The organism is Flavobacterium magnum (assembly GCF_003055625.1).
In the GTDB taxonomy this organism is placed as follows: domain Bacteria; phylum Bacteroidota; class Bacteroidia; order Flavobacteriales; family Flavobacteriaceae; genus Flavobacterium; species Flavobacterium magnum.
The window spans coordinates 3,171,932-3,285,079 of sequence record NZ_CP028811.1 but is presented as its reverse complement, the minus strand read 5'-3'; the positions used below and the strand labels follow the sequence as shown (position 1 = coordinate 3,285,079).

The 113,148-nt window shown below is 38.4% G+C and carries 137 protein-coding genes (2 of these 137 only partly in view); 24 read left to right on the top strand and 113 right to left on the bottom strand.

The window, feature by feature from the left end; translation table 11 throughout:
- A protein-coding gene (locus HYN48_RS14415; protein WP_219909593.1) for a YdeI/OmpD-associated family protein crosses the window boundary here: on the bottom strand, nt 1-503 show its 5' portion. 112 nt of this gene lie to the left of the window's left edge; only the first 503 of its 615 coding nucleotides appear in the window; it begins with the start codon at nt 501-503; the stop codon falls past the left edge of the window.
- A 138-nt stretch (nt 504-641) separates the two neighbouring features.
- Here HYN48_RS14415 and nadC point away from each other — a divergent pair, with 138 nt between their 5' ends.
- From nadC to priA, 4 genes are all read left to right on the top strand, one after another.
- A complete protein-coding gene (gene nadC / locus HYN48_RS14410) occupies nt 642-1,499 on the top strand; it encodes a carboxylating nicotinate-nucleotide diphosphorylase (protein ID WP_108372948.1) in 858 nt (285 codons plus the stop codon).
- A gap of 80 nt (nt 1,500-1,579) precedes the next feature.
- A complete protein-coding gene (locus HYN48_RS14405) occupies nt 1,580-2,452 on the top strand; it encodes a YihY/virulence factor BrkB family protein (protein ID WP_108372946.1) in 873 nt (290 codons plus the stop codon).
- Between the two features lie 88 nt (nt 2,453-2,540).
- Complete coding sequence (locus HYN48_RS14400; protein WP_108372944.1) at nt 2,541-2,969, top strand: DUF2147 domain-containing protein; 429 nt, start codon at nt 2,541-2,543, stop codon at nt 2,967-2,969.
- A gap of 39 nt (nt 2,970-3,008) precedes the next feature.
- Nucleotides 3,009-5,453: a replication restart helicase PriA gene (gene priA, locus HYN48_RS14395; RefSeq protein ID WP_108372942.1), complete on the top strand. Its 2,445-nt coding sequence runs from the start codon at nt 3,009-3,011 to the stop codon at nt 5,451-5,453.
- Here the strand turns inward: priA and HYN48_RS14390 are convergent.
- Nucleotides 5,450-6,148, bottom strand: a complete 699-nt coding sequence (locus tag HYN48_RS14390; RefSeq protein WP_108372940.1) for a LytR/AlgR family response regulator transcription factor — start codon at nt 6,146-6,148, stop codon at nt 5,450-5,452. The two genes, priA and HYN48_RS14390, sit on opposite strands and share 4 nt — an antisense overlap.
- A gap of 161 nt (nt 6,149-6,309) precedes the next feature.
- On the opposite strand from HYN48_RS14390, the gene rpsF reads away from it, so the two are divergent.
- The 4 genes from rpsF (at nt 6,310) to HYN48_RS14370 (ending at nt 8,202) form a co-directional block, all read left to right on the top strand.
- Nucleotides 6,310-6,648 (top strand): 30S ribosomal protein S6, encoded by a 339-nt coding sequence (rpsF, locus tag HYN48_RS14385; protein WP_108372937.1) that lies wholly within the window; start codon nt 6,310-6,312, stop codon nt 6,646-6,648.
- Between the two features lie 2 nt (nt 6,649-6,650).
- Complete coding sequence (gene rpsR, locus HYN48_RS14380; RefSeq protein ID WP_020211613.1) at nt 6,651-6,947, top strand: 30S ribosomal protein S18; 297 nt, start codon at nt 6,651-6,653, stop codon at nt 6,945-6,947.
- A 61-nt stretch (nt 6,948-7,008) separates the two neighbouring features.
- Entirely contained in the window at nt 7,009-7,449 is a 441-nt protein-coding gene (rplI, locus tag HYN48_RS14375) for a 50S ribosomal protein L9 (RefSeq protein WP_108372934.1), read from the top strand.
- Between the two features lie 279 nt (nt 7,450-7,728).
- Nucleotides 7,729-8,202: a DUF6495 family protein gene (locus HYN48_RS14370; protein ID WP_108373671.1), complete on the top strand. Its 474-nt coding sequence runs from the start codon at nt 7,729-7,731 to the stop codon at nt 8,200-8,202.
- Here HYN48_RS14370 and HYN48_RS14365 read toward each other — a convergent pair.
- On the bottom strand, nt 8,189-8,908 hold the full coding sequence (locus tag HYN48_RS14365) for a LexA family transcriptional regulator (RefSeq protein ID WP_108372932.1): 720 nt from the start codon (nt 8,906-8,908) through the stop codon (nt 8,189-8,191). The genes HYN48_RS14370 and HYN48_RS14365 overlap by 14 nt on opposite strands.
- Nucleotides 8,909-9,325: 417 nt before the next feature.
- On the opposite strand from HYN48_RS14365, the gene ligA reads away from it, so the two are divergent.
- Complete coding sequence (gene ligA / locus HYN48_RS14360) at nt 9,326-11,323, top strand: NAD-dependent DNA ligase LigA (protein WP_108372930.1); 1,998 nt, start codon at nt 9,326-9,328, stop codon at nt 11,321-11,323.
- Nucleotides 11,320-12,000 (top strand): hypothetical protein, encoded by a 681-nt coding sequence (locus tag HYN48_RS14355; protein ID WP_108372928.1) that lies wholly within the window; start codon nt 11,320-11,322, stop codon nt 11,998-12,000. The genes ligA and HYN48_RS14355 overlap by 4 nt, the downstream gene beginning before the upstream one ends.
- Here HYN48_RS14355 and HYN48_RS14350 read toward each other — a convergent pair whose 3' ends face one another.
- The gene (locus HYN48_RS14350; RefSeq protein WP_108372926.1) at nt 12,001-12,909 is read right to left on the bottom strand and encodes a bifunctional metallophosphatase/5'-nucleotidase; all 909 of its coding nucleotides are present in this window, start codon (nt 12,907-12,909) and stop codon (nt 12,001-12,003) included. It abuts the gene before it with no gap.
- A 125-nt stretch (nt 12,910-13,034) separates the two neighbouring features.
- Nucleotides 13,035-13,748 carry a 5'-nucleotidase C-terminal domain-containing protein gene (locus HYN48_RS14345; RefSeq protein ID WP_342747852.1) on the bottom strand — a complete coding sequence of 238 codons (714 nt, stop codon included), beginning with the start codon at nt 13,746-13,748 and terminating at the stop codon, nt 13,035-13,037.
- A 116-nt stretch (nt 13,749-13,864) separates the two neighbouring features.
- Between HYN48_RS14345 and HYN48_RS14340 the strand changes: the two genes are divergently transcribed.
- The 10 genes from HYN48_RS14340 (at nt 13,865) to HYN48_RS14295 (ending at nt 27,530) form a co-directional block, all read left to right on the top strand.
- The gene (locus HYN48_RS14340; protein ID WP_108372921.1) at nt 13,865-14,383 is read left to right on the top strand and encodes a DUF6913 domain-containing protein; all 519 of its coding nucleotides are present in this window, start codon (nt 13,865-13,867) and stop codon (nt 14,381-14,383) included.
- A gap of 2 nt (nt 14,384-14,385) precedes the next feature.
- Complete coding sequence (dapA, locus tag HYN48_RS14335) at nt 14,386-15,267, top strand: 4-hydroxy-tetrahydrodipicolinate synthase (RefSeq protein ID WP_108372919.1); 882 nt, start codon at nt 14,386-14,388, stop codon at nt 15,265-15,267.
- Nucleotides 15,268-15,404: 137 nt separating this feature from the next.
- A complete protein-coding gene (locus tag HYN48_RS14330) occupies nt 15,405-16,199 on the top strand; it encodes an outer membrane protein assembly factor BamD (RefSeq protein WP_108372916.1) in 795 nt (264 codons plus the stop codon).
- Between the two features lie 7 nt (nt 16,200-16,206).
- Nucleotides 16,207-16,524, top strand: coding sequence for a DNA-directed RNA polymerase subunit omega (locus tag HYN48_RS14325; protein ID WP_108372913.1), 318 nt, complete (start codon nt 16,207-16,209; stop codon nt 16,522-16,524).
- Between the two features lie 7 nt (nt 16,525-16,531).
- A complete protein-coding gene (gene coaBC / locus HYN48_RS14320) occupies nt 16,532-17,743 on the top strand; it encodes a bifunctional phosphopantothenoylcysteine decarboxylase/phosphopantothenate--cysteine ligase CoaBC (RefSeq protein WP_108372911.1) in 1,212 nt (403 codons plus the stop codon).
- Nucleotides 17,736-18,620, top strand: a complete 885-nt coding sequence (porD, locus tag HYN48_RS14315; protein WP_108372909.1) for a type IX secretion system protein PorD — start codon at nt 17,736-17,738, stop codon at nt 18,618-18,620. The genes coaBC and porD overlap by 8 nt, the downstream gene beginning before the upstream one ends.
- A gap of 66 nt (nt 18,621-18,686) precedes the next feature.
- Nucleotides 18,687-20,339, top strand: a complete 1,653-nt coding sequence (gene recN, locus HYN48_RS14310) for a DNA repair protein RecN (protein WP_108372906.1) — start codon at nt 18,687-18,689, stop codon at nt 20,337-20,339.
- Between the two features lie 192 nt (nt 20,340-20,531).
- Complete coding sequence (fabV, locus tag HYN48_RS14305) at nt 20,532-21,725, top strand: enoyl-ACP reductase FabV (RefSeq protein ID WP_108372904.1); 1,194 nt, start codon at nt 20,532-20,534, stop codon at nt 21,723-21,725.
- 154 nt (nt 21,726-21,879) lie between these two features.
- Nucleotides 21,880-24,576: a T9SS type A sorting domain-containing protein gene (locus HYN48_RS14300; RefSeq protein WP_108372902.1), complete on the top strand. Its 2,697-nt coding sequence runs from the start codon at nt 21,880-21,882 to the stop codon at nt 24,574-24,576.
- Nucleotides 24,577-24,797: 221 nt separating this feature from the next.
- Nucleotides 24,798-27,530, top strand: coding sequence for a T9SS type A sorting domain-containing protein (locus tag HYN48_RS14295; RefSeq protein WP_108372899.1), 2,733 nt, complete (start codon nt 24,798-24,800; stop codon nt 27,528-27,530).
- Between the two features lie 215 nt (nt 27,531-27,745).
- Here the strand turns inward: HYN48_RS14295 and HYN48_RS14290 are convergent, their stop codons facing one another.
- The gene (locus HYN48_RS14290) at nt 27,746-28,198 is read right to left on the bottom strand and encodes a response regulator (RefSeq protein ID WP_108372897.1); all 453 of its coding nucleotides are present in this window, start codon (nt 28,196-28,198) and stop codon (nt 27,746-27,748) included.
- 389 nt (nt 28,199-28,587) lie between these two features.
- On the opposite strand from HYN48_RS14290, the gene HYN48_RS14285 reads away from it, so the two are divergent.
- Nucleotides 28,588-29,049, top strand: a complete 462-nt coding sequence (locus HYN48_RS14285; protein WP_108372895.1) for a hypothetical protein — start codon at nt 28,588-28,590, stop codon at nt 29,047-29,049.
- Nucleotides 29,050-29,628: 579 nt separating this feature from the next.
- Here the strand turns inward: HYN48_RS14285 and HYN48_RS14280 are convergent.
- The 11 genes from HYN48_RS14280 to HYN48_RS14225 all read right to left on the bottom strand — a co-directional run bounded on the left by HYN48_RS14280 (nt 29,629) and on the right by HYN48_RS14225 (nt 37,674).
- The gene (locus HYN48_RS14280; RefSeq protein WP_146171829.1) at nt 29,629-30,567 is read right to left on the bottom strand and encodes a hypothetical protein; all 939 of its coding nucleotides are present in this window, start codon (nt 30,565-30,567) and stop codon (nt 29,629-29,631) included.
- A gap of 330 nt (nt 30,568-30,897) precedes the next feature.
- Nucleotides 30,898-31,851, bottom strand: a complete 954-nt coding sequence (locus tag HYN48_RS14275) for an SRPBCC family protein (RefSeq protein ID WP_108372890.1) — start codon at nt 31,849-31,851, stop codon at nt 30,898-30,900.
- Between the two features lie 180 nt (nt 31,852-32,031).
- A complete protein-coding gene (locus HYN48_RS14270; RefSeq protein ID WP_146171828.1) occupies nt 32,032-32,448 on the bottom strand; it encodes a hypothetical protein in 417 nt (138 codons plus the stop codon).
- A gap of 173 nt (nt 32,449-32,621) precedes the next feature.
- Nucleotides 32,622-33,068 carry a hypothetical protein gene (locus tag HYN48_RS14265; protein ID WP_108372885.1) on the bottom strand — a complete coding sequence of 149 codons (447 nt, stop codon included), beginning with the start codon at nt 33,066-33,068 and terminating at the stop codon, nt 32,622-32,624.
- Between the two features lie 180 nt (nt 33,069-33,248).
- Nucleotides 33,249-33,881 (bottom strand): putative polyvalent protein kinase domain-containing protein, encoded by a 633-nt coding sequence (locus HYN48_RS14260; protein ID WP_245945963.1) that lies wholly within the window; start codon nt 33,879-33,881, stop codon nt 33,249-33,251.
- Between the two features lie 217 nt (nt 33,882-34,098).
- Nucleotides 34,099-34,521, bottom strand: coding sequence for a hypothetical protein (locus tag HYN48_RS14250; RefSeq protein ID WP_108372881.1), 423 nt, complete (start codon nt 34,519-34,521; stop codon nt 34,099-34,101).
- A gap of 62 nt (nt 34,522-34,583) precedes the next feature.
- Nucleotides 34,584-34,790, bottom strand: coding sequence for an integrase core domain-containing protein (locus HYN48_RS15410; RefSeq protein ID WP_108372879.1), 207 nt, complete (start codon nt 34,788-34,790; stop codon nt 34,584-34,586).
- Nucleotides 34,787-35,431: an IS3 family transposase gene (locus tag HYN48_RS14240; RefSeq protein WP_245946012.1), complete on the bottom strand. Its 645-nt coding sequence runs from the start codon at nt 35,429-35,431 to the stop codon at nt 34,787-34,789. The genes HYN48_RS15410 and HYN48_RS14240 overlap by 4 nt, the downstream gene beginning before the upstream one ends.
- Nucleotides 35,401-35,826 (bottom strand): IS630 transposase-related protein, encoded by a 426-nt coding sequence (locus tag HYN48_RS14235; protein WP_108372874.1) that lies wholly within the window; start codon nt 35,824-35,826, stop codon nt 35,401-35,403. Before HYN48_RS14235 ends, HYN48_RS14240 begins: the two co-directional genes overlap by 31 nt.
- Nucleotides 35,827-36,031: 205 nt before the next feature.
- Nucleotides 36,032-36,484 carry a hypothetical protein gene (locus HYN48_RS14230; protein WP_108372872.1) on the bottom strand — a complete coding sequence of 151 codons (453 nt, stop codon included), beginning with the start codon at nt 36,482-36,484 and terminating at the stop codon, nt 36,032-36,034.
- Between the two features lie 713 nt (nt 36,485-37,197).
- Nucleotides 37,198-37,674 (bottom strand): hypothetical protein, encoded by a 477-nt coding sequence (locus HYN48_RS14225; protein WP_108372870.1) that lies wholly within the window; start codon nt 37,672-37,674, stop codon nt 37,198-37,200.
- Between the two features lie 389 nt (nt 37,675-38,063).
- Between HYN48_RS14225 and HYN48_RS14220 the strand changes: the two genes are divergently transcribed.
- Entirely contained in the window at nt 38,064-38,516 is a 453-nt protein-coding gene (locus tag HYN48_RS14220) for a hypothetical protein (protein WP_108372868.1), read from the top strand.
- A gap of 429 nt (nt 38,517-38,945) precedes the next feature.
- Here HYN48_RS14220 and HYN48_RS14215 read toward each other — a convergent pair whose 3' ends face one another.
- The 39 genes from HYN48_RS14215 to HYN48_RS14030 form a co-directional block, all read right to left on the bottom strand.
- Nucleotides 38,946-39,368 carry a hypothetical protein gene (locus HYN48_RS14215; protein WP_108372866.1) on the bottom strand — a complete coding sequence of 141 codons (423 nt, stop codon included), beginning with the start codon at nt 39,366-39,368 and terminating at the stop codon, nt 38,946-38,948.
- A 180-nt stretch (nt 39,369-39,548) separates the two neighbouring features.
- The gene (locus HYN48_RS14210; protein ID WP_108372864.1) at nt 39,549-40,121 is read right to left on the bottom strand and encodes a hypothetical protein; all 573 of its coding nucleotides are present in this window, start codon (nt 40,119-40,121) and stop codon (nt 39,549-39,551) included.
- A 182-nt stretch (nt 40,122-40,303) separates the two neighbouring features.
- Nucleotides 40,304-40,828, bottom strand: a complete 525-nt coding sequence (locus HYN48_RS14205; protein ID WP_146171806.1) for a hypothetical protein — start codon at nt 40,826-40,828, stop codon at nt 40,304-40,306.
- 200 nt (nt 40,829-41,028) lie between these two features.
- Nucleotides 41,029-41,508 carry a hypothetical protein gene (locus HYN48_RS14200; protein ID WP_146171827.1) on the bottom strand — a complete coding sequence of 160 codons (480 nt, stop codon included), beginning with the start codon at nt 41,506-41,508 and terminating at the stop codon, nt 41,029-41,031.
- Between the two features lie 173 nt (nt 41,509-41,681).
- Nucleotides 41,682-42,158: a DinB family protein gene (locus HYN48_RS14195; protein ID WP_108373667.1), complete on the bottom strand. Its 477-nt coding sequence runs from the start codon at nt 42,156-42,158 to the stop codon at nt 41,682-41,684.
- A 175-nt stretch (nt 42,159-42,333) separates the two neighbouring features.
- Nucleotides 42,334-42,903, bottom strand: coding sequence for a hypothetical protein (locus HYN48_RS14190; protein ID WP_108372860.1), 570 nt, complete (start codon nt 42,901-42,903; stop codon nt 42,334-42,336).
- Between the two features lie 400 nt (nt 42,904-43,303).
- A complete protein-coding gene (locus tag HYN48_RS14185) occupies nt 43,304-43,729 on the bottom strand; it encodes a hypothetical protein (RefSeq protein WP_108372858.1) in 426 nt (141 codons plus the stop codon).
- A 166-nt stretch (nt 43,730-43,895) separates the two neighbouring features.
- On the bottom strand, nt 43,896-44,291 hold the full coding sequence (locus tag HYN48_RS14180; RefSeq protein WP_146171826.1) for a hypothetical protein: 396 nt from the start codon (nt 44,289-44,291) through the stop codon (nt 43,896-43,898).
- A 195-nt stretch (nt 44,292-44,486) separates the two neighbouring features.
- Complete coding sequence (locus HYN48_RS14175) at nt 44,487-45,086, bottom strand: hypothetical protein (RefSeq protein ID WP_108372854.1); 600 nt, start codon at nt 45,084-45,086, stop codon at nt 44,487-44,489.
- A 60-nt stretch (nt 45,087-45,146) separates the two neighbouring features.
- On the bottom strand, nt 45,147-46,148 hold the full coding sequence (locus HYN48_RS14170; protein WP_108372852.1) for an IS30 family transposase: 1,002 nt from the start codon (nt 46,146-46,148) through the stop codon (nt 45,147-45,149).
- Between the two features lie 187 nt (nt 46,149-46,335).
- Complete coding sequence (locus HYN48_RS14165; protein WP_108372850.1) at nt 46,336-46,872, bottom strand: hypothetical protein; 537 nt, start codon at nt 46,870-46,872, stop codon at nt 46,336-46,338.
- A 171-nt stretch (nt 46,873-47,043) separates the two neighbouring features.
- Nucleotides 47,044-47,469 carry a hypothetical protein gene (locus HYN48_RS14160; protein WP_108372848.1) on the bottom strand — a complete coding sequence of 142 codons (426 nt, stop codon included), beginning with the start codon at nt 47,467-47,469 and terminating at the stop codon, nt 47,044-47,046.
- Between the two features lie 162 nt (nt 47,470-47,631).
- Entirely contained in the window at nt 47,632-48,336 is a 705-nt protein-coding gene (locus tag HYN48_RS14155) for an HMG-box domain-containing protein (RefSeq protein WP_108372846.1), read from the bottom strand.
- Nucleotides 48,337-48,497: 161 nt separating this feature from the next.
- Nucleotides 48,498-49,109 carry a hypothetical protein gene (locus HYN48_RS14150; protein WP_108372844.1) on the bottom strand — a complete coding sequence of 204 codons (612 nt, stop codon included), beginning with the start codon at nt 49,107-49,109 and terminating at the stop codon, nt 48,498-48,500.
- Between the two features lie 58 nt (nt 49,110-49,167).
- Entirely contained in the window at nt 49,168-50,169 is a 1,002-nt protein-coding gene (locus tag HYN48_RS14145; protein ID WP_108372774.1) for an IS30 family transposase, read from the bottom strand.
- A gap of 776 nt (nt 50,170-50,945) precedes the next feature.
- Nucleotides 50,946-51,440 carry a hypothetical protein gene (locus HYN48_RS14140; protein ID WP_108372841.1) on the bottom strand — a complete coding sequence of 165 codons (495 nt, stop codon included), beginning with the start codon at nt 51,438-51,440 and terminating at the stop codon, nt 50,946-50,948.
- Between the two features lie 277 nt (nt 51,441-51,717).
- Complete coding sequence (locus HYN48_RS14135) at nt 51,718-52,716, bottom strand: IS30 family transposase (RefSeq protein ID WP_108372839.1); 999 nt, start codon at nt 52,714-52,716, stop codon at nt 51,718-51,720.
- Nucleotides 52,717-52,924: 208 nt separating this feature from the next.
- Complete coding sequence (locus HYN48_RS14130; RefSeq protein WP_108372836.1) at nt 52,925-53,368, bottom strand: hypothetical protein; 444 nt, start codon at nt 53,366-53,368, stop codon at nt 52,925-52,927.
- A gap of 194 nt (nt 53,369-53,562) precedes the next feature.
- Nucleotides 53,563-53,850 carry a hypothetical protein gene (locus tag HYN48_RS15230; RefSeq protein WP_146171825.1) on the bottom strand — a complete coding sequence of 96 codons (288 nt, stop codon included), beginning with the start codon at nt 53,848-53,850 and terminating at the stop codon, nt 53,563-53,565.
- 158 nt (nt 53,851-54,008) lie between these two features.
- A complete protein-coding gene (locus HYN48_RS14125) occupies nt 54,009-54,551 on the bottom strand; it encodes a hypothetical protein (RefSeq protein ID WP_108372834.1) in 543 nt (180 codons plus the stop codon).
- A gap of 161 nt (nt 54,552-54,712) precedes the next feature.
- Nucleotides 54,713-55,330, bottom strand: coding sequence for a hypothetical protein (locus HYN48_RS14120; RefSeq protein ID WP_108372710.1), 618 nt, complete (start codon nt 55,328-55,330; stop codon nt 54,713-54,715).
- 173 nt (nt 55,331-55,503) lie between these two features.
- Nucleotides 55,504-55,863, bottom strand: coding sequence for a hypothetical protein (locus tag HYN48_RS14115; protein WP_108372832.1), 360 nt, complete (start codon nt 55,861-55,863; stop codon nt 55,504-55,506).
- Nucleotides 55,864-56,030: 167 nt separating this feature from the next.
- Complete coding sequence (locus tag HYN48_RS14110; protein WP_108372830.1) at nt 56,031-57,083, bottom strand: ligand-binding sensor domain-containing protein; 1,053 nt, start codon at nt 57,081-57,083, stop codon at nt 56,031-56,033.
- A 180-nt stretch (nt 57,084-57,263) separates the two neighbouring features.
- The gene (locus HYN48_RS14105; protein ID WP_108372828.1) at nt 57,264-57,731 is read right to left on the bottom strand and encodes a hypothetical protein; all 468 of its coding nucleotides are present in this window, start codon (nt 57,729-57,731) and stop codon (nt 57,264-57,266) included.
- Between the two features lie 159 nt (nt 57,732-57,890).
- On the bottom strand, nt 57,891-58,265 hold the full coding sequence (locus HYN48_RS14100) for a hypothetical protein (protein WP_108372826.1): 375 nt from the start codon (nt 58,263-58,265) through the stop codon (nt 57,891-57,893).
- A 167-nt stretch (nt 58,266-58,432) separates the two neighbouring features.
- A complete protein-coding gene (locus HYN48_RS14095) occupies nt 58,433-59,020 on the bottom strand; it encodes a hypothetical protein (RefSeq protein WP_146171823.1) in 588 nt (195 codons plus the stop codon).
- Nucleotides 59,021-59,180: 160 nt separating this feature from the next.
- Nucleotides 59,181-59,651, bottom strand: a complete 471-nt coding sequence (locus HYN48_RS14090; protein WP_146171809.1) for a hypothetical protein — start codon at nt 59,649-59,651, stop codon at nt 59,181-59,183.
- A 180-nt stretch (nt 59,652-59,831) separates the two neighbouring features.
- A complete protein-coding gene (locus tag HYN48_RS14085; protein ID WP_108372822.1) occupies nt 59,832-60,677 on the bottom strand; it encodes a tetratricopeptide repeat protein in 846 nt (281 codons plus the stop codon).
- Between the two features lie 422 nt (nt 60,678-61,099).
- Nucleotides 61,100-61,543 (bottom strand): hypothetical protein, encoded by a 444-nt coding sequence (locus HYN48_RS14080; RefSeq protein ID WP_146171822.1) that lies wholly within the window; start codon nt 61,541-61,543, stop codon nt 61,100-61,102.
- A 174-nt stretch (nt 61,544-61,717) separates the two neighbouring features.
- Nucleotides 61,718-62,224, bottom strand: a complete 507-nt coding sequence (locus HYN48_RS14075; protein WP_108372818.1) for a DUF6933 domain-containing protein — start codon at nt 62,222-62,224, stop codon at nt 61,718-61,720.
- 200 nt (nt 62,225-62,424) lie between these two features.
- Nucleotides 62,425-63,357 carry a hypothetical protein gene (locus tag HYN48_RS14070; RefSeq protein WP_108372816.1) on the bottom strand — a complete coding sequence of 311 codons (933 nt, stop codon included), beginning with the start codon at nt 63,355-63,357 and terminating at the stop codon, nt 62,425-62,427.
- A gap of 48 nt (nt 63,358-63,405) precedes the next feature.
- Nucleotides 63,406-64,032 (bottom strand): hypothetical protein, encoded by a 627-nt coding sequence (locus tag HYN48_RS14065; protein ID WP_146171821.1) that lies wholly within the window; start codon nt 64,030-64,032, stop codon nt 63,406-63,408.
- Between the two features lie 935 nt (nt 64,033-64,967).
- Nucleotides 64,968-65,309, bottom strand: a complete 342-nt coding sequence (locus HYN48_RS14060) for a hypothetical protein (protein WP_146171820.1) — start codon at nt 65,307-65,309, stop codon at nt 64,968-64,970.
- Between the two features lie 280 nt (nt 65,310-65,589).
- The gene (locus HYN48_RS14055) at nt 65,590-66,087 is read right to left on the bottom strand and encodes a hypothetical protein (protein ID WP_146171819.1); all 498 of its coding nucleotides are present in this window, start codon (nt 66,085-66,087) and stop codon (nt 65,590-65,592) included.
- Between the two features lie 168 nt (nt 66,088-66,255).
- Nucleotides 66,256-66,579 carry a hypothetical protein gene (locus tag HYN48_RS14050; protein WP_146171818.1) on the bottom strand — a complete coding sequence of 108 codons (324 nt, stop codon included), beginning with the start codon at nt 66,577-66,579 and terminating at the stop codon, nt 66,256-66,258.
- Nucleotides 66,580-66,770: 191 nt separating this feature from the next.
- Complete coding sequence (locus HYN48_RS14045) at nt 66,771-67,271, bottom strand: hypothetical protein (protein WP_108372805.1); 501 nt, start codon at nt 67,269-67,271, stop codon at nt 66,771-66,773.
- A gap of 166 nt (nt 67,272-67,437) precedes the next feature.
- The gene (locus HYN48_RS14040; RefSeq protein WP_108372803.1) at nt 67,438-67,896 is read right to left on the bottom strand and encodes a PIN domain-containing protein; all 459 of its coding nucleotides are present in this window, start codon (nt 67,894-67,896) and stop codon (nt 67,438-67,440) included.
- On the bottom strand, nt 67,889-68,116 hold the full coding sequence (locus HYN48_RS14035) for a UPF0175 family protein (RefSeq protein WP_108372801.1): 228 nt from the start codon (nt 68,114-68,116) through the stop codon (nt 67,889-67,891). The genes HYN48_RS14040 and HYN48_RS14035 overlap by 8 nt, the downstream gene beginning before the upstream one ends.
- Before the next feature lie 205 nt (nt 68,117-68,321).
- Nucleotides 68,322-68,795, bottom strand: coding sequence for a hypothetical protein (locus HYN48_RS14030; RefSeq protein WP_108372799.1), 474 nt, complete (start codon nt 68,793-68,795; stop codon nt 68,322-68,324).
- A gap of 879 nt (nt 68,796-69,674) precedes the next feature.
- Between HYN48_RS14030 and HYN48_RS14020 the strand changes: the two genes are divergently transcribed.
- Nucleotides 69,675-70,055, top strand: coding sequence for a hypothetical protein (locus tag HYN48_RS14020; RefSeq protein WP_108372795.1), 381 nt, complete (start codon nt 69,675-69,677; stop codon nt 70,053-70,055).
- Between the two features lie 5 nt (nt 70,056-70,060).
- Nucleotides 70,061-70,555 (top strand): transcriptional regulator, encoded by a 495-nt coding sequence (locus HYN48_RS14015; RefSeq protein ID WP_108372793.1) that lies wholly within the window; start codon nt 70,061-70,063, stop codon nt 70,553-70,555.
- 200 nt (nt 70,556-70,755) lie between these two features.
- Here HYN48_RS14015 and HYN48_RS14010 read toward each other — a convergent pair whose 3' ends face one another.
- The 57 genes from HYN48_RS14010 to HYN48_RS13725 all read right to left on the bottom strand — a co-directional run.
- Nucleotides 70,756-71,343 (bottom strand): tetratricopeptide repeat protein, encoded by a 588-nt coding sequence (locus tag HYN48_RS14010; RefSeq protein ID WP_108372791.1) that lies wholly within the window; start codon nt 71,341-71,343, stop codon nt 70,756-70,758.
- A gap of 164 nt (nt 71,344-71,507) precedes the next feature.
- Nucleotides 71,508-71,729 carry a hypothetical protein gene (locus HYN48_RS15225; RefSeq protein ID WP_146171817.1) on the bottom strand — a complete coding sequence of 74 codons (222 nt, stop codon included), beginning with the start codon at nt 71,727-71,729 and terminating at the stop codon, nt 71,508-71,510.
- A 323-nt stretch (nt 71,730-72,052) separates the two neighbouring features.
- Nucleotides 72,053-72,544 (bottom strand): hypothetical protein, encoded by a 492-nt coding sequence (locus tag HYN48_RS14000; RefSeq protein WP_146171816.1) that lies wholly within the window; start codon nt 72,542-72,544, stop codon nt 72,053-72,055.
- Between the two features lie 241 nt (nt 72,545-72,785).
- Complete coding sequence (locus HYN48_RS13995) at nt 72,786-73,163, bottom strand: hypothetical protein (protein WP_108372788.1); 378 nt, start codon at nt 73,161-73,163, stop codon at nt 72,786-72,788.
- A gap of 242 nt (nt 73,164-73,405) precedes the next feature.
- A complete protein-coding gene (locus tag HYN48_RS15220; RefSeq protein ID WP_146171815.1) occupies nt 73,406-73,687 on the bottom strand; it encodes a hypothetical protein in 282 nt (93 codons plus the stop codon).
- Between the two features lie 190 nt (nt 73,688-73,877).
- A complete protein-coding gene (locus HYN48_RS13985) occupies nt 73,878-74,252 on the bottom strand; it encodes a hypothetical protein (protein ID WP_108372783.1) in 375 nt (124 codons plus the stop codon).
- Between the two features lie 165 nt (nt 74,253-74,417).
- Nucleotides 74,418-74,747 (bottom strand): hypothetical protein, encoded by a 330-nt coding sequence (locus HYN48_RS13980; protein WP_146171800.1) that lies wholly within the window; start codon nt 74,745-74,747, stop codon nt 74,418-74,420.
- A 208-nt stretch (nt 74,748-74,955) separates the two neighbouring features.
- Nucleotides 74,956-75,327: a hypothetical protein gene (locus HYN48_RS13975; RefSeq protein WP_108372779.1), complete on the bottom strand. Its 372-nt coding sequence runs from the start codon at nt 75,325-75,327 to the stop codon at nt 74,956-74,958.
- A gap of 179 nt (nt 75,328-75,506) precedes the next feature.
- Entirely contained in the window at nt 75,507-76,049 is a 543-nt protein-coding gene (locus tag HYN48_RS13970; protein WP_108372777.1) for a hypothetical protein, read from the bottom strand.
- A 57-nt stretch (nt 76,050-76,106) separates the two neighbouring features.
- Nucleotides 76,107-77,108: an IS30 family transposase gene (locus HYN48_RS13965; protein ID WP_108372774.1), complete on the bottom strand. Its 1,002-nt coding sequence runs from the start codon at nt 77,106-77,108 to the stop codon at nt 76,107-76,109.
- 199 nt (nt 77,109-77,307) lie between these two features.
- Nucleotides 77,308-77,676 (bottom strand): hypothetical protein, encoded by a 369-nt coding sequence (locus tag HYN48_RS13960; RefSeq protein WP_108372772.1) that lies wholly within the window; start codon nt 77,674-77,676, stop codon nt 77,308-77,310.
- A gap of 197 nt (nt 77,677-77,873) precedes the next feature.
- Entirely contained in the window at nt 77,874-78,452 is a 579-nt protein-coding gene (locus HYN48_RS13955) for an XAC2610-related protein (RefSeq protein ID WP_108372770.1), read from the bottom strand.
- Between the two features lie 169 nt (nt 78,453-78,621).
- A complete protein-coding gene (locus HYN48_RS13950) occupies nt 78,622-79,071 on the bottom strand; it encodes a hypothetical protein (protein ID WP_108372768.1) in 450 nt (149 codons plus the stop codon).
- A 171-nt stretch (nt 79,072-79,242) separates the two neighbouring features.
- Entirely contained in the window at nt 79,243-79,764 is a 522-nt protein-coding gene (locus tag HYN48_RS13945) for a hypothetical protein (protein ID WP_108372766.1), read from the bottom strand.
- Between the two features lie 410 nt (nt 79,765-80,174).
- Nucleotides 80,175-80,612, bottom strand: coding sequence for a hypothetical protein (locus HYN48_RS13940; RefSeq protein WP_108372764.1), 438 nt, complete (start codon nt 80,610-80,612; stop codon nt 80,175-80,177).
- Between the two features lie 65 nt (nt 80,613-80,677).
- Nucleotides 80,678-80,800 carry a hypothetical protein gene (locus tag HYN48_RS15425; protein WP_483866652.1) on the bottom strand — a complete coding sequence of 41 codons (123 nt, stop codon included), beginning with the start codon at nt 80,798-80,800 and terminating at the stop codon, nt 80,678-80,680.
- Nucleotides 80,772-81,122 (bottom strand): hypothetical protein, encoded by a 351-nt coding sequence (locus HYN48_RS15215; protein ID WP_146171814.1) that lies wholly within the window; start codon nt 81,120-81,122, stop codon nt 80,772-80,774. Before HYN48_RS15215 ends, HYN48_RS15425 begins: the two co-directional genes overlap by 29 nt.
- Nucleotides 81,123-81,298: 176 nt before the next feature.
- Complete coding sequence (locus HYN48_RS13935; RefSeq protein WP_108372762.1) at nt 81,299-81,808, bottom strand: hypothetical protein; 510 nt, start codon at nt 81,806-81,808, stop codon at nt 81,299-81,301.
- 158 nt (nt 81,809-81,966) lie between these two features.
- Nucleotides 81,967-82,509: a hypothetical protein gene (locus HYN48_RS13930; protein ID WP_108372760.1), complete on the bottom strand. Its 543-nt coding sequence runs from the start codon at nt 82,507-82,509 to the stop codon at nt 81,967-81,969.
- Between the two features lie 1,149 nt (nt 82,510-83,658).
- Nucleotides 83,659-84,261, bottom strand: coding sequence for a hypothetical protein (locus HYN48_RS13925; protein WP_146171813.1), 603 nt, complete (start codon nt 84,259-84,261; stop codon nt 83,659-83,661).
- A 168-nt stretch (nt 84,262-84,429) separates the two neighbouring features.
- The gene (locus HYN48_RS13920) at nt 84,430-84,966 is read right to left on the bottom strand and encodes a hypothetical protein (protein ID WP_146171812.1); all 537 of its coding nucleotides are present in this window, start codon (nt 84,964-84,966) and stop codon (nt 84,430-84,432) included.
- A 638-nt stretch (nt 84,967-85,604) separates the two neighbouring features.
- On the bottom strand, nt 85,605-86,489 hold the full coding sequence (locus tag HYN48_RS13910; RefSeq protein ID WP_146171811.1) for an XAC2610-related protein: 885 nt from the start codon (nt 86,487-86,489) through the stop codon (nt 85,605-85,607).
- A gap of 147 nt (nt 86,490-86,636) precedes the next feature.
- Nucleotides 86,637-87,671 carry a RelA/SpoT domain-containing protein gene (locus HYN48_RS13905; RefSeq protein ID WP_108372749.1) on the bottom strand — a complete coding sequence of 345 codons (1,035 nt, stop codon included), beginning with the start codon at nt 87,669-87,671 and terminating at the stop codon, nt 86,637-86,639.
- 158 nt (nt 87,672-87,829) lie between these two features.
- The gene (locus HYN48_RS13900; protein WP_108372747.1) at nt 87,830-88,474 is read right to left on the bottom strand and encodes an acyl carrier protein; all 645 of its coding nucleotides are present in this window, start codon (nt 88,472-88,474) and stop codon (nt 87,830-87,832) included.
- 135 nt (nt 88,475-88,609) lie between these two features.
- Nucleotides 88,610-89,041 (bottom strand): DUF5412 family protein, encoded by a 432-nt coding sequence (locus tag HYN48_RS13895; RefSeq protein ID WP_108372524.1) that lies wholly within the window; start codon nt 89,039-89,041, stop codon nt 88,610-88,612.
- Nucleotides 89,042-89,248: 207 nt separating this feature from the next.
- Nucleotides 89,249-89,659, bottom strand: coding sequence for a hypothetical protein (locus HYN48_RS13890; RefSeq protein ID WP_108372745.1), 411 nt, complete (start codon nt 89,657-89,659; stop codon nt 89,249-89,251).
- A gap of 220 nt (nt 89,660-89,879) precedes the next feature.
- Nucleotides 89,880-90,374, bottom strand: a complete 495-nt coding sequence (locus tag HYN48_RS13885) for a hypothetical protein (protein WP_108372743.1) — start codon at nt 90,372-90,374, stop codon at nt 89,880-89,882.
- Nucleotides 90,375-90,548: 174 nt separating this feature from the next.
- Nucleotides 90,549-90,974 (bottom strand): DUF4304 domain-containing protein, encoded by a 426-nt coding sequence (locus HYN48_RS13880; RefSeq protein WP_146171810.1) that lies wholly within the window; start codon nt 90,972-90,974, stop codon nt 90,549-90,551.
- An 864-nt stretch (nt 90,975-91,838) separates the two neighbouring features.
- Complete coding sequence (locus HYN48_RS13875; RefSeq protein ID WP_108372739.1) at nt 91,839-92,114, bottom strand: biotin/lipoyl attachment domain-containing protein; 276 nt, start codon at nt 92,112-92,114, stop codon at nt 91,839-91,841.
- A 198-nt stretch (nt 92,115-92,312) separates the two neighbouring features.
- A complete protein-coding gene (locus HYN48_RS13870) occupies nt 92,313-92,855 on the bottom strand; it encodes a hypothetical protein (protein ID WP_108372737.1) in 543 nt (180 codons plus the stop codon).
- 166 nt (nt 92,856-93,021) lie between these two features.
- The gene (locus HYN48_RS13865) at nt 93,022-93,363 is read right to left on the bottom strand and encodes a hypothetical protein (protein ID WP_108372735.1); all 342 of its coding nucleotides are present in this window, start codon (nt 93,361-93,363) and stop codon (nt 93,022-93,024) included.
- Nucleotides 93,351-93,662, bottom strand: a complete 312-nt coding sequence (locus HYN48_RS13860) for a hypothetical protein (RefSeq protein ID WP_108372733.1) — start codon at nt 93,660-93,662, stop codon at nt 93,351-93,353. Before HYN48_RS13860 ends, HYN48_RS13865 begins: the two co-directional genes overlap by 13 nt.
- Nucleotides 93,663-93,832: 170 nt before the next feature.
- A complete protein-coding gene (locus HYN48_RS13850) occupies nt 93,833-94,828 on the bottom strand; it encodes a DNA-processing protein DprA (protein WP_108372728.1) in 996 nt (331 codons plus the stop codon).
- Between the two features lie 2 nt (nt 94,829-94,830).
- A complete protein-coding gene (locus HYN48_RS13845; RefSeq protein WP_108372725.1) occupies nt 94,831-96,096 on the bottom strand; it encodes a hypothetical protein in 1,266 nt (421 codons plus the stop codon).
- 151 nt (nt 96,097-96,247) lie between these two features.
- On the bottom strand, nt 96,248-96,805 hold the full coding sequence (locus tag HYN48_RS13840; RefSeq protein WP_108372723.1) for a hypothetical protein: 558 nt from the start codon (nt 96,803-96,805) through the stop codon (nt 96,248-96,250).
- A 190-nt stretch (nt 96,806-96,995) separates the two neighbouring features.
- Entirely contained in the window at nt 96,996-97,436 is a 441-nt protein-coding gene (locus tag HYN48_RS13835) for a hypothetical protein (RefSeq protein WP_108372428.1), read from the bottom strand.
- Nucleotides 97,437-97,606: 170 nt separating this feature from the next.
- The gene (locus HYN48_RS13830; protein ID WP_108372721.1) at nt 97,607-98,002 is read right to left on the bottom strand and encodes a hypothetical protein; all 396 of its coding nucleotides are present in this window, start codon (nt 98,000-98,002) and stop codon (nt 97,607-97,609) included.
- A 925-nt stretch (nt 98,003-98,927) separates the two neighbouring features.
- Complete coding sequence (locus HYN48_RS15340; protein ID WP_219909591.1) at nt 98,928-99,092, bottom strand: hypothetical protein; 165 nt, start codon at nt 99,090-99,092, stop codon at nt 98,928-98,930.
- A gap of 177 nt (nt 99,093-99,269) precedes the next feature.
- On the bottom strand, nt 99,270-99,680 hold the full coding sequence (locus tag HYN48_RS13820) for a hypothetical protein (protein WP_108372718.1): 411 nt from the start codon (nt 99,678-99,680) through the stop codon (nt 99,270-99,272).
- A 190-nt stretch (nt 99,681-99,870) separates the two neighbouring features.
- The gene (locus HYN48_RS13815; RefSeq protein WP_146171809.1) at nt 99,871-100,341 is read right to left on the bottom strand and encodes a hypothetical protein; all 471 of its coding nucleotides are present in this window, start codon (nt 100,339-100,341) and stop codon (nt 99,871-99,873) included.
- 184 nt (nt 100,342-100,525) lie between these two features.
- Nucleotides 100,526-101,116, bottom strand: a complete 591-nt coding sequence (locus HYN48_RS13810) for a hypothetical protein (protein ID WP_108372712.1) — start codon at nt 101,114-101,116, stop codon at nt 100,526-100,528.
- Nucleotides 101,117-101,283: 167 nt separating this feature from the next.
- On the bottom strand, nt 101,284-101,901 hold the full coding sequence (locus HYN48_RS13805; protein WP_108372710.1) for a hypothetical protein: 618 nt from the start codon (nt 101,899-101,901) through the stop codon (nt 101,284-101,286).
- 176 nt (nt 101,902-102,077) lie between these two features.
- Nucleotides 102,078-102,440, bottom strand: coding sequence for a hypothetical protein (locus HYN48_RS13800; RefSeq protein ID WP_108372707.1), 363 nt, complete (start codon nt 102,438-102,440; stop codon nt 102,078-102,080).
- 177 nt (nt 102,441-102,617) lie between these two features.
- Nucleotides 102,618-103,037, bottom strand: coding sequence for a hypothetical protein (locus tag HYN48_RS13795; protein WP_108372705.1), 420 nt, complete (start codon nt 103,035-103,037; stop codon nt 102,618-102,620).
- 193 nt (nt 103,038-103,230) lie between these two features.
- Entirely contained in the window at nt 103,231-104,022 is a 792-nt protein-coding gene (locus HYN48_RS13790; protein WP_108372703.1) for a hypothetical protein, read from the bottom strand.
- Between the two features lie 689 nt (nt 104,023-104,711).
- On the bottom strand, nt 104,712-105,113 hold the full coding sequence (locus HYN48_RS13780) for a hypothetical protein (RefSeq protein ID WP_146171808.1): 402 nt from the start codon (nt 105,111-105,113) through the stop codon (nt 104,712-104,714).
- A gap of 173 nt (nt 105,114-105,286) precedes the next feature.
- Nucleotides 105,287-105,694, bottom strand: a complete 408-nt coding sequence (locus HYN48_RS13775) for a hypothetical protein (protein WP_108372696.1) — start codon at nt 105,692-105,694, stop codon at nt 105,287-105,289.
- 166 nt (nt 105,695-105,860) lie between these two features.
- Complete coding sequence (locus HYN48_RS13770) at nt 105,861-106,187, bottom strand: EF-Tu C-terminal domain-related protein (protein ID WP_108372693.1); 327 nt, start codon at nt 106,185-106,187, stop codon at nt 105,861-105,863.
- Nucleotides 106,188-106,377: 190 nt separating this feature from the next.
- On the bottom strand, nt 106,378-106,680 hold the full coding sequence (locus HYN48_RS13765) for a hypothetical protein (protein WP_108372690.1): 303 nt from the start codon (nt 106,678-106,680) through the stop codon (nt 106,378-106,380).
- Between the two features lie 177 nt (nt 106,681-106,857).
- A complete protein-coding gene (locus HYN48_RS13760; protein WP_108372688.1) occupies nt 106,858-107,499 on the bottom strand; it encodes an alpha/beta hydrolase in 642 nt (213 codons plus the stop codon).
- A gap of 718 nt (nt 107,500-108,217) precedes the next feature.
- The gene (locus HYN48_RS13755; RefSeq protein ID WP_108372685.1) at nt 108,218-108,562 is read right to left on the bottom strand and encodes a hypothetical protein; all 345 of its coding nucleotides are present in this window, start codon (nt 108,560-108,562) and stop codon (nt 108,218-108,220) included.
- A 177-nt stretch (nt 108,563-108,739) separates the two neighbouring features.
- A complete protein-coding gene (locus HYN48_RS13750; protein ID WP_108372682.1) occupies nt 108,740-109,105 on the bottom strand; it encodes a hypothetical protein in 366 nt (121 codons plus the stop codon).
- A gap of 160 nt (nt 109,106-109,265) precedes the next feature.
- Nucleotides 109,266-109,880, bottom strand: a complete 615-nt coding sequence (locus HYN48_RS13745; protein WP_108372680.1) for a hypothetical protein — start codon at nt 109,878-109,880, stop codon at nt 109,266-109,268.
- A gap of 2 nt (nt 109,881-109,882) precedes the next feature.
- Nucleotides 109,883-111,049, bottom strand: coding sequence for an AAA family ATPase (locus HYN48_RS13740; protein WP_108372678.1), 1,167 nt, complete (start codon nt 111,047-111,049; stop codon nt 109,883-109,885).
- A 360-nt stretch (nt 111,050-111,409) separates the two neighbouring features.
- Complete coding sequence (locus HYN48_RS13735) at nt 111,410-111,730, bottom strand: WapI family immunity protein (protein WP_108372675.1); 321 nt, start codon at nt 111,728-111,730, stop codon at nt 111,410-111,412.
- 652 nt (nt 111,731-112,382) lie between these two features.
- A complete protein-coding gene (locus HYN48_RS13730) occupies nt 112,383-112,949 on the bottom strand; it encodes a hypothetical protein (RefSeq protein WP_108372673.1) in 567 nt (188 codons plus the stop codon).
- Between the two features lie 157 nt (nt 112,950-113,106).
- A protein-coding gene (locus HYN48_RS13725; RefSeq protein ID WP_108372671.1) for a hypothetical protein crosses the window boundary here: on the bottom strand, nt 113,107-113,148 show its 3' end. It continues 267 nt past the right edge of the window; the window shows 42 of its 309 coding nt (coding positions 268-309); its start codon lies off the right edge, out of view; the stop codon is at nt 113,107-113,109.

Genomic DNA, 113,148 nt, shown 5'->3' with positions numbered 1-113,148 from the left:
TACTCCTTTCTTTTTCCGGGCGACCAGTTCTCAAATATTTCAAATGCCTTCGGATTCGCTTTCAATACTTCAATGAAATAATCCGGCGCCTCGGCTTGAAGTTGCGGCGTTTTTGGTTTGGCCGGAACCTTAATGCCGTCATCATTGAGTTTCTTTGCCTGTCGGATGAAATCAATAATCACGGCGTCAGGCGGTAGATTATTCAACGAGCATATCCGGCCAAGGTTTCCCATCGCTTCGCCGCCATTATTCGAATTTTCATCCAAATACCCGTGTGGATCCTGCAGCAGTGCCGATTTCCAAAACCCAAGAACCGCGTGTTTCTTAAACGAGGCCATGGTCACGAATGGGCCCTTGTAATCGAATGACGCGAATCCCCACTTGATGGTTTCCTGCACTTCGGGAACGGCTTTATGCACGAGTGCGCGCAGGTGCTCCAAGATGGGTTGGGCAAACGGCTGCGCCTTCTCAATGTATTCGTCGATGCGCGGATCGTATTCCATGAGTGTTTTTTTTACGAATGTATACATAATTCTAAAATCAGAAAATTGGGAATATCATATTTATCGCTTCACAATGTCGTTATCTAATTGACACATTATCCAATTATCTCGTATTTTAGCCCGACAAAATCTAAATCCATGATTCCACCAGCGCAGTTCAACAATGAATTACGATTGATCATCGAAAATGCCATCCGTGAAGACGTGGGGCCGGGCGATTACAGTTCGCTCGCATGCATTCCCGCTGCCGCAGAAGGTAAAGCAAAGCTGCTTGTGAAGCAGGACGGTATTATTGCCGGTGTCGCTTTCGCGGAAATGATTTTCAACTACGTCGATCCGTCGTTGAAGTTGGAAGTATTCATTAAAGACGGGGAGCCTGTAAAATACGGCGATGTGGTTTTCCACGTGTCGGGCAGCTCGCAGTCCATCCTGAAATCAGAGCGCGTCGTGCTCAACTCGATGCAGCGTATGAGTGCCATTGCCACAAAGACCAACCAATACGTCCAACTGCTTTCGGGCACCGGCACCAAAATACTCGATACCCGAAAAACTACGCCGGGATTCAGGGCGGCAGAGAAGTGGGCAGTAACTATCGGCGGCGGCGAAAACCATCGTTTTGCGTTGTACGACATGATCATGCTTAAGGACAACCACAACGATTTTGCGGGCGGAATTACCGCGGCAATTACGAAAACGAAAAATTACCTACAGGAAAACCGACTCGATTTAAAGATTATCGTAGAAGCCCGTACGCTGGACGAAATTCGTGAAATACTCCTGAATGAGGGCGTGCACCGCATACTGATTGACAATTTCAATTTCGAGGACACGAGAACGGCGGTGGCGCTAATCGGATCGAAATGCCAGACCGAATCTTCGGGAAACATCAATGAGAATACCATACGGCAATATGCTGATTGTGGTGTGGATTATATCTCTTCGGGTGCCTTGACGCATTCGGTTTATAATATGGACCTGAGCCTGAAAGCGTTTTAAAAAATAAACCTGGAATTACCCTGAACACCGAACCCCAGATATCGTCCCGTATCGAGAAAATCCCAATCCTCCGGAATCTCATGCATGTCACCCAGCGCATCAAGCTGCCCTGGCTGCACGGATTTACATTGTATGACCTGCTCGAGCTCTACATTACCGGGATAGGGGAAGGGGCGCTGCCTTATCGCTGTAGTGCCATTGCCTTCAGTTTCTTCATGGCGTTGTTTCCGTTTTTGCTGTTCATCCTCAACCTGATCCCGTATATACCCATTTCCGGATTCCAGGAAGACTTCCTTAAATTCGTCGAAGAGGGCGTGCCGCCCAATACCTATGATGCGATTGCGGCCATCATCAACGACATCATGCACAACAGCTACCAGGGGCTGTTATCATCGGGATTCCTGCTGTCGATTTTCCTGCAGGCCAACGGACTCAACGCGGTGCTCGTCGGTTTCCAGAAATCACAGCACGTAGAAGCCAAACGCACCTTCCTGAAGCAGTACCTGGTGGCACTCGCGATGTCGTTGCTGCTGACGTTCGTACTGATCCTTACTGTTGCCATCATCGTGATATTCGAAGTCTTTATCCAAAGCACCAATATTCCGGATGTGATCAGCGACAACATCCCGCTGATCGTTATCAGCCGGTACATTTTTGTAATGCTGATGATCCTGATCGGGGTGTCGATACTGTTTAAATTCGGGACCAAACGCACGGCAAAACGCGCATTCATTTCTGTCGGGTCCGTGTTTACCACCGCGCTGATTATCCTGTCATCTTATTTTTTCGGGATCTGGGTCGTTAAATTTTCAAAATATAACGAATTGTATGGTTCGATTGGGACGCTTCTCATCGTAATGTTTTATATTTGGATCAATTGCCTGATCCTGTTGCTTGGCTTTGAACTGAATGTGACCATCAACCGTATCAAAAAGAAAAATAAGATGCTTTAGGAGCATGATCCTGCTGTCCGCTGTATCTTTTTATTTTTAAAGAAGAAATAAAAAGGATGCCGCTTCCATCAGGGCTAAACACGCGTCAATGAATAAACTATCGTGCATTATTATCACCTTGCTCTTTGCGCCGTTGCTCTTTGCGCAATCGGTGACGGGGAAATGGAAAACCATCGACGATGAAACCGGCAAGGCGCTCGGCGTAGTTGAAATTTACGAGAAAAACGGCAAGGTTTACGGTCGCGTGCTCGAAATCCTGAATCCGAAAGACAGGAATAAGACCTGTGCCAACTGCTCCGGCGATGACCGGGACAAGCCCATTCTCGGGCTGACGATCATAAAAGGGCTCAAAAAGGACGGCGAGGAATACAACGGCGGGAAAATCCTTGATCCCAAAAGCGGCAAGCTTTACAAATGCTACATCAACCTCGAAAACAAGGACAAACTCAAGGTGCGCGGTTACATCGGGATTTCGCTGTTCGGAAGAACACAGTACTGGCATCGCGTGAAGCCATAATTTTTTGTTACCTAATATCAGTAAAAGCCACCCAGAATCATGTTTTTTGCAGAAATCATCCTCCCGTTAAACCTTCCGCGGACCTTCACATACAGCGTCACCGCTGAAGAACGGAACCTCCTGCAAAGAGGCATGCGCGTTGCCGTTCCATTTGGGAAAAACAAGATTTATACGGGCCTTGTGACAGAATTGCATGATCGTGAACCCTCATTGTACGAAGCCAGGCCCATCGGCCAGATCCTCGATGAAAAGCCTATAGTGACGGAAATCCAGCTGGCACATTGGCTTTGGATTGCCTCCTATTATATGTGCAGCCCGGGCGATGTGTTCCGCGGGGCGATGCCATCGGCGCTGCTGCTGGAAAGTGAAACCATGATCTCGTTGAAACCTGACGCAAACTGTGACCCGGAACAGCTCAGCGACCAGGAATTGCTTGTATACAGCGCGTTGCTGCAGCAGTCATCACTGAGGGTCTCCGAAGTCATGCCGTTGCTCAACCGCAAGAATGTATTTCCCATCATCAGGAAAATGATGGAAAACAACATCATTTCGATACGCGAGGAAGTACAGGACATGTACACGCCAAAACTCGTGAAATACATCCGCCTGCATCGGGATTATGATGCGGCTTCCGACTTACAGGCGTTGCTCGAAGTGCTGAAATCCGCCAAAAAACAAAAAGAAGCCTTGCTGGGATATTTCCAGCTTAACGCCGAGAAAAAGCCGATTGCCGTCAAACGCCTCACCGAAACTTCGGGCGTTACGGCTGCCGTAATAAAAGGCTTGGTGGAGAAAGGCATTTTCGAGGAATACCACATCCGAGAAGACAGGGTTGATTTTGGTGACGATAGGGGAGATGATAGGTTACTGCTGAGCAAAGCACAGCAAAGCACGCTGGATAACATAGTGTCTGCGCTGGAGAAAAAAGACGTCTGCCTGCTTCACGGTGTCACGGCATCGGGGAAAACCGAAATGTACTTCCGGCTCATAGAAAAGTACATTAAAGAAGGCCAACAGGTACTGTATTTATTGCCTGAAATTGCGTTGACCACACAGCTTGTCGGCCGGCTCCAGAAGCATTTCGGAAACAGGGTTTCGGTATTTCATTCCAAATACAGCAACAATGAGCGCGTCGAAACGTGGAACCGCGTGCTCGATAATGCGGAAAAAGCCCAGATTGTCATAGGCGCACGGTCGGCGCTGTTCCTGCCATTCCGGCAATTGGGGCTGGTTATTATTGACGAAGAACACGAGCAGACTTTCAAACAGCAGGATCCCGCACCACGCTATCATGCGCGCGATGCGGCCATCGTCCTGGCATCATACCATCAGGCCAAAGTGTTGCTCGGATCGGCCACGCCTTCATTGGAAACTTATTATAACGCCACGTCAGGAAAATATGGCCTGGCAGAAATTACAGAGCGTTTCGGGAATGTGCTGATGCCTGAGATCGAGCTTGTGGATATCAAGGACAAATATTTCCGCAAACGGATGACGGGGCATTTCAGCGATACCCTGATTGGCCACATTGAAGCCGCATTGTCGGTGAATGAGCAGGTGATCTTATTTCAGAACCGACGCGGTTATTCGCCTGTAGTGGAATGCCTGACCTGCGGGCACGTGCCGCAATGCCCCCAATGTGATGTTAGCCTCACCTACCATAAGTTCAAGGGACAACTTCGGTGCCATTATTGCGGCCACCATATTGCCATGCCGGTCAACTGCCATCAGTGCGGCAGTCCCGATCTGACCACCAAGGGGTTCGGCACGGAGCAAATCGAGCAGGAACTGGCGCTGTTGTTCCCGAATGCCAAAACGGCGCGCATGGATCAGGACACCACGCGTGGCAAATACAGTTTTGAGAAACTCATCGACAGTTTCAAGAACCGGGAGATCGATATCCTGGTCGGCACCCAGATGCTGGCCAAAGGCCTCGATTTTGACAACGTTTCTTTAGTCGGGATCATGAACGCCGACAATATGTTGTATTACCCCGATTTCAGGGCGTTTGAACGCAGTTTCCAGATGATGGTGCAGGTGTCGGGAAGGTCCGGCCGTTCGCACAAACAGGGTAAAGTCGTCATCCAGACCTTTAACCCGATGCACAACACCATCCAGCAGGTCACACGCAACGATTATGAAGGCATGTTTAAGGAGCAGCTTTATGAAAGGCATATTTACAAATACCCGCCGTATTTCCGATTGATACGGCTTACGTTGAAGCACCGCGATTTCGAAAAGCTCAGGGAAGGTGCGTCCTGGCTTTATGAGGTGTTGAGGCAAAATCTCGACATTCCTGTTTTAGGTCCTGAAGAGCCGTCGGTGAGCCGCATACGCAATGAGTACATTCGGACAATAATGGTGAAGATGCCACAGGAAAAGGCTTTGGGGCAAACTAAAAAACGTATAAGAAAGGTGCTCAACAGCTTTGAGACCATCGCGCCTTACAGGGCAATCAAGGTAATAGTGAATGTGGATTTTTAGGAAGTCACCTCGAGTGCCTTTTTAAGATCTTCCTTTTTGTTCCGGCTGAGCGGAATTTTCGTCGGACCGATTTCGGCAAACTTGCTGTTGAATTTATCTACCTTATCGATATTGACAATGTAGGATTTGTGTACGCGCACAAAGCGATCCGAGGGCAGGTCGTTCTCAAAAGATTTCATTGTGGAAAGCACGAGGTGGTTTTCGTCTTCGGTCACCACTTTCACATAATCGCCATAGGCTTCGATCCATTTGATCTTGGCGGTAAATATCTTAAGTTTCTTCAGTTTGCTCTTGATGAAAATATGGTCGCCCTCTTCATCATTGGCGTCCTTCTGCATATTGTAGAGGTTCATGGCACGTTTGATTGCAGATTCGAAACGGGCATTCGTGATCGGTTTTTGCAGATAATCGGTTGCGTCGTAGTCGAAGGCCTTAACGGCATATTCGGGTTTGGATGTAATGAAGATCACCTGGGGTTTTACCTTAAGCCCATCAAGCAGGTCAAATCCACTGACAATAGGCATTTCCACGTCCAGGAAAAGCAGGTCAATCGCCGTGTAGGACATAAAGTTCTTCGCTTCAAGTGCGTTTGAAAACTCGCCGACTAAATTCAGGTTGAGATGATTGCTGACCAGTTTTCCGACAATCATTCTTTGTATAGAGCTGTCATCTACAATTACACAATTCAACTTCATAGATCTCTGTTCTTAAATTTTGGGAATTTTAAAAGTATATCAAATTTTTTAAACAAACTAATTTTTAAAGTCAAAAATTGCCTTTCATCGATAATAATGCCGTTGTGCTTGTGCATTTAAATTAAATGATTACTTTTGCACCCAATTTAAAATAATTTTTTATGAATCATTATGAAACTGTTTTCATCTTAAATCCCGTTTTATCTGAAGTTCAGGTAAAGGAAACAGTAAGCAAATTCGAAGATTTTCTTACGAGCAGAGGAGCAGAGATGGTATCAAAAGAGGATTGGGGCCTGAAAAAAATGGCTTACGAAATCCAGAACAAAAAAAGTGGTTTTTACCATTTATTTGAATTCAAGGTAGCAGGCGAGCACCTGATTGCTTTCGAAACCGAATTCAGACGTGACGAAAGAGTAATGCGTTTCCTTACCGTTACACTTGACAAGCACGCCATTTCATGGGCTGAGAGAAGAAGAGCTAAAAACAAAACAAAAGCATAATTATGTCTACGATAGAGCAATCAGCAAAAGGAAAAAAAGACGGGGATATCAGATATCTTACGCCTTTGAACATTGAAACCAACAAGACTAAGAAGTATTGCCGTTTCAAGAAATCCGGAATCAAATATGTAGATTATAAGGATCCTGATTTCTTGTTGAAATTCGTGAACGAGCAAGGGAAAATCCTTCCACGCCGTTTGACAGGGACTTCACTGAAATACCAAAGGAAAGTGTCTGTGGCCGTAAAACGCGCACGTCACCTGGCCTTAATGCCATACGTGGCCGATTTATTGAAATAATTAAAAACACAGTTGTTGGTTTCCGTTTTCGGAACCTAACTTCTCTAACAAGGACAACAACATGGAATTGATCTTAAAACAAGACGTTCAGAATTTAGGTTTTAAAGACGATGTCGTAACGGTGAAAGCAGGTTACGGACGTAATTACCTGATCCCTCAAGGATTTGCGCACATGGCAACGCCTTCAGCTAAAAAAGTTTTGGCTGAAAACCTGAAACAAAGGGCACACAAAGAAGCTAAAATCGTTAACGATGCAAAAGCTTTGGCTGAAACCCTGAAATCATTGGATATCAAGCTTACCGCAAAAGCAGGTGGTGAGAAATTATTCGGTTCGATCACCAACATCGACCTGGCTGAAGCTTTGGCTAAGGCAGGACACGAGATTGACCGTAAATTCATCACAAGCGGTGTCGTTAAGCGTACAGGAAAATACAACGCTACAGTGCGTTTGCACAGAGATGTGGTAGTTGACCTTCCTTACGAAATCGTAGCTGAGAAGTAAAAAGCGACTGGGTGCCAGGTGCCTCAGCGTCTGAGAATAGAAATCCCGATTTATTTCGGGATTTTTTTTTGCTTCGCCGGTTCGCATTTTTTAGGGTGAAGCTGATCCCGCTGTCCGCTATATCTTTTTCCCTCCACTGCGTTCCGGTAAAAAGGATGCCGCTTCCATCGGGGCTAGGCATCCATGTTCGGTATCCAAAATTTTGTCAACCGGACGGCCAATTTTGAATTCCAAAGTTTCAAAATCTGTAACTTTGCAACCCAGCAATTCAGTAACATCATGAAATACGCACGCCTCACCAAAGAACAATTTGAAGAACTCCACCCGGAATTCGTAAACTTTCTCGCCACACAATCTATCGACAAGGCGGAATGGGACAAAATAAAGTCTGAGAATCCACAGGTCGCCGAGCAGGAGCTCGACGTATTTTCAGATTTGATCTGGGAAGGTGTCCTGACGCGGGCAGAATACCTCGAGCATTTTTCCAGAAACCACATTTTCCTGTTTCATTGCGGCGAAGCGCAGATTCATTCGATCGTCCTGAAGTCACTTGACAACACGGTTGATTTTCTCACAAAGGACGGCCTCCAATGGTTGGGTGATCATATGTTCACAGACCACATTGAAATGAAAATCGGCACCAAAAACTTTGATGCCGATCGCAATAATTCACTGTTTGAGCTGATAAAACAAGGCGCATTCCTGAGTGACGGAGCGCTGTACCTGCAGATCAAATCGGTTATGAACTCTTAAAATCGAGCAGCGCACGGTCGATTACCTTGATGCTGTCATTAATGAATTTGAATTTGTTTTCTACGTTCATGTTGTAAGACAGTGCGGCTTTGATGATCCAGATTTCGTTGATGTCCTCTGCCTTCATATTCACCTCATTAAAAAAAGTGTTCTCGCTGGTCAGCAAATACATGTCGCGTTTTTCCGCAATGCGCTGGATCCTGTTGATAAATAACCCTTTTGTCCTGCTGATGATTACCGCCAGGCTATTGTCCGGAATCTCGTGAAGGCTGGTTTCTTCACAGATTACAAACGAATTTTCTTCGATCATCGGGAACATGTTGTTGCTCAATACCTGAAATGCCCTGGTGTTGTCCCCTTTTATGAACGGAAAATTGTACTTCGGGAGTTTGTCCACGAGGTCATCTGCGCCCATACAATACTGGAACTGCATTTCACGGCTTACCAGCTTGGTCTCCCCGGGATTGTCAAGGTCGCTTGACTTACGGACTCTTTTCTCGAGCAAGATGTCGTTGAGGTCGAGATCATACGTTTTGCAAACGGCAATGACCGCAGGGTAGTCGAGCGTATTTCTTTTTTTCCAGGTGGATATCGTATTGGGCCTGATGTCGAGGATTTGTGATAACTGGATGTCGCGCTTGATTTTTAGCGCTTTCTTAAGTTTCTGGATAACCAAACCGGCGTCAATGATGTTTTCTTCTTGCATAGTTTCTTAAATGTTTAAATGAGGAATGCTGTGTTTTGGTGTGTTCATTTAATGGCATTCGAATCTGTTTCATTTACCCGGAAGAAATATTCAAAATAGAAAATACGGTAAAATTCTCTATTTGTGGCATTTATAAGATAGATTTAGGGGGTGTTTCTATTTTAAAATCACAAAATGTAATATTGGCAACTGCTTTAAGCCGTTCAAATATAGCATATTAATTATGCCTATCCATAGCGATTACAAAAAAAGCACTTTTTTTTATAAATCCGATAAGAAACTTTCATTTTTATTAAGAATAAACTTAAAAAAACCGAATGCGTTTTTTCGTGTGCGCTTTCTCTTTTTAATCGCACGCGAATACCAATTATTTACTAAATTGGTCACGATTATAAATCGGCATGACCGCATCGAAATATGGAACTCAGTAACCGGATACAGGCGCTTCGCGATGAGATAAACAGGCATAATTACAATTATTATGTACTGGATCAGTCAGAGATTTCAGATTTTGATTTTGACATGCTGCTCAACGAATTGCAGCAGCTTGAACAGGCGCATCCTGAATTTTTCGATGCGAATTCGCCTACACAGCGCGTTGGGGGTATGGTCACCAGGAACTTCAACACAGTCGTGCACGAGCAACGGATGTACTCGCTTGATAACTCTTACTCAAAAGAAGACCTTATCGACTGGGAAAAACGACTCATAAAGGTCCTTGGTAACGTAAATCCTGAATTTACGTGCGAACTCAAATATGACGGCGCTTCCATAAACCTGACTTACGAGGACGGGAAACTGAGCAAAGCCGTAACCCGCGGCGACGGATTCCAGGGTGACGATGTCACTGTAAACATCAGGACCATCAGATCTATTCCGTTGCAGCTGAAAGGCGACTATCCTTCCAGGTTCGATATCCGTGGCGAGATCATCCTGCCGCTTTCCGGTTTCGAAAAAATGAACCGGGAGTTGGTGGAGATCGGGGAGGCGCCTTACTCAAACCCGAGGAACACCGCATCGGGAAGCCTTAAATTACAGGATAGTGCCGAAGTCGCCAGACGGCCACTTGACTGCCTTCTGTATGCTGTTGTTGGGAATAAACTGCCGTTTAACACCCATTTTGAAGGGCTGCAGCATGCACGCGACTGGGGATTTAAAGTGCCCAAAGAAGCGCAATTGGCAAAGAGCATGCAGGAAGTTTTCGGGTTTATTGATTATTGGGACGTACACCGGCACGAACTTCCTTATGAGACTGATGGTGTGGTGATCAAAGTCAACTCGCTCCATTACCAGGAGGAATTGGGTTACACCGCCAAAGCCCCGCGCTGGGCCATCGCGTATAAGTACAAGTCTGAACAGGTGTCCACGCGCCTTCATACCATTTCGTACCAGGTCGGGCGTACCGGCGCGATTACCCCGGTGGCCAATCTGGAGCCGGTACAGTTGGCGGGAACCATCGTCAAAAGGGCCTCGCTCCACAATGCCGACCAGATTGAAAAGCTCGACATACGCGTAGGCGACGAGGTTTATGTGGAGAAAGGCGGAGAGATTATCCCCAAAATCATTGCCGTCGACTTATCAAAAAGGCCGCCGCATTCAGAAAAAACAGCGTATATCACCCATTGTCCGGAATGCCACACGGAACTGATCCGCAATCCCGGGGAGGCACAACATTACTGTCCTAATTTTTATGGCTGTCCACCGCAGATTATTGGTCGTATCGAGCACTTTATTTCAAGGAAGGCGATGGATATTGAGGGATTGGGCGGAGAGACCGTAGCGTTGCTTTACAAGGCCGGTTTGGTTCACAATTATGCCGACTTGTATGAATTAAGCGTGGAAGATGTGCTGCCACTCGAACGCATGGCGCAGAAATCAGCTGAAAACCTGATCAACGGCATCAACAAATCGAAGGAGATACCGTTTGAACGGGTATTGTTTGCCCTGGGCATCCGTTACGTCGGGGAGACCGTTGCCAAAAAGCTTGCAAAGCATTACAAAAACAGCGACGCGCTGGCCCGGGCTGGTTTGGCCGATTTGATCCTGGTCGACGAAATCGGTGAAAGGATTGCGCGAAGCGTCCTCGAGTTTTTTGGTAACGACGAAAATAAGACCATTGTCCAACGGCTAAAGGACTTTGGCGTGCAACTCGAAACCGTCGAACGTATCAATCCCGATGCCACCGATAAGCTGCAGGGAAAAACTTTCGTCGTTTCAGGGGTTTTTGAAAATTATTCGCGCGACGAACTTAAAAAGGCCATTGAGGACAACGGCGGGAAGGTAGGAAGTTCCATTTCTGCCAAAACTGATTTTGTTGTGGCCGGTGACAATATGGGTCCGGCGAAACTGGAAAAGGCCACTAAACTTAATGTGCCTGTCATCTCGGAAGCAGACTTTACCCAACTGCTGCAATGAAAACCGGTACACCGTCATTGATCTTATATTTTGCTGCGTGTATCCTGTGTGTGCTCTTGTACTCCCTGCATCTCGATGCCTGGGTAATTTACCCTAAGGCCGCAATCCTGCCATCGGTGTTCGTGTATTATTATATCAACAACCACCATAGTGTCAGCCCGGATAAAGCCGCTGTGTTTTTGCTGTCATTCGTTGCCGATGTGTATATATTAATGGGATTCGACAGCTCATTCATTGTTGCCGAATGCTGCCTTATCGCCGTATATCTGATTATGATCCGGTATGTAATCAAAGATTTTGTTACGAGCAAGTTGAGGCGCAAAGATGCCGTGCCCATTGCCGTGGCGTTGATTTTTGTGACCTACCTGCTCGTCACGATGCTGACGCTGGATTTTATGAATGAGCGCAGGTTTTTCTATCTGTTCCTGTGTCATGGGATTGTGCTCGCGCTGATGGGTATGCTTGCGATCGTGAATTATATTGCCAAAGGGAGCCGGCAAACCATCAGCAGTGTTTTGATGTGGACCTGCTTTGCGCTTTCAGATATTTTTTATTTGCTCTACCATTTTTACCTGCCGGTTTACCTGTTTGAGCTTATCAATATTTCGTCGCAGGTATTGTCCTATTTCTTTATGGTACGCTATTTCCTGCGCACCGATCGCGTGGTCAATTCATGATCAGACGGTAATGACCTTTGAACCACCCGCTTTCTGCCTGTCGTGTTCAAAATAAAAATCGATTCTCCCGAGGTTAATGCCATAGCACCCCACCTGATTCACCAAAACCTCCTTGTCATCCAGGTTTTTTACGACGGTTGGTTTGTCGAGGAACGTGTGGGTATGGCCGCCAATAATCAGGTCAATGTCCCTTGTTTGCGCCGCGAGCTTCAGGTCGCTGATTTTTTCCGGATCGTCTTTGTAGGCATATCCCAAATGGGAAAGGCAGATGATCAGCGCACATTTTTCTTTTTCTTTCAGCACTTTCACCACGTCTGTAGCTACCTCCACAGGATTAAGGTAGACAGTTTCTTTGTAGTTCTTTTTGTCGACCAAACCCTGCAATTCGACACCCAAGCCGAAAACGCCAACCTTGATGCCGTCCTTGTCGAATACCTTATATGGTTTTACGATCGTATCAAGGACCGTATTCTTAAAGTTGTAATTCGCCGATACGAAGTCGAATTGGGCATGCGGCAGCTGCTTGTAAAATCCCTCAATGCCGTTATCAAAATCATGATTTCCCATCGTAGCCAGATCGTAGCGCATCATGCTCATCAATTTCAGTTCGAGCTCGCCACCGTAATAGTTGAAGTATGGCGTACCCTGGAACACGTCGCCCGCATCCAGCAGAAGGACGTTCGGATTTTCCTTCCGGACGCTTTCAATCAGTGATGCACGCCGGGACACCCCGCCCATATTGGCATTCCGGGGATCATCGGGTGGAAACGGATCGATATGGCTGTGTACATCATTGGTATGCAACACCACAATATGTTTCACATCGGCCGCAAACGACATCAATGGCGCGGGCAACGCCAGAAACGCGGTGCCTGCAGCTGTTTTTTGTATAAAATCCCTTCTTTTCATTTTTCTAAATTTTTAAGACGCGGTCCGGCTTTTCTTTGTAACTGGGCCAAAACATGCAGTGATCAGCAGTGAGTCCCCTATATCTGACGAGTCATTGTGAAGATATCGCTGCATGGGGCAATAATTTATCGCTCAATCGATATCCGCTCGTCGTGATTCACCACCAGCGTATCGGTTTCCTTAAAATAATCGATCAGTATATTGCGCAACTTGTAGTCCATATCAAACGATGCCGTTGCTTTTTTGAAGAACACCATATTGTCCCCACCGTTAGACAGGTAATCCGAGGTCGCGACGTAATAAGTATCTGCAGGGACGAGCGGTTTTCCGTTCACCGTAATATTCTTGGGATTGCCGTCTTTGCCAATTGTAAAAGACATTCCAGATAATGGATGTGGTTTTTTTTCCTTGATGATATAGGCAGCGATTTCCAATAATTGCTCCCCTTTGAGCGCCAGGACAATGAGGCTGTTTTCAAACGGCATCACTTCATAGGCTGTCCGCGCCGTCACATTGCCTTTGGGAATGATTGCGCGGATGCCGCCATGATTCAGCAGGCAGATATCAACTTGTTTTTGCTCGCGCGGGTCAAACACGGTCCGGGCTTTTGCGAGGGTCACATCGGCCATGAAATTCCCGATGTTCGTTTGCCATTCGCCTTTGGATTTCTCAAGGGTTTCCGGCGAATAGGCGAGCACGGTACTGAGGTCTTCATTGATATGCTCGCGATACGGTTTTATAAAGGTGTCAATCCCGGGCGTTTGCGGTTGCGCTGAAGTAATCCCGACCTGACGGCCTTCGATGCGGGTGACGTACTGTTTCTGCTGGGCACAGCCCAAACAGAGAAATGTTAAGAATAAAACAAAATGCCTTACCGTAACGTGATAGTTTTTTAGATTTACCATCGAATTTTAACCACTATTTTGAGTAAATTTGTAAACCAAGTAAAAGTACTATGTTTTTAAAGTTCGTTAAGCATTTTTTATTAAAAAGAAAGTTAAAAAATAGCCTTTCCAACGTTAAGAATCATTTTGGTACCGAAAAAATAAAAACGGTAGGTTTGCTGATAGACGAAAGCTATTTCACGAACCGAGAAGGCCTTGTCGCCGAATTGTTGCGCAACGGCATTAAGCCTGAAGACATCAGTATCCTCGCGTTTAAAGACAAGATCAGGAAAAACGAACAGTTTGACCACGATGTTTTTACGATAAGGGACATCGATTGGGACGGGGTTTTCCAAAATGACGCTGTAAGCCGCTTTGCTGATGCGCCGTTCGATTTGCTTATAAGTTATTATGATATTGAAAAGGCGCCCCTTTTATTGGTGACACAAAAATCCAAAGCGGCTTTTAAAGCCGGTTTTTCAACTATTGACAAACGTCTCAACCATTTTATGATCAACACGGTAGCGGAAAATTTCGAAATTTTTACCTCCGAACTGTTCCGTTACCTTATAATATTAAACAAAATCTAAGTATGCAACCATTCACTGGTACCGGTGTCGCGCTGGTCACTCCATTCAAAAAAGATTTTTCCGTCGATACGGAAGCCCTCGCAAGGATTGTCAACCACGTGATAGCAGGCGGGGTGGAATACCTCGTTGTACTGGGCACGACAGGCGAGCCGGCCACGCTCACGGATGATGAAAAAGAATTGGTTATTGCTACCGTTAAGAAAGCGAATAACGGCAGGCTGCCGCTGGTCCTGGGCGTTGGCGGCAACAACACTGCCGATGTGGTCGACGAACTGAAAACGCGCGACTTGTCGCCGTTTGCCGCCATCCTTTCGGTTTCACCATATTACAACAAGCCCACGCAGGAAGGCATTTACCGCCATTTCAGTGCTGTGGCCGAAGCTTCCCCGGTCCCGGTGATTCTTTACAATGTGCCGGCAAGGACAGGAAGCAATATGTTGCCGTCGACGATCCAGAGGCTCGCAAATGACCATACGAATATCATAGGCGTGAAAGAGGCGGCAGGGGATATGGTGCAGGCCATGAAGATCATCCAGCACAAACCAAAGGATTTTCTGGTAATTTCAGGGGATGACATGATTGCACTCCCTATGGTACTGGCCGGTGGCGCCGGGGTGATTTCCGTTATTGGCGAAGGCTTTCCGAAAGAATTTTCTGAAATGATCCGCCTGGGATTGCAGCGTAAAACCGATGAGGCTTATGCGCTCCATTACAAAATCGCCGATTCGATCGACCTGATTTTCGAGCAGGGCAATCCGGGAGGGATTAAGCAAATCCATCAGGCGATGGGCCTCTCTGAAAATACGGTCCGTTTGCCGTTGGTTGAGGTCAATGCCGATCTTGCGGGCAGGATAGACCGTTTTGTCCGGGCACTCGGGTATTAACACAACAGGATTGATTACACCTTGCCGACTTCAGAAAAAATGTTTTGTAGTCTGCAATTAATAACTAAATTTGCAGCTTGATTTTCAGCGAATATCGAAACTGATTTCGGGCAGAATATCTTAAAATTAAAAAATTAATGAAGAAATTTATTGCGCTGTTTTTTGTCCTTTTAGTATTGAGTTCGTGCAGCGAATACCAAAAAGCGCTCAAGAATGACGACACTGCCAAGAAATATGAAGTGGGAACCAAAATGTACGAAAAAGGCAAATTCGGTAAGGCACTGCGGCTTTTCGAGCAGATAGCGCCCTCGTATCAGGGAAAGCCTCAGGCAGAAAAGTTGTTTTACATGTATGCCAAATCATATTACGCTGAGGAGCAATATTATCCTGCGGGTTACCAATTCGAAAGATTTGCTTCCACCTACCCCAGAAGTGAAAAAGCCGAAGAAGCGGCCTACCTTGGGGCTTACAGTTTTTCCAAGCTGTCACCGCGTTACAGCCTCGACCAGGTCGATACTTTCAAGGCGATCGATAAACTGCAGACGTTCATCAACAACTATCCCAATTCGCAATTCCTGCCTGAGGCCAACCGCATCGCAAAGGAATTGAGGGAAAAGATCGAAAAGAAGAATTTCGAAATCGCGAAGCAATACAATACGATTGCCGACTATAAATCGGCTCTGATTGCGCTCGATAATTTTATCGCCGATTTTCCCGGCACGCCCTACAAGGAAAAAGCACTGTATTACAAGCTCGATTCGGCTTACAACCTCGCAATTAACAGTGTGCAGGCGAAAATGGAAGAGAGGCTGATCACGGCTAAGAATGCGTATACGAGCCTGATCAAATTCAATGCCTCAACGGAATACAAAAGCAAGGCGGACGACATGCTTGCACGTATTGAAACGGATTTAAAACAATTTTCTAAATAAAAAAGTCATGGATTTAAAAAAGACGAATGCGCCGGTAAACACAATCACTTACAACAAAAGCCAGATTGAGGAACCAACCGGAAATGTGTATGAGGCAATCACAATTATGGCTAAACGGGCAAACCAGATCAATTCCGAAATCAAGAAGGAGCTGACCGAGAAACTGGAAGAATTTGCCACTTACAACGACAGTCTGGAAGAAATCTTCGAAAATAAGGAGCAAATCGAAGTGTCTAAATTTTACGAAAAACTTCCAAAGCCGCATGCACTTGCAGTACAGGAATGGCTTGACAACAAGATCTACCATAAAGATTCCTCTAAATAATTCCTAAATGTCAATTTTAAGCGGTAAGAAAATATTACTGGGTGTTTCTGGTGGCATTGCCGCGTATAAGACTGCAGGTTTAGTAAGGCTTTTTATTAAAGCAGGCGCACAGGTCCAGGTGATCATGACGCCTGCTTCAAAGGATTTTGTCACGCCGCTGACACTGTCCACCCTCTCCAAAAGTCCCGTGCATTCCACATTCTATAATGAAGACAGTGAAGACGCCGTCTGGAATAATCACGTCGATTTAGCGCTTTGGGCTGACCTGATGCTCATTGCGCCCGCAACCGCGAATACCTTGTCCAAAATGGCCTCGGGCGCTTGTGATAACCTGCTAATGGCTGCTTATCTTTCTGCGAAATGCCCGGTCTATTTTGCTCCGGCAATGGATCTCGACATGTACAAACACCAATCCACGCTTCAGAATTTTAATGCATTGAAACAATTCGGGAACATCATGATCCCGGCGGAATCAGGGGAGCTTGCGAGCGGACTCTCCGGCGAAGGGCGCATGGCCGAACCTGAGAACATCGTTGCATTTATAGAAAGCGATATCGAATCCAAATTGCCGTTAAAAGGAAAAAAAATACTGATTACTGCGGGCCCGACATACGAAGCGATAGATCCCGTGCGTTTTATAGGGAACCATTCTTCGGGTAAGATGGGGTTTGACCTTGCGGAATCGGCGGCGCGTTCGGGTGCTTCAGTCATACTGATCACAGGCCCAACGCACCTTTCGGCGAAAAATCCGAATATCGATACCGTGCGTGTCGTCTCGGCACAACAGATGTATAACGCCTGCCACGACGTGTACGCTGATGTGGACGCAGCCATCGCCGCTGCTGCCGTTGCAGATTACAGGCCAAAGGTTATTGCCGGGGAAAAAATAAAGAAAAGTGCTGAGGCATTTACGATTGAGATGGAAAAGACGCAGGACATTCTTGCTTCGATGGGACAGCTGAAGAAAAAGCAATTTCTCGTGGGCTTCGCGCTTGAAACTGAAAATGAACTGGAAAACGCAAAACTGAAGATTACCAAAAAGAACCTCGACCTGATTGTGCTCAACTCACTTCGGGATGAAGGGGCGGGTTTTGGAAAACCGACCAATAAGATTACCTTTATAGACAAACATTTTAATATTGAGCCGATGGATCTTAAATCAAAAGAAGCGGTGGCTGAAGACATCCTCAATAAAGTAATAACACACTTCCATGCGTAGAATCATCTGTCTTTTATTGCTCGTTACCGGTTTCGCGAATGCACAGGAACTCAATTGCGAGGTCAGGGTCAATTCTGACCGTCTTGGAGCCACCAATCAGCAAATCTTCCGGACGCTTGAAAAATCGCTGAATGAATTTGTAAACAAAACCAAATGGTCCGAACGTGAGTACCGATCCAAGGAGCGTATCGATTGTACCATGTTCATCAATGTAGCCTCATACAGCGGCGACCAGTTTTCGGCGACACTCCAGATACAGTCGTCGCGTCCGGTGTATAATTCTACCTATAGTACGCCCGTTTTCAATTTCAATGACAAAGATTTCAATTTTAAATATGTTGAATTTGAGAACCTGTTCTTTAACCCGAACAGTTTCGATTCCAACCTGGTTTCGGTGATGGCGTTTTATGCCAATATCATCATCGGGATGGATGCCGATACGTATTCCCCGCTGGGCGGCACTGATTATTTCACGGCTGCGCAATCCATCGCGAGCACGGCGCAGCAGGGTGGATACAAAGGCTGGAGCCAGCAGGACGGCAACCAGAACCGCTTTTTCCTGATTAACGATTTACTTTCGAATACTTTCACCCCGATCCGCGAGGCGATGTATGATTACCATTTGGGTGCGCTCGACACTTTCGGTGAGAACACCAAGGCCGGTAAGGAGAAAATCAAGACCACATTGCTGTCATTGCAAAAAGTATACGACCTGAGGCCGAACGCTTTTTTGACACGTGTATTTTTTGATGCCAAGGCAGATGAGATCCTTTCGATTTTTTCAGCCGGGCCGTCAATAAATATTTCAGACCTTACCGAAGTACTTAATAAACTGTCGCCGCTCAATTCGAGCAAGTGGTCCTCGATCAAATTTTAGCATCTTAGGATTGTTGGTTTTTGCCGGATGAATGCTTAATATTGTAATTCACTTAAAAGCCATACAATGCTCATTTCCCTTTCCATCCGAAATTTTGCGCTGATTGAAAAATTATCCATCGATTTTTCCGGTGGATTTTCTGTTATTACAGGCGAAACCGGCGCCGGAAAGTCGATATTGCTCGGCGCTTTGGGACTGGTGCTGGGCAAACGGGCCGATTTGTCATCGTTGCGGCGAAAAGATGAGAAATGCGTCGTTGAAGCCCATTTTGACGTCGCTGCGTATGATCTGCAGGATTTTTTTGCAGAAAACGACCTCGACTATGAAGACGTTACGATATTGCGTCGTGAAATCCTTCCCACCGGAAAATCGCGCGCCTTTGTAAACGACAGTCCGGTAAACCTGCCTGAGCTGCAGGAATTGGGTCATTTCCTGATCGACATCCATTCACAGCACCAGACACAGGAGCTTTCAGATGAGCAGATCCAGTTCCGGATCATTGATGCCATCGCAGGAAATCAGGAACAGGTCGCGGCATTCGCGGCGTTGCTGAAAGAACACAAAGAGCTCAGGCAACAGCTTTCAGAGCTTACTGCCAAACTCCATGATGCCAACAAGGAGCAGGATTACAATGCATTTTTACTGGAAGAGTTGTCTGCCATCGTGCTCAGGCCCGGTTTGCAGCAGGAGCTTGAAAGTCAGCAGGAACAGCTTGGCAATGTCGAAAATATCAAGGAATCGTTTGCCAGGGCGGTTTCGCTTGCCGATAACGAGTCGTTTGGGGTAATACAGAACCTGAAGGAAATAAAAACCGCGCTTCAGAAAATTGCTGGAGTGTCAAAAGATTATGAGACCCTTACGGAACGCATCGGGAGCGCACTGATTGATATTGACGATGTGGTGTCAGAGATCAGCCGGCATGCAGAAAAGCTCGTCGATGATCCGGTGCAGCTTAACCTGATAAGCCAGCAATTACAGGCCATTTACAATTTGCAGAAAAAACATCAGGTGGATTCGGTAGAGGCATTGATGGACATCCGGGAACAGCTTGAAACCAAAGTCATCGCTGCCGATCATCTTGAAACGGCGATTTCGGATTTGCAGCAGCAGATAGGGAAGAGCGCGGAAGCGCTGGATGCAAGGGCGGAACTGATCCACAAGCGGCGGAGTGAAGCCATCCCGGGATTGGCAGCGCAGCTTACAGCCATATTGTCACAGCTGGGCATGCCCGACGCCCGTTTCCAAATGCAATTGACCGCTTCGCCAAATTACTACGCGAATGGGAAAGATGTGCTGCAATTCCTGTTTTCAGCGAATAAGGGTTCGGATTTCGGGCTGTTGAAGAAAGTGGCGTCAGGCGGGGAAATGTCGCGCATCATGCTTGCTGTAAAGGCAATATTGGCAAAATATTCCAAACTCCCTGCCATAATCTTCGACGAAATCGATACCGGGGTGTCCGGGGAGATAGCCAACAAGATGGGTGAAATCATGAAAGCCATGAGCCATGACATGCAGGTTTTTGCGATTACGCACCTGCCACAGATTGCAGCCAAAGGCAACGACCATTTCAAGGTATTCAAATCGGTTGCCGATGAGCAGACGCAATCCGACCTGAAGCGGCTTTCCCAGGACGAACGCATCACGGAAATCGCGGAAATGCTTTCGGGGAAAGACATCTCGGAGTCTGCCGTCAACCACGCGAAGGCGCTGCTCGAATGAACCGGCGCCGCGTGAGGGATAGCAGCGGCAGCCTTTGCGGCGCAGCGCAAAGCTAGAGCGGATAGCCCGGCCCGCAGGGACACGCCCTGTAAATCGGCAGCGCGCCCAGTGCATTTTAGGCAGTAATCCGATTTTTTGTTAACTTCGTGCTGTTTTTTAAATAACATCAATAACCTGAAATAATATCATTTTATGATTATAGAGCCTAGAATGCGCGGATTTATCTGCCTTACGGCGCACCCGGACGGCTGTGCGAGAAGCGTAAAGAATCAAATTGACTATGTAAAATCGAAAGGCAGCATTGACGGCGCCAAAAAAGTGCTTGTAATTGGGGCGTCAACCGGATTCGGGCTTGCGTCGCGGATTACCAGTGCGTTCGGGTCAGGTGCGGCGACAATCGGCGTGTTTTTTGAGAAGCCGCCATTGGAAGGAAAAACCGCTTCACCGGGCTGGTACAATTCGGCCGCATTTGAAAAGGAAGCGAAAAGTGCCGGCCTGTATGCCAAAAGCATTAATGGTGACGCCTTTTCGGATGAGATCAAGCAGCAGACTATTGACCTGATCAAAGCGGATTTAGGGCAGGTGGACCTGGTAATTTACAGCCTGGCGTCTCCGGTGCGTACCGATCCGAAAACGGGCATCCTGCATCGTTCGACGCTTAAGCCGATTGGCAATACCTTTACAAATAAGACGGTGGACTTTCATACCGGAAACGTCACGCAGGTGAGTATTGACCCCGCGAATGAAGAGGAAATCGCGAACACCGTGAAGGTGATGGGCGGTGAGGACTGGGTGATGTGGATTGATGCGCTGAAGCGTGAAGGCCTTCTGGCACAGGGGACGATGACGATTGCCTATTCCTATATCGGTCCGGCAGTGACGGAGGCCGTTTACAGGAAAGGTACGATAGGCCGTGCAAAAGACCACCTCGAGGCGACGGCATTTTCGATTACGGACAGCCTTAGCGATATTGATGGAAAAGCCTACGTATCGGTGAACAAGGCACTGGTGACTCAGGCGAGTTCTGCGATTCCGGTTATCCCGCTTTACATTTCGCTGTTGTATAAAATCATGAAGGAGAAAGGAATTCACGAAGGTTGTATAGAGCAGATAGATAGGCTGTTTCGTGACAGGCTGTATGCAGAGGGCGGCATCCCGACCGATGAGCAGGGCCGCATACGGATTGACGATTGGGAAATGCGCGACGATGTGCAGGAAAAAGTGGCGGCGCTGTGGGAGCAGTCCACTACGGAAACCCTGCCGGAAATCGGTGACCTAGCGGGTTATCGTAATGATTTCCTGAACTTATTCGGGTTTGAATTCGCCGGTGTCGATTACAAGGCAGATGCCAATGAAATGGTTCAGATTGACAGCATACATTCTTAAGAAACTTATGATAAGATAAAGCGGCCCGGTGATGGGCCGTTTTTTTTTTGTTAAAAGTATAACTTTAACGTTTATGCCATCACTTTTGCGTGATTGTTAATTGTGTGTTAAGAGGTTATTATATATTTTAGCAACCTTAATCTAAAACTTTTTTATGAGAAAAATTACTTTATTAACTTTAATGGTGTGCTTTTCGTCGTTTGTATCGGCGCAATGCCTTACCGCGACCGGACAGTGGCCAACTGCCACGTACACGCCACTGACGTGTGACGGATTTACCGTAAACACCGCCACCGGTGGTGGATATGCCAACGAATATTCGAAAATCAATGTCGTGGCCGGAGAGACTTATCAATTTTCGAGTTCAAATCCTACCGATGTCATTACCATTTCAGATGAGGCGGGAACCAACGTCCTGGCTTACGGCGAAAATGCTTATGTGCTTTGGGTGTCAGACGTGTCAGGTGTGGTTCGTTTTTACACACACAAAGACAATACCTGCGCCGGTGAGGGCTTTACAACGCGTTTCAGAAACGTGATCTGCGGTACGCCGCCAAGTTGTATGCCTGCAAGTGGTGTGGATGTTGCGGCTGTTGGTTTGGATTCTGCCAGCCTGGGCTGGAATGCTTCAAACACCAATCCGGCGAACGGTTACGACTATATCCTTACCCAGGACAGCACCGCCCCGGACGCGTCTTCAACGCCCGATGCGACACTTCCGGCAGGAACCCTGACAGTTGATTTCACCGCTTTGAGCGAACTGACACAGTATTATTTCTGGGTACGTGCGAATTGTGGCGGCGGCGATGTAAGTACGTGGGTAGGGACAGATTTTACCACCCTTGGGCCACCACCTGTTAATGACGACGCTACGGGTGCCATCACTTTGACACTGGATATCGGAACGGCATGCGGTCCTAACAAGATTACCGGCATTTCCAATGCCAACACCACGCCTTCGGCAGAGGTGGACCCGACCTGTATGGATCAATACGACCCTTCGTTTGGAAACGGAGATATGTGGTATGCCATCCAGGCACCCGCATCAAGTTTTACCATTAACGTATCTGATATTACAGGTCAGATTATTACTGTTTCAAGTGCTTTGTATTCGGGAACGCCGGGTAACCTTACAGAAACCGGAACCTGCGGTAATGCCGGTACCAAGACGTACAGCAATCTGGTTATCGGGGACACTTATTATTTAAGGGTTTGGGATTATGCCAACGACGGAATCGGTACTTTCAGCCTTTGCGGATGGTACATCGACTGCGAAAACCCGACAGCCACCTACACTCCGGTATTTGATTGTGCCAGCGCGCAGTTTAATGTTGAAGTGGAAGTGACCGATATGGGTACCGCTACCTCCCTGACGATTTCAGATGACCAAGGCAATGCCAGCCAAACAGCTAATGGTACTGGGGTGTACAGTTTTGGTCCTTATGCAGAAGGCACATCAGTAGTGATTACTGTTGCCAACGACCAGAGCGATTTCTGTACCATCACGAGTGGCACGCTGCAAAGCGCTTGTCCTCCCGTAAATGACGATCCTGCCGGCGCGATCGAATTGACATTGGATCTTGGTGCTGCCTGTGGGCCAAACAAGATCACTGGCATTTCAAATGCGGCGACAACAGGTTCTGACGCGGAAGTGGATCCGTCATGTATTGACCAGTACAATCCATCAAACGGGAATGGCGATCTTTGGTACTATTTTGTAGCGCCTGCCCCAACGCTCTCATTGAATATTTCTGACATTACAGGCGGCATCTTTACCGTATCCAGCGTGCTTTACTCAGGAACTCCGGGTAACTTCACCGAGGTGGGTGCCTGCGGTAACGCCGCTACAAAGAATTATACCGGACTGACAGTAGGTGATACTTACTATTTCAGGGTTTGGGATTACGCCAATGACGGTATAGGTACGTTCAGCATCTGTGGCTGGTATCTTGATTGCGAGAATCCTACCGCTACTTACACGGTGGTTTCTGATTGTGCCAATGGGGATCAGTTCCTTGTTGATGTCAACGTTACCGGAATGGGATCAGCAACTTCTCTGACCATTTCAGACAATCAGGGAAGTACGTCACAAACTGCCGGTGCGACAGGAACGTACACATTCGGACCTTTTGCGAACGGCACATCGGTAATTTTCACCTTACAGAATGACCAAAGTGCTGCTTGTATGATTACAAGTACAGCGCAGACACAGGGAGCCTGTCCTCAGGATTGTGCTGCTGCAGAAGTGATTGCAAACTGCGGAGACGCGGTCACGGCAAGTTTTTCCGGCGCAGGTGCCTGGAACATCACCACCTGTGGTTTCCAGACCAATGGTGCAGAGAAATTGTATTCGTTTACGCCAACAGTAACAGGATTGCACAAACTAACCATCACCGCTTCGACCGGAGGCTATGTGGATTATTTCTACAAAGAAGCGTCAGGTACCTGCGATGCCACGGGATGGTCCTGTATCGGCGATGCAACATTGCCTGAAACCAATAATATTGGAACGCTTACTGCGGGAACACAATACCTGATCCTGCTGGACAGCGAAAACGTAAACCCAAAAGACGTGACGTTTAGTATCGTATGTCCGACGCTTGGCGTTGAAGACAGCGCCTTCGAATCGCTTTCTGTGTATCCTAACCCGGTGAAAAACATTTTGAACCTTTCAGGAACCAGGAATATCTCAGGCGTTTCGGTTTTCAATATGCTGGGACAACAGATGATGGCAAAAGTTGTTAATTCAAACGAAAGCCAGATTGATATGACGCACCTTGCTTCCGGCACTTACTTTGTAAAAGTTTCTGCTGAAAATCAGGTTAAAACCATTAAGGTGGTTAAGCAATAATCGCCTTTTTTTTACTATAATAAACTCCGGTAGCGATACCGGAGTTTTTTTTTGCTGATACGACTCGCAATGTCTTTCAAATTCTTTGAAGACCAATCAGATCAAGTATTGTCTGATGATTCCGCTGTCTTACAAAGAAATATGTAAATTAATTTTGAAAATTGTTTATTAAAACAAGTATTTTGACTAAATTACGGCCTTATTAACACTAACTACGTTTTATGAAAAAATCTTACTTATTATTAATGGTGCTATTTCTGTGTTTCCAGGCGAAGGCCCAGGAAACGTGCGACACAGCAGTAGATTTAGCCACACTGACATCGCCCTATGATGGAGATACATCCACGAGCGCCGATGATAACCTGATCAGCTGTTTCAACGATGGGACGGCTAATACCAACAACTCTCCTGATCAGTACTTTTACATTTTGGTGCCGGCGGGCTCGACCCTGACCATCGGTCAGAGTGCAAATGAGTACGATTCCACCGTCGTAGTGTTCTACGGTGATTGTACCAACCCTACAGAGATCAGATGTTTTGACGATGACGATTTGCAAACAGTTGTCTGGGCAAATGATACCGGAAGCGATCAAACCGTTTACTGGGTTCAGGACGGTTACAGTTTTAGCAGCGGCGCTTTTACGCTGGAATGGTCCGTGGTGGCCTGTACTAACGCAACGGCAACTTATTCAGTGGTATCGGATTGCGCCAATGGAGAGCAGTTTTTGATTGATGTTGATATTACGAGCCTTGGTTCCGCGACTTCGGTTACGGTGTCCGATGATCAGGGCAATACGCAAAACGTATCGGCTACCGGACTACTGACTTTTGGTCCGTATCCTAATGCCACCCCTGTAATTTTCACTATAGCGAATGATCAGGATGGAGATTGTACCCAAACGTCGAATACGCTTACACAGGCGACTTGTCCTCCTGATTGTGCAGCAGCGACGCCTATCGCCAATTGTGGGGACGAAATCTCTGCGACATTGGTAGAGGGTGAAGGTGCCTGGAATCCGCTAACTTGTGGTTTTAACACTCCGGGTACAGAGCTCGTTTACTCATTTACCCCTGCCGAGACAGGTGAATACAGTCTTGAAGTCACGGCGGCGTCTGGAGGTTACATCGATTATTTCTGGAAGGAAGCCTCAGGAAGCTGTGACCAAACCGGTTGGACTTGTATTGATGACAATAACGGCCCGGGCACTGACCTGATCGGAACCCTTAACGCCGGTGTTCAGTACCTGTTCCTGCTTGATGGTGAAGGTACAAGCGCAAAAACGGCCACATTCAAGATTAAATGTCCGCCGACCTGCTACAATGGTGCAGCTACTTACAATCTTGTTTCTGACTGCCCGAACGGCAATGAGCAGTTTTATGTAGAAGTAAATATTACCGATATGGGAACTGCAACGTCTGTTACAATCTCTGACGACCAGGGAAGTGCTACGCAGCAGACCGGGGCTACCGGAGTGTTCACCTTCGGTCCTTACCCTAACAACACCAATGTAATCTTTACTATTGCAAATGACAACGACGCCACTTGTGTTTTCACAAGCCCGGTTCAGAACCTGATTCAGTGCCCTCCAGCTAACGACGAGGCTGCCGGTGCCGTTGAGTTGACTTTGGATTTAGGTACTTCATGTGGCCCGAACAAGATTACAGACATCTCGAATGCTTCGACATCCGGTTCTGACTCTGAGGTAGATCCTACCTGTATCGATCAATATAACCCGTCAAACGGTAATGGCGATCTTTGGTTCTATTTTGTTGCGCCATCAAGCGATGTTACTTTAAATACATCTGATATTACAGGAAATATATTCTCGGTTTCTACCGCACTGTACTCTGGAACCCCTGGTAACTTAACTGAAATCGGTAACTGCGGTAACACTGCAACCAAGTCATATACCGGATTGAATGTTGGCGAGACCTATTACTACAGGATGTGGGATTACGGTAACGACGGAATCGGTGCCTGGAGCCTTTGCGGATGGTATCTTGACTGTACGAACGCAGCTGTGGAATATGATGTAGTTTCTGACTGTGCCAATGGTGAGCAATTCTATGCCACAGTCATTGTAAACGATTTAGGTTCTGCCGCATCACTCACGATAAGTGACGATCAGGGAAGCGCTTCACAGTCTGTTAGTGCTTCTGGAACATACTCTTTCGGACCGTTTGCAAATAACACTCCGGTAGTATTTACAATCGCTAACGACCAGAATGCAGCCTGTACACTGACCAGCCCGATCCAGAATCAGGTTGCCTGTCCTCCTTCTAACGATGAGTGCGACGCTGCAATCCAGGTTTTTGCGGGGTCAGCTGTAAATGAAATCATCAACGATTTGACAAACGTTGGCGCTACTGCCTCGCCTGAAGCTACACCTACTACATGTTTCGGATATTCAGGAGGTGATGTTTGGTATACCCTGGCAGTTCCTCCTTCAGGAAATGTTGTTATTGAAACAGCGAATTCTTCTTCAGGAGAAACGGGTGTTGATACGGTTGTAACTGTTTATACAGGAACTTGTGGAAATCTTACCCAAATCGCTTGTGATGACGACGGTGCGGATACCGGAAATTACTCTAAAGTGACTGTAACCGGTCAAACACCGGGAGATATGCTGTATCTGAGGATTTACGAGTACAATAATGATAATGCCGGAGGTTTCGGGTTAACAGCTTACGATGAGTCTATGCTGGGCGTTACCGGTGTAGATAAGAGTCAGTTTGCTGCCTATCCAAACCCTGTGAAGAACATCCTGAACTTGTCATACGCACAAAACATTACTGATGTCACTGTGTTCAATCTACTGGGTCAACAGGTAATGTCTAAAAAGGTAAATGCGAATATCGGACAGATCGATATGTCAGGTATTTCAGCAGGTGCTTATTTTGTTATTGTAAATACAGTTGACGGTGCCAAAACCGTGAAGGTAATTAAGCAATAAACAGGTATCGTTTAAGAATAAAAACTCCGGACTCGCTCCGGAGTTTTTTTGTTATAGATGATTCACTTTTGATCGTTGCCAGGGACTGATGTTTATGGCACAAAGTTATCGTTACCGGCAGCAATTGCCATATGTAAAACAGAAGTCGGCCGATTTCAATTGAATAAAAAAACCAGTGAGGCTGTCACTGGTTTTCTTTATTAGAAGATATTTGACTATAGCGTCAGGAAAAAAGTATCCTTATTTAAGTTTGAAGAGTAATACTGCCAATTGATTTCCAAAACATCCTTTAACACTCGTTTCAGCGTTGAAAATTCGTTTGGCTTGCGTATGTAAACATTCGCCCCGGCTATAAAAGTTTCTTCCTGATCTTTTTCTGAAGAAGAGGTCGAATAAATCGCAATAGTGAGGTCGCGGTACTTTTTATTAGACCTGATCTGCTTCAAACTGTCCAGACCGTTTGTAAAAGGCATATTCAAATCCAGGAACAATATGTCCGGTACCTTGGTGTCTTCCTTGTTGAGATAGGCAAGTAAATCTTTACCATCGTGAAATAAATTCAGACTGTGGTTGATCCCCACCTCCGTCAATGCATCTGCAAACATGTTGCAATCGTCCATGTCGTCATCAGTAAATATGATATGAACTTTTTCTCTGTTTAATTTCATGTAAAATTTTCAATTTGGTCAAAAATTGTCTTGGTAAATATAAAAAAGTTTCTTTTATCGCGTGCGTCTTTTAACGATTAATGCGCTTTTTTTGAGATATTTTGATAAATTATTACGGGCCAGTGAGTTAGTTGTGACTGCCATTAGCAAGCTGATTGTAAATTCAGGCTAAGTCGGAAAAATCAACTAAGCCGGTTAGCAGGCCATGCACCTCAAGACGACTAAAGCAAGGAATCTTACATTAAACAATCCTTAAAACTTATGGACTGGCTCAATCTGCCAGTGAAAGACAACGACTACGTTATATTTATAAACATTTGCGAGGATTGTATAAACTAAACGTTATTCAATTGCGTCACTTTGTGATACGATACTTAATATTTAAGTCTATGAAGAAGCCTGATGCCGATTATACGCAAATACCTCTACCACATCCAAATACCCTTACACTCACCTTAAAAATCTGCGGCACCATCGAAACGCCTCCTGAAAGAAGCCGCGAGAGATTCAGGCAGGGTATTATGGACACCGTTCTGGAACTGGTCAGGGCTGGTGAATTTTCGATTGAGTACATCGGCTACCAGGCCGACCGTAAGGGTATGCATTACCTGAACAAAGACATTGCCGAATATCATGATTGTGTGTACGCAAGCGTTAGTGTAAATCATTCTATCTTCAGTCCTGTTGATGTCAGCACACATACGGACGAGATTATTGCGGCATTCATCAGGATATTTGAAGACAAGACGCACCGCCACCTTGACTTAGACTCAGCCACCGAAAAGGACGGAACCCGGCATCGGATTATTGAGATGAGTAGTGATTGGCGTTTTTACAGCAGACACGGCTGAGCGGAAATTGTCTCGTTACGCCTGACACCTGCCGCGGTTTGATATGTCTGGGGAATGTTCGCGTTCGACCGATATTCCTGGTTGAGTTATTGTGAAAACTATTTGTAATTGGTCGGGATTTTTGGAAAAACGAAGATGACTTATAGGAATTTATCCAGCGTTATCCTGTAGCGCCCACCTGAGTTATAATTCATTGAGATGCTATGCGGTGAACCGCTATTGAAAAACATCTTAATTCTTCGACCTCAGTTCCCTATAATTCCTGGTTTTATTTTACTATTCGCCACAATGAGGTTTGCTGTATATTAAATACTCATAGACAAATTGTGCTGCATCATGTTGGAATCCGGGAGGTCATCTAATACGAAACTGTTTTTCGGAGTATAAGTATCTTCAATTCCAGTTTCGGACATTCAATTTTCCAGTTCAGAAATAGTTGAACTTTCCATATTAGGTAATTTTAGTTATTAATTTCCTGTTTATTTTGTATTTGTGCATCTGATTTTCGAATCAGAGTGCTCGTTTGTGCATCGCAGGCTTACCTTTTTTGATTATTTAAATGTTGACTGTCTACGTAAACTATTCTTCAATTTCTGATTCGCAAAGTATTATTGCCGGAGTTGCACGTATACTTTTAGGAGGCTTTTTGTAAAATTGATTTGCGAAATCATAGTTAATCATAAAATTTATATTCAATAATTCTGGTGTTAATTCTTTACTGATGTAATTTATCCCTCTGGAATAAAAGTTTGTCTTGTATGAAATTTGAAATTTGAGTCTGGTTTGTTGATCGATGGAGGGGGCGATTATTTTCATGTCCTGATCATAGTAATCAATAAGTTGACAGGAAAGAAACAGTGAACCTTTAGGAAATTCTAAGCCGTAACTTCTCGTATCTATTTCAATTTTACCTTTTTGATTGGGCATGAGATAAAGTACATCAGTAGAAAACATTTTTTCACCAATATTAGCAATCTGTGTTCCGCGGTTTGGAATCGATTCCTCAATGTAATAGAAATTTAATTTGTATGCTGTTTTTAATTTCACTTCCTCAACATAGAAAATAATTTTTTCGACACTCAGCTTTTTGTCGAAATCATTATTTAAGACCATGCCATATAACAAATCTTTCGCCATTGTCCTGGACTGTTTTTTTATAAAGCGGTTAGATTCCCCCAGTACCAGTTGTTTGTCCTTTTTGTAAGATACCACGACTTCGTCAAGGTATATCGTCTTCTTCGAGAGGAAAACAACTGAATCAAGATGTTGCCTCGAAATGCCCAGTGTATTATAGTCAACCCGTGTGAAGCTGATAGAATCAAAATCAATTCCTGTATTAATCTCAGTTACACCATTTGCCGATGTAATCCCTGAATACATCGTTACACCTTTTTTAAAAAGGGAAAAGTCAACGTCTTCGATAAACTCATTGGTATCTGCATCGACAGGTATAAATGCCTGACAAAAAAGCAAGCCTGAGTTTAAAAATAAGAAAAGATGGTAATAAAATCTTGCCATACTACTTTTACTTGGGTTGTTGAATTAATCCAACAATTCAAATATACTATTTCTTGGGATTGTAATTTTCTCAACATTTCACTATAGAATTTGTATACTCCGGGGCATCCTATCCCTTTGATCGGTTAAATTACCTGCCGAGTTCATTTATTATCCGGCGCAGCCGGATGCGGTTTTTGGACCTGAGTGTTTTTCGGTTGTAGAAACAATTGCGAAGGCCGATCGGAAGCGTAGCTTAAACTAATTTATGGAAGAAAGAAGTTGATTTTACACGGAAATCGGCAATCAGCTTCGCTCCATTCGCTATCGATCGGGTGCGCGAAGCCACTGTTATGTTACCTTTCGTTTTTCGGAACGGGTTTTAATGTGATTCAAAACCCTGTAATGAATTTTGTGAACAATATAATTACTCCAAATCTTCCAATAGAAAGCAGGTTTTATGTCGTGATAGTACCAGGTTGTTCCCTCTAATTTCGTATTGCCATTTGATAGTCGAATAAGTTTGAATTGACCTTGTTTCGAAACGAAATAGTCATGTAAATGCGGAGCATCAATGTCCCAAAAACTAATTTCTTTGAGTGGCGCAGGTTGTTCCGCAACACTAAATTTTAAGAGATTCGGTTCGTCCCATACAGTTACCGGCTCAATAAATTTTCCGGTTGTGAAATTGCAATATCTTATGGCACCAATCCCCCGACCTTTGATTTCGGCGTTTACAGGATAGGCAATACCTGTTCTAAAAATAAATTCTTTAGGCTCTTTCAATTTCGGAAATTCAACAACGTTCTTCCAGACTGTTTCCGGAGAGGCATTAATTTCAATTGACGAGACAACCGAGGTCAAATCAGGGGTGGAGTCTCTTTCGAGAAATGACAATGCTGGCAATGCTGCGACCAAAATTAAGAATGTAGAAGATGCGTTCATGGTACTCCTGTTGGTAAAATTATGAGCAATTACTGCGCCAATTGATGTGAAAATTGCCGCAATTGGGAACGCCATTAGGATACAAATGAGGCCTTCGATTGCGAAACATATAAGGCACAGCGCATACATACTCACACTTACAAGTCCAATTTTACAAGCTTCTTTCAAAGTCACCTGGTTTTTGAAGCCGAACAGTAAAACTGATCCTGCTCCAATGAAAAATGGAATCAGAAAGAACAAAAATACTCCATATTCTTTAATACCGTAAATTCCCCACAAAGTAAATAGCTCAGCTATAACAACTGTAGTTATAACAGCAAACCATTTTTTTTGAACCCTGTTTTTTAGATCGATCTTCATTTGCTCAGTTTTCAATATATGTCCGACGGCTTCCTTCGGTTGTTCGCTTTACCGAGCTCACGTCGGTTGCGGCATTTTGAACTGGACTCTCGGCTGGACAAAACGAAGTTATGGAAAAAATAAGTTCATTTTACACGGAAAGTAGCAATTGCGTGAAGCCGTTGTTATAGGCAGGCTTTTTTAACGCAAACTTCTTTCCGCTTTCCAATATCTTTCCAACCGTTTCTTGCAGATACTGTCAAGCCATTTACTGTTATATTTTTCTAACGCATAATAAAAAACTCTTTTCCCTGCTGCACCTTCTGCTCTTCGCCCAAAACTCTCAAGAGAATCAGTAGCCATGAATTTATTACCAATTGTGGTCAAGCTATCAATATATTTATAATCTTCAGAACTTAAAATTGGTTCGACAAAATGACTATTGTCAATTTTCACGGCATCATTATAACCTTTGCTATTATTAAAGCCTTTTCTTAGTAGACTTTTAAAATACACTGTCTTGAATTCTTGAATATAAATATCTTTCATTTGTCGATTCTCTTTTGTTGTTCCACAACTTGAAAAACCCAATATCAGAAGCAGGATTATTCGTTTCATATAGTTTTTTAAAGCTTGCCTATAACGTCCGGCGGCTTCACGTCAGTTGCGGCTTTTGGAACTGAGTATTCTCGGCTGGACCAAACGAAGTTATGGAAAAAGGTGTTTCATTTTACAATCGAAGAAGCAATTGCGTGAAACCGCTGTTATAGGCAGGCTTGATTACTCATACTTTACTCTAATTTGTACTTGATAAAAAGTTGTTCAAGAGATTCAACAATTTTTTTCACGGATTTAGGATAACAATTTTGTATTCCACTCCATTCTATTTCAGTTTTAACTCCTCTTTCAAATACAAAGATTTTAATTGGTTTGATTGCATCACAATTTTTAGTAGAATCGATTTGCGATTCATAATATTTCAAATCTTCCGTACTCATTTTATAAATCTGCTGAACTACTTTCTCTGATTTTATATCTATGGTTGTGGTAATGTTAAATTCGTTTGTTTCAGAATCATAACAATTATCTATTTGAATTTGTTTTTGATTAACTCTAAACGCTACATTTTTGCATTTTTGATTATAAAAACTAGTGCTGACAAGTAAAATTTCTCGTTGATTTTGTGCAAATCCGTATATTGAGGAAAAGAAAACAAAAAGGTAAATTGTAAATTTCATGAGTTTACTTTTAGTTCGATTGCTGATAAACTTGCCTATAACATCCGGCGGCTTCACGTCAGTTGCGGCTTTCGAAGCTGAGTATTCTCGGCTGGACAGAACGAAGTTATGGAAAAAGCGGTTACATTTTACAAGGTAAGCAGCAATTGCGTGAAACCGCTGTTAGCTGTGGTTTTAATTTTAGCTCAGAAACTCGTCTGTAACGAAAAATACTGTGTCAATAAAATAAAGAATTTCATTTCGCGTCAATACATTTTCATCGTGAAGATCTTCAATAATTATTCCTAATTCAGGATTGTAATAATCATTGTTACGATTATTTTGAAAACCATTTTGCTCCAAGAATTTCCTGACCACATTTAAGTCTGTTGGACCGGTGATTGCAACGTACGATTGCTCAACAACAGCATAAATGACATTTTCAGATTTTGTAAACCCAAGCAAATTGTAAGCTGTGTCGGGAAAGAAATAATTATGGAGTAATAAATTTAGAAAATAATCTTTCCAACAAGCATAATAAATAGCATCATTAAGTTTGATTACATGTTCTGAATCCTTAAGATAAACTTTCTGTTCAGCGCCTTCACTTACGTACTGTGAAAAGTCAATCTCCTTCCAAAGATTATTTTCAGAGATGTAAGAATCTAACTTCTCTGCTTCTTGTTTTTTGAAGTACTTTGAGTCTGCAATTTCTTTGCTTGCTTGCGTGCCATTGTTAAGGTAACCGGCGATTGCTTGGATAGTTGCTCCAAACCTAATTTCGCTCTTTCCTGAAAAGATATTTCGTAAGTCATTTTTAATACTGTTTTGCACAAAGCAAATATACGGATTATTTTTAAAAGGATTCTGCTGCTGATGGAACGTAATAGTTTGGTCGTCACGCCAAAATCACAGCTAACGTCCGGCGGCTTCACGTCATTTGCGGCATTTGGAACTGAGTACTCTCGGCTGGACAGAACGAAGTTATGGAAAAAGGCGGTTCATTTTACAAGGAAAGTAGCAATTGCGTGAAACCGCTGTTGTGCGACGTTTATTTTGGATTTCCCCAAATAATTTTATTTTCGCAACCAATTATCTTTCTGAACTTGACGGAATTCACAATGGTGTCTTTTGTGAAATATATTGGTTTAAGTGACGTGCTTTTTGTTGGATTTTCTTTCGGAACGATTATCATTTTTTCACCTACAGTGTAATGGTTATTATTACACTGGGAAAATACAGAGATTTTTTTAGGCAGTCTTGGATCGTCAGTTTTTCCAATTAATAAAGCATACGGAATGCCTTCAGTCGCACAATACGCGAAATTTTCATGAAATTCAATTAGCTCAAATTTGAATTCAAATTTAGAATCGAGATATTCTAAAGAGCAATCATATTGATTTACGTATCGGATTTCATTAGTTGTTTTACACGACATGAAAATTAAGAGAAAAACAAATATGATTTTTTTCATGTTCGATTACGGTTCTTGAGGTGTAACGTCCTGAAATAGGTTGACAGATTTTTACTCTGTTTTCAATTCAAATTTAGATAAATAATTTCTTTATTCCTACGATATGATTTATAGGGCATATCTGCGTTTAGATGCACGCTAACTGGCGTTTTACCTTTTAAGCTGTCGTGCGGCCTTAAAGTGTTATAAATCCTTACAGCGCGCCTGACCATCTTCAAAGCTATTGTTTTGTTTGGGATAGTCTGATTGAGTCCAAATTCATATTTCATGGTTTGTTCATTCGTTCAGCGATGGCATTTTCATATGGATCATATTGTTCTGTCATACTTATCAGGATGTCGTTTTCCTGCAGGATTTTGACGTATTCCGGCCAACAGTAATGTAATCCTCTATCGGAGTGATGTATTAGTTTTCTATTTGGATACTTTCTGTTTTTTAGGGCCATTTTTAATGCTTCTATCGATAATGAAGCTTTCATATTTGTTGCCAGGTGATAGCCCATTATTTTTTTGGAATAGGCATCGGTTACTAAAGCTAAATAGGCATTTTTCCCATTTAATCTTAGATAAGTAATATCGCTGACCCAAAGTTCCTCGGGTTGATCAGGTACTTTGTTTTGCACCAGGTTTTTAAATTTCCTGAAGAGATGATTGGAGTTAGTGGTTCGCGTAAAGTTTCGTTGTTTGGCCACCAGTAGGGTATGAGCCCTTAGAAATCCAAAGAAATTGTCGCGTCCCATCTTGATATTGTGTCGGTTCATGTCCTGCTTTAAAAGCTGGTATAGCTTACGGCCTAGGGTTGCCTGGTTGATTTCAGCCCTTTTATCGACGACCATTTTTACGAGTTTTTGATTATCGGATTTTTGTTTTTTGCAAAGGTTCATTTTTTTGTAGAAGGCTTGTCTTGATATCCCGAAGCACTGGCAGATCCATTTGATTTTAAAATGGCTTTTTTCTTTAGTTCCACTTCTTTGGCCAATGATTCGGGCAGCGACTTTTTTGCGTAATCGTTCCCGGTATCAATCTCTGCTTCGGCAATTATCATCTGTTGGAAGTCTTTAATGAATTCCAGTTCCTGAATCTTTTCCTTTAGTTTTTTTATTTCGTCCTTATTTGACATTCCTTTTTGTTTTTGCTCTAAAGTAGCAAATTTTTGCAACCAATAATAGATCGCATTGCGCCCGACCTGGTATTTTACCGATGCGTGGTTGACGGAAATCTGTCCGTTGCAAACTTCATCAATGATTTTTAGTTTTAAGTCAAATCCCACGCATTTTTTCTGACAGGGATGTTTCTTTGCTTTCATATTGTCCTGTAAATAGTTGTTGATTTTTTGTCAACCTATTTCAGGATTTTGCATTTGTAGGCTCTCAGCTAACGTCCGGCGGCTTCAAGTCAGTTGCGGCTTTTGGAACTGAGTATTCTCGGCTGGACAAAACGAAGTTATGGAAAAAGCGGTTACATTTTACAAGGGAAGCAGCAATTGCGTGAAACCGCTGTTATATGCCGTTTTAATTCAGGCGCAATTTTTTCAACAGATGACTATAGCTTTTTAAATTCCTTTTGTCAGCATCATAAAGCTCAATGCGAAATGTCGAATCAGCACTCGCAGCGGTAAAATAATTGCCGGAATGACCCGGAAATTTTGACCTGACTTTCGCAATTACTAATTCTTGCAAGTATTTATTTATTGCGTTTTGGATATGGCTATTTAACAAGATTGTTTTATGAACTAAAGTATCGATGTTTGCGTTTTGCACGTTTTCGCAGTCAAAAGACAGTTTGTAATAGTCAAGTTTATATTGTTTTCTTTTTGTATCAGAAAAGATTTTCATTCCTTCTTTATGACCGCCCCATTCACCGCACTCGCTGAATTTTGTAGTAATGTAGAAATTACTGCCGGATAAATAGTACAAGTCAAAGAAAGAATTCTTTTTATTCGTGTCAGCAAGAACTTGCTCCATTGGTGTTTTCGACTTACAACTTGTAAGTAGCACAATAAAGACAACGCATATAATTCGGCTGGTCATTTTACGTTCGATTCGTTAAAAATGGCATATAACGTCCGGCGGCTTCACGTCAGTTGCGGCATTTGGAACTGAGTACTCTCGGCTGGACAAAACGAAGTTATGGAAAAAGGCGGTTCATTTTACAAGGGGAGCAGCAATTGCGTGAAACCGCTGTTATGCGTTGGTTTTAATATTGATCCCATGACAACGTAAACGTATGTAGTCACAAGCCAATCACCCAAAACCAAATAGGAGCGGAGCTCCAACTTTCAACGCAACAAAAATCACGCATAACGTCCGGCGGCTTCACGTCAGTTGCGGCTTTTGGAACTGAGTACTCTCGGCTGGACAAAACGAAGTTATGGAAAAAGGTGGTTCATTTTACAGGAAAGTAGCAATTGCGTGAAACCGCTGTTATGCGTTGGTTTTAATATAGATCCCAAGACAACGTAAACGTATGTAGTCACAAGCCAATCACCCAAAACCAAATAGGAGCGGAGCTCCAACTTTCAACACAACAAAAATCACGCATAACGTCCGGCGGCTTCACGTCAGTTGCGTTATTTGGAACTGAGTACTCTCGGCTGGACAGAACGAAGTTATGGAAAAAGGTCGTTCATTTTACAAAGGAAGCAGCAATTGCGTGAAACCGCTGTTAGCTGACGGTTTTATTCGTAGTAGTTTTTCATTTTAAAGTTGGTATGAAGATTAAATTCCCCATTTTTATAATAGGTAGATTTTTTCGATATGAGTATCGAATCTTTTATATAGAATTTTTCATTTCTAAAATTTACATAACCGCTATTTGGTTCGCAATTCTTTTCGGTCGTTTTAAGTGGTGTAAACTGAGTTGTGTCAGCTGATGGTGGAATTCCAAATTCTTCTTCAAAATAGCATCCATATGGAGAAAAACTATTGAGAAATATAGTGTCATTGACTATATTCCATTTCCCTTTTGAGATTGATTGAGAGACACAAGTATACTTAACATACTCAAAAGCATGCGAAGAATCAATTTTTAAGCGCCCATCTATTGAGTACCATATTCTTTCAAACTTATTAGGAATATATTTTTGCGTTTCGTTTTTACAGCTAACGAAAACTAACAAAAGTATAACCGATAAAATGAAATAGATTTTACTCATTTACGTGATTTTTCTAGGTTCGCCGAAAACTGACAGCTAACGTCCGGCGGCTTCACGTCAGTTGCGGCTTTTGGAACTGAGTACTCTCGGCGTGGACAAAACGAAGTTATGGAAAAAGGCGGTTCATTTTACAAAGTGAGCAGCAATTGCGTGAAACCGCTGTTAGCTGTTGCCCATTCGTATTAAACAAGTGAGGAAATTTAAAATTAGTAAAAGATGTTTAATAAAATTTTTATATTTGCATAAGGTGTTTTGGTATGCCTGCTCGTTCGTGCAAAGATTTTATCAACCAATAACAAGATAATATAACCTTCAGAGCTTATTATCCGACCAAAGTATACGAACGCAAAATCTCCAGGATAATAATCTTTGAAATAAAGGATTATATTATGAACACTATTGACTACTTCAAACTTCAAGCAAAAAATCTACTCAGAGATTTTAAAACGAAAACTACGGTTTTGGACAAAACCACCAATGCTTTTTTATACGAATACAGTCCTAGGTATTTTGACGTTGAAATGATTATTGCGGAATTTGGCATCGACGAAGATAATTTCAGCCTTATGAATGCCCAGCATGTCATCGCAAAAATCGCAAACTTTGATAAATGGGCATCGCTATTAAAAGCTACACCTGCGGAATTGGAACTTGCGCAATTATTGTACGATCATCAAAATAAAATAGACCTCATTGGATGGGAATTTTATATTGCCGATCAGTCTACGAATGAAGATGAACTCGACGCAGAAATTCAAGTGGAAATATTTAAGCAGATGGTATTCGAAGAGAACATTTTTGATTACATGGAAATAGAAAGCTATCTATTGAAGCACAGCTAATAACTATTGATAGCTCGATTTGTCGTCATTTTTGGTTGGGTTACAGCTAACGTCCGGCGGCTTCACGTCAGTTGCGGCTTTTGGAACTGAGTACTCTTGGCTGGACAGAACGAAGTTATGGAAAAAAGAAGTTCATTTTACAAAGGAAGCAGCAATTGCGTGAAACCGCTGTTATGCGTTGGTTTTAATATTGATCCCATGACAACGTAAACGTATGTAGTCACAAGCCAATCACCCAAAACCAAATAGGAGCGGAGCTCCAACTTTCAACACAACAAAAATCACGCATAACGTCCGGCGGCTTCACGTCAGTTGCGGCATTTGGAACTGAGTACTCTCGGCTGGACTGAACGAAGTTATGGAAAAAGGTGTTTCATTTTACAAGGGGAGCAGCAATTGCGTGAAACCGCTGTTGTGCGCTGGCAGAATTTAGATTCCTTTTTTAATTTTGAACTTTTTGTTTTCATTGTTAGCAATTTTAAATACAATTCGATCTGCCATTTGTTCTGTTAACGCATAATCCGCAAAAGGAATTATTTCTAATAAAAGCGAATCACCTTTGATTTTAAAATCACCTCTGTATTCTGGCCCGCTTGTCATAAATGTCAAATAAGATATATATAATTCGTTTTTCTTATACATTATAGTGTCGGTTTTGGGATTGAATTTCTCGGAATTTAAATATTGTAATTGATCATCATTTAATTTATAAACTTCGTCTTCATTCAAACCATGAGTGATTTTAAAATCAATCAGATTTTTATTAGGTTGAAATTCTATAGCATTTTCCTCCGCCGTTTTTCGACAAGATATAAACAGAGCTAGTGTCGATAAAAGAATATACTTTTTCATGGTCGGCTAATTTCAAGTCCGGTGAGTACTGCTTGCGCACAACGTCCGGCGGCTTCACGTCAGTTGCGGCATTTGGAACTGAGTACTCTCGGCGTGGACAAAACGAAGTTATGGAAAAAAGAAGTTCATTTTACAAGGGAAGCAGCAATTGCGTGAAACCGCTGTTATATGCCGTTGAAATTATTCGTCCATATCTTCAAAAACTAATTGATTCTTTAATTTATCAATAGAAATTCTTCGAAAGGTTGGAGCATAACCTTTCCCGTTAGGTTTAAAATATTCCCTCACAAAAGAATCCTTGGTTTCATAATTTTGGATTTTCGTTGGCCCTTTATATCGATTTACATTTTCGTAAAGGTAGTCTGTAATTTTTTCGCCTTGAATTTTAAAGCCACTTGAAGTCTTGATTTTATTTATCGCTCTTTCTTTATCCCCGGTGGAAATTTCCAAAGTGAAAGTATGATAATAATCACCGACTGCTGACATAGACTTGTTTTCAGTTAATTTAAAGTCATCTTTCAAAAAAATATGCTGCTCAGTCACTAAGTTTTCGGCGTCACTTTTAGTAAATAACTCATCTTCAAAAATTAGATTGATTGCAACTAAAATTAAAACTGAAGTGTAAATGATTGCAAAATAATTCGCTGATTTTTGTTTGTTATTTCTTCTCAGTAATTTATAAATTGAAATTCCGAGCCCAATTGGAATAATGACAAAAACTACTAAGAAAAATAATATGAAAAGGATTAACATTTTTGCGTTGTTTTCGTTGACGGTGCGTATCAATGGCATATAACGTCCGGCGGCTTCACGTCAGTTGCGGCTTTTGGAACTGAGTATTCTCGGCTGGACAAGACGAAGTTATGGAAAAAAGAAGTTGATTTTACAAGGAAAGCAGCAATTGCGTGAAACCGCTGTTATGGGCAGTGCTTGTATCATAAATATGTGTTCAAAACTTTCATGTATTCGTCTTTCCACTTTTCAATTGCTTCATGAGTTATAGGTCCACCGGATTTGCATAATTTAATAACTCCATCGACAGTAATTAATGTCAAAGGGTAACCGTTTGCGAATCCTAAATTATTTATTTCTTCCTGCGTTATCATGCAATGTTTGAAATTGAAGGATTTTTTTTCAATCACTTCTAACAGTCTTGTTTTATTTAAATTAGTAACCGATATAAAGTCTACATTCCCGCTATATTTTTTTTGTAATTCATTCAAGGCATCAATTTGACCGAAGCAAGCTTCGCCGCAATCATACCAAAAATAATAAAAGGTGATTCTTGTTGTATCAGCACTATAGAATATCGAGTCGTCCAATTCGCCTGCAACAAATGTAGGCAGCCTTGTTCCAATTTTACTGCTATCCCTCTGCTGAATTCGTTTTGCAATTTCATCTGCGTTTGATCCTACAGGCAACATTTGCTCCTGCGAGTAACCCAAGTTTGCAAATGTCATGCAAAGCCATATAAAGAGATATTTCAAGCTTTTTTTTACGCAATTTTGGTTTAGCATTGCCCATAACGTCCGGCGGCTTCACGTCAGTTGCGGCTTTCGGAACTGAGTACTCTCGGCTGGACAGAACGAAGTTATGGAAAAAAGAAGTTCATTTTACACGGAAAGTAGCAATTGCGTGAAACCGCTGTTGTGCGACGGTTTTATTTTTTTTCAGACTCTGTGATGTCTTTTAATGCATTGTCAATCAATTTCATATAGCCTGTTTTATCTAAGTAGCTTCTATCGCTACCAACTACTTTGACATCAAATGTCTCCCAATTGTTAATGTAAATTTTGTTGTCCTCCGAAACGTGATACTTTTTATCATTTGAATTTGCTGTATAATCACCTTCAACTTTTTCGGCTATGAAAAAAGAAATGTCATTTTCAAAATATATTTGAAATTTGCCTATCACAAAAGGGCGGTGGAACATTACTTCAATATTCATTTTTGTAATTCCGTTTTCATTTTCAAACATTTTAGTTTCTAACTGGTCATCGAAATTGAAGGACATTCTAAAAGGTTTGTTTTTTATTTGTTTGTCAATTGTAGAAATTTTTTTTTCAATTTGTTTTACTGGAGAACAGCTAAAATTCATTAGTGCAAATATTAATAGAATAGCTGTTAATAAATTTTTCATATTTCTCCTTGCGTTCATTTTGGGTAAACTGTCGCACAACGTCCGGCGGCTTCACGTCAGTTGCGGCTTTTGGAACTGAGTATTCTCGGCTGTACAAAACGAAGTTATGGAAAAAGGTCGTTCATTTTACAAGGGAAGCAGCAATTGCGTGAAGCCGCTGTTACCTGCAGGCTCTATCGCATAATATCTGTATCAATTGGAACGTATCCCAAATGTCTGCTTATCGATAAAACTTGTCCCTTGTGATGGAATTCGTGTGTAATGACGTGTGTAAATATCTTAAAGCTGTCACTAACTTTTTTTACCCCGCTAATCTCGTATTGAATCTCGGTGAGCGAATCCATTCTTTCGAAGAAGTCACTCATAAATTCATCAACAACGTTGAACAACATGATTGTGTCAGATATATTTTTTACAGTTTCATATTCATCGTAAGCTATATTTTTTCTCAGAGAAACGTTTGCAATCCAATATTGGTAAGTGTTAGCAATATGGACTAAAAGATTTCTCATACTACCACCGCGACCGAATGAACTATTCTGATTTATGAAGTCTTCAGCAGAAATTGTCTTACAATAGTCAAAAAGTACATTTCTTGAATCTTTCACAAGTTCATACTGTTCTTTCGAATATCTAGTAAGTGATTTCATTCTAGGCTTTTGCGTCATTTTGGTTGAGCTTGCAGGTAACGTCCGGCGGCTTCACGTCAGTTGCGGCTTTTGGAACTGAGTACTCTCGGCTGGACAGAACGAAGTTATGGAAAAAGCGATTACATTTTACAAAGGGAGTAGCAATTGCGTGAAACCGCTGTTAGCCGTAGCCAAATTAGCTCACCCATCCCGATAATGAATGAAAGCGTTTCCATTTATTATTTATTTTCTTGTATATTTCTATAGATCCACCTAACGAGTGCGGACCAGTTGAATAGTTGCTGGAAAAAATCACATAATTTTTGTCCTTTGAGAATATCGGAAGTTTTATGTAAGCTAAACATGTTAACGGACCATATTTCATCCGAATCTTTTCCCAAAAAATTTCGTCAGTTTTACTTTCTAAACGCATTTTGTTTATGTTGTGCTTGGTTATTATTCTGTCGCATTTAGTCTTTCGTATATCTAACTTAAAATCGGTGGCTTTTTTCATTTGTTTTCTGAAAAAGTCCACATCTTCAGTGCTGAATATTGAATCCAGTTTATACGTCTCGATGAAGTTTTTATCATATGGTGTATCATTTTCAGAATAATAAATTGTGCCTTTCAGGGCACAATTTTGTAATGAGTTGATAACACTATACAAATCACTTTCAGAAATTACTCCATTTTCAGATTCCGTATTTTTTACTTCTTTATTGCACGATAAGCTCGATAAAGCTAGAATAAATAAAAATTTTCTCATTTGGTTATACGCGACTTTTGGATTGGTTACGGCTAACGTCCGGCGGCTTCACGTCAGTTGCGGCTTTCGAAGCTGAGTATTCTCGGCTGGACAGAACGAAGTTATGGAAAAAGCGGTTACATTTTACAAGAGGAGGAGCAATTGCGTGAAACCGCTGTTATGCGTTGGTTTTAATATTGATCCCAAGACAACGTAAACGTATGTAGTCACAAGCCAATCACCCAAAACCAAATAGGAGCGGAGCTCCAACTTTCAACACAACAAAATCACGCATAACGTCCGGCGGCTTCACGTCAGTTGCGGCTTTCGAAGCTGAGTACTCTCGGCTGGACAGAACGAAATTATGGAAAAAGGTCGTTCATTTTACACGGAAAGTAGCAATTGCGTGAAACCGCTGTTATCAGCCGTTACTTTGATTTAAATACTCAATTGCGAGTATGTCCTCTGCGACGATATGGTCGGTAATGTGAAATACATCTTTAATCCAATTATGTTTTAGCGCTTCATTTCTGTTCAATATTTCTCCTAATAAAGCATCTTGCCATGGCGATTCAATTTTGTCGATCAAACCAATTTGGTAATTTTTTTCATTTGTCCAAATTTTAAAAGGAAATGATTTTCTGTTTTTCGGAGGACCGTCACTTCCCCAGTCTCCAATACTGATTATGCCAATGATTGATTTATCAGGATGATTATCAGTAAAGCTTAAATAATAAATTGCGAATGCATTTCCGTCTTTGTGAACAAACCGAGTTAGTCGAGTTGTTTTTCCTCCGCAGCATTCGCATACGCTGATGTTCGGGTTTTCAAATTCTATTTCAAGCATAGTTTTGTCGTGTAATGGCTGATAACGTCCGGCGGCTTCACGTCAGTTGCGGCTTTTGGAACTGAGTACTCTCGGCTGGACAGAACGAAGTTATGGAAAAAGCAGTTACATTTTACAAGGAAAGCAGCAATTGCGTGAAACCGCTGTTATAAGCCGTTTTATCTTGTTAAGGACTATTTTTCATTATTTCTAAAAGTTGTTCTGGACTACATTTTTTAAATAGCTCGTAGAACTCCGAGTTGTTCTTAATCACTTTTGAAATAACTTCGTCTCTATATAAGATGTATTTTTCAGCTTGCTCTTTATCATCGAAAAAACTTTTTTCAATGTTGTTAAAAATGTACTTCCTGAACTCTTCCTGAGTTGTGAAGTTTACATCTCTAATTTCAATAGGCAATTTTGATTTAAATTCATCCAGAAAACGCACCATTTCATTATAGTCATAAGTGTGTACCATTTCTATGTATAATTTTTTTGCCTGCTGAAAATCTTGATTGTTCAGTTCGCTTTGACAATAACTTTTTGAAAAGCAAATTATAAAAAGTGCAATTAAATATTTCATTTCTAAATTTAAATTTATTGATTCCAATTTGATACGTGCGACGAAAAATGGCTTATAACGTCCGGCGGCTTCACGTCAGTTGCGGCTTTTGGAACTGAGTACTCTCGGCTGGACAGAACGAAGTTATGGAAAAAAGAAGTTCATTTTACAAGGAAAGCAGCAATTGCGTGAAACCGCTGTTACCTGCAGTAACAATTATTGGGTAAATTTCACTTCATCTATTTTTGGAGCTGGCGGTGGTGGTGGTGGTAACGGAAGTTCCAAAGTATCTTTGTGATATACAAAAGCTTTATATTTTTCAAACTTTGAGTTGAGTTGTTTGAATTCTTGATTATCTAAATCTACTTTTTTTGTTGGTTTGATTATTTGATCATAAAGCGATTTGAATAAAATGTATTTTGAATCATTTTTATAATTCCTGTTTCTAAAAATAAAAGACATTTGCTTTCCATTTTCATATGTAATCCTGAATCGAAAAATTGGTCCAAAATAGCAGCCGCCAGGAGTCCGCTTAAATCTGTAATATGATTCTTTTTCAGCACTGGTTTTATCTATAATTTGTGTTATTAATTGTTTATTAATTTGTGAAGAATAGATTTTGCTTTTTAGCGAATCTATTTCCTCAATATTTTTAGAAAATCCATTTTCATCGATTGAAGTGTAAAGATATGAGTGAACAAACCATTTTGCATTCTGTGTTTCATATTCATAAGACATCATTTCAATAATAGCCACTTCATCTTTTGACTTACAACTTAAAATGCTGAAAAACGATAAGAGGAGTAATTTTTTCACGATTCGCTTGGGGCGGTTTCAAATTGCTAACGCAACTTTTAGTAAAAATAATGAAATTATTCAAAGCGGAATTTTGTCGAGTATTAATTCTTTAAAAACCTCGACTGGGGACCTCACGTCGAGAACCTTCCTTGGTCGTTCATTGAGCTCCTTCTGCACTTTTTTCAGGTGTGCTTTTGAGTGCACCGACAGGTCGGTTCCCTTCGGGAAATAATCGCGGAGCAATCCGTTCGTATTTTCGTTTGTGGGCCTTTCCCACGGGCTGTATGGGTGGGTAAAGTAGACTTTCATTTTTGTTGTTTTGGTGAGTAATTTGTGTTGTGCCATCTCGGTCTCATTATCGTATGTGAGGCTCTTTCGCATGATTTTCGGCAGTTTTGCCAATTCCTGCTCGAATGCCTTTCGGACCGTGGCTGCCTCCTTGTTCTGCAGGTGTACCAGGATGACATAGCGTGATGATCTCTCGACCAGTGTCCCGATGTATGAGCCGTGCTCCTTCCCGACAATGAGGTCGCCCTCCCAATGCCCCGGGATCTGGCGTCCCTTCACTTCTTCAGGCCGCTCATCGATGCTGGTCCTGTCGGGTATCTTTACGTCGCGTACTGCCTTGGTATGCCTTGATCCGCGTGTTTTTCGCTGCTGCCGTAGCTGCTTGATGAGTTCCTCCTTGAGTGATTTCTTGCTGTGGAGGTATACAAAATAGTAGATGGTTTCGTGGCTTGTCTGCATGTGTTTCTGGTTTGGGAATTTCTTTTTTAAAGATAATGAAATCTGCTCCGGTGACCATCTTTTGCGCAGGTGTTTCACCACATAATCATACAATTTCTTGTTGCCTGAGATCTTCGACCTTCCATAGTTTTTGGCGCTGCATATCTTAACGGACCTGATATGTGCATTGATTGCCAGATAGGTTTTGTAATGCGTTTTCTTAAGTTCTCGGGTGATGGTGGACTTGTGCCTTCCAAGTAAAACAGCGATAGCTGAGGCGGATAATCCCTTATCAAAAAGCTTCTCAATCTGTATCCTTTCAGCAAGATTTAAACGGGTAAATTTTGTTTTCATACAACACTAATTTAGGTTAAAAAGTGTTGCGTTAGTTTCCTGAACCGGCGTGGTTATTGCAGGTAACGTCCGGCGGCTTCACGTCAGTTGCGGCTTTTGGAACTGAGTACTCTCGGCTGGACAAAACGAAGTTATGGAAAAAAGAAGTTCATTTTACAAGGAAAGTAGCAATTGCGTGAAACCGCTGTTAGCAGCAGGCTTTAATTTTCCTCTCATTTTCCTGGTTTTCACCACCACCAATTACAATTCCATTATTTTGCTCCATGTCATAAATACTCCTAAATAAAATCTCATTTGATTCTTTAAATATATAAATTTTTTCACCCATACTTTTGGAAAATGTATAGCGACCGCTGGAGAACGGTCGAGAGTTAGTCAATATGAAAGTATTTCTATTCGAAAACTCTATTTTCCAATTGTTGAGTCTGGCAATCTCAGTAATTTTTTCAGATAAATTATCTATGCAATTTTTTGCTGCAATACTTTTTAATTTGAGTTTTGAATTCTGATTGACAAAAACAATTACACTGAAAATGAACAGAGTTAAACCCCATTTCAAAGAACTGTCATTTAAATCTAATTTTGTATTTCTGAAAAAATCAAAAAAGCACAATGCCGTAACAGTCATCAAAAAAAATACAGATCTGTAATAAGTTAGCTTTTCGGAAGTAGATAACTGTATTTTTCTTTTCAGAATTGCTTGTTGAATTAGTTCGTTTTCCATTTCGACCTTTGTTGATTGAACGCGATTTTTTCGAAGCTTGCTGCTAACGTCCGGCGGCTTCACGTCAGTTGCGGCTTTTGGAACTGAGTATTCTCGGCTGGACAGAACGAAGTTATGGAAAAAAGAAGTGCATTTTACAAGGAACGCAGCAATTGCGTGAAACCGCTGTTATCAGCCGTTACTTTGATTTAAATACTCAATTGCGAGTATGTCCTCTGCGACGATATGGTCGGTAATGTGAAATACATCTTTAATCCAATTATGTTTTAGCGCTTCATTTCTGTTCAATATTTCTCCTAATAAAGCATCTTGCCATGGCGATTCAATTTTGTCGATCAAACCAATTTGGTAATTTTTTTCATTTGTCCAAATTTTAAAAGGAAACGATTTTCTGTTTTTCGGAGGACCGTCACTTCCCCAGTCTCCAATACTGATTATGCCAATGATTGATTTATCAGGATGATTATCAGTAAAGGTTAAATAATAAATTGCGAATGCATTTCCGTCTTTGTGAACAAACCGAGTTAGTCGAGTTGTATTTCCTCCGCAGCATTCGCATACGCTGATGTTCGGGTTTTCAAATTCTATTTCAAGCATAGTTTTGTCGTGTAATGGCTGATAACGTCCGGCGGCTTCACGTCAGTTGCGGCTTTTGGAACTGAGTTCTCTCGGCTGGACAGAACGAAGTTAGGGAAAAAGGCGGTTCATTTTACAAGAGAAGCAGCAATTGCGTGAAACCGCTGTTAGCAGTAGTCTTTCTCACCTCATAATGCACCTGAATATATAAATTTGTTGCCAACTTTCATTTTCAAATTTAAAGAGATAGCTACAACCACAGCAACTGGATTTTCTGGAATCCACGTGAATTGACATTAACGCATACTTGTTATCATCTGAGAAGACAGGAGTTGAAAAACTGTAATAAATTTTATCTTCTTCAGCAAAAGTACTTTGATATTCAGCAAAGCGTTTTTCAAAATCATCTACCTTTTCGTCTATTTCCCGTTGTTTTCTTTCTTCACTCCAATTTTTATCTATGATTACTATGATTTTGCCAAACGGCTTATCCTTTTCCAAACGATCCAGTTCTTCTTTGGGAGTATCGGAATACCGTACTACTACAATTCTGCTATTTAAATGATACTTTGGTATCTCTTTCGGAGAGATGACTTTTGCTCTTGGGATATTGTAATCGTTCCAATTTAAAGCGTTGACGGAATCATGTTCAAAAAGTTGGCCAATATGTAAGTCCGGATAATTTTCTGATAATTCCGCTTCCTCAAATCGATCTAAATAAATTTTGTTATTTTCTGCAATGAAACTCGAATCTATTAAATTATAATATCTGAATTCCGGTTTTATTACCGCTTTAGCAGCATCGCTTACAAAGCGGTCAATTTTTGTTTTTTGGCCAAAGCTGTAATTGAATATTAATAGAAGCGAAATTGAAAATTTGTTTATCATGAATGGAATTGAAGATTACTGCTAACGTCCGGCGGCTTCACGTCAGTTGCGGCTTTCGAAGCTGAGTACTCTCGGCTGGACAGAACGAAGTTATGGAAAAAAGAAGTTCATTTTACAAGGGAAGCAGCAATTGCGTGAAACCGCTGTTAGCAGCAGTTTTGCTATTTTCTTTCCAGCAAATTAATTTCTTTGATTACTAACGAATCTATATTGTTTTGACTGAAATCAATATCTCCAAAAGAATAAAACTGAATATTTATATTTTGCATCTTCTCAGGTCGCATTACCAAACTTCCCCAACTTTTATCAATATCTAAATTAATTCTCTGATAGTTTTTTGATATTGAATTTATAACTGCATGCTTTTTTTTTGTATTAAGTATTTTGTCAAATGGGAATTTGTATTTTAAATTTGAATCGACAAAGTTTCCGTTATTCTCAATCAAGACAAAATAACTTGTTTTTGAATCTATTTTTATTTCTATTTTTCTTTCACTATAGAAGTAAAAAAAAGTAATAACTACCAAAATTATAAACTCTGCGATACTTAATTTTTTAGAAGAAATCGTGGATACGAGTAATCGATCAAAGAACAATACTAATGCTGAAATCGCTACAGCACATAATATTAAAACTCCACCCAAACTTGATCCACCAGTTTGTGATAATCCGAATATCCCATATGGAATTCCAATTACGATGATAAATATCGAGATAACAAAAACGGGGGTTAATTTAAAATATTGTTGCATTAAGTTCTTGAATTTACGCATGTTTCGCGAGGCGGTTTCAAATTGCTAACGCAACTTTTAGTAAAAATAATGAAATTATTCAAAGCGGAATTTTGTCGAGTATTAATTCTTTAAAAACCTCGATTGGTGACCTCACGTCGAGGACCTTCCTTGGTCGTTCATTGAGTTCCTTCTGCACTTTTTTCAGATGCGCTTTTGAGTGCACTGACAGGTCGGTTCCCTTCGGGAAATAATCGCGGAGCAATCCGTTCGTATTTTCGTTTGTGGGCCTTTCCCATGGGCTGTATGGGTGTGTAAAATAGACTTTCATTTTGGTTGTTTTGGTGAGTAATTTGTGTTGTGCCATCTCGGTCCCATTATCGTATGTGAGGCTCTTTCGCATGATTTTCGGCAGTTTTGCCAATTCCTGCTCGAATGCCTTTCGGACTGTGGCTGCCTCCTTGTTCTGCAGGTGTACCAGGATGACATAGCGTGATGACCTTTCGACCAGTGTACCGATGTATGAGCCGTGTTCCTTCCCGACAATGAGGTCGCCCTCCCAATGCCCCGGGATCTGGCGTCCCTTCACTTCTTCAGGCCGCTCATCGATGCTTATCCGATCGGTTATCTTTACGTCGCGTACGGCTTTGGTATGCCTTGATCCGCGTGTTTTTCGCTGCTGCCGGAGCTGTTTGATGAGTTCCTCCTTGAGTGATTTCTTGCTGTGGAGGTATACAAAATAATAGATGGTTTCGTGGCTTGTCTGCATGTGTTTCTGGTTTGGGAATTTCTTTTTTAAAGATAATGAAATCTGCTCCGGTGACCATCTTTTGCGCAGGTGTTTCACCACATAATCATACAATTTCTTGTTGCCTGAGATCTTCGACCTTCCATAGTTTTTGGCGCTGCATATCTTAACGGACCTGATATGTGCATTGATTGCCAGATAGGTTTTGTAATGCGTTTTCTTAAGTTCTCGGGTGATGGTGGACTTGTGCCTCCCAAGTAAAACAGCGATAGCTGAGGCGGATAATCCCTTATCAAAAAGCTTCTCAATCTGTATCCTTTCAGCAAGATTTAAACGGGTAAATTTTGTTTTCATACAACACTAATTTAGGTTAAAAAGTGTTGCGTTAGTTTCCTGATTCGGCGATAGCATGTCGCATAACGTCCGGCGGCTTCACGTCAGTTGCGGCATTTGGAACTGAGTATTCTCGGCGTGGACAAAACGAAGTTATGGAAAAAGGTGGTTTATTTTACAAGGAACGCAGCAATTGCGTGAAACCGCTGTTAGCAGTAGTGCATTAATGTCTCTTAAAAATTATTGTTCCCAAATATAACCACAAAAAGGGAGTTGAAAAAAGGAATATTTGAAATATACCATCTAAAAATTTAGATTCATTGCCTTCATCGTCCATAGGATGTTGCCTGGTAAAGTAAATATTGCGCTTATAGACTCTCAATTATTTTGTCAAATAGCTTATAGAAAAGCATAAAAGTTAAGGGACTAAAGACTGTCAACGAAAGAACTTTGTCAGAATTTGAAAGCGGATAATTTATTGTAAGTAAAAATATAAGAGCTATAAATACAGCAAGAATGAAAAATGCATTATATGATTTTGAATGTCTTAAAGTTTGATGAGTCGCTGGTATACCGGAAGTAAAAATTAAAACAAAGCCAAAGCAAATTAAGTAAATTCCCGTCATGTAAATGCTAGTATTATGTTCATTTCTGGCAGCATTACTGCTAACGTCCGGCGGCTTCACGTCAGTTGCGACATTTGGAAATGAGTACTCTCGGCTGAACAGAACGAAGTTATGGAAAAAGGTCTTTCATTTTACACGAAAAGCAGCAATTGCGTGAAACCGCTGTTAGCACTAGTACCTTTTCTTCGCAAAATAACCATTTACTATTGTCCATGCAAAAAGGCTGATACATTTTGCCAAAATGTCCCAGTAGTATAATTGTCCTGGAAGAAATGCAATTAAACTAATAATAGCAACAAATATGATTTCTCTGTATGAAACAGAAAATTTAAAAATTAATTTAGTAAAAATGTTATATGATAAAGATCCAATAAAAGCGCCTAATAAGAGAAGAAAGTTTTGGCTATCACTCATCGTGAAAAAGTAAAACGCTAAACAATTAGTTAGAAAAGCACAAATAAGATGCAATAATATTTGAGGTGTTTTTTTACTTCGATAATTCATTGTCAAAAAAGCAAAGCCTATTCCCATAAAATAAAATGCCCATGCAATCAAAATAAAAGTTTCAACCGGATCATCAATAAATGAAATCCTAATGAAGCAAAGAATACCTAAAATCATTAGATGCACTAATGGCTTATTTTGATGATATAAGGATTCGCTCATGTCGGCGGTGGTATTAGTGCTAACGTCCGGCGGCTTCACGTCAGTTGCGGCATTTGGAACTGAGTATTCTCGGCGTGGACAAAACGAAGTTATGGAAAAAGCGGTTACATTTTACAAGAAAAGTAGCAATTGCGTGAAACCGCTGTTATGCGGCGGCTAAAAAAAAGTTTTTATAGTTTCTGCAGTCACAAGCCGAGCACGCAAAACCCGCGCGGAGCGCAGCCCGCTGGCGGTTTCAAATTGCTAACGCAACTTTTAGTAAAAATAATGAAATTATTCAAAGCGGAATTTTGTCGAGTATTAATTCTTTAAAAACCTCGATTGGTGACCTCACGTCGAGGACCTTCCTTGGTCGTTCATTGAGTTCCTTCTGCACTTTTTTCAGATGCGCTTTTGAGTGCACTGACAGGTCGGTTCCCTTCGGGAAATAATCGCGGAGCAATCCGTTCGTATTTTCGTTTGTGGGCCTTTCCCATGGGCTGTATGGGTGTGTAAAATAGACTTTCATTTTGGTTGTTTTGGTGAGTAATTTGTGTTGTGCCATCTCGGTCCCATTATCGTATGTGAGGCTCTTTCGCATGATTTTCGGCAGTTTTGCCAATTCCTGCTCGAATGCCTTTCGGACTGTGGCTGCCTCCTTGTTCTGCAGGTGTACCAGGATGACATAGCGTGATGACCTTTCGACCAGTGTACCGATGTATGAGCCGTGTTCCTTCCCGACAATGAGGTCGCCCTCCCAATGCCCCGGGATCTGGCGTCCCTTCACTTCTTCAGGCCGCTCATCGCTTATCCGATCGGTTATCTTTACGTCGCGTACGGCTTTGGTATGCCTTGATCCGCGTGTTTTTCGCTGCTGCCGGAGCTGTTTGATGAGTTCCTCCTTGAGTGATTTCTTGCTGTGGAGGTATACAAAATAATAGATGGTTTCGTGGCTTGTCTGCATGTGTTTCTGGTTTGGGAATTTCTTTTTTAAAGATAATGAAATCTGCTCCGGTGACCATCTTTTGCGCAGGTGTTTCACCACATAATCATACAATTTCTTGTTGCCTGAGATCTTCGACCGTCCATAGTTTTTGGCGCTGCATATCTTAACGGACCTGATATGTGCATTGATTGCCAGATAGGTTTTGTAATGCGTTTTCTTAAGTTCTCGGGTGATGGTGGACTTGTGCCTCCCAAGTAAAACAGCGATAGCTGAGGCGGATAATCCCTTATCAAAAAGCTTCTCAATCTGTATCCTTTCAGCAAGATTTAAACGGGTAAATTTTGTTTTCATACAACACTAATTTAGGTTAAAAAGTGTTGCGTTAGTTTCCTGAATCGGCGGCTAGCTGTCGCATAACGTCCGGCGGCTTCACGTCAGTTGCGGCTTTTGGAACTGAGTACTCTCGGCTGGACAAAACGAAGTTATGGAAAAAGCGGTTACATTTTACACGGAAAGTAGCAATTGCGTGAAACCGCTGTTAGCTGCTGGCCTATTGATATTATAAGTTGATCTTGTCTGTCCAGATTATTGTTGGCGTGAAAATCGCGGAATGATCACTTCGCATTTGAATTTTTTCCGGCAATTCCGTTAACTCAAAACCTATTTTAAAACTGTTTTTTTTTAAATTTTTACACTTTAAATTAATTTTCATCTTAACTGAATTCTTTGATGCAATTTTACGAATTACGGCTATATTTTTATCACACTCTTTACCTATAATTTCAACTTCAGGGTTATCTGTAACGTACAATATATCATATGAACAAGACATATTAAAATACTCAATATCTCTTGATGAGTTATTTTTCAGCTTTAGGGTAACCTTTATGTTATCAAATTTACGCGAATCGATCTTTGTGATTTCGAGTTTAAAATCTTGGTTTTGAGGTTTTCCAAAACTTATTGAAATCAGAATGCAAAGGATTATTGAGAGCTTTTTCATAGTTATGTTTTTTTGAGTCTGCGGAAGGCTTGCAGCTAAAGTCCGGCGGCTTCACGTCAGTTGCGGCTTTTGGAACTGAGTATTCTCGGCGTGGACCAAACGAAGTTATGGAAAAAAGAAGTTCGTTTTACAAGGGAAGCAGCAATTGCGTGAAACCGCTGTTATGGGCAGCCAAAAATATTTTCTTTTAACTCTTAATTCTTAGTTTTTTTTCTTGGCTTTATGTCATTTTCATCCAATTCAGGCGTCGCAGATATTCTTGACATAAACCAGACAGTACCTTTTGTCCGCATGATTTTGTTTGCAAATATTATTCCTACAGTCAGTCCTATTAAAACCATGATCGCGGCCAGCAATAATCTTTCAAAACTTGGACTTGAAAAATAAATTACTGCAGCTATAGCACCGCATATCAAAAGGGGAGAAGCTACAATTTGCAGCCAGCCTACAATTTCAGTTATTTTTTCAAATATTTTCGACATAACAGTTGCGTAATTTTGGCGAATTGGTTGCCCATAACGTCCGGCGGCTTCACGTCAGTTGCGGCTTTTGGAACTGAGTACTCTCGGCTGGACAAAACGAAGTTATGGAAAAATGAAGTTCATTTTACAATGGGAGTAGCAATTGCGTGAAACCGCTGTTAGCTGCCGTTGCTGGAAAGCTTAAATATTATTAAAGTTCCAATAATAGCCATAACAATCAATAAGATTGATACACCTTTTAGTAAGTTATGAAACTTTCCAATATTCATTATCGTAGTTTTTTGGGAGATCATTGAACTTATTTGTGAATAATTGCGAAATTCCAACGTGCTAAACATATGAATTTTGTCGTCATTGGTTTTAAAATGAAATGTCATATAATTACCAGTTGAAGAAAAGTTTTCATACTCATTATAACCAGTAATTTCTTCAAAGGAATATTCGAGTTTCTTCCGGAAAAGATATTTTACGGATACTGAATTCTCGTCAATGGTTATGTGTTTTAAAAATAGCATTACTAACAGTGCTGTTGAAATTGCCGCCGAGCAAAACAGACAGATAAAAACCCACGGTCCAATAGGAAGTTGTTTTGCTTTTTCATCAGTGACAGTAAGCATAAATATTATCATTCCAAAGCCAACAACAGTTAGGAGTAATGAAGCGGGAATCAAAAATCTATTTAATTTAGATGTCGTTTTCATGCGCGATTTGAGTTTGCAATGGCAGCTAACGTCCGGCGGCTTCACGTCAGTTGCGGCTTTCGAAGCTGAGTACTCTCGGCTGGACAAGACGAAGTTATGGAAAAAGGCGGTTCATTTTACAAGGGAAGCAGCAATTGCGTGAAACCGCTGTTGTGCGCAGCTTAACTTACCCAATTCCTGATTGTAGCGATGACTTTCCAATTGGAGTCAACTTTTTTTAAAATATAAGTTCCACCGCCACCACATAATCCTCCACAATGATAGCCACTGCTGATAATTACAATTTGATGATTTTTAGAGAATAAAGGTTTGCTGAGTGTACAAAATCCATCACCATATTTTTTATAAAATTCCTCCCAGAAAAGTGTAGATCGACCATCTTTATCTTTACTCTTTTTTATCATTGAACTAATTGTATCAGCAGATACAATGATAGAATTTTTAAAGTATTGCTGTTGCAATCTAAAATCGTCTTTAATTTTATTCTGTTTATGTATATAATCAATGTCTTCTTTAGTGAATATTGAATCCAACCCATCTACTGATAATAACTCTTCTTCACTTAAAGGTGCTTGCGATAAATCATGATCTAAAACAACTTTACAACCTTTCACGATTCCACTATCATTTTTAAAACAATATTCTAAAAAATTATTTATGATTTTATTGTCAATTAAATGAACTTCTTTTTTACGAAATTCAGCTTTCTTTATCTTTTCTTGACATGAAACTAAGCCTAATATTAATACTAAAAAGCTAAGTATATAAAAATTTTTCATATGTATATTTTACGACACGGTTGGTATAAGTTGCGCACAACGTCCGGCGGCTTCACGTCAGTTGCGGCTTTTGGAACTGAGTACTCTCGGCTGGACAAAACGAAGTTATGGAAAAAGGCGGTTCATTTTACAAGACAAGCAGCAATTGCGTGAAACCGCTGTTATCTATAGGCTTAATTTTGGAACTTGATTTTTGGTGTTTCCCACCATTTGTCATCGTCTCCATTTTTAAGAAACTTTTTAAATTGAGAATCCAAAAGTTCAACCTTATCTTTAAATTGTTTTAAAAAAGTATTATTTGAAAGTTCAACATTTGAAACTACTTTTTCAATTTCTATTCGGATGTAAGCATCGTAATCAAATTCATATTGCCATTCAGAATAGTTTTCTACATTTTCATACTCATTTAACCCGGAAATAAATTCTTCATAACTATGAAGCAAATCCGCCGGACTTAAGCCAGTAATGTTTTCAACATTTTTTATAAATGTTGAATAATCTATCGAATATTTATTTTCATGCTTTTCGGTCATAATTGGTTTCATCGTTGGTCAAAGCCTGTAGATAACGTCCGGCGGCTTCACGTCAGTTGCGGCATTTGGAACTGAGTACTCTCGGCTGGACAGAACGAAGTTATGGAAAAAGGTGGTTCATTTTACAAGGGAAGCAGCAATTGCGTGAAACCGCTGTTATCTGATGTTTAATTTATTAGAATTAATTCCTTTCCATTAAAATAACCAACTCCATTGTTTTGTGTTTGTATCACAAATTTATCATTTGCAATAATTGTAATCCTGGAAACATTCATCGGCGAACCAACGGCGTCAGGTTGTCCAACTTTCCATTGCAAATTTGGCTTAATTATATTTTCCCAATCTTTCAATTCAGAAAGATTCTTTTTGACATCACCCTTGAAAATTCCATCTTGAGAATAAAAATAAATCGAATTGTTGTATTTATTAAATGTGGCCGGTCCAATATATTGTGCAGGGATATACTTGGGCTTATTTTCATCACCACTTACTTTTTGCCATTCTGATTCGCTTTTAAAAAAGAATGAAGCATGAAATTTATCAAACTGAACGATGCAACCACTTGTTGACATATGTGCTAAACCTGAAGAAAGATAAACATAATTCTCGTCTTCAAAAAACGATTTCACTGGATACAATTCAATTTCAAATTTGCCAAGTTCAGGAACTATAAATTTTTTACTTTTTGTATTAAATATAAATATATCTCCACCCCATTCGCCATATCCAAAACCAATCCAAATATTATCGTCTTTATCCATAAAAAAAGTTAGCGCACGTCTTGACCAATTGTCATTATAATGGATTTGGTGATTTAGAGATTTATTTGAGAAATATGTCTTGCCGCTTTTTAAATTTATTATTCCTTTTTCTGTAATTGAGTAACAATTATTTTCTTTGTCAAACAAAACTCCCAAAGGCTTTTTAATATAGTTATAAATCTTACTCCAAGATTTAGTTTGATTATCATATTTCTTTATTGCGTTTTTATTATCTATTATTATTGGAATATTATTTTTGTCTTTAGTTATTATATAAATTGTATCTGAATATGAAATTAAGTTTTCAACTTTAGTTTCATTTTTATAATCGAATACGTCAATTTTTCCATCTTTCGTTAAGCTCCATATTTGATCATTGTAAACGACAAAATCGGTGTTAATTTGTGCATCAATATTAAACGATATAACCAAAAATAAAAGTAAATGAATAAATTTCATAATAGTACGATTTTACACGTTCGCAACATAAATATCAGATAACGTCCGGCGGCTTCACGTCAGTTGCGGCTTTTGGAACTGAGTGCTCTCGGCGACACAGAACGAAGTTATGGAAAAAGGTGGTTCATTTTACAACGGAAGTAGCAATTGCGTGAAACCGCTGTTATATGCCGTTTTTGATTACGCTCGACCGTTCACACTTAAATCCGAAAATGAATTGTCGTCTAAATTTACATTCAAATTGAAATAAGATTCTCCACCGTCTGAAACATCTACGCGCTTAGATTTCCAGTTATCGTTGTCAAAGAATTGACAAAAGCAATTTATTTCAACTTGTTTTTCACCTTTTGCATTTATGTACGGAAAGTATTGTCTGTTGTAATTTTTCAGATCAATTTTTTTTGTATGGATTTTATTATAAATCATCACACTTTTATTTAATTTTTCATTCAATATTTTTAATTCAGTTTTCGTTAAACTGATTTTATGAATTGCATTAAAAGGAATGATAGTAATAAACTGTTTGCCGTTTGTTGTATCAGCAGGCACCTTCATTGGAAGCAAGTCAAATTCTACAGTTTTCGGAACTTTTTCTTTGCAACTTGCAATGAAAATTAATAGTAAAATTATAAATGGTAGTTTGTTCATGGTTGTTGGGCAAAATGTCTGCTAACGTCCGGCGGCTTTACGTCAGTTGCGGCTTTTGGAACTGAGTACTCTCGGCTGGACCAAACGAAGTTATGGAAAAAGGTGTTACATTTTACAAGGGAAGCAGCAATTGCGTGAAACCGCTGTTAGCAGCTGCGCTTAATTGCAGTATGAATTTCGAATTGTACCTTTTTTATCATTGAATACTATATTGAATTCACCGAAAATAAAATCAAACTTTCCTTCAGGTTCTTCCTGCTCATACTCTAAATTTTCTTTGTTTTTTATAATCCATTCTCGCCATAATTGTAACTCTTCTTTAGTTGGTCTATAGCATTGACCAACATAATTAAAATCTACATCTTTGGGAAAGATTTGAGTTAAACATGCTAATCGGTTTGGAATTTTTATTTCTGCTTCGAACTTTTCAATTGCGTCAATTGCGGCTAACGCTTTATCACTAGCGCTAATTTTATTTTGGGCTTTCATAGAAGCAACAAAGAGAATAAATAATGCTATTAATATGTTTTTCATCGTCTAGTTTTTTTAGCGTTGCTGCTAACGTCCGGCGGCTTCACGTCAGTTGCGGCTTTCGAAGCTGAGTACTCTCGGCTGGACAAAACGAAGTTATGGAAAAAGCGCGTTCATTTTACAAAGTGAGTAGCGATTGCGTGAAACCGCTGTTGTGTGCAGTCAAAATTTTACCTCGGATCAACTTTTTTAAATGCTTTTTTAAGAACATCATCTCCGTTTTCTAAATTCCCAACTTCACTTAGAACCGAAAGTAAATATTCAGAAGTAAAAGCCTTTTTTCCTCTTTCAAATTCGTGCTTAGCTATCTTTTGAGTTAGGATTTGCAGCAAATCAGAAAATAAGCGATAGAAATAAATTTTGTTTTTCAATCCTTCATCGATCTCCGAATTTTCGAAACCGTAATATTTGATTAGATTTTTTTTGACATCAGCTCCGTTTTTACCGCTATTGAAAAAATCATCAAAAGTTTTAATAGATAATACATGAGCGAATTTATTTCGAATTCCCATGAAGTCACTAAATTTTTGAATGTCGATTTTATCTAAACCTTTTAAATCTTGGATAATTTGAATTTTCTGATTAAAAGACAATGCAGTTGATCCATTGCCAAATGATTTTGAATTTTTCCAATCAATGCCAAGTATATAACCAATAGTTTCAGAAGCTAATTTTTCAATATGTAATGCATGTTCGATTACGTACAAACGTAAATCGTCTGCTTTTGAGATATCATTTATATACGAATAATCTTTCACATCATTTTAGGATTGATTGCACACAACGTCCGGCGGCTTCACGTCAGTTGCGGCTTTTGGAACTGAGTACTCTCGGCTGGACGAAACGAAGTTATGGAAAAAGCGGCTACATTTTACAAAGAAAGTAGCAATTGCGTGAAACCGCTGTTATATGCCGGCTTTATTTTTGGTTTGGTTCGCCATACTTACCAAATTCAGGTTTAGAAATTTTATATTGGATATTCTTAGGATTTCGAATTTTATAGATTACTCTGGCTACTTCAACTTCTGGACACACGACATTATTCAACTGTATTAATTTTAGATTTAACGAATCACCTTTTATATCAAAATCACCAGCATACTCAATACAGCCTGTCATTGTCGATAAATAAGAAATGTAAATCTCATCTCTAGTATATTTTATCGTGTCAATTTCAAGATCGAACTTTCTTGAACTAAGTTTCGTAAAGTTTCTGTTCGTTCTGTCTTCTTTGGATAAATTGTATTTGAGATCGAAAGAAATAAGATTAGGACTTGGTTTATGTGTTTTTCTGATAATTCCTAAATCAACTTTCTTTTCAGTGCATGAAGCAACTATAAAAAGTGAAACTATAAAAAGCGAAACGACGAAAAATACTCTTCGTTTCATTTTTTGGAAGTTGATTTTAGGTACATCGCGCATAAGCTGGCATATAACGTCCGGCGGCTTCACGTCAGTTGCGGCTTATGGAACTGAGTACCCTCGGCTGGACAAAACGAAGTTATGGAAAAAAGCAGTGCATTTTACAAGGGGAGGAGCAATTGCGTGAAACCGCTGTTACCTGCCGTTTTAATTTTTTATCTGCGTTTTCATTTTTTCGACGATTCCATTTATATGACTATTTGAGGAATACAGATCTTTTGTTTCGGCTAGCCAATTTTGAAATTCTATATTGTCTTTTTTTAAAAAATAACCTTGTAAAATATTAAACGCATTTTCAACTTGATAAGTTTTATCGCTACTTGTTTCGAGTGATTTTTTGTAGATTTTTTTTGCTTCATCTAATTGATTGTTTTTTGATAATGCAAAAATGTATTCTTTGTTGGTGTACGAATCTTTTGGATTTGACTTTAAGGCGGTTTTCAAAACTGTAATAGCGTTTTGATATTGTTCGAGACAGTTATATGAATATGCAAGTTCAACAGCTAGACCTTTATAATTGGTATCCAATTTAGCTGCCTTCTCTAAGAATTCCAATGCTTTATTACATTCTCCCCAACCATTATACATATATCCCCACTTATATAGACGTTCGACAGTATTTTCTCCAACTTTATACCCCGCTAGAAAATCTGGAATAAGGGAGACTTTCAGTTGTGATATTTTAGATTCAGGGATATGGGCAACTAAGACATTGTTAGGTTCCAATCGATATTTCATAGCTCCTTGAATTTCTTTTGCTTTTGGGAGAAAAACTCCATTTTTGTCAATAGTAAATGAACCAGCATAGTCAAGAGTCAATCCAGCCTGAGCATCAATGTATATAAATCCAAAGTTATAACTTCCAATGCTATCAGGTTTAAAAGCTACCCATTTGTCTTCGCTCTGGACAAATTTCTTATCAAATTTCAAATCTTGTGCTGAAGTATGAATTATAACTGAGAGAAATTGTAATAATAATAACGTTTTTCGCATACTTTAAATTTTAGTTATTCCGTTCTTCAAAAAATGGCAGGTAACGTCCGGCGGCTTCACGTCAGTTGCGGCTTTTGGAACTGAGTATTCTCGGCTGGACAGAACGAAGTTATGGAAAAAGATGTTTCATTTTACAAGAGAAGCAGCAATTGCGTGAAACCGCTGTTATGCGTTGGTTTTAATATAGATCCCAAGACAACGTAAACGTATGTAGTCACAAGCCAATCACCCAAAACCAAATAGGAGCGGAGCTCCAACTTTCAACACAACAAAAATCACGCATAACGTCCGGCGGCTTCACGTCAGTTGCGGCATTTTCAACTGAGTACTCTCGGCTGGACAGGACGAAGTTATGGAAAAAGATGTTTCATTTTACAAGAAAAGTAGCAATTGCGTGAAGCCGCGGTTAACTGTAGTTTTTATTATCTAAGTGAAATACAATTTCCTAAGTTAGTATCGTCGGCTAGTTTTTTCTTAAATTCTTTCGGCAAGTTAATTTCAAATGTGCAGAAATCAATTGCATTGTATTCTTTTTTTTCAGCGTCAAATAGCAAAGCTTTTTGAGAAGAATAATCAGAATTGTAATAGTAAATATTTTGTTTGTCATCTGCGTAAAGTAGCCAATAATGAAGTTCACTGAAAGTTTCCACTAAACTTTGCTGATACAAAATGTTCCTTTTTCGATCAGTAATTGCAAAAATGAATGATTCGTTTTCAAGCCGTTTTACGATAACCATTTTGCTTTTACTTAAAATATATTCGCCTTGCTCAGTAATAAAACCTTGTTTTAGAAAATGTATTTTTGGAATATCATTTTTACAGGTAAAGAGAATTGATAGTGTTAAGATTACAAGTGTCTTTTTCACAAGTTCGGTTTTAAGCGTTGTTTTGTCTAGGTGCCGTCAAAAATTACAGTTAACGTCCGGCGGCTTCACGTCAGTTGCGGCATTTGGAACTGAGTACTCTCGGCTGGACAGAACGAAGTTATGGAAAAAGGTGGTTCATTTTACAAGGGAAGCAGCAATTGCGTGAAACCGCTGTTAGCCGTAGTTTTTTATATGTTCTTTCATGGCTTCACGCGGGGTTTTAAATTTCAAAACTTTACTTGGCATTTCATTAATATACCGCAAAGCATAATTTCTTGCTTTTTCAACATTTTTGTCATCTTCATAACAAGCTTTTGTGTGGTAAACAAAATCATTTAAAGAACCCATAATTTTTCTATCATTGTCAGTAGTACAAATATTTGCAATTTGATCATATTCCCGCAAATAATTTTCATATTTACTTGTCAATATAAACTCTCGTTCGAGTTGCTTAATTAGCATTTCGGTAAAGAGTATTGACAAATTATTTAGATCCTTTTTTAGGACATCCATAATTATAAAACTGAATAAAGTTTTCTTGTTTACAAAGATTATCCATTTTTTGCCTGCGACTGAAAATAGATGTGCATTCCAGTCAGATTCAAAGTTTACATTAACGTTTACAGTTTTTTGAATATCTAAAAGTTTTGCAAGTTTAAGAGAACAAAAGACATTTATCATAATAGTAAATACGCGATTTTGGTTGAAAATTACGGCTAACGTCCGGGGGCTTCACGTCATTTGCGGCTTTTGGAACTGAGTATTCTCGGCTGGACAGAACGAAGTTATGGAAAAAGCGGTTACATTTTACAAGGGAAGCAGCAATTGCGTGAAACCGCTGTTAGCGGATGCCCTATCTTAACACTTTTATATGTTGCTAACTATTCCTCAAATTTACCGGCATATAATACAATCGCTGGCGTTACAAGAATACTTTTATGTGGTTTTTTATGTAGTGAGTTCGAAAAGTCATATTTAATCATAAAATTGATATTAAATAAATCTTGAGATAGTTCTTTTGTATAAAAATCAATCGTTCTTGCGTAAAAGTCATTTGTCGTGGACATCTGAAATTTTAATTTCGTAAGGTTATTCTTCTTAGGCTTTATTATTTCTCCGTTAGTGTCGAAGTAATTTAGCAGTTGAATTGTGACGAATATCTTTTTGGGTAATTTATATTTTAGTTCAGCAGAATTGATTTCAATTTTATTGTTTTGACCAGTATTAAGGTATAATGTATCGGTAGAAAAAATTAAATCCCCAATATCGGCTACCTGAGTTCCGCCCGACGCAAGTACTTCCTCAATATTAAAAAAATTAATCTTGTAGGCTGTTTTATAGACCACTTTTTCAACGTAGAAAACAATTTTTTTTAGTATTAAATCATAATTTTCAGATGTTCGAAATACAAGGCCGTTATCCAAATCAGGTTGTATAGGATTGGACATGGATCTTATAAAACGATTGTTTTCCCCGAAAACGATGTCTTTCTTCGATTTCGAAGTTACAACGACCTCGTCCAGATTTACAATTTTTTTAGAAAGGTAAATTACCGAATCCAATTTGTTTTTCGCAAGCCCTAAACTTTCATAGTCAACTCTGCTGAAAGCGATGGAATCGTATTTTACTTCGTCAAGTATAATTGTAGGTTGGTTAGGCAACGTCACGCCTTTGCTCACTGTTTTTTTATCTTTAAAAAGCGAGTAGTTCACATTTTCAATGAATTCGTTAGTGTCTTTGTCGATAGTGATAAATGTCTGACCTATCATGAGGTTAGCCAGTAAGACGAAAAATACTGTTAATATCGTTTGCATAATATAAAAGTTGGGCCAATTGAAATTTTCAATGGCCCAAAGTTAAGGTTATTTTTTTGGATGATATGTTTCTCCGCAAAGTACCGTTGCGTGATGCTGTCCCGGACCACTTTCATTGTCCTCCAATGTTGCAGTCACGGCAGAGATTCGAATAAATCCGAATAAATAGTTAGCCTGATAGACCCCTTGATGGCATAGTCCATCGACACCGATGAATTGAGAACCGTAAGTATATTTAATTTTCAAAGCTACAGGCTCACCTTCTGTCGGTGGCACATATTCCGGCGCATCAATTACCTTTATCAAATCAAATTCATCAGTACTTAGGTATTTATCAAGTTCATTGATGTTCTCAAATATTTTTGTTGGATTTGATTTTGGTTCAAACGTTGTTAATTTAAAATCAGTTCTGTCCACATCGGCAAAGAATAGAAAATCATTTGTTTCTTTTTCCGTGATCAGGTATCCTCTTGGTCTTAAATCATCACCTACAAAAACCTCAGTCAAGACAAAATCTTCAGTTTCTGATGACCGATTCAAATAGGATGAAGCTTTTGATTTTCCAACCGATTTTCCGAAATGAGTTGACTGAGGATAAAACGTTTTTAAAAATGCTGCTGCATTTTTATTTTGAGTTTCGTTTGATGAAGATTCATTTTCACTAGAACAACTCAAAATTGTAACATTGATAAATAAAGCAATTAAAGCAACTTAGGAAATTTTTAAATAATTCATTTTAGATAATTTTTGATTTAGGCCTACTCTATACGTTTTTCGGCAATCACACTTTTTCAGTTTTTAAGTCTGAATACTTTTGATAGTGGATTGTCAACCCTAACTGACTTTAATTGTTTTTAGAGATGTTTCTTTTAAAGAATGACTATATCAAAGGTAATGAATCAGTTTAGTACAAAATCAGGTATAAATACCTGGTTTTATATAATTTCTGTTTTAAAATGTGAATTATTTCAGAATCGTCACTCAGGGTTTCCGCTAACGTCCGGCGGCTTCACGTCAGTTGCGGCTTTTGGAACTGAGTATTCTCGGCTGGACAGAACGAAGTTATGGAAAAAGGTGGTTCATTTTACAAGGGAAGCAGCAATTGCGTGAAACCGCTGTTACAGGCTGTTGCGACACAAACGCAAAATCACACAAAGTAACCACAAAGAATTTCTACTGCAATAGTTTTTTTGAGATCCATGTTAAAGTTTAGAATTTTGAAAAGGAAATTTTCAGCATTTTTCAAGACAAAGAAATTGACAAAGACTTAAGCAGCAATACAGCCCGATTGAGCTTCGCAGAGATTTCTCGGCGAGAAGAAAAGTAAATGGAGATCAGAAAATCCCGACTAAGGTTTCAAAGCTGAGCCACAAAGTTCCTCTTTGAAAAATAGGAGAGAAGTTAATTTGAGATTACGCAAGCCGAGCCGTTCAATTACGAAAATCGTCATTTCGGGCACGGAGCAATTGCCTGTAACGTCCGGCGGCTTCACGTCAGTTGCGGCTTTTGGAACTGAGTATTCTCGGCTGGACAAAACGAAGTTATGGAAAAAGCGGTTATATTTTACAAGGGAAGTAGCAATTGCGTGAAACCGCTGTTACCTGCAGGCTTTAATTAAATTCATCTTCTGAAATAATTTCGTCAATTTGAGTTTCATAAAGCAATTTTAGTTTCTTGTAATTTTTTATGCAATCATAAAAATAGCTGCCAATTAAATCTGCATATTCTCTTTGAGCGATATAAGATTCTTTCATCTCTTTCACGCTACTGAAAATTGAGTATCTAGTTTCATTTGAGTATTTTTCCCAGCGTAACCCTTTCCATTCGTTAGAACTTATCCAAAATATAGAGTTAGCTAAATATTTTACCGAGATATCTTTCGATGAACAGTTTGTAGAATAGCCAATAACTAAATCGGGATTATTAGAAATGACATCTCCATCTATAATCATTTTCAAAGAATTCTTGTAAACTTCTTTCCTAATATTTATCGTCAAAATAACTCCCTCGGATTCGAATTGAAATGATTTTATAAGATTACTCATTTTGATATGCATTAATGAAAGTCTTTATTTACGGGCTGCGATAAGCTTGCAGGTAACGTCCGGCGGCTTCACGTCAGTTGCGGCTTTCGAAGCTGAGTATTCTCGGCTGGACAAAACGAAGTTATGGAAAAAAGAAGTTCATTTTACAAGGTAAGCAGCAATTGCGTGAAACCGCTGTTACCGGCAGTCATTGTGTTTTCACCAAAGTAATTATTTCCACTTCGGCCTTGAAATTTGAATCATTTTCTTCAAAGCCACAGCTCCAATTTTCAAAGTTTATTTTTTTATCAAGAACTTTAAATTTGTAAAGTCTGTTGTGATTGATTTCAAAAGAAACTTCTTCATGTTCTTGATTGTAATGAAAATTCCATTCTTCAATATTACCCAAAGGTCCACAAAAATCAAAACTTGGGTATGATATGTAAACATTGCGTTTTGAAAAATGGAGTTTAGTAATGTCCATTTTGTCGCTGTAGCAAATTTCTGCAAACTCTTTATTAAGTTTCGGATTGCTTGATTCAATTTTTGAAAAATGGATCAAACGTAAAGTATCGTTCGATAAAATTTCATAGCTATCAATTTTTAAAAACCACGATGATTTCTGAAAATTGATTTTAGACTTTTGTGCAAACAAACTTGTCGTGAAAAATAGAAAGATAAAAGTGTACTTTAGAGTGTTAGTCATAATTCACGTCATTTTTGGTATGATTGCCGGTAACGTCCGGCGGCTTCACGTCAGTTGCGGCATTTGGAACTGAGTACTCTCGGCTGGACAAAACGAAGTTATGGAAAAAAGAAGTTCATTTTGCAAGGAAAGTAGCAATTGCGTGAAACCGCTGTTAGCGGTAGTGCATCATTCTTCCTTAACTTTAACTTTTTGGTCATTTTCATCCCAATAAAGTTTAGCCTTATTTTTTTCATACCAATTTCTCCAATCAATTAAAGTTTTGTCAGATGGAAATATGGGCATTTCAAACGGTTTCTCCATTTCATAACTAATTCCTGTAACTTCAATTAAAAATTGGCGTGCCTCATAAACTGTATTTAAGTCAATACTTTGGCTTTCATTTTTTAAATTTTCAAATGCTGTTAGATTTTCAAGAAAAATATCTTGAGCATTTTGTGCATTTACAGAAAAAGAAATAATGGCAAACAACAAAGCAAAGTATATTTTCATTTTTAGTTAGATTTGATTTTCACTTTCGCTCGTTCGCGGCTGCATTACCGCTAACGTCCGGCGGCTTCACGTCAGTTGCGGCTTTCGAAGCTGAGTACTCTCGGCTGGACAAAACGAAGTTATGGAAAAAGGTCGTTCATTTTACAGGGAAGTAGCATTTGCGTGAAACCGCTGTTATATGCCGGTTTTACTCAATATTTCAAGTTCGTGTTTTCAACAATAAAGTTGATTGCTAATTTTGTTTTTTCAGGCTTAGTCAACATTAATATCTTTTGTTTTTGATTTTCATTTATCATGCAGATTGTAAAACTAGTCACCGAATGATTTAAATCTGGTTCCCAATTATGAAATTCTTTTATGTCGTAAGAATACGCATAATTTGTTGAGAGTTTTCCTTTCTGTAAATTGATTTCTTGAAATTCTGACGTTTTGAGTAAGGTTTTTTTCAAGATTAACCCAAACAGAAAAACGCAAACAAAAAGGTTACCATTTTCGACACGCAAACCTTTTTTGGTGAATAGAATCCCAAGGAATAAAATGTTTAGAAAAACTAGAATTAATTCTATGAGAATGTAAGAACTAAATTCAACAGAATTAAGCATTCCTAACAATATCATCATCGTTACGAATGTCAAAATAACTAAGTTTTGGAATTGTCTAAAATCTAAACTACGTTCTAATATTAAGTTCATTGTTGTTCGTTACGTGAGGTAAACTGGCATATAACGTCCGGCGGCTTCACGTCAGTTGCGGCTTTTGGAACTGAGTACTCTCGGCTGGACAGAACGAAGTTATGGAAAAGGTGGTTCATTTTACAAGGGGAGGAGCAATTGCGTGAAACCGCTGTTATCTGAAGGCCTACATTTCTTCTGCTTCCCTTAAAGCTTGTAATTGTAATTCTGGAGACAATCTGAAATTAGTTTCGACAATCTTTTCTAAAAGCGGTTTAATCGAAGGAATAAGTCCATTTAATTTAGCCTTGACTATTATTCCAATTGTACCAGTGAAATTTAATCCGAGATTTTCAGCGACTTTTCTCGCTTTGAAATCATCAAGAATCAAAGTGCTATTTTGAATTTCTAAAGCTAGTGCGATTGCACTTGATTCTCCTCTGTCAATTTGTAATTCTAAAATTCTCTGATGATATTTATCTTTTGCATTTTCTATTATAACCCAATTAGGAAGGGATTCTCCAAATTCTTCAGCAATATCTTTTGTAGTAACGATTTGACCGTAAAGTTTTAAAAGAAGGTCTAATTCTCCAATTTTGGATAAAATGATAAAACAACTGGTGTCAGAAATTATAGTTTTATGCATTTGCTACATCGCTTGATAAATCAGATAAAGGAAAGTTGAAGATTGAAACATTATATCGACTCAATAATTCTGCGAAAGTACGTTTTGTTAAACCTGCAAGTTCAGCAGCCTGACCTAAAGAAAGTTTTCCTTGCTCATAAAGTTTAGAGGCCAAAAGCATAACAAGTTCGCGATTGTCGATGTCTAAATTATCCGGGATGTTAAGCGTCAATGTTTTCATAATGTCAAATGTAATGATTTTTTTGAACGGCTACAATTTTCCGCACTGATTGGCGGCTTTCAGATAACGTCCGGCGGCTTCACGTCAGTTGCGGCTTTTGGAACTGAGTACTCTCGGCTGGACTGAACGAAGTTATGGAAAAAAGAAGTTCATTTTACAAGGGAAGTAGCAATTGCGTGAAACCGCTGTTATGGGCAGTTGAAATTTATTCTTTAATGAACTTTGATTTTATAACTTTCCATCTATTGTCTATCCAAGTGAACCGAATGTCAGGTTCCTTTTTACCTAAGTTACATTCAGATATTTCTGCAAGAGGTGAGTGTTTTTGTTTTCTTTTCAAGGCTTTCAATCTGTATTCTCCGAAATTGATATCAACAGTATCTTTATTGACAACATAGTATTCTATTGTATAAACTGTCAGTTCCTTTTTTTCTTTTCGTGAAATTTCAGTTAATTCTTTTTGAGATCGAATTTTAATTGGACTTTCAGGTAATACTTTTTGCGGCGCATCTGTTTGATTTTGCATGTCAAAATATTTATATCCGCTGCTAAGTTGCAAATCAAATCTCTGTTGTAACGCTTTTGTGTACAAAGTGTCGATGATATTTTGAGGCAGAGTTTCCTGGGCCAAAGAATTGACAGCAAAAAGAAAAGCAATAATATTAAGTATGATTTTCATCGTGATTTTCAGTTCGGCGCGGCTCAATTGCCCATAACGTCCGGCGGCTTCACGTCAGTTGTGGCTTTTGGAACTGAGTACTCTCGGCTGGACAGAACGAATTTATGGAAAAAAGAAGTTCATTTTACACGAGAAGTAGCAATTGCGTGAAACCGCTGTTAGCCGTTCGGTTATTAATTAAGTTTTTCACTTGACAACGTTATTAAGTAGAGTGTAGTTGAGTCAAATGTTTTTGTTTGTAATATAACCAAGTGACTATCATAAATGTATTTTAGAGATAATTCATTATTTTCTGTTTCGGTATTGTAAAGTTTTCCATTTGATTGCAGAAATTCTTTGTAAGCCAAATATGTTTGTTTGGAAAAGAAGATGTGCTGCACTATAATATAATCAGTAGGACTTTTCGATCTAATAAGTTGCATATGTGCACCATCCTTAAATGATTCATCGCATAAAAACGCATTTCTGTTCGTATCATAAGAATATCCATTTTTCAATGCAAAAGTGTCGAAATCAGAAAAAGAATAAATCGTTGAATTAAAGAGACTTTCAAACGTGACAGGGCATTGAGAAAATGAGTACTCAATAGTGAAGAATGTGATTACTAAGAATAAGTATTTTTTCATAACGCTATTTTTAGGTGTAGGTTTCCATTAACTGACGGCTAACGTCCGGCGGCTTCACGTCAGTTGCGGCTTTTGGAACTGAGTATTCTCGGCTGGACAGAACGAAGTTATGGAAAAAGCGATTACATTTTACAAGGAAAGCAGCAATTGCGTGAAACCGCTGTTATGAACAGTTGCATCAAATAAAATATTCCCAATCATTGGGAATTTAATTTATTTTTGTATCTTTGTCTATGATTTAAAATAACTCCAAATGACTGTATTACCTTATACCGAATATAATATTTCTCTAATACAAGAATTTTTAGATGAAACTAAGAGAAGATTATCTCAAGGCATCCAAATAACATTTACAGCTAAGGCTAATTTGGAACTTACTGATTTAGCATTGGATTATGATATCGAGGGAGAAGATATAGAACATGCAATTCAAAACCTTACAACTGAGAATTATTATAGAGGAATAGATCCATCAGGAAATGCTGATTTCAATGTTTGTGCTTTCTGTACTTTTGTTGGAAAAGATAAGATAGAAATATATTTAAAGTATGGATTAGAAGCTAATGGATTACAAATACTATTGTTTTCTAATCACGTGCCCGACTACCCAATGACACAGCCTTTTAAAAATTGAATTTTATGGAAAAGACATTATTGACAAGAACAAATGAACCGACTATTGAATTAAATAGCTCGGTTAAAAAAGTTTATAAGGGTATGACTTTATATTATGATGAAGTATTTTATCTTGATTATGAAGTAGATGAAGATACGGGATTCATTAACAAAGAAAACAAAGTTAAACATTATACTAAAAGCCAAGTCGACCGAAATATTAAAGCTCTTAAAAATGCTTATCATGTAGCTAAAGGTGCTGCTTCACCGATTGAAATAATCAATTTTAGAAATAAATATCAAATTTCGGCTTCTACATTTAGTATTATTTTAGGCTTTAGTAAAAACACTATTTCGAATATCGAACATGAAGGTGTTACATCTCTATCAACGGGAAGATTAATTAAATTATGTCTTGAAAATAAAGATATGCTTCAAAGATATCTTCAAATGTGTGACGAAATTGATGATATAAAAAAAAGGGAGTTGTCTAAAAGATTAATGGAAGAATATATATAAAATTTTAAGCGAGTTTTCACTCGCTTTTTTTACACACTCCTACCAGCAATTGTTCATAACGTCCGGCGGCTTCACGTCAGTTGCGGCATTTGGAACTGAGTACTCTCGGCTGGATAGAGCGAAGTTATGGAAAAAGGTGTTTCATTTTACAAGAGACGTAGCAATTGCGTGAAACCGCTGTTACCTGCTGGCTCTCTATTTTATTTTTCATTTTTTAAGGCTATAACTTGTAATTCCGTAAAGTATTTAGAGTCATCATCTGTTGTGAATCTACTAGCTTCAATCATTTCTTTAACTGCATTAGGAATATCTTTTTTCTTGTAAAAAATATATGATTTTACCCAATGACTATGTGAAACACTTGGAGAAAGTTTAATCGATTGGTCAATATTTTTCATTGCTAAATCTAAACTATTGAGTCGAATATAGATTTCTGCGAGTTTATTATAGTTTTTCGGTCTTTCAATATTATTGTTGATACAAAATGCAATAGAGTCTTTTTGTGAAACTAAATCAGGATAACCCGTTTCGAACCTATAGTAAGAAAGTTTATTAAAATCTCTTCGATAAACAGTACAGTTTTCCACAAGCGATTTCATTGTGGATTTTATTTTTAGTCTGGCTTCATCCGCATTCTTACCTTTGGCATTATCACCCAAACAATCGTTCAGTTTCTCGTCTATTGTTCCGTTTGCACGTTTAGAATAACAATCGCAAATTTCGGTGGTATTGTTTGATGCACAGTTGAAAAAAAATGTAAATAATAAATATAAGTATAATGTTTTCATCGTGATGGTTTTTCGAGCTTGCAGGTAACGTCCGGCGGCTTCACGTCAGTTGCGGCTTTTGGAACTGAGTACTCTCGGCTGGACTGAACGGAGTTATGGAAAAAGGTGGTTCATTTTACAAGGGAAGCAGCAATTGCGTGAAACCGCTGTTAGCCGTGGTTTTATTAATTTGACGATTTTCCGTAAGTATAAATATTTACTATACCATTCTTGCCAGCGCTTCCATAAATATTTGAAGCTTTTTCAAAAGAAATTATTTCGATTCGCTTTATTTGATCTTTCTTTAAAGCTATATTTTCAAAATATTCTTTATCTGAACGAATTATTAAATCTCCATCAACTTTATGAATCATTACAGTTGGCACTTCACCAAGTAAGTGTTCCATTTGCTTGAATTTGATATATTCAATCAAGTAATATTTATTTTTTCCATTATCGTTCAAGAGAAATCGCTTTTGAGAGTCCAAGATTTTATAAGGTGAACAATTAATGAAAACAAAAAAAATAAAAAAGTATGATATAACGCGTTTTCGTTTCATAGATATGGAATTTTTTTGCCGACAAAGTCACTCACAAAATCACGGCTAACGTCCGGCGGCTTCACGTCAGTTGCGGCATTTGGAACTGAGTACTCTCGGCTGGACGGAACGAAGTTATGGAAAAAGGTGTTTCATTTTACAAGAGAAGGAGCAATTGCGTGAAACCGCTGTTAGCTGAGGGCCTTGATTTTGGCAAATAATGTCATTGAATATTTTTTTATGAACTCTTCAGTCCATAACAAATTATATCCGAGTAATTTTGAGACATTTGAATCAAAGCTGGTTATACCTTCGGGAAGCGTCGATGTCGACTTGACTTTGGTAATTCGATCGTTTTGAAAATTAAGTGTCCAAGACAGGTATATCGAATTGTCTTTAGGACTTATTTCTTTGGTGGTGACCAAAAGTAATTTTCCATCGTTTTTCAGATAGAAATTAACATCCAGTTTCATGCCATTTTTTGATACGCTCTTTGTTTCGATCACGTCGTTAAATCGTTTTACGATGACAGTTATTACAGTGTCTTTTTCTAATGTTGAAAATCCTGGAAAATTTACTGTTAACGTATCTTTCCTAAACATAACAAATTCACCATTTTCGGTGCTATTCTGAGCTGATAGTTTCAGGCTCAATAGTATCAAAATCAACAGCATTTTTCTCATAGCAGTCAATTTGGCGGCGGTTTTTTATAGGCTCTCAGCTAACGTCCGGCGGCTTCACGTCAGTTGCGGCATTTGGAACTGAGTACTCTCGGCTGGACAGAACGAAGTTATGGAAAAAAGAAGTTCATTTTACAAGAGAAGTAGCAATTGCGTGAAGCCGCTGTTAGCTGCTGGCGCACCAACCTAAAAAGACCTCAAACATTAAGTCTGAAGTCTATAAGTATTTTAAGTTTAGTAAGTTTTAATTAAAGTGCTTTCCAATATATTCTATGAGATTCTCATCGCTCATTTTATTAGAAGTGCTTTCACTTGAAACTGCATTCTCATATTGCGGAGTTTCAGCCAGAAATCGAATAAATTGTTCCTGACTTTGCCCAGTTCCGGTTATGTGTATTTCATCTATGTTCTGCATTTTGCCTGCAATTTCTTTGAAGAATTTTTGCATCAAGGCAATTTCCTGATTGTTTGACGTTTTCTCACTCGAGTTATTATCCGGACCAGCATTTGTTACGTGTCCAAGAACTTTAAATTCCGAGTTATTGATCTCTGATTTGCCAACAATTGTTGCGTTGCGTGAATCCATCCAAACTCCAAAAACCTTTTTGTTTTTATCTGACATTTTTTTAATTTTTTTAAAGATAAGCCTTCGAGAAAGTAATTGACAGTTTTTGGGTTAAGATTGTGATTAGAGTTCATTTTGGTGGCGCTTGCAGCTAACGTCCGGCGGCTTCACGTCAGTTGCGGCTTTTGGAACTGAGTACTCTCGGCTGGACAGAACGAAGTTATGGAAAAAGGAGTTTCATTTTACAATGGAAGCAGCAATTGCGTGAAACCGCTGTTAGCAGTAGTGCGAATGTACTTTCAAATGGATTTTTTATTCAGATCGGAAATTATTTTTTGTAGTTCTCCAGGATTATTGACATCAGTTTCTTCTCCATTTGGATTCGTCTCAAAATAGTCTTGATTTGTTGTTTCCGGAGAACTTCTTTCAACTAATATGTTTAATAACCGGTTTGTTTCGTTTTGCAACTCAATGCGTTTCTCTATTTTAAAATACCAAGTTGTTACTTCTCGCAAGAAAACAAAGGCAGCGATTGCTATAATTACAATTATTACGATTTCTGCTAAGCTAAAGTTGTCCATATTAGAGTTTTGTTTAGGTTTTATAACGTTTCGTGCGGCTCGCGCATTACTGCTAACGTCCGGCGGCTTCACGTCAGTTGCGGCTTTCGAAGCTGAGTACGCTCGGCTGGACAGAACGAAGTTATGGAAAAAGCGGTTATATTTTACAAGGGAAGCAGCAATTGCGTGAAACCGCTGTTAGCAGCTGCGCTTAATTGCAGTATGAATTTCGAATTGTACCTTTTTTATCATTGAATACTATATTGAATTCACCGAAAATAAAATCAAACTTTCCTTCAGGTTCTTCCTGCTCATACTCTAAATTTTCTTTGTTTTTTATAATCCATTCTCGCCATAATTGTAACTCTTCTTTAGTTGGTCTATAGCATTGACCAACATAATTAAAATCTACATCTTTGGGAAAGATTTGAGTTAAACATGCTAATCGGTTTGGAATTTTTATTTCTGCTTCGAACTTTTCAATTGCGTCAATTGCGGCTAACGCTTTATCACTAGCACTAATTTTATTTTGGGCTTTCATAGAAGCAACAAAGAGAATAAATAATGCTATAAATATGTTTTTCATCGTCTAGTTTTTTTAGCGTTGCTGCTAACGTCCGGCGGCTTCACGTCAGTTGCGGCTTTCGGAACTGAGTATTCTCGGCTGGACAGAACGAAGTTATGGAAAAAGGTGGTTCATTTTACAAGGAAAGTAGCAATTGCGTGAAACCGCTGTTATGGGCAGTTTCTCTTATTTTATTTGAAGCGATTTAGTTATTGATTTCAATTCTTCAACAGATTTATAACCTCCGTTTATTTCTGGATCTGCAATTTCGAAAACTACTTCTTTTACTTTGTTATTTTCAAATTCTAAGTTTTCTACCAATGTTAAGCAATCGCATATATAAGCAAGTTCTATATTATTTAAAGAGCCGTTTAAAGTTTGATTAATTAAATTCAATAAGCCTTGAGTATTTAAAAATGTTGACTCATCTTCAATAAAATGCAAACTAATTGTTGAGCCGGTTTTTTGCATGAGTTTTTCATATGCGAAGACCTCGGCATTAATTTCAGTTTTCAATAGCTGAATTTTGGACCCGTCTTTCAGAATTTTATTTAGTGTTGATGCGTTCATTTTGGTTGAAATTGCCCATAACGGCTGCGGCTTCACGTCAGTTGCGGCATTTGGAACTGAGTACTCTCGGCTGGACAGAACGAAGTTATGGAAAAAGATTGTTCATTATACAAAGTGAGCAGCAATTGCGTGAAACCGCTGTTATGCGACGTAGCTATTTTTTGATAAATTGACCACTGTAAATTACATCATGAGTATTTCTAAACTCAAAATTGAAAGTGTTATTTTCAGCTTTTATAATTACAAAGAAAGGACGATCAACAATTTCATTAGTATTCTGGACATTAAACGGCTCCGTGAAACCCTTAACTTTAAATTGAAAATCTGTTACCCAAATAATTTTACAATTCAGAATCTTTTCGCCAGTATTCAGGATAAACTCGTCGTCTCTAATATCAAACTCATAGTTATTGTATCCATAATGTTCTTCGATGACAGCACGATAAGAGCCATTTGAAAGAAAGTGTTTTTGATTAGAGAAATAAATACTTAGGAATAGAAAAAATGCTGAAATAAATCGTGTCATATTATCTGTTGGTTTAACGTTCTCTTCGGTCGCTATGTCGCATAACGTCCGGCGGCTTCACGTCAGTTGCGGCTTTTGGAACTGAGTACTCTCGGCTGGACTCAACGAAGTTATGGAAAAAGGTGGTTCATTTTACAAGGGAAGTAGCAATTGCGTGAAACCGCTGTTAGCTGAAGTACTTATTTGTTTAAATAAACTATGCTTTCCTGTAATTTTACTTTACTAATATCAATTAAGCCAAATTGATCGTTAGAAGCAAAGTGGTAATACCTCAAACCAGTTCTTGTAACATCGTTTGCATATTTTGAACTAATATTGATTTTTAAACTGTCGTTGGGCGGTATAATAATAAAGTTAAATTTTTTAATACCACTATGCATGGCATCACTCATATAATTTCTATAAAAGCTATCGAAAATCAAATTATTGTTTTTGCGTTTAAAATTTTTCTTCGAATAAAACATATTTGTATTTTCTAGCACAGTGGAAAAAACAATTAAATTTTCTGTGCCCGTATTTTTAATGATCATTTTGTTTTCTGAAAACTCACCTAATTCTCTGGTTTCATGATAATTTGCAGAAATTAATTTTTTATCAGCATAAAATACTAAATCTGAATTATTGTATATTTTTTTATTTATTGAAGAGCATGAAAATAAAGAAGAGATAAGAAGAATTCCTATGCCTTTTATTGAGATTGATAATGATGGTAATTTCGTCATTTTGGGTGGGCGGTTTCAAATTGCTAACGCAACTTTTAGTAAAAATAATGAAATTATTCAAAGCGGAATTTTGTCGAGTATTAATTCTTTAAAAACCTCGATTGGTGACCTCACGTCGAGGACCTTCCTTGGTCGTTCATTGAGTTCCTTCTGCACTTTTTTCAGATGCGCTTTTGAGTGCACTGACAGGTCGGTTCCCTTCGGGAAATAATCGCGGAGCAATCCGTTCGTATTTTCGTTTGTGGGCCTTTCCCATGGGCTGTATGGGTGTGTAAAATAGACTTTCATTTTGGTTGTTTTGGTGAGTAATTTGTGTTGTGCCATCTCGGTCCCATTATCGTATGTGAGGCTCTTTCGCATGATTTTCGGCAGTTTTGCCAATTCCTGCTCGAATGCCTTTCGGACTGTGGCTGCCTCCTTGTTCTGCAGGTGTACCAGGATGACATAGCGTGATGACCTTTCGACCAGTGTACCGATGTATGAGCCGTGTTCCTTCCCGACAATGAGGTCGCCCTCCCAATGCCCCGGGATCTGGCGTCCCTTCACTTCTTCAGGCCGCTCATCGATGCTTATCCGATCGGTTATCTTTACGTCGCGTACGGCTTTGGTATGCCTTGATCCGCGTGTTTTTCGCTGCTGCCGGAGCTGTTTGATGAGTTCCTCCTTGAGTGATTTCTTGCTGTGGAGGTATACAAAATAATAGATGGTTTCGTGGCTTGTCTGCATGTGTTTCTGGTTTGGGAATTTCTTTTTTAAAGATAATGAAATCTGCTCCGGTGACCATCTTTTGCGCAGGTGTTTCACCACATAATCATACAATTTCTTGTTGCCTGAGATCTTCGACCGTCCATAGTTTTTGGCGCTGCATATCTTAACGGACCTGATATGTGCATTGATTGCCAGATAGGTTTTGTAATGCGTTTTCTTAAGTTCTCGGGTGATGGTGGACTTGTGCCTCCCAAGTAAAACAGCGATAGCTGAGGCGGATAATCCCTTATCAAAAAGCTTCTCAATCTGTATCCTTTCAGCAAGATTTAAACGGGTAAATTTTGTTTTCATACAACACTAATTTAGGTTAAAAAGTGTTGCGTTAGTTTCCTGAATCGGCGCAAAAATGTCGCACAACGTCCTGCGGCTTCACGTCAGTTGCGGCATTTGGAACTGAGTATTCTCGAATGGACAAAACGAAGTTATGGAAAAAAGAAGTTCATTTTACAATGAAAGTAGCAATTGCGTGAAACCGCTGTTAGCAGCAGGTTTAATCAAGAGCAAATTCCATCACTTTGGAAAAAACTAATAAAGATCCAGCTAAATAACAGGAGAAAGTGAAAATTGCAAGTTTCAGATTCCATGTTGGTTTGTATTTAAGAAACCAAATCATATTAACAATTAACCAAATGAAAAATCCAAAGAATGATAAAATGAAACTAACAATTATAATAGTTTGATAAGCATAATATAAAAAAAGATTGTCCGGATTAATTCCTGAAATGTTTGTGTAACCCAAAATAACATTTGCATGGATATAAAAAGTGATAAGCGTAATTATAAATATTAAAGGTGAAATTGCCAAACCATAAGTAACATATTTAAATTTTTTTTCAGCGTTTAGAGTGAATTTTTCCATGAGTTTAAAGTCGTTGATTTGAGTTCGGTCGCCCAAAACTTGCTGCTAACGTCCAGCGGCTTCACGTCAGTTGCGGCATTTGGAACTGAGTACTCTCGGCTGGACCAAACGAAGTTATGGAAAAAAGAAGTTCATTTTACAAGGGAAGCAGCAATTGCGTGAAACCGCTGTTATATGCCGTTTCAATATTTTTTCATTTATAATCTTATCCAAGTTTGCTTTCTATCATTATATAAATATTTTATTTCCTCATTGCTGACTGAATTTATTCGAGACCTGACACTGAGCGTTTTTTCTTTGCTGTCTATATAATATGGAAAGTAAGCGACTTCATCAGATAAATATTTATCTAATATAAATTGCTCATTTTCAGATTGAATATAAAAGTTATAAAGTGGACCGCCATTTCCACCTTCTTCACGCTTTAGAGCAACATCTTCTTTTCCATCGAAATTAAAGTCTACAACAATCACGTCGCCGAAATCGTTGTCAACGGATTTTAGAAAAGTATCTGTTGCATATGAATTATTATTTACACAAGGATAACTTTTAGACGTGAGAATAGATTCACTTTCAATAACTATAGTCTGAAGTTGTATTTTTTTGATTTTATTAAATACTTTCACGACAATTCGAGTTTTGCTTAAACTACTTGGATCATCTGATTTTGCCATTATATCAAAATCGAAAGTCTTAGAAAGTTTCCAGTCAATACAGTTTTGAGCACTACAAATGCTTGAAAAAATGAAGATCAAAAATGTAAATTGTTTTTTCATGAGTATCGGTATCGGTTTTCAGAAATGGCATATAACGTCCGGCGGCTTCACGTCAGTTGCGGCATTTGAAACTGAGTACTCTCGGCGTGGACAGAACGAAGTTATGGAAAAAGCGGTTACATTTTACAGGAGTAGAAGCAATTGCGTGAAACCGCTGTTATGCGATGTATTAATTGATTTCTTCTATTTTAAGTTTTGCGAATTCTAAAATTAATTGAGCAGCCTTCAAAAAGTCAGTAAAAGTAAATATTGCGTCATCTTTATCTACACCCCATATAGAGTAGGAGATATTGTTTGAAAGAGATCCAAATTTAATTGTAGTAACAGCGCCATCACCGCCAATCTCAAAACCTTCCGCCATTTTTTTAGGTTCAATATTTATAACTGCATTGTATAATTTGTCGAAACTTTCTCTACTCAATAATGTGTCTCTACATTTTTCTCCTACACAAGCCCTCAATTTTACAGGTTCTGCATTATTTACGAATGATGATTCAATTCGTACACTAGTAGCGAAATTTTGCCAAGAGTGTTCATATATTAATTCAATGTAATTGATTTTATCACTTTGGGCGTAAATACTTAGATTCATAAAAAGGAAAAAAAGAAGTTTTCTCATGGTAAGGTTTTTGCGGTTTGTCAAATATATCGCATAACGTCCGGCGGCTTCACGTCAGTTGCGGCTTCTGGAACTGAGTACTCTCGGCTGGACAGAACGAAGTTATGGAAAAAGGTGTTACATTTTACAAGAAAAGTAGCAATTGCGTGAAACCGCTGTTAGCAGAAGTTTTTATTCGAGTCGTTTCGACAGGTTGACATTCAATTTCTCAACCTTCAAATCAATCCTAATAAGCTCAATAATCTTTTTAAGAGTCAATTCTAAATTGTCGTAAGCCGTTATAGTTAACTCGGCATTTTTATGAAAAGCAGAAGTAACGAAATGAATAGATTCATGGGAAAATTCATCCAATCTCAAATAGATATCATTAGGTAATATTGGAATGCATCGAAAAACAACTTTTTGAAAATCATAGCCAAGTTTATAATAATTACCGCATTCCTTTTCATAAAAACTGACCCAATCTTCATTCGTTCCTTCATAGTCTTGAACTTCTTGTACAAGTTGAAATAACAATTCATAAGATTCGCTTGCTTGATATATCAAGTCTTTATATGCGATAACTTTTTCCTGAAAGATATAATCTTGGTTAGTTTTATTGCGGTCTCTTCTGTAGTTAAGAAAAGTAATGAGAAGAGCAAATATTGAAATTGCGCTTGCGATTAATGCGATGATGTCCGACGATATTACCATGCGTGGTTTTTAAAATTTCTGCTAACGTCCGGCGGCTTCACGTCAGTTGCGGCGTTTGGAACTGAGTACTCTCGGCTGGACAAAACGAAGTTATGGAAAAAAGAAGTTCATTTTACAAGGGAAGCAGCAATTGCGTGAAACCGCTGTTATGCGTTGGTTTTAATATTGATCCCAAGACAATGTAAACGTATGTAGTCACAAGCCAATCACCCAAAACCAAAAAGGAGCGCAGCTCCAACTTTCAACACAACAAAAATCACGCATAACGTCCGGCGGCTTCACGTCAGTTGCGGCTTCTGGAACTGAGTATTCTCGGCTGGACAAGACGAAGTTATGGAAAAAAGAAGTTCATTTTACACGAAAAGCAGCAATTGCGTGAAACCGCTGTTAGCGGCAGGGCTTTTTTTTGATCAATCACTTTCCAGTTCTTTTTCAATTGTCCATGGCATTTCAATGTAAAACTCGATTTGAACGAGACGTTCTACATTGGGAAAAAGTATTTGTCCGTCAGGTAAGCCAAAATTAATGATTAGATTATCGTTTAAAGGCAGTAGCCCAGTTTCATCTTCTAATTTCGTAATTTCCCCTCTAAAATGAAATAGTGCAAGATATGAATGCAAACCATTTTTCAACTTTTGCAGATGTATGTTGTCAGCTTCTTTAGTGTAGTCTATTCCAAGTTCTGCCAGCAAAGTTTTAATTTCTTGGGGAAAAATATCTTGTCTGTTTTTTACAAAATTTCTGCAGTCATTACATTGGCAACCATCAGCGATTCCGCCTTTAAGATTACTGTAAATTTCATCGTTGTATTTTTTATCAGCAATTATTTCCCAATTTCGAAATTTCATATTGTAATTTTCTAGATTTTTTGCGGCGACTGTCTTGTCCTAAAATAGGTTGACTGTTTTTGTTATTAATTCAGGCTATAATATTTGTATTGATGCATTTGATTCTTATGTGCAAATTCGGGAGTTTTCATCTCCAGGCTGTAATGCCTCCTTTGATTGTTATAAGTGTTTACAGCCTCTTTGAGCATTTTCTTTGCCATAACAATAATTTAACTCAGAAAATTCAGAAATGTAATCAACATATATGTTGTTTGGTTTAAACCGTCTGTTATAATTCTGAATTAAATCCCATAAATATCTATATTCCTCATTAAACTCAGCTTGTAAATAATAAAAATTATACAGAAACAAATTTGTAAATAGTGTTTCACTAGTATGAATGCTTTCGTGCAGCTTTTCCAAGCGATCTACTGGTTTCTTGAAACGCAGTACTCTGTTAAAAAGTTCTAAGATGTCACTAGAAGTATTGACATTTTTGAAATCAATAATTCTAATTTCGTATTTTCTCATTTAGTTTATTGGTTCAGTACGTTCAGTTGCTATTTCAGCTAACGTCCGGCGGCTTCACGTCAGTTGCGGCTTTCGAAGCTGAGTACTCTCGGCTGGACGAAACGAAGTTATGGAAAAAAGAAGTTCATTTTACAAGGGAAGCAGCAATTGCGTGAAACCGCTGTTAGCAGAAGGACTTATTCGTTTCTTTCCAGGAGTAATTCATTGATAGCAATCTTAGCTTCTTCAACTAATTGTCCGCTTTCCAACTTTTTTCGCAACTCAATTTCTGACAAGTTTTGAAAATTATTTTTAAACATACGTGTCTTTTTTTCTTTGTGATATTGAATCTCGGTTTCATCTTCTTTAAACCAATTTTGTCTTAAATCCACAAATTTTTCAATTTGTGTAAAAAACAAAACACAAAACAATATTACAGAAGGAATATTTAAACGACCTCCAAAAATATGAAAGTATAAGCCAAAAGCATAGCTAAAACTTACAACATTAAAAATAGATAGAAAAATCAGTAATGCTAAAATTCCGAAGCTAAATTCTCGAAATTTATTATATGTTATTGTGACAATGGAAAGTCCAACTATTCCAAAAATGAAATTTACATTATAATTTTTAACTAAACATATTGAAGTAATGATACTGATCCAAAGTATCGAAATTATGATTATCAGGCTCGTTTTTTTCGTCATTTTGAGGTAGTCTTTCTGCTAACGTCCGGCGGCTTCGCGTCAGTTGCGGCTTTTGGAACTGAGTACTCTCGGCTGGACAAAACGAAGTTATGGAAAAAAGAAGTTCATTTTACAAGGAAAGCAGCAATTGCGTGAAACCGCTGTTACCTGCTGGCGCATTATTCTAAATCCAATTCGTTATTAATAATTTGGCTTTCGCTTTTTCTATCTGATTTTCTTTTTTCAGACTTTTGTTTTTGTACATATCTATTGATATTTCCAATACACATTTCGTACTCGGCCATAAACGAGCCTTGCTTAATCATTATGCCATTCATAGGACATGTTTCGTAACCACAGTTATGCTTGGAATATTCTCCGAAATTCTTGTGTTTTATTCTTTTTTCGCGCAATATTTTTTCCTGATTTATAAATATTTTACGCCACATTTCTTCCTTGTCACCATCCGTTAGTTCTAATCCTAAAGTTTGCACCTTTATGTAAGTCCAAGGATCTTTTACTTGCAAAAAATTAAATGTCTTTTCAAATATTTTGTTTGCATAATCTCTAATGGAAATTTTCTGTTCGAGATTAAGTTTTTCATTTTCTGAAAGTGAACGATATAATCCCAAAGTATTAAAGTCAGAATATTTTTTATAATTATCGATATAAAAAAAATAATCTTCAAAACGCAAGCTGTTAAATTGTTTTCCTATCTCCATAATTTGATTTTACTCGATTTTTGTAGCGCTTGCAGGTAACGTCCGGCGGCTTCACGTCAGTTGCGGCATTTGGAACCGAGTACTCTCGGCTGGACAAAACGAAGTTATGGAAAAAAGAAGTTCATTTTACAAAGGAAGTAGCAATTGCGTGAAACCGCTGTTACAGGCTGTAGCGACACACAACAAAAATCACACAAAGTAACCACAAAGAAAATCTGCTGCAATTGGTTTTTATAGATTTTCCGCTTTTTTTGAGGTTGCAATTTTAAGTGCAAAATCCTCAGCTGTAATTTTCCGGACAACAAGAATTGACAAAGATTTTAAGCAAGTTTAAGCCAGATTGCGTTTAGCTGAGATTTCTCGGCGACACGAAAACGTAAATGAAATTGACAAAATTTCAATGAATACTTTCAAAGTCAAATCCACAAAGTTTATTCCCAGGAAATAGGAGAGAAGTGATTTTAAATTTGCGCAAGCCGAATCTTTTCAACTACGAAAAATAGTCATTTCTGCGACGGAGCTATTGCCTGTAACGTCCGGCGGCTTCACGTCAGTTGCGGCATTGGAACTGAGTACTCTCGGCTGGACAGAACGAAGTTATGGAAAAAAGAAGCTCATTTTACAAAGAAAGCAGCAATTGCGTGAAGCCGCTGTTACAGGCTGTTGCGACACAAGCGCATAATCACGCAAAGTAACCACAAAGAATTTCTAATGCGATAGTTTTTTTGAGATCCACGTTAAGTTTAGAATTTTGAAAAGGAAATTTTCAGCATTTTTCAAGACAAAGAAATTGACAAAGACTTAAGCAGCAATACAACCCAATTGAGCTTCGCAGAGATTTCTCGGCAAGAAGAAAAGTAAATGGAGACCAGAAAATCCCGGCCAAGGTTTCAAAGCTGAGCCACAAAGTTGCTCTTTGAAAAATAGGAGAGAAGTTAATTTGTGATTACACAAGCCGAGCCACTCAATTACGAAAATCGTCATTTCGGACACGGAGCAATTGCCTGTAACGTCCGGCGGCTTCACGTCAGTTGCGGCTTCTGGAACTGAGTACTCTCGGCTGGACAAAACGAAGTTATGGAAAAAGGTGGTTCATTTTACAAGAGAAGCAGCAATTGCGTGAAACCGCTGTTACAAGCAGTCGTAATTTTACCCTCCGCTCGTTCTTCGTAGTTCTGATAAAAGTTTATTTCCTTCTTCAAACAACTTCATCCATTTTGAAGAATTGTTTTCAAAGTTTGGCATTATATCCTTACCAACATACATTCCTTTATTTGTAAGTAAAAAAAATTGTACTTCATTTTTTCCAGGCAGTGAAGTTTGAGTGGTTTTGGTCGCTTGATCAAGAAAAGTTTTTGCAAGATTTGTAAACTGCTTGGAAGCAATATTTACATTTTCATGTTGTCCGCCACCAATAACACCACCTCCAGAACTCAGATATAAGCTTGCATCTCCAGTAACATATGAAATTGTTGTTGCTATTGCACCGTCCATTTCCCAATCCATAATTACACCGTAAACGGACACTTGATCATTTGGCAAAGTAAGTCCGAGTTTTTCGGGTGTTACTGAAAAAGCTAATTGACGAAGCTCGGGAAACGTATTTTCTTTTGTTGTGTGAACTCTGGGTTTTATTGTATCCTGCAGATTTGCATTACTATTTTTTTCAGCAGCTTTTCTGTTACAACTGCTAACATAAAAGCTAATGGACATTACCAGTATAATTGCGACTACTATGTAAAGGGATTTCATTTTACGACGATTTTTTTAACGATTGCTTGTAACGTCCGGCGGCTTCACGTCAGTTGCGGCTTCTGGAACTGAGTACTCTCGGCTGGACAGGACGAAGTTATGGAAAAAGGTGGTTCATTTTACAAGAAAAGTAGCAATTGCGTGAAACCGCTGTTACCAGTAGTTTTTTTATCCCCTACCGTTAACATACATTTCAAATAAACTTTCTGTTGCCAAATTTATTTTTATTTCCCAATGATTACTACATCCATCTTCCCAAGTTTCTATTTCTTTTTTCCAGTTTTCACTTTTATCTCTTCGAAATCCTTTAAGTTTTTCAATAATAGTCAGTTTGTTTTTGTTGAAAGTAACAAATATTACTTTTTCATTTTTATTGTTGTAGTAACCAAAATATTGTCTTCTGTAAATATTTAGATTATTATGAATTATTGGACAACCGTTACCTTGATTAAACATTTTATGATTTGCTTCACGAATCTTTTCACGCAATATTTTTTCAGCTTTTTGGATTTCTTCAAGGTTAGGAGTAAACCTTTTTACATTTTGCAGGCGCATAAAACAAACTCCAGTTTCATAAAAATTGGTACCAATTATTTGTCTTCGCTTTACTATTTCTGAAAAGTTTGAAGGTTTTTCAATAATCTTAAATTTTGAATTGCAAGAAACGAGAAAGATTAACAATATTAAACTAAATGTTTTTTTCATAGCGAAGTTTGAAAAATTACTGGTAACGTCCGGCGGCTTCACGTCAGTTGCGGCGTTTGGAACTGAGTACTCTCGGCTGGACCGAACGAAGTTATGGAAAAAAGAAGTTCATTTTACAAAGGAAGCAGCAATTGCGTGAAACCGCTGTTACAGGCCGTTGCGACACAGTTGCTGAATCACACAAAGTAACCACAAAGAAATTCTGATTTAGTTTTAAATTTTAAGTGAATACGATTCAACGCAACAGATTTTAAGTAAATTTTCAACGCAAAGAATATCGACAACGACTTTCCGCAGCTATTTCGCCTGATTGCGTGCAGCAGAGAACTCTCGGCTGGGAGATGCGAAAATAGTTATACAAACTTCCCGGCGACTCTAACACAACGTAACCACAAAGATGCACCGTGAAAAATAGCGGATAAGCCAAATTTACTCAAACACAAGCCGAACGTTTCATTTTAAGGGAATCGTTCTTTCGGAGACGCGGAGCTATGGCCGGTAACGTCCGGCGGCTTCACGTCAGTTGCGGCTTTTGGAACTGAGCACTCTCGGCTGGACTGAACGAAGTTATGGAAAAAGGCGGTTCATTTTACAAAGTAAGTAGCAATTGCGTGAAACCGCTGTTAGCGGTTGCCGTTTTATTCATATCCGCTTCCTGTAAACCAGTCATAGCCTTCAATTTTCTTATATTCTGTCGGTACCGAATTCAGAAGTTTTAATGTCTTGAATTCGTCACCATATGGTCTATCTGCTGATATTATAACCTTTCCTGTTTTTCCTCTCTCGTTTCTTTCGTATGAGACATATTCCAGCGTGTCTACTTTCTCTCCGTTCCATTTGTATTTATACATCTCTGTTTCGCCCGGATGTCCATAACAAACGCCTCTTATTATTTTCTCATTTGGTGAAAAAGTTGGATTTATAAATTCAAAGTTCTCTGAAAATGCTTTTTTGTCTTTTCGCAAAAGATAAACATTACTGAATGCTTTTAAACAGCAACCTGACGAGCCATACCAATTAACTACTAAGTCATTTAGTCCGTCACCGTTAATGTCCCGAATTGTGTCGTTTACATAGGTCATAGTCCACTGTTCGTGTGAAATTACTTTTTCAAATTTATTTTCGCCCTTTGCATAGATGTCAATATAAATAGCACTTGGCTCGTTTCTCCTTATTATAAGATGGGGATTTGTCTTTGTAAAATGGTAGTCTAAATTAATTTCGACACTCACTGGAATACTGTCAGGCGATACTTCATACTTCTTAATAAATCTGTTCTTACTGATATTTTGGTTTGCAATTTTTAATGCGTCTTGTAAAACTTTATCAAGTCGTAAACTGTCTGCGTTGTCTTGCTTTTCAATTGCTCTTCTTTTTTCTAAACGCTCTTTTTCTTTTTTGTCATTACTTGTCTGCAAACTGTTAGTTGTAACCAAAGGAATATTCCTTTTGTCATTGGTTTGTCCGCACGAAAAAAGTGTAATTAAAATTCCGATTGTCAATATGTGTAGTGTCGTCTTCATACGGTTACCGCTAACGTCCGGCGGCTTCACGTCAGTTGCGGCTTTTGGAACTGAGTACTCTCGGCTGGACAGAACGAAGTTATGGAAAAAGGCGGTTTCTTTTACAAAGAAAGTAGCAATTGCGTGAAGCCGCTGTTAGCCGTAGTTCTAAGGAATGGAAGGTAGTACAAATCCAGATAATTGGTGGCAGCCATCTTCAATATATTTGATAAAATCTTGCGCATCAGTAAAATAATTTTTGAAGGCTAGTCTTACTTCTGAACTTGTATCTGCCCTTACTAATACGATATCTAATTTTGGATTCTCTTTTTCAAGTTTGAAAAGTTCTCTTAATGCATCTGTTGCATCCCGAAAATCTTTAACGTCAAGCGTTCCATCATCATTAAATATTAATATAGAATTTTTGTTCTCTGTGATTTTTGTGTTAGGAGCAGCATTTAAACTTTTTAGAGTTCTTATTAAATGCAATTCGCTATCAAGGGAAATAAACTCATCTACAAGATCCTTATCTCCAATTTGTGGACATGGTCCTGTTTCATTTTCAAAAGCTCTTGCAAGTATCTCACTTGCAAGTATCATCGCGCGCTCATACCGCTTGTCACCTCGTTCAAACTTGGGTTGATTTTCTGTAATAATCCCAATAATTTCTACAGTCGTTGCCCATGCATGTTGAATCAATGTTCGAAATTGGATTTCAATTAATAAGCCTTGAAGACCTTTTCCTACGTTTGAACGGACATTGTAGCTATAGACATCGTGAATTCCCCGATATCCACTTCTTTTAGGTCTTTTTATGTAATCGTATTTATCAATATCATTTCTCCTTTTGTGGGCGAATCTTGCAGTGTGCAATTTATTTCTAAATTCATAAAGTTCATGAGTATTTGAAAAAATCAATCTACATCCAGCCACATCATCCATTCTTGATAATTCCATGTCAGGAAATCGAAATAATTTGTCAATAATAGTATTTCGTCGTTTATGACGTTGAGCAACAATAATGTTAGAACCTTTCGTACGCGTTCTTAAAATCGCTTGAAAAGTATTTAAAACGGCTCTATGTGCCTCTCGCCATTCGTCGACAATTCGATAATGTTCTAAATCGATTGTATCAGTTTTAAGGCTATCACCAGCTTTATTTACTTTGGTTTTTGAACCTCCAGGAAATGTTTTATACTCCATGTTTTTTTAAGAATTACGGCTAACGTCCGGCGGCTTCACGTCAGTTGCGGCATTTGGAACTGAGTACTCTCGGCTGGACAAAACGAAGTTATGGAAAAAGATGTTTCATTTTACAAAGTGAGTAGCAATTGCGTGAAACCGCTGTTACCAGATGTGCCTTATTCCTGCTCGAAGCACAATTCCTCCCGAAACCACTCTGTTAGCAGTGCTTCTGTTTCATTACGATTAAAAGTTGTTGAGTTTCGCCTGGAGTTCACGTAATTTTCTCTAGAAACATATTTTACAATATCAGCTACTGTTTTTAGATGCAATTCTTTGCCAAATATTTCTCCAAGTTTTAATCCAATAATTGAAAGTAGAAAACCAAGTAAACCAATTTTCCAACTCCAATATATATAGACTATTGATAAAATTAAAATTATTATAAATGAACCTGAATACCAATCAGGAGCTTTTAAGATAGAAACTTTAAAACCTAAATCTTTTTCAATATTTTTTATGATGTAGCGCCGGTTTTTTATTGGAAACAAATCACTTAAAAGTGTAGTGGTTGAAATACTCCTTAAATCAATGCTTAAAACAGCTGCGAATGATTTTCGCAACTTATAAAACGCTTGTTGTTTTGTACAATCCTCATGATTTTCAAGTTGAATTTTATTGATAACAATATCCATAAGTTCGCCAAAATTTTGAACGTCTTTAAAATCTTCATTTCCAAAATTTAGTTGAAATGATTTCTCAACTTTAATTAGAAAGTCTTCAAGATCGTCGTTGTCTACATTTTTAAGTTCAAAGTTTCTCATGGCATTTCTGGTAACGTCCGGCGGCTTCACGTCAGTTGCGGCATTTGGAACTGAGTACTCTCGGCTGGACAGAACGAAGTTATGGAAAAAGCGGTTACATTTTACAAGAGGAGCAGCAATTGCGTGAAACCGCTGTTAGCGGTAGTTTTTATTGTATAGAATCGTGATTCCATCTAATTTATTTTCCTTTTTAAATATTCTAATTTTTGAATCGTAAGTGATCAATACTTTGTTATTGTTAAGCCAAGTAGCTTTTAAATACACATTTCCATTTTCATCGATTTCTGCATCACCGTAATTTCTATCCGCAGAAAAGATATTTCCCTCATCATCGTGTTCCAATTCAAGATTATGTCTTAAAAGACTAACCTGTGTCGAAAAATCTGTTGTAGCGCCACAGTTTCTTTCGAAAACCAAAATCTTGAATTGCTTATTTGGTGAAAAAAATGTACTTGCAACTTTATTTCCACATGGATTCATATCATAGAAAACTAATGCCCAAAAAGCAATAAACCCTATGATTACTAAAGTAATCATGATCAATACTATTTTTAGTGCTTTTTTCATACGTGGTTTTAGAATCCTGCGCGGCTAAAATTACCGCTAACGTCCGGCGGCTTCACGTCAGTTGCGGCATTTGGAACTGAGTACTCTCGGCTGGACAGAACGAAGTTATGGAAAAAGCACGTTCATTTTACAAGGAAAGCAGCAATTGCGTGAAACCGCTGTTAGCGGTAGTAATATTTTTGCAAGTGCCTTTTCCGATATATTGCATTAATTATTAATCATTTTTTCAAACTTCCATTTTTCAACTTTTTTTATTCTAAGTATTCTATCTTCAAGTTTAGAATTGTAAGAACACCTAGATTTTTCAAATCCAATCCAATTTGGGAAATATTTTTTTGCCATTTCAAAAATATTTTTATCAAAACTTTTAGAGCGCATAGCTCCGACATAATTTTCAGGATTGACAACTAAATTCATTCTATGACTTATAACGTATTTAAAAGCATCTTTTAAGTGATGATTTTTAAGATCCCATAATCCTTCATCTTCCCAAATAAATGCTCCAGACATCATTTCGTATTCCATTTTAGGATTAGATATTTTTGATTTTGTTGGTAAAGTTTGCTTATTTCTTATGAAGCAAATCAAAATCCATGTTTTTAAAATGAAATCTTTCATCTTTAAGGGTATTTTATAAAAATCAACTTTTTAGCATATTCGTTATTGAGAATGATTTTCGGTCATTTTTTAATTATTACCGCTAACGTCCGGCGGCTTCACGTCAGTTGCGGCATTTGGAACTGAGTACTCTCGGCTGGACAGAACGAAGTTATGGAAAAACCACGTTCATTTTACAAGAAGAGTAGCAATTGCGTGAAACCGCTGTTATATGACGCAGCTATGCTTTTTTAAATTGCCAATTCATTAAGGCTAATGATATAATAGGATGTGGCCAAGTTTCAAAACTCACTAAATTTGCTCTTACCGGAATTATTGAAGTTGAATTCCACTTTTTACTTGCGGGAGTAAGCATTATTGCTTCGTAAATAAGATCTTTGTTGAAAGGATTTTTTACTTCAAGCATTGAAATAATATTTTTACGATCCTCATTTTCTTGATGAAATTTGATTTCAATGGTTTTTTTGGGATTGACATTCTTTTCAACGACTTTCATTGAGGAGATTGAATCGGCAGTTATTTCGCATTCAATAAAAACTGATTCACCGCAGTAAATTTGTAAAACTTTATCTTTTACAAAATAAGGACTTTCGTCGATGTCAGAAACATATTGTTGGGTTTCGTTTGCAGCAATTTCTAATTTAAAAGCCTTACGATTGGTCTGTGCTATGCAACAAGAACTAAATAAAACTGTTACTAAGAGAATTTTCATCATACTTTATAAGTTATTTTTGGGTGCTGTGTCATATAACGTCCGGCGGCTTCACGTCAGTTGCGGCTTTTGGAACTGAGTACTCTCGGCGTGGACAGAACGAAGTTATGGAAAAAGGTGATTCATTTTACAAAGGAAGCAGCAATTGCGTGAAACCGCTGTTAGCAGCAGGCTTTGCTATTCAATTTCGGACCAATATCTCTCCATTATCGGAATTCTTTCAATTACTTTATTAGCAAGTTTGTCAAATTTATTCCCAAAACTGAAGAGACTTTTTTTATCATATCTAAACCAAGAATCTGTACTGTTTTCTTCAAATTCCGAATCTTGATAAATTCTCTGCCTGGTATTTAAATCATGTGCCGTTAATTTTTTAAGCTCAATAATTTTACCCCAATGAGTTTTGTATTCTCTGCCTTTATAATTTGCAAGTTCAATTACAAATCCACCACCATGTCTATCAAATTGAAAAGTTAATAAGTTAGTTATGTCACCTTCAGTTCGTCTAAAATGCGGAAAACTACCAGAGAAATTTATTTTTCTCAATTCCGGAATAAAAATTCTATTTAAAGAATCTATCATGTGATCTCTTTCTACGCTCATGTTTTTTTTAAGCTTGCTGCTAACGTCCGGCGGCTTCACGTCAGTTGCGGCATTTGGAACTGAGTACTCTCGGCGAGACAAAACGAAGTTATGGAAAAAGATGTTTCATTTTACAAGGGAAGTAGCAATTGCGTGAAACCGCTGTTATGCGTTGGTTTTAATATAGATCCCAAGACAACGTAAACGTATGTAGTCACAAGCCAATCACCCAAAACCAAATAGGAGCGGAGCTCCAACTTTCAACACAACAAAAATCACGCATAACGTCCGGCGGCTTCACGTCAGTTGCGGCATTTGGAACTGAGTACTCTCGGCTGGACAAAACGAAGTTATGGAAAAAAGAAGTTCATTTTACAAAGGAAGCAACAATTGCGTGAAGCCGCTGTTACAGGCTGTTGCGACACAGGCGCAAAATCACGCAAAGTAACCACAAAGAATTTCTACCGCGATAGTTTTTTTGAGATCCAGGTTAAAGTTTAGAATTTTGAAAAGGAAATTTTCAGCATTTTTCAAGACAAAGAACTTGACAAAGACTTAAGCAGCAATACAACCCAATTGAGCTTCGCAGAGATTTCTCGGCAAGAAGAAAAGTAAATGGAGATCAGAAAATCCCGGCCAAGGTTTCAAAGCTGAGCCACAAAGTTGCTCTTTGAAAAATAGGAGAGAAGTTAATTTGTGATTACACAAGCCTAGCCATTCAATTACGAAAATCGTCATTTCGGACACGGAGCAATTGCCTGTAACGTCCGGCGGCTTCACGTCAGTTGCGGCATTTGGAACTGAGTACTCTCGGCTGGACCAAACGAAGTTATGGAAAAAAGAAGTTCATTTTACAAGGAAAGCAGCAATTGCGTGAAACCGCTGTTACAGGATGTGGCTATTTGATCTATAGGACTTAATAACACAAAAAATCGTTCCAGATAAAATCTGTTCACCCTCTAAAATTGTTTGTATTATAATTCCATCAGATTCGGATTGATATTCAAGTTCCCAACCTACGCTTTCAAAAATTGCTATAGTTTGATCTTTATAAACGAGTTGCCTGTCTTTTACGAGCCATTTAGTTAGCGTCGAATCTCTATTAACAGACATACTTGGAACTATTCTTAATTCAGTAATAGTGGGAATTTTATTTTTCATTAGACCCTACATTTCTAACTCTGTTAGGTTATTTATACGCGCTGCGCTGCCATTTCCTGTAACGTCCGGCGGCTTCACGTCAGTTGCGGCATTTGGAACTGAGTATTCTCGGCGTGGACAGAACGAAGTTATGGAAAAAAGAAGTTCATTTTACACGAAAAGTAGCAATTGCGTGAAACCGCTGTTATATGCCGTTTTTTATTCGACTATTTCTACAAACTTATTATTTTGAATTTTATATTCAATACTTGTACTGTCTCTCTGGATCACGATATTATTACATTCTGATTCTTTCGGAATAAATTTAAAGAAAGAAGATTTAATAATGTAACGATTTCCAATCTTCTTAAAATAAGACAAAACTGGATCAGATGAACTAACCTTTAATTTCGAAACGACTTGTTTCTGTTCCGTATTGTATATGCAATAGAATATATCTTCCCATCCAACTAGTTTATTGGTAAACCTATAATGAGGGCTATATGTATCTGAATATGAAATTAAAAAGTGTTCGTTGTCAAGTTTTTTTCTAAAACCATAAAAATATTTATGCTCAGCGTTAAAATTTGATGGATTAATTTCATTAGTTGCCATTAATATATCAATGTTGGTTGCAGAAATAGGTTTCGTGTAGAGAGTTTTACCAGTTTCGGAGTTTTCGAATTTATTTAGAAAATCACATTCTTGTTTTGAACAGGCAGTAGAAATAAGAACTAATATCAATAATTTAAATTTCGTCATTTTTCAGTTTCGTGATTTAAAATGGCATATAACGTCCGGCGGCTTCACGTCAGTTGCGGCGTTTGGAACTGAGTACTCTCGGCTGGACCGAACGAAGTTATGGAAAAAAGAAGTTCATTTTACAAAGGAAGCAGCAATTGCGTGAAACCGCTGTTATATGCAGCCACTAAAATAATCCTCTTGCGTGAAGTACACCAGTTTTCTTAAGTTCAAAAAGTTCTTCCACGTAATTCCCCATTTTTGCACATGCTTTTTTACCTTCTACTTCGTAATATGGTTTGACGCGAGTTTCAATTACTTCGTTATCAATATTGCTGATGTCAATACAAATTTGTTCTTTGAAAATTATGTTTTCTGGTTGGAAGGGTGGATTTTCATTGTACTCATGCCAATATTCGAAATCTTTACCAGGCGTTGCCCACCTTCCATCGATTGTCTCATATACATCAGAATATTGATATTTTTGGTGATACCACTTACCATCTTTATTTTGACTTACATATAACAATACGTTCTTGAACTGCGTAAAAATTGGAACACCATAGCGATCACGACACGAAATTCTAATGTATCACTTTGAATATGACCATACAATTCTTTAATCACTTTATATTTTACTGTGAATAGATTGTCAAATGAGTATTCTTCAGTCTTAATCCTTTCGACATCAATTTTTTCTCCCACAAAAACAAATAATTTTACTCTGTCAAGTTCAGGATGACTCGGATCAATTGGAGGAGGGACATTTTGCGCATTGCTAAAAAAAGCTATGCATAAAACTGCAAAAAAATATAAATGTTTTTCCATGAGTTCTGAGGTTTGGTTGCATATAACGTCCGGCGGCTTCACGTCAGTTGCGGCTTTTGGAACTGAGTACTCTCGGCGTGGACAAAACGAAGTTATGGAAAAAAGGTGGTTCATTTTACAAGGAAAGCAGCAATTGCGTGAAACCGCTGTTAGCGGCTGGCTCTCATGTTTCAACTAAATAGGGTCGTGTGTTTGATAATTTGTTTTTCAGAATTCAAAATGTTTTCAAACTCTTGGTAATCATCTCTTGACTTTATCGTAAAGATGGTACTAGTCAAAATTTTGTCTTCTTTTATTTCGGTAAATTTGGAAAGTCCTTTTTTCTTATTTTCAATAATCTCAATATTGGCATTGTAATTTAAATTAGTATAATCGGCTTGGATAGGATTGATTATTGCAATTGGTCGAGCAGTTTCACAAAATGCTTTAGTAGTAAATCTCGAACCTCCATCGATTGAACTTTGAATTATTACAAGTCCTTTGGATAGTCCAGCTTGAATTCTACAAGATTTAACTACGGTAAAAGTGTCTTCTTTTTTGTCGGGTGGTATTTCGGATATTAATAAACCTCCGCTTTCTAATGTTCTTTCGGCATTTTCAGCTGTTCTTTTCAAAAGAGTTTTTTTTGAATTATAATTAAGCCCGCCAGCTAAAACGCCAATAATCTTTTGATGAAAGTTATTGTTTTTTTGAATTGCAAAACTATCAATTCCTTGAGCCAAACCGTTACAGATGTTCCAGTTTACTTGAGAAAAATAAGAGCCAATTCGTTCAGCGATTTTTTCGCCATTTTCATTTGGTTCGCGAGTACCAATTATGCAGATAGTATTCTGATAAAGTAGTTCTAAATTACCTTTACAATAAAGAATAGATGGAGCATCCTTTAGTTCTTTAAGAATTGGAGGATAATCCTCACTTGTCAAATCAATAATTTCTATATTTTCTTGTTGACATTTAAAAATTATTTCCTTTGCATATTCAACAGATTCGAAAATAATATCGTCTTCAAAAAATTTATTGTTTGGTTCTATAATGCGTTTGATTTCTTCTACATAATTTGAAGAATTAAAACAATTATTCGAAATAGCTTTTTTAACAAATGCGGGGCCAATGCCTTTAAGATTTGCCAGTGCAATTATTCCTGTGATTTTAGTGCTATTTCTCATTTTTAAATGATGTTAAATATATAATCTCCGCAACCAATGCCTCCATATTGTTTAGGAGTACAAGATAAAAATTTTGTTCCTTTTGTTCTGTTAATTTTCACTTGTAGTTTGGTTCCACATTTAGGACATATTTTTTCACTATGAACATTTGAAGTTAAATAGAATAATGTAATAAATAAAATGTTTTTTGCGCCTTTCTGTATAAACTTTCCGCAAATTGAATATGCCGTTCCACCTGTTGTAAATTGATCGTCTATAATAATTACATTTTTGTCCTTCAAGTCAATGCTATCATTAAGGAAAATATAATTGTCAACAAATTCTTTTCGCCTTTGATAATCTTGTTGATTCCTTATGCTGCCTTCAACCTCGTCCTTCCAATTAATTAATTTTAACTTGTCTACATTTGTTTGAACAAGTTCAAATAGCTCATATAATTTATTTGGAGGCTGAGTAGTAGTTTTATCAGAAACATATGTGAAATAGTCCCATATAATTGATGGCATACTTTCCTGAACATGGGAAATGAAATTAGAACTTGCGTTAGCAAGTTTTAGTAAAGTTTCTCTTGACCTATCTGGTCTGTGAAATTCAAAATATTTATCAGTAACAGCATATTTATCACATTCACCGTTTTGTTGCCTACCTAAAGCTCGATATGCAATAAATCGATCAGCATATTTTGTTGTCTTGAACTTCACAGCCTTTGAAGAATTGAAATTTTGAAAAATTGCCTCAACCGCTAAGAGATTTTGTAATGGATTTTTAATGATTTCAATAATGTCATTAAATGTTGATGCATAATAAGTTGAGCCACTTTTTAAATGTTTCCAATCTTGTCCAATCCCATCTCTGTTTTCTACACTTGTTGCTTTATAAAATGAGGTGAGTATTGTTTTTAAATTTAAAACCCTTCCTAATTCTATATCTAACCATGTGTCGCCGACAACAATAGTATTGTCAATATTCCATTCAGGAACTGTATCTTGCAAATAAATTAATGTTTTTGAAGGATTAGGCTTTTGAGAAAGGCTTAATGCTGGAATATTAAAAATATTCTCGGCAATTTTATTTACATATTTTGGATGACTATCTGAAATTATTATTGGATTATGTCCTTGTTCGATTAATTCTCTTACAAATTCCTTTGCTCCAGAAATTATTGGAATTTGATTAACATCAGTTTCCTCAAGACCATCTTTTAAAGGCTTAAACTTTTCATGAGCAGTATCTGTGAGTGTTCCGTCAAGATCTAAAAGTAGAATCATATTGCGCGATTTTTTTGAGCTTGCCGCTAACGTCCGGCGGCTTCACGTCAGTTGCGGCATTTGGAACTGAGTACTCTCGGCTGGACAGAACGAAGTTATGGAAAAAGGTGGTTCATTTTACAAGGGAAGCAGCAATTGCGTGAAACCGCTGTTACCTGATGTTTTTACTTTTTAGCAGGGACATTGATTCAAAGATGATTAATATCAAATTGTAAAACAGTAAATAATATCCTATTTGAATTTGATTTATATCATCAAATATTTTTCCTAAATAGAGTAGTAGAAGAGGTATGGATAGCATTAATAGATTTGCTATACCTACAAAAAAAACTGCTCTATAATTTTTAAGAAATGAAAATATGACTAACGAAAAAATTAGTATGATTGAAATTGTATATGGCAATAATACCCATGGTGGACTTGGTAAGTCACTAATAAAAATAAATCCAGCTTCGTAACCATTGACCATTAGGTCCTGTTTAGCATCATTAAAATTCTTAATGGTTTCTTGCTTTTTTAACGTAAGCTCTTCAAACGTGTAATTAAATTCCTTTTCATTTTCTGAAACTTCAGTAGCATTCTCATCTACAACCTCAGAAAGAGGGCTGTTTTTTAAAAGTTTGTTATGTGAGATATTATCATCAGAGCAGGTTTGAAAGAACGGCAGAAACAAAATAAAGAGATTTATTACCACAAGCTTTTTAATCATAGTACAATGTTTTTTAATCGTTAATTTCTACTTCGGACGCCTTAAAATATCAGGTAACGTCCGGCGGCTTCACGTCAGTTGCGGCTTCTGGAACTGAGTACTCTCGGCTGGACAGAACGAAGGTATGGAAAAAAGAATTTCATTTCACAAGGTTAGGAGCAATTGCGTGAAACCGCTGTTAGCCGTAGTTCTAATTTGGAAACTGAGTATTCTTTTTTATAAATGAAATATTATAGCTTTCAGTAACCAGTCCAATACTTCGTTCAATATTATTTTTCCCCGTAATTTTCACCAAAAGATTATTCGAATCTAATTCAATGCTGTCTCCAATTACCAGAGTGTCACAAAGTTCTAGATAAATCTCAGCTTTCTTATTTTTTATTACATAAGGAAAATATTGCTCGTTAGTATTGGAACGAAAATAAGCAATATTGCTTTTAACATTGTCGATTTTCCATACCGCAAAACAATGATTATTTGAACGCTTTACTGAACTAATTACACCTTTTATATTCACATTATTATGCAATACTTTATCTTCATATTCCGAAAAACTATTCTCGGCATTATTCACTTCAAAACAAATTAGGGCGAAAATTGCTAACGGTATTATTATTTTCAGATATTTCATTTGCGTTTCAATTTTCTCGAGAATTACGGCTAACGTCCGGCGGCTTCACGTCAGTTGCGGCTTTTGGAACTGAGTACTCTCGGCTGGACAGAACGAAGTTATGGAAAAAGGTGTTACATTTTACACGAAAAGCAGCAATTGCGTGAAACCGCTGTTATGTGATGTCGCAATTAAGGTAAAATACGTGTTACTAACTTGTTTTTTGTGAGTTCAACTATTTTAAATTTCTCCGTATAATTTTTATCCCAAAGAGGATGTTTAAGAACAATAATTGAGTCAGTAAGTTTTTCCCAAGTACCGTCTACAATTTCGTAATCTATTTTTTCACCAGGAAAAATTGTACCGCAATTACCTGTGCTTTGTTTTACCTTTAATTTACCTTCTTTTATAAATTGTATTCCTGGTTTACTTTTAGAGAATTTTGACCGCTGATAGTACGAAAAAGTTTGACTTTTGCTATCATAGCTTTTAAAAACCCAAGTTCTTTCGAGGATGATTTCTTTTTCTGAGTATGACGAATAAAAAACTAAAAAAAGTAAGCTGATAAGAAGAGAAGTTATTTTCATATGAGGACGATTTTCAAGCGATATCACATAACGTCCGGCGGCTTCACGTCAGTTGCGGCTTTTGGAACTGAGTATTCTCGGCTGGACAAGACGAAGTTATGGAAAAAAGAAGTTGATTTTACAAGGGAAGCAGCAATTGCGTGAAGCCGCTGTTACAGGCTGTTGCGACACAAGCGCAAAATCACGCAAAGTAACCACAAAGAATTTCTACTGCGATAGTTTTTTTGAGATCCAGGTTAAAGTTTAGAATTTTGAAAAGGAAATTTTCAGCATTTTTCAAGACAAAGAAATTGACAAAGACTTAAGCAGCAATACAGCCCAATTGAGCTTCGCAGAGATTTCTCGGCAAGAAGAAAAGTAAATGGAGACCAGAAAAATCCCGGCCAAGGTTTCAAAGCTGAGCCACAAAGTTGCTCTTTGAAAAATAGGAGAGAAGTTAATTTGTGATTACACAAGCCGAGCCATTCAATTACGAAAATCGTCATTTCGGACACGGAGCAATTGCCTGTAACGTCCGGCGGCTTCACGTCAGTTGCGGCATTTGGAACTGAGTACTCTCGGCGAGACATGACGAAGTTATGGAAAAAGGCGGTTCATTTTACAAGAAAAGTAGCAATTGCGTGAAACCGCTGTTGTGCGCAGTAGCAATTTTTAGACTAACTTTTTGTGGTTATTGTCTAAATACTGGGATCTGATATCTGCATTTTTAAAATCGATTTCAGCATTCTCTATTTCATTAAAACGGTTTTGTCGGTTTTGCGGAACTCTACGATAATAAATTTATTTTCATCAATGACATCGAAGTCCACAAGCATAAGATAATCTTCGATGGAATTTTTATCAAGCATTACTTTTCCTCCTCCAAATTTATGTCGATCAGTTCCATTTTTTTTTACGCCAGAGATCCAGTATTCTTCTCCGGTTTCTACATCAAAATGGTTACCACTAATTCCTGTATTTTAAGTTTTTTAAGTGCCTTATTGTCAAAGTAAACAGTTTGACCAGATTTTGAGAATTCAACTTTTCCGATCCAAGCTGGACCATGATGGCCTTCTGTTTTATTCTCGATATACATTACTTTTGATTTCATTCCAATGTTTATTTTGAGTCCGTTCGCAGAGCTATTGCGCACAACGTCCGGCGGCTTCACGTCAGTTGCGGCTTTCGAAGCTGAGTATTCTCGGCTGGACAAAACGAAGTTATGGAAAAAAGAAGTTCATTTTACAAGGGAAGCAGCAATTGCGTGAAACCGCTGTTAGCTGTAGTGTTAATTTTGACTCGGCTTTTCATAGATTGTCGTAAAGTTAGCTTGGAAAGGTGGATTAATTATTTTCATATCCCAATCTTTAGGAATGGTGGGAAACATTTCTTTCGTTTTTATGATAAATTGAAACCATCCAGGCAACTCTTCGCTGATGGTAAAATATTTTTGTCCAGCAACAATTTGCATTTCAATCTGATCGATAGTTATTAAGTCTTTTTTGTACACATTAAGTTGTGTGATTTCATCCCACTTTACGGAAGCATTAAAGTTTTCATAGTCAAGAATAAATCCAACTTCATCATATTTAAAACACCCCAAGTCATTGTAAATTTCGTCAAAAGACTTATCAGAATTAGAGTTTGTCAAATGCTTTTTACGAAGTATTTTAGAAAACAATTTTTGGAGTCTGTTCATTTTATTGCGCTTGGAAATCGTTAATTGGACGTGAATTTTTCAAACATTACAGCTAACGTCCGGCGGCTTCACGTCAGTTGCGGCTTTTGGAACTGAGTACTCTCGGCTGGACGAAACAAAGTTATGGAAAAAGCGGCTACATTTTACAAAGAAAGTAGCAATTGCGTGAAACCGCTGTTATATGCCGGCTTTATTTTTGGTTTGGTTCGCCATACTTACCAAATTCAGGTTTAGAAATTTTATATTGGATATTCTTAGGATTTCGAATTTTATAGATTACTCTGGCTACTTCAACTTCTGGACACACGACATTATTCAACTGTATTAATTTTAGATTTAACGAATCACCTTTTATATCAAAATCACCAGCATACTCAATACAGCCTGTCATTGTCGATAAATAAGAAATGTAAATCTCATCTCTAGTATATTTTATCGTGTCAATTTCAAGATCGAACTTTCTTGAACTAAGTTTCGTAAAGTTTCTGTTCGTTCTGTCTTCTTTGGATAAATTGTATTTGAGATCGAAAGAAATAAGATTAGGACTTGGTTTATGTGTTTTTCTGATAATTCCTAAATCAACTTTCTTTTCAGTGCATGAAGCAACTATAAAAAGTGAAACTATAAAAAGCGAAACGACGAAAAATACTCTTCGTTTCATTTTTTGGAAGTTGATTTTAGGTACATCGCGCATAAGCTGGCATATAACGTCCGGCGGCTTCACGTCAGTTGCGGCTTTTGTAACTTAGTATTCTCGGCGTGGACAGGACGAAGTTATGGAAAAAGGTAGTTCATTTTACAAAGTGAGCAGCAATTGCGTGAAACCGCTGTTAGCAGCAGCCAAATTATGTAACCCAACCGGCTAATGAACGGACACGCTCCCATTTATTATTTATTTTTTTATAAATTGTTGTATTACTTCCCATTGAATGAGGTCCCCAATAAGTTGTACTTGAAAAAATTACATATTCTTTATTTTTTGAAAACAGCGGAAGTCCAATGCTTTCTAGAGAAATATCTTTCCCGAATTTTTGCCTTAGATTTCTCCAAAAATCATCAATGTTTTCACTTTGAGAATGTAGTTTATCAAGTGTATCTGTTGAAATAACTTGTTTGCAATTAAGTAGATCTGCATTTAACCTGAAAATTTTAGAACTGGCTATTTGTTTTTCAATGAATTTAAAATCTTCATTCGTGTATATTGAATCGGCTTTTACTTTAATAGTTTCCATAAGATTCATTGGCCCTTCCCTAAAGTACGAATAATCCTCTTCAGTTAAATAAATACTACTGTTTGAATTACATTTTGTGAAAGACTTGATGACTTCATAAATATCGCTTTTATATACGATACCAATCTGTTGTCGTTCTATTTTTTTATCACTGGAATGACATGCAAATAATAGAAAAGTTATTAGAAGTGAAAGTTTTCTCATGGTTTATACATGATTTTCGGGTTGGTTGCTGCTAACGTCCGGCGGCTTCACGTCAGTTGCGGCTTTCGAAGCTGAGTACTCTCGGCTGGACAAGACGAAGTTATGGAAAAAGGCGGTTCATTTTACAAGGGAAGCAGCAATTGCGTGAAACCGCTGTTGTGCGCAGCTTAACTTACCCAATTCCTGATTGTAGCGATGACTTTCCAATTGGAGTCAACTTTTTTTAAAATATAAGTTCCACCGCCACCACATAATCCTCCACAATGATAGCCACTGCTGATAATTACAATTTGATGATTTTTAGAGAATAAAGGTTTGCTGAGTGTACAAAATCCATCACCATATTTTTTATAAAATTCCTCCCAGAAAAGTGTAGATCGACCATCTTTATCTTTACTCTTTTTTATCATTGAACTAATTGTATCAGCAGATACAATGATAGAATTTTTAAAGTATTGCTGTTGCAATCTAAAATCGTCTTTAATTTTATTCTGTTTATGTATATAATCAATGTCTTCTTTAGTGAATATTGAATCCAACCCATCTACTGATAATAACTCTTCTTCACTTAAAGGTGCTTGCGATAAATCATGATCTAAAACAACTTTACAACCTTTCACGATTCCACTATCATTTTTAAAACAATATTCTAAAAAATTATTTATGATTTTATTGTCAATTAAATGAACTTCTTTTTTACGAAATTCAGCTTTCTTTATCTTTTCTTGACATGAAACTAAGCCTAATATTAATACTAAAAAGCTAAGTATATAAAAATTTTTCATATGTATATTTTACGACACGGTTGGTATAAGTTGCGCACAACGTCCGGCGGCTTCACGTCAGTTGCCGCTTTTGGAACTGAGTACTCTCGGCTGGACAAAACGAAGTTATGGAAAAAGCTCGTTCATTTTACAAGAGAAGGAGCAATTGCGTGAAACCGCTGTTAGCGGCTGTAGTTTTATTTGCAATATTTGTCAGCAAGAATCCAAGCTTTGCTCCAGTCAGATGACTTTAAACCATATTTATTAATTACAGTGTCTATTTTTCTCTCAATTAGTCTCTCTACGTACTTATCATGTTGGGCAATTGAATTTGGATATCTTTTGTCTGCTAGATTTTTCGCATTTTTCTTAATTTTTAATCTAATTTCTTTGATTTCACAAATACTAATATTCTTGCTTTTTAAATATTCAACAAATGCTTTGTATTTGATATCATCATTTTTGGCATCACTGCTAGTATTCTCTGCATTCCTTGGGTCCTTACAATTGGAAAATATCAGAAACGATACAAGTAAAAGGAAACGAACTGATATTTTCATGATTTCTATTGTTTTCAACGATTCTCGGGACTATTGCCGCTAACGTCCGGCGGCTTCACGTCAGTTGCGGCTTTTGGAACTGCGTACTCTCGGCTGGACAAAACGAAGTTATGGAAAAAGCGCGTTCATTTTACAAGGGAAGTAGCAATTGCGTGAAACCGCTGTTATGCGAGGTGCTTAATTCATTTCAACTTCGAATAATAAAATAGATGTCGCATTTTCACCATTACTGTCCAAATATAATATTTCAGAATTTTTCTTTTTTCTTTTTGGATCAATGATGTAACTGACTGGAAAAGTGATTGGGTTTCCTCTACCCTTACTTTTTCCAACCATTGTTACACGATTATCTTTTGATCGAACCATAATTCCAGTAAGACAATCATCGCATCTAGTATCTGAAAAATATTGAATGGTAATCGAATCGCCGACTTTATAGTCACTGTTTTTAAGAACTAGGGGCAAGTTATTATTGTATTGATTATATTCCTTTATTTTAATTTTATTATAATAGACATGCCACACACTTATTGTGTCTGAAGCTTTGCAAATCAAGCAAGTAAATAAAAAAGAGAATAATAGAATGGAATTTTTCATGTTATTTTATGTCTTAAAATTGGCTGGATCCTTGAGGCTGCTGTAGCATCTCGCATAACGTCCGGCGGCTTCACGTCAGTTGCGGCTTTTGGAACTGAGTATTCTCGGCTGGACTGAACGAAGTTATGGAAAAAGGTCGTTCAATTTACAAAGGTCGCAGCAATTGCGTGAAACCGCTGTTATGCGACGTTTCTTATCGACCCCATTCAATCATTCCTTGTTCGGAAATTGAGTTTGCTGAATCCAGAATATTTATATCATATTTAAAATCATATTGTTTTGTTACTTCGATAAATTCCACTCCTAAAAAAAGCAGATTGCCGTCATCGATGTAATTTGGTTTAATCGCAAAATTTTCAGCATTTCCCCTCATTGCGACTGTAGGATATACTAAACCATCGAATATTTCACTTTTAAAATGTTTTTCAGCAATTGCAATTGTCAACTTATATAAATGAATGTTTTTTTGACTAACAGGCTGACTAAATGTCTTAGCTAAAAAGTTTTGTATAATTTCATTTTCTTCTGTTTCAGATGCTTTGGGATTCCATTTTTCGTTTTCTCTACTAGAATTAAGATTTAAAAAATTTTCATCGGTGTAGCCAACATTATTCAACATAATTTTTGTTGTTGTAATCCAATGCGATAAAACGATAAAATCGCCGGGCCTTAAATTTAATTCAAAGAAAGGCACTTCCCTGGATGTGCCCGCATAAAAAATACTTTCACTTTCTCTGCTTGCCCGGTTTATTTTAGCGAAGTTTTTTGGAGGGTATGAAAGAGAAGAAATATTTTTGGGCTTTTCTGAATACTTAATCCCGCGAAAAAGTTCGACTCCTGGTTCAAAACATGGTGTATTGATTTTGTATCCCGTAAATAATAAATTCAACATCTCACTAATTTCTTCGATACTAGCTTCTTGTAAATCTAAATTTTCGATTTCGAAAATTCTCTGTATTATATTTTCTCGAGATGGTAAGTTCATTGTTGGTGAAATGTCGCATAACGTCCGGCGGCTTCACGTCAGTTGCGGCATTTGGAACTGAGTATTCTCGGCGTGGACAAAACGAAGTTATGGAAAAAGGTCGTTCATTTTACAAAGTGAGTAGCAATTGCGTGAAACCGCTGTTACCGGCTGGCAGAATTTCTAATTACGATTGGTTATGCATTGAAAAATTATAGAAATCAATCGAGTAATAAATTGTTGCTAAAGCCATAACGACAATTTGGATCAACAATAAAATAAGAAATTCATAAGACTGTTTTCTTTGTTCAATTTTTCGCTCAAACAAATAATTCAGCAAACTGATTATCACAATTGAAATCAGATAAGTTGGTAAAAGTTGATTGACCTGACTCCAAATTAAGTCCATTAATTCTCCGGATGTTGGCACACGAACAATTATCGCATAAGACAGGTAAGCAAACCAGATCATTAAAGCCGAGCAAGCTAAGTTTATTAAGTATTTTAGAATTCGTTTTATCATTTTTTACAAGGAAGTTCTTTTGGTTCCGGCGCGCACTGCTTGCCGGTAACGTCCGGCGGCTTCACGTCAGTTGCGGCTTTCGAAGCTGAGTACTCTCGGCTGGACAGAACGAAGTTATGGAAAAAGGTGGTTCATTTTACAAAGTGAGAAGCAATTGCGTGAAGCCGCTGTTAACTGCAGGACTATATTATTGTAATTGCATTACTTTTTTAGCTATAGGGTTTTTTGGTACAGAAATAGCTTTCTTTTCCCAGTATACACTTCCGCCATAACCAAAAACCGTATCACGTTTAATTATCAATGCATACATTGTTGGACCTTCGTGAAGTTCTATTTCGTCTAAATCAGGTCGCATTTTAAGAGAATTTAATATTTTTTTTATTTCTCGAACTTCTGCGCTGGTGAATTTAACTTCATAACGATAAATTTCACCAGCATAACTTGGGTCATAAAAGAAAGAACTTTTAGCGTCACCACGGATGTCACGATCATCAATCTCGGTTTTAAACAATACCAGAGTTGCTTTAGTTGTAGAACAGGAAATTGAAATGCAAAAACAAATAATTAGGGACACTATTCTATTTTTCATGGTTGTCTTTTGAGTTCGTTCGCGGAAGTCTTGCAGTTAACGTCCGGCGGCTTCACGTCAGTTGCGGCTTTTGGAACTGAGTACTCTCGGCTGGACAGAACGAAGTTATGGAAAAAGCGGTTACATTTTACAAAGTGCGCAGCAATTGCGTGAAACCGCTGTTATGTGTGGTTTTAATTTTTTTTCGTAAATTCTCTAACAGCCATTGAGCCATCGCTCATATTTAAAGTTATCATTAGTGTGTTTTTATTTTTACGATATTTAACTCTTATATCCGAATGGCCCTTTTTCCAACGACCGTTTATAGTTCCCCAAATAATTCTACCGTACTCAAATTTTACCTTATATTTTAACTTTTCAGAATCAGATTTTCGATTATAAGAAACAAAATATTTTTCTCCTTCATTAGTCACATCCATAATTTGTTCAGATTCATTTGTAAGGGTTGCAATTGCGAATTTAGCAATATCACCATTAGTGAATTTTGGACTGACAGTCTCAATTACATTACATTCAAGATGTTTTTTTTCGTTGCAACCGAAAAATAAAACTATACAAACTAATAATAGAATTTTTTTCATAATGTTGTTTTTATGTCGGTTCGTCAGGTCAAAAATCACACATAACGTCCGGCGGCTTCACGTCAGTTGCGGCATTCGGAACTGAGTACTCTCGGCTGGACAAAACGAAATTATGGAAAAAGGCGGTTCATTTTACAAGGGAAGCAGCAATTGCGTGAAACCGCTGTTATATGACGGCAATAAGTTTTTCGTCTTTCAGTTCCAATATTTTTCCTGACCCTACAATTATTGGTCCTTCATGGAAATTAAATTGCATTCCAACTTTAAGTTTATATTCAAAAAACTGTGGTGAAAGCAAAGTGATTTCGGCCAAAACACTTTCACCAGGAAATACGATTTCTTTATCAACAAATTTTTGACTTCCGGAAGTTGACATCTTTTCAAAATCAAATTGAACTTGCGGACGATAGCCAGATTTCGCCGCAGTCTTACGACCGCCATCTTCAGTTTTCAAATATTTAAGTTCTGCTATAAAATGAGGGTTGTTATCCATTTGATTAAGATTTTCTCAACGCAATTTTGGCCGCTGTCATATAACGTCCGGCGGCTTCACGTCAGTTGCGGCTTTCGAAGCTGAGTATTCTCGGCTGGACAGAACGAAGTTATGGAAAAAGCGGTTACATTTTACAAGAGGAGGAGCAATTGCGTGAAACCGCTGTTAGCGGTTGTTTTAATTTTGTCCACTATCGATCATTAAAACTTCGCACCTTATTATCATACCATTTGACAAATTTAGGTAAAGTGATTTGAAGGAAAACGATAACAGAAAAGAATATTAATTTATCATATTTCTCGTTTAAAAAAGCGTTTGCAATGCTCAATAAAAGAGCTCCAAAAATTAAAATATTAAAAATGATTTTATAGGGTTTGCCAACTTGTGTTAGTCTTTTCTGAAATATTGAACTCAAAATAATAAGTATAAAAAGACTAATGAACAATGTAGACATTGCTTGGCTGCTTTTTAAAATTTCGATAATGTTATTCATAATTCGATATGTTTATTTCCGTGAATTTAGAAAGCTCGTAGCAAAATAACCGCTAACGTCCGGCGGCTTCACGTCAGTTGCGGCATTTGGAACTGAGTACTCTCGGCTGGACAGAACGAAGTTATGGAAAAAAGAAGTTCATTTTACAAGGAAAGTAGCAATTGCGTGAAACCGCTGTTATAGGCAGGCGTTCTTTAATATTGTTTCGATCTCTTTTGGCTTGTTAACGGTCATAAAATGTCCACCGTTTTTAATTTCAAAATTGACATTGACGTTTTCAATTGGAATTATCTGGTCTTTAGTTCCATGAAGATGGATGTAATTTTCAGGATAAGTTTCATTTTTCCAATTTACAATTTCATTTATTGCCCAACGGAGAAATTTTGGATTTGTGTCTATCAAAACATTGTTCAAGAGTAATTTATCATCTTTAGTTTCAACGCCAAAAAACCAGTTTGTAATAAAGTTTTGCATTTTAAGCATCGAACTTGGCAATAGTTTATTGAGTTTCATTTTTCCTGCAACTCGATAAATTTTAGGCAATTCATATCTCGTTTTTGCAGAAGCAATCAAGATTATTTTTCTTGGCTTTAAAAACTTTGAGATTTCAACAGCAAGAATTCCACCAAAAGACAAACCAACCAAAATTGGATTTGCTGAAACTATTTTTTTAGAAATTCGTTTCGCATAATTTTCAAGATTTTCATTTTTAATTGGCTCAATCCATTCTACGAATTCAATATCCAAATCCCCAAAATCGATGTTGTCAAAAACTCTTCTGTCAACGCCCAAACCACTAAAAATGTAAATTTTGCTCATTAAATTTAATTTGGACTACTTTCGTCACACGCTTGCCTATAACGTCCGGCGGCTTCACGTCAGTTGCGGCATTTGGAACTGAGTACTCTCGGCTGGACAGAACGAAGTTATGGAAAAAAGAAGTTCATTTTACAAGGGTAGGAGCAATTGCGTGAAACCGCTGTTACCTGCAGGTTTACTTTCTTGGAATCAATTTTCCTAAATGTATAATTATCCTACCCGCATCCCTAGGTTTTTTTAAATTTTCAGTTCCAAAAGTAATAGTATCATCTTTAACACTACTATTTAATATTGTCATTTGCAATACGCCATCATTATCTGTAAGCTTTATTGATCTCTTTTCGTAAGAAATCTTTCCTTTAATGCTTGCGCCAGAATTCAACTTTCTTGTATAAGTGTTTTTTTTTGAATGTTATAATTCCATTCTGAGATTGAAACTCATTTTCGTATTTAATTTCATATTTTCCTACAAGCTTTATATCTTGAGTTTGAATAAAAAAGGAAATCAATATAAATAAAACAGTTTTCATAAGTAGCTATTTGGAAGTGTGAAATTTACGACAATTTTTTAAAACTTGCAGGTAACGTCCGGCGGCTTCACGTCAGTTGCGGCTTTTGGAACTGAGTACTCTCGGCGAGACAGAACGAAGTTATGGAAAAAGCGGTTACATTTTACAAGGAAAGCAGCAATTGCGTGAAACCGCTGTTAACTGCCGTATTAATTCTCTATTTTTGTTTCAAATCCAGTTTTTAGAGCTTTTTTCTCAGCCTCTGTTAAAAGTCTTTTATTAATTTCTTCCCATAGTCTTATTGCCTCATCTATTTTTTCTATCCCTAAAGATTTAACCGCTGTTCCCCACAAAAGAATTGCAAAGTCTTTTTTATTATAAAGGACATTACCAAACCGAATAAAATATGCACCTTGAGCCTGTTCTTCAGCCACTTTTGCAAAATCAAGTTTACCACCGTTACTTTCGGTTTTGACGTAATCAGCAATTGCTTTTTGCTGTGCAGAACAGAAAAAATTTATAAATATTAGAAAAAGAAAAATTAAGTTTTTCATTGAGTCGTAATTTTAGGTTGGTTCGTCACAAATATGGCAGTTAACGTCCGGCGGCTTCACGTCAGTTGCGGCTTTTGGAACTGAGTATTCTCGGCGAGACAGAACGAAGTTATGGAAAAAGGTGGTTCATTTTACAAGAAAAGTAGCAATTGCGTGAAACCGCTGTTACATGCCGTTTCATTTTCGATAAATTTCCAAACGATCATTTTTTAGGAATACTAATATGTCATCTAAAGAATCAAGTATTTTTGAATGTATCCATTCACTTTGAGAATTTTTATAAACGTTTAGAATTTCTTCAACGATCTCAAAATCAAGTTTTCTGTAAATTCTTGCAATGTCTCCAAAACATCCAATTGCATTAGCCGCAATTAATTCAGATTCGTTTTTAGCAAATTCGATTGACTTTTGCATAGCCAAATTATAATTACCACTGCAATGAACCAAAGTTATCAGCGCTAATATTTTTTCGTCTTCATTAGATGAGTTCAATAGGATATCATTTTCTGCTTTATTGTAATCTGGAGTATCTTCGTAATTCATGTACGTTCGGTTAGAAATGGCATGTAACGTCCGGCGGCTTCACGTCAGTTGCGGCATTTGGAACAGAGTACTCTCGGCTGGACAGAACGAAGTTATGGAAAAAGTGGTTACATTTTACACGGAATGCAGCAATTGCGTGAAACCGCTGTTATGTGAAGCATTACTGTTGAAACGCTTGCAATCGGGCAATCGTCCTTGCTAAACTGTTAGAATTTTTTGCTGCTTCTTCGATATTCCAAACATTCTTAATAAAGGGAAGAATTGCAGAATTATAGGCAGGCCCTTTTTTAGCTCCCGAGATTGGCGTTAATGAAAGTTTGAGATTATTATTATGCGATTTTGAAGCTATGTTCAACATCATGTATAGACTGGGCTTTAATGGAAAGATTATTTCAACAGCACCAGTTTTTCTATCAATAACCTCTGGTTCAGGAATCAAATCTACACTCGTGCCAAGCCAATGCGAAAATCCTTTACGATCTGCCATCAACCAAGTTTCCGCTTCTTCCCAAGCAACTCTGAGTAGCATTTCTGCTTTTAAAGGGGCGTTATCTAAAAAATCCTTAATCAAAGAAGGTGGGCAATGGTAATGGTCCAGGTCTGTTAGCAAAAAAATAGGACTTCCCAAATTGTTGTATTTGGGAGCATTATTTTTAATTTGACTTCCGCGCGAAGGAAGCCTGTTCTTTATTGTAATGTCTCGTCTATAATCTTTTACTAATCTTTCAATTATTTCCTGTGTAACCTGATCCTCTCCAACAATATCTATTTCCATGCTTACTCGTTTAATTCCAGAATACCTTGGATATTTTGAGGAGATACTTTAGGGATAACTGATTCAGCCATACTGAATCCAGCGTCGAGATATCTTTTTACATCTTCAATATCCATTGCTTTCTTAATTTCCGTCCCTTCAGGAGTAGTGAGTAAAACTAAAGTTTCTTCCTGGCCAATTCCTTCACTGCTAAGAATGTCATAACTATGCGTTGATATAATTACTTGTCTAACTCTACCTTTACGTCTTTGCAAATTATAAATAAATTCAGGTAATTGTTTTACTATCGCCGAATGTAAATATAATTCAGGTTCTTCTAATAAAATTGTTTCTTGACCATCCAAAAGCGCCCACATGAAGCCAATTAAACGTAAAGTTCCATCTGAAAATTGACTTTCCTGTTGTTTTGCACCTTTTGATCTCCAGTGTTCATAAATAGCTTCCAAATGAGGAATGCCTTTTTCATCTTTAACGAATTTAATATTTGAAAGCTGTGGAACTGCTAACTTTAAAACGTCGTTGATTCGTTTTAGATAAGAATTTTGGGTTTGTTTATTCGTTCGATCGATTTTATCCAACAAATTACGACCATAGAAATCTTCTTTATTGCTTGCAATTAAATATGATTCAGGGTCTCGTATTAATTGAGGTACAATGTGTAAGTATTGAACTTCCCGGAAAAAAAAATTAATGTCTCTAAAATCTTTGTTAGAGTTTGGCTGCTCTAGCCAAGTAAATTTGAGAGTTTCAGAATCCTCATTTTTGTCCTTAGAATTGCGGTTGACAATAACTTTCCCATTATTATTTGTAACTCTTTCTTCTAAAATTGTAGCTTGCTTTGCAATAATTCCTCCTCCAAAACTCTTGAATGATAGGTAATAGATCCAAGTTACTTCGTTTGAATCATTTGGAGAAAGATATAGCTCAAGTGCAACATCCGAGCGCCTTCTCGCCGTTAACGATCTAATTTTTGAAACGCCACCTCTTTGATCAACTGCATATTGTAGTCCTCCAGCTTGTTTCACTATATCACGTACAAAGCGAATTGCGTCTAAAAAATTAGATTTTCCCGAAGCATTTGCACCAACCATGAAAACTCTATTTTTCAATTCGATATCGACATTCTGAAAATTTTTCCAATTTGCCAATTTTATTCTGCTTATTACCATGAAATATTTTTATGTAAATATAAGATTATTTATTTGTCATCCCCTTTCGAGTGTTCTTTACGTCACTACAAGGCGGTTTCACATAACGTCCGGCGGCTTCACGTCAGTTGCGGCATTTGGAACTGAGTACTCTCGGCTGGACAGAACGAAGTTATGGAAAAAGGTGGTTCATTTTACAATGGAAGCAGCAATTGCGTGAAACCGCTGTTACCGGCTGCCGTTACTTTATGACAAATCACCAATTTTTGGAAACTTATTTTTTATTTGTCTAAGTTGAGCACACATTTTAGGTATTTGGGTCTGATCAAAATCGAGATAAAATTTGAGCGTTGTATTTTTATAGCTACGCATATCGGATGCTTAAACTGTAACTTCAAAATGCCCGATTCCATCGCCGACAATTCGTAACTCTAAATAGTTTTCCATGTCACTAAAACTCGCCGTTCCGTTTAGATTGTCATAAAGTGCTGAAATTTGTCTTTCAAAATCTTCAAAGTCTAAAGTGGTAAATTCCGCAATATAATTGCCTGTGAAATTCTCTAATCTGATTTCTACTTTGGTTTTTATCCAGTTTTTATCCCAATCCATTTCAGCGCTGAGATAAGTATACTCAATTGGTTCAAGTTTTATAAAACTGCCTGAATCAAAAATCTCAAAGTATGTTTCGTTTTCTAAGTCCATATTTTATGCGGAGTTTTTGGTCCACGGTTGCCGGTAACGTCCGGCGGCTTCACGTCAGTTGCGGCTTTTGGAACTGAGTATTCTCGGCTGGACAGAACGAAGTTATGGAAAAAAGAAGTTCATTTTACAAAGAAAGCAGCAATTGCGTGAAGCCGCTGTTACAGGCTGTTGCGACACAGGCGCAAAATCACGCAAAGTAACCACAAAGAATTTCTACTGCGATAGTTTTTTTGAGAACCACGTTAAAGTTTAGAATTTTGAAAAGGAAATTTTCAGCATTTTTCAAGACAAAGAAATTGACAAAGACTTAAGTAGCAATACAGTCCAAGTGAGCTTCGCAGAGATTTCTCGGCAAGAAGAAAAGTAAATGGAGATCAGAAAATCCCGGCCAAGGTTTCAAAGCTGAGCCACAAAGTTGCTCTTTGAAAAATAGGAGAGAAGTTAATTTGTGATTACGCAAGCCGAGCCATTCAATTACGAAAATCGTCATTTCGGACACGGAGCAATTGCCTGTAACGTCCGGCGGCTTCACGTCAGTTGCGGCTTTTGGAACTGAGTACTCTCGGCTGGACAGAACGAAGTTATGGAAAAAGGCGGTTCATTTTACAAGAAAATTAGCAATTGCGTGAAACCGCTGTTAGCCGTAGCCAAATTAGCTCACCCATCCCGATAATGAATGAAAGCGTTTCCATTTATTATTTATTTTCTTGTATATTTCTATAGATCCACCTAACGAATGCGGACCAGTTGAATAGTTGCTGGAAAAAATCACATAATTTTTGTCCTTTGAGAATATCGGAAGTTTTATATAAGCTAAACATGTTAACTGTCCATATTTCATCCGAATCTTTTCCCAAAAAATTTCGTCAGTTTTACTTTCAAAACGCATTTTGTTTATGTTGTGCTTGGTTATTATTCTGTCGCATTTAATCTTTCGTATATCTAACTTAAAATCGGTGGCTTTTTTCATTTGTTTTCTGAAAAAGTCCACATCTTCAGTGCTGAATATTGAATCCAGTTTATACGTCTCGATGAAGTTTTTATCATATGGTGTATCATTTTCAGAATAATAAATTGTGCCTTTCGGGGCACAATTTTGTAATGAGTTGATAACACTATACAAATCATTTTCAGAAATTACTCCATTTTCAGATTCCGTATTTTTTACTTCTTTGCAAGATAAGCTCGATAAAGCTAGAATAAATAAAAATTTCCTCATTTGGTTATACGCGACTTTTGGATTGGTTACGGCTAACGTCCGGCGGCTTCACGTCAGTTGCGGCTTTTGGAACTGAGTACTCTCGGCTGGACAGAACGAAGTTACGGAAAAAAGAAGTTCATTTTACAAGGTAAGCAGCAATTGCGTGAAACCGCTGTTAGCGGCTGCCGTTATTTTGCTTCTTTGCGTTGTTGTCGTC

Excerpts from the sequence above, each read along its gene's own strand:
- HYN48_RS14015 (WP_108372793.1), top strand. The coding sequence starts at position 70,061 with ATGGAAAAGACATTATTGACAAGAACAAATGAACCGACTATTGAATTA.
- HYN48_RS13895 (WP_108372524.1), bottom strand. The coding sequence starts at position 89,041 with ATGAAAAAAGCACTAAAAATAGTATTGATCATGATTACTTTAGTAATC.
- HYN48_RS14265 (WP_108372885.1), bottom strand. The coding sequence starts at position 33,068 with ATGAAATTTACAATTTACCTTTTTGTTTTCTTTTCCTCAATATACGGA.
- HYN48_RS14300 (WP_108372902.1), top strand. The coding sequence starts at position 21,880 with ATGAGAAAAATTACTTTATTAACTTTAATGGTGTGCTTTTCGTCGTTT.
- HYN48_RS14330 (WP_108372916.1), top strand. The coding sequence starts at position 15,405 with ATGAAGAAATTTATTGCGCTGTTTTTTGTCCTTTTAGTATTGAGTTCG.
- HYN48_RS14140 (WP_108372841.1), bottom strand. The coding sequence starts at position 51,440 with ATGAGCGAATCCTTATATCATCAAAATAAGCCATTAGTGCATCTAATG.
- HYN48_RS14075 (WP_108372818.1), bottom strand. The coding sequence starts at position 62,224 with ATGATAAATGTCTTTTGTTCTCTTAAACTTGCAAAACTTTTAGATATT.
- HYN48_RS14050 (WP_146171818.1), bottom strand. The coding sequence starts at position 66,579 with ATGAAAATATACTTTGCTTTGTTGTTTGCCATTATTTCTTTTTCTGTA.
- HYN48_RS14275 (WP_108372890.1), bottom strand. The coding sequence starts at position 31,851 with ATGAAGATCGATCTAAAAAACAGGGTTCAAAAAAAATGGTTTGCTGTT.
- HYN48_RS14185 (WP_108372858.1), bottom strand. The coding sequence starts at position 43,729 with ATGCTTGAAATAGAATTTGAAAACCCGAACATCAGCGTATGCGAATGC.
- HYN48_RS13815 (WP_146171809.1), bottom strand. The coding sequence starts at position 100,341 with ATGAAACGAAGAGTATTTTTCGTCGTTTCGCTTTTTATAGTTTCACTT.
- HYN48_RS13965 (WP_108372774.1), bottom strand. The coding sequence starts at position 77,108 with ATGAAAACAAAATTTACCCGTTTAAATCTTGCTGAAAGGATACAGATT.
- HYN48_RS14250 (WP_108372881.1), bottom strand. The coding sequence starts at position 34,521 with ATGAAAAAAATCATATTTGTTTTTCTCTTAATTTTCATGTCGTGTAAA.
- HYN48_RS14290 (WP_108372897.1), bottom strand. The coding sequence starts at position 28,198 with ATGAAATTAAACAGAGAAAAAGTTCATATCATATTTACTGATGACGAC.
- HYN48_RS14365 (WP_108372932.1), bottom strand. The coding sequence starts at position 8,908 with ATGCAAGAAGAAAACATCATTGACGCCGGTTTGGTTATCCAGAAACTT.
- HYN48_RS13935 (WP_108372762.1), bottom strand. The coding sequence starts at position 81,808 with ATGACGAAAAAAACGAGCCTGATAATCATAATTTCGATACTTTGGATC.
- HYN48_RS14400 (WP_108372944.1), top strand. The coding sequence starts at position 2,541 with ATGAATAAACTATCGTGCATTATTATCACCTTGCTCTTTGCGCCGTTG.
- HYN48_RS13950 (WP_108372768.1), bottom strand. The coding sequence starts at position 79,071 with ATGAGAAAACTTCTTTTTTTCCTTTTTATGAATCTAAGTATTTACGCC.
- HYN48_RS13875 (WP_108372739.1), bottom strand. The coding sequence starts at position 92,114 with ATGAAAAATAAAATTCCCACTATTACTGAATTAAGAATAGTTCCAAGT.
- HYN48_RS13835 (WP_108372428.1), bottom strand. The coding sequence starts at position 97,436 with ATGAAATATCTGAAAATAATAATACCGTTAGCAATTTTCGCCCTAATT.
- dapA (WP_108372919.1), top strand. The coding sequence starts at position 14,386 with ATGCAACCATTCACTGGTACCGGTGTCGCGCTGGTCACTCCATTCAAA.
- HYN48_RS13995 (WP_108372788.1), bottom strand. The coding sequence starts at position 73,163 with ATGTCAGATAAAAACAAAAAGGTTTTTGGAGTTTGGATGGATTCACGC.
- HYN48_RS14020 (WP_108372795.1), top strand. The coding sequence starts at position 69,675 with ATGACTGTATTACCTTATACCGAATATAATATTTCTCTAATACAAGAA.
- HYN48_RS13955 (WP_108372770.1), bottom strand. The coding sequence starts at position 78,452 with ATGAAAAAACAATTTACATTTTTGATCTTCATTTTTTCAAGCATTTGT.
- HYN48_RS14220 (WP_108372868.1), top strand. The coding sequence starts at position 38,064 with ATGAACACTATTGACTACTTCAAACTTCAAGCAAAAAATCTACTCAGA.
- HYN48_RS14090 (WP_146171809.1), bottom strand. The coding sequence starts at position 59,651 with ATGAAACGAAGAGTATTTTTCGTCGTTTCGCTTTTTATAGTTTCACTT.
- HYN48_RS13945 (WP_108372766.1), bottom strand. The coding sequence starts at position 79,764 with ATGGTAATATCGTCGGACATCATCGCATTAATCGCAAGCGCAATTTCA.
- HYN48_RS13860 (WP_108372733.1), bottom strand. The coding sequence starts at position 93,662 with ATGGAAAAACATTTATATTTTTTTGCAGTTTTATGCATAGCTTTTTTT.
- HYN48_RS14000 (WP_146171816.1), bottom strand. The coding sequence starts at position 72,544 with ATGAGAAAAATGCTGTTGATTTTGATACTATTGAGCCTGAAACTATCA.
- HYN48_RS14105 (WP_108372828.1), bottom strand. The coding sequence starts at position 57,731 with ATGAACAAACTACCATTTATAATTTTACTATTAATTTTCATTGCAAGT.
- HYN48_RS14215 (WP_108372866.1), bottom strand. The coding sequence starts at position 39,368 with ATGAAAAAGTATATTCTTTTATCGACACTAGCTCTGTTTATATCTTGT.
- HYN48_RS13880 (WP_146171810.1), bottom strand. The coding sequence starts at position 90,974 with ATGAGCGTAGAAAGAGATCACATGATAGATTCTTTAAATAGAATTTTT.
- HYN48_RS13930 (WP_108372760.1), bottom strand. The coding sequence starts at position 82,509 with ATGGAGATAGGAAAACAATTTAACAGCTTGCGTTTTGAAGATTATTTT.
- HYN48_RS15230 (WP_146171825.1), bottom strand. The coding sequence starts at position 53,850 with ATGTCGAAAATATTTGAAAAAATAACTGAAATTGTAGGCTGGCTGCAA.
- HYN48_RS14135 (WP_108372839.1), bottom strand. The coding sequence starts at position 52,716 with ATGAAAACAAAATTTACCCGTTTAAATCTTGCTGAAAGGATACAGATT.
- HYN48_RS14120 (WP_108372710.1), bottom strand. The coding sequence starts at position 55,330 with ATGAAAAATTTTTATATACTTAGCTTTTTAGTATTAATATTAGGCTTA.
- priA (WP_108372942.1), top strand. The coding sequence starts at position 3,009 with ATGTTTTTTGCAGAAATCATCCTCCCGTTAAACCTTCCGCGGACCTTC.
- HYN48_RS14325 (WP_108372913.1), top strand. The coding sequence starts at position 16,207 with ATGGATTTAAAAAAGACGAATGCGCCGGTAAACACAATCACTTACAAC.
- HYN48_RS14170 (WP_108372852.1), bottom strand. The coding sequence starts at position 46,148 with ATGAAAACAAAATTTACCCGTTTAAATCTTGCTGAAAGGATACAGATT.
- HYN48_RS14070 (WP_108372816.1), bottom strand. The coding sequence starts at position 63,357 with ATGCAAACGATATTAACAGTATTTTTCGTCTTACTGGCTAACCTCATG.
- HYN48_RS13940 (WP_108372764.1), bottom strand. The coding sequence starts at position 80,612 with ATGAAATTTCGAAATTGGGAAATAATTGCTGATAAAAAATACAACGAT.
- HYN48_RS13890 (WP_108372745.1), bottom strand. The coding sequence starts at position 89,659 with ATGAAAGATTTCATTTTAAAAACATGGATTTTGATTTGCTTCATAAGA.
- HYN48_RS13790 (WP_108372703.1), bottom strand. The coding sequence starts at position 104,022 with ATGAACTTACCATCTCGAGAAAATATAATACAGAGAATTTTCGAAATC.
- HYN48_RS13925 (WP_146171813.1), bottom strand. The coding sequence starts at position 84,261 with ATGAAATCCCTTTACATAGTAGTCGCAATTATACTGGTAATGTCCATT.
- HYN48_RS14405 (WP_108372946.1), top strand. The coding sequence starts at position 1,580 with ATGCATGTCACCCAGCGCATCAAGCTGCCCTGGCTGCACGGATTTACA.
- HYN48_RS13920 (WP_146171812.1), bottom strand. The coding sequence starts at position 84,966 with ATGAAAAAAACATTTAGTTTAATATTGTTAATCTTTCTCGTTTCTTGC.
- HYN48_RS13760 (WP_108372688.1), bottom strand. The coding sequence starts at position 107,499 with ATGAGCAAAATTTACATTTTTAGTGGTTTGGGCGTTGACAGAAGAGTT.
- HYN48_RS14010 (WP_108372791.1), bottom strand. The coding sequence starts at position 71,343 with ATGAAAACATTATACTTATATTTATTATTTACATTTTTTTTCAACTGT.
- HYN48_RS14190 (WP_108372860.1), bottom strand. The coding sequence starts at position 42,903 with ATGAGAAAATTTTTATTTATTCTAGCTTTATCGAGCTTATCGTGCAAT.
- fabV (WP_108372904.1), top strand. The coding sequence starts at position 20,532 with ATGATTATAGAGCCTAGAATGCGCGGATTTATCTGCCTTACGGCGCAC.
- HYN48_RS14340 (WP_108372921.1), top strand. The coding sequence starts at position 13,865 with ATGTTTTTAAAGTTCGTTAAGCATTTTTTATTAAAAAGAAAGTTAAAA.
- HYN48_RS14390 (WP_108372940.1), bottom strand. The coding sequence starts at position 6,148 with ATGAAGTTGAATTGTGTAATTGTAGATGACAGCTCTATACAAAGAATG.
- HYN48_RS13960 (WP_108372772.1), bottom strand. The coding sequence starts at position 77,676 with ATGGAAAAATTCACTCTAAACGCTGAAAAAAAATTTAAATATGTTACT.
- HYN48_RS14230 (WP_108372872.1), bottom strand. The coding sequence starts at position 36,484 with ATGGAGCAAGTTCTTGCTGACACGAATAAAAAGAATTCTTTCTTTGAC.
- HYN48_RS14155 (WP_108372846.1), bottom strand. The coding sequence starts at position 48,336 with ATGATAAACAAATTTTCAATTTCGCTTCTATTAATATTCAATTACAGC.
- HYN48_RS13840 (WP_108372723.1), bottom strand. The coding sequence starts at position 96,805 with ATGATTAAAAAGCTTGTGGTAATAAATCTCTTTATTTTGTTTCTGCCG.
- HYN48_RS13975 (WP_108372779.1), bottom strand. The coding sequence starts at position 75,327 with ATGACACGATTTATTTCAGCATTTTTTCTATTCCTAAGTATTTATTTC.
- HYN48_RS14180 (WP_146171826.1), bottom strand. The coding sequence starts at position 44,291 with ATGAAATATTTAATTGCACTTTTTATAATTTGCTTTTCAAAAAGTTAT.
- HYN48_RS13775 (WP_108372696.1), bottom strand. The coding sequence starts at position 105,694 with ATGAAAAAAATTCTATTATTAGTTTGTATAGTTTTATTTTTCGGTTGC.
- HYN48_RS15220 (WP_146171815.1), bottom strand. The coding sequence starts at position 73,687 with ATGGACAACTTTAGCTTAGCAGAAATCGTAATAATTGTAATTATAGCA.
- HYN48_RS13765 (WP_108372690.1), bottom strand. The coding sequence starts at position 106,680 with ATGAATAACATTATCGAAATTTTAAAAAGCAGCCAAGCAATGTCTACA.
- HYN48_RS15410 (WP_108372879.1), bottom strand. The coding sequence starts at position 34,790 with ATGAAATATGAATTTGGACTCAATCAGACTATCCCAAACAAAACAATA.
- HYN48_RS14235 (WP_108372874.1), bottom strand. The coding sequence starts at position 35,826 with ATGAAAGCAAAGAAACATCCCTGTCAGAAAAAATGCGTGGGATTTGAC.
- HYN48_RS14280 (WP_146171829.1), bottom strand. The coding sequence starts at position 30,567 with ATGGCAAGATTTTATTACCATCTTTTCTTATTTTTAAACTCAGGCTTG.
- HYN48_RS14285 (WP_108372895.1), top strand. The coding sequence starts at position 28,588 with ATGAAGAAGCCTGATGCCGATTATACGCAAATACCTCTACCACATCCA.
- HYN48_RS13740 (WP_108372678.1), bottom strand. The coding sequence starts at position 111,049 with ATGGTAATAAGCAGAATAAAATTGGCAAATTGGAAAAATTTTCAGAAT.
- HYN48_RS14110 (WP_108372830.1), bottom strand. The coding sequence starts at position 57,083 with ATGAAATTTATTCATTTACTTTTATTTTTGGTTATATCGTTTAATATT.
- HYN48_RS13970 (WP_108372777.1), bottom strand. The coding sequence starts at position 76,049 with ATGACGAAATTACCATCATTATCAATCTCAATAAAAGGCATAGGAATT.
- HYN48_RS13810 (WP_108372712.1), bottom strand. The coding sequence starts at position 101,116 with ATGAGAAAACTTTCACTTCTAATAACTTTTCTATTATTTGCATGTCAT.
- HYN48_RS13885 (WP_108372743.1), bottom strand. The coding sequence starts at position 90,374 with ATGATGAAAATTCTCTTAGTAACAGTTTTATTTAGTTCTTGTTGCATA.
- coaBC (WP_108372911.1), top strand. The coding sequence starts at position 16,532 with ATGTCAATTTTAAGCGGTAAGAAAATATTACTGGGTGTTTCTGGTGGC.
- HYN48_RS13750 (WP_108372682.1), bottom strand. The coding sequence starts at position 109,105 with ATGAATTACGAAGATACTCCAGATTACAATAAAGCAGAAAATGATATC.
- HYN48_RS14210 (WP_108372864.1), bottom strand. The coding sequence starts at position 40,121 with ATGTTAATCCTTTTCATATTATTTTTCTTAGTAGTTTTTGTCATTATT.
- HYN48_RS14160 (WP_108372848.1), bottom strand. The coding sequence starts at position 47,469 with ATGCTTGAAATAGAATTTGAAAACCCGAACATCAGCGTATGCGAATGC.
- HYN48_RS13910 (WP_146171811.1), bottom strand. The coding sequence starts at position 86,489 with ATGAAGACGACACTACACATATTGACAATCGGAATTTTAATTACACTT.
- HYN48_RS13805 (WP_108372710.1), bottom strand. The coding sequence starts at position 101,901 with ATGAAAAATTTTTATATACTTAGCTTTTTAGTATTAATATTAGGCTTA.
- HYN48_RS14195 (WP_108373667.1), bottom strand. The coding sequence starts at position 42,158 with ATGAAATCACTTACTAGATATTCGAAAGAACAGTATGAACTTGTGAAA.
- HYN48_RS14350 (WP_108372926.1), bottom strand. The coding sequence starts at position 12,909 with ATGAAAAGAAGGGATTTTATACAAAAAACAGCTGCAGGCACCGCGTTT.
- HYN48_RS15425 (WP_483866652.1), bottom strand. The coding sequence starts at position 80,800 with ATGCTCAAAGAGGCTGTAAACACTTATAACAATCAAAGGAGGCATTAC.
- HYN48_RS13795 (WP_108372705.1), bottom strand. The coding sequence starts at position 103,037 with ATGAAAAATTCCATTCTATTATTCTCTTTTTTATTTACTTGCTTGATT.
- HYN48_RS13730 (WP_108372673.1), bottom strand. The coding sequence starts at position 112,949 with ATGAGGAAATTTTTATTTATTCTAGCTTTATCGAGCTTATCTTGCAAA.
- porD (WP_108372909.1), top strand. The coding sequence starts at position 17,736 with ATGCGTAGAATCATCTGTCTTTTATTGCTCGTTACCGGTTTCGCGAAT.
- HYN48_RS14145 (WP_108372774.1), bottom strand. The coding sequence starts at position 50,169 with ATGAAAACAAAATTTACCCGTTTAAATCTTGCTGAAAGGATACAGATT.
- HYN48_RS13905 (WP_108372749.1), bottom strand. The coding sequence starts at position 87,671 with ATGGAGTATAAAACATTTCCTGGAGGTTCAAAAACCAAAGTAAATAAA.
- HYN48_RS14355 (WP_108372928.1), top strand. The coding sequence starts at position 11,320 with ATGAAAACCGGTACACCGTCATTGATCTTATATTTTGCTGCGTGTATC.
- HYN48_RS13780 (WP_146171808.1), bottom strand. The coding sequence starts at position 105,113 with ATGAAAAATAGAATAGTGTCCCTAATTATTTGTTTTTGCATTTCAATT.
- HYN48_RS14115 (WP_108372832.1), bottom strand. The coding sequence starts at position 55,863 with ATGACCGAAAAGCATGAAAATAAATATTCGATAGATTATTCAACATTT.
- HYN48_RS14030 (WP_108372799.1), bottom strand. The coding sequence starts at position 68,795 with ATGAAAATCATACTTAATATTATTGCTTTTCTTTTTGCTGTCAATTCT.
- nadC (WP_108372948.1), top strand. The coding sequence starts at position 642 with ATGATTCCACCAGCGCAGTTCAACAATGAATTACGATTGATCATCGAA.
- HYN48_RS14085 (WP_108372822.1), bottom strand. The coding sequence starts at position 60,677 with ATGCGAAAAACGTTATTATTATTACAATTTCTCTCAGTTATAATTCAT.
- HYN48_RS13985 (WP_108372783.1), bottom strand. The coding sequence starts at position 74,252 with ATGAAAAACATATTTATAGCATTATTTATTCTCTTTGTTGCTTCTATG.
- HYN48_RS13755 (WP_108372685.1), bottom strand. The coding sequence starts at position 108,562 with ATGAAAAACTTAATTTTTCTTTTTCTAATATTTATAAATTTTTTCTGT.
- HYN48_RS13900 (WP_108372747.1), bottom strand. The coding sequence starts at position 88,474 with ATGAGAAACTTTGAACTTAAAAATGTAGACAACGACGATCTTGAAGAC.
- HYN48_RS13845 (WP_108372725.1), bottom strand. The coding sequence starts at position 96,096 with ATGATTCTACTTTTAGATCTTGACGGAACACTCACAGATACTGCTCAT.
- HYN48_RS14035 (WP_108372801.1), bottom strand. The coding sequence starts at position 68,116 with ATGAAAACATTGACGCTTAACATCCCGGATAATTTAGACATCGACAAT.
- rpsR (WP_020211613.1), top strand. The coding sequence starts at position 6,651 with ATGTCTACGATAGAGCAATCAGCAAAAGGAAAAAAAGACGGGGATATC.
- HYN48_RS14130 (WP_108372836.1), bottom strand. The coding sequence starts at position 53,368 with ATGAAAAAGCTCTCAATAATCCTTTGCATTCTGATTTCAATAAGTTTT.
- HYN48_RS14270 (WP_146171828.1), bottom strand. The coding sequence starts at position 32,448 with ATGAAACGAATAATCCTGCTTCTGATATTGGGTTTTTCAAGTTGTGGA.
- HYN48_RS14125 (WP_108372834.1), bottom strand. The coding sequence starts at position 54,551 with ATGAAAACGACATCTAAATTAAATAGATTTTTGATTCCCGCTTCATTA.
- HYN48_RS13735 (WP_108372675.1), bottom strand. The coding sequence starts at position 111,730 with ATGGACTTAGAAAACGAAACATACTTTGAGATTTTTGATTCAGGCAGT.
- HYN48_RS13830 (WP_108372721.1), bottom strand. The coding sequence starts at position 98,002 with ATGAAAATAACTTCTCTTCTTATCAGCTTACTTTTTTTAGTTTTTTAT.
- HYN48_RS13800 (WP_108372707.1), bottom strand. The coding sequence starts at position 102,440 with ATGAAAATATCAGTTCGTTTCCTTTTACTTGTATCGTTTCTGATATTT.
- recN (WP_108372906.1), top strand. The coding sequence starts at position 18,687 with ATGCTCATTTCCCTTTCCATCCGAAATTTTGCGCTGATTGAAAAATTA.
- HYN48_RS13870 (WP_108372737.1), bottom strand. The coding sequence starts at position 92,855 with ATGACGAAATTTAAATTATTGATATTAGTTCTTATTTCTACTGCCTGT.
- HYN48_RS14150 (WP_108372844.1), bottom strand. The coding sequence starts at position 49,109 with ATGCGTAAATTCAAGAACTTAATGCAACAATATTTTAAATTAACCCCC.
- HYN48_RS14165 (WP_108372850.1), bottom strand. The coding sequence starts at position 46,872 with ATGGAAAACGAACTAATTCAACAAGCAATTCTGAAAAGAAAAATACAG.
- HYN48_RS14100 (WP_108372826.1), bottom strand. The coding sequence starts at position 58,265 with ATGAAAAACATATTAATAGCATTATTTATTCTCTTTGTTGCTTCTATG.
- rpsF (WP_108372937.1), top strand. The coding sequence starts at position 6,310 with ATGAATCATTATGAAACTGTTTTCATCTTAAATCCCGTTTTATCTGAA.
- ligA (WP_108372930.1), top strand. The coding sequence starts at position 9,326 with ATGGAACTCAGTAACCGGATACAGGCGCTTCGCGATGAGATAAACAGG.
- HYN48_RS14205 (WP_146171806.1), bottom strand. The coding sequence starts at position 40,828 with ATGACATTTGCAAACTTGGGTTACTCGCAGGAGCAAATGTTGCCTGTA.
- HYN48_RS14040 (WP_108372803.1), bottom strand. The coding sequence starts at position 67,896 with ATGCATAAAACTATAATTTCTGACACCAGTTGTTTTATCATTTTATCC.
- HYN48_RS14045 (WP_108372805.1), bottom strand. The coding sequence starts at position 67,271 with ATGAACTTAATATTAGAACGTAGTTTAGATTTTAGACAATTCCAAAAC.
- HYN48_RS14370 (WP_108373671.1), top strand. The coding sequence starts at position 7,729 with ATGAAATACGCACGCCTCACCAAAGAACAATTTGAAGAACTCCACCCG.
- HYN48_RS13745 (WP_108372680.1), bottom strand. The coding sequence starts at position 109,880 with ATGGAAATAGATATTGTTGGAGAGGATCAGGTTACACAGGAAATAATT.
- HYN48_RS13820 (WP_108372718.1), bottom strand. The coding sequence starts at position 99,680 with ATGAACAGACTCCAAAAATTGTTTTCTAAAATACTTCGTAAAAAGCAT.
- rplI (WP_108372934.1), top strand. The coding sequence starts at position 7,009 with ATGGAATTGATCTTAAAACAAGACGTTCAGAATTTAGGTTTTAAAGAC.
- HYN48_RS14200 (WP_146171827.1), bottom strand. The coding sequence starts at position 41,508 with ATGAAAAATTTATTAACAGCTATTCTATTAATATTTGCACTAATGAAT.
- HYN48_RS13770 (WP_108372693.1), bottom strand. The coding sequence starts at position 106,187 with ATGGATAACAACCCTCATTTTATAGCAGAACTTAAATATTTGAAAACT.
- HYN48_RS14060 (WP_146171820.1), bottom strand. The coding sequence starts at position 65,309 with ATGATTATAGATGGAGATGTCATTTCTAATAATCCCGATTTAGTTATT.
- HYN48_RS15215 (WP_146171814.1), bottom strand. The coding sequence starts at position 81,122 with ATGAGAAAATACGAAATTAGAATTATTGATTTCAAAAATGTCAATACT.
- HYN48_RS15225 (WP_146171817.1), bottom strand. The coding sequence starts at position 71,729 with ATGGAACACTTACTTGGTGAAGTGCCAACTGTAATGATTCATAAAGTT.
- HYN48_RS14225 (WP_108372870.1), bottom strand. The coding sequence starts at position 37,674 with ATGAGTAAAATCTATTTCATTTTATCGGTTATACTTTTGTTAGTTTTC.
- HYN48_RS15340 (WP_219909591.1), bottom strand. The coding sequence starts at position 99,092 with ATGAAATCAAAAGTAATGTATATCGAGAATAAAACAGAAGGCCATCAT.
- HYN48_RS14055 (WP_146171819.1), bottom strand. The coding sequence starts at position 66,087 with ATGACTAACACTCTAAAGTACACTTTTATCTTTCTATTTTTCACGACA.
- HYN48_RS13850 (WP_108372728.1), bottom strand. The coding sequence starts at position 94,828 with ATGAGAAATAGCACTAAAATCACAGGAATAATTGCACTGGCAAATCTT.
- HYN48_RS14295 (WP_108372899.1), top strand. The coding sequence starts at position 24,798 with ATGAAAAAATCTTACTTATTATTAATGGTGCTATTTCTGTGTTTCCAG.